This window comes from Bacillus sp. FSL K6-1106 (genome assembly GCF_038005245.1).
Classification (GTDB): Bacteria; Bacillota; Bacilli; order Bacillales; family Bacillaceae; genus Bacillus; species Bacillus altitudinis.
Genome location: NZ_JBBOSV010000001.1, coordinates 2,477,987 through 2,593,329, shown reverse-complemented (window position 1 = coordinate 2,593,329; position 115,343 = coordinate 2,477,987). Strand labels below are relative to the sequence as shown.

The following is a 115,343-nucleotide window of genomic DNA, read 5'->3' as shown; positions in this document are numbered from 1 at the left end:
ATAAAGGCAAAGCTCAGCACTACATATCGTGACAAAATATGCTCTGCCTGCATTCCTTGAAATGTGATCCCAGCCAGACCTGTTAAAACTGAAGCGATTAATATCATAAAGCAAATAATTTCTTCAACCTTTAAAGAGTGTTTGATTTTCCTGACTGTAAATATCGGCAAACTTTGAAGAAAAATCAGTGTCAAAATGAAGGCAAGTCCAGCTTCAACCCCTGCCATCACATAGTCATAGCTTTGAACCGCACCCTGCTCGAGGTATACAAAAGCTCCCCTTGTCATCAGCATTGAGAGCACAATCACAACCGGTAATGTTTTCACTGGGTCTTTGATGATAAATGAAACGACCTTTGACATGAGGAGGAACACGATCAATGACGCAAACACGAATAATGCATTTTGAGGTGATATCGTCATCGCTCCAGCGAGTAAAGCAAGACAAGCAAGCATCGCTTTATCCCTTTTAATGAGCAGCATGGACCCAAAGAAAGGCAATGCAAACGGCATAATTTCAGATAAGATAAAGGCTCGTCCCAATAAAAAGCCCAGAACAACATAAATAAACCCTTTATAGAAAAAAAGAGAATGCGTATGATGAAGAAACAGGTTTTTCATCTTTTTTAACCCTGCACTGATTCTTTCAAACCCGGCTCCCGTTAAATCAGTTCTTCTTTCTAGTTTTTCCATCTTTTCATCCCCCACCTGATATTCGTTGCTTGTCATTATAGCGAAGGTGAAAAAGAAATTTTGTCAAAAGAAGTTGTCGTTTCCATAAAACGTTCGACGCTTTATTTGCCAAAAAGGCATACTTTCTTGAAAGTCGATGTCTTTCATCAGAATTTTACGAAAGCACAAAAAACAGCTTTCCTATAGAAAGCTGTTTGGAAGATGACCCGTACGGGATTCGAACCCGTGTTACCGCCGTGAAAGGGCGGTGTCTTAACCGCTTGACCAACGGGCCTTGCTTATTGTTCTTTTTAAAAGGATAGCGGCGGAGGGGATCGAACCCCCGACCTCACGGGTATGAACCGTACGCTCTAGCCAGCTGAGCTACACCGCCATAATGTAAAATGCGCTAAGAAGCACAAGAACTATAATACAAAGGATTCGCTTGTCCGTCAATAGAAAGTTTTAAATTAAATGGCGAAATCACAAAAAACGTTGAATTTGTATTGAAAAAAAGCACCCGCTAAACAGCAGGTGCTTTGTTGTGAAAGATATATAGAAAGCAGCAACAAGTTAACCTCTTCTTGCTCCGCGTCCCCCACGTTTTGATTCCGTGTTACGTTTTAAAGATGTTAAGCGGTCTTCACTATCTTTTAAGAATTTGTTCATTTTTTGCTCAAACGATTCCTTCGGACGGAAATCATTTCTGCTCGGTCTTGATTGTTGTTGTTGAGGACGATCTTTTGCTTTTTTAATGGACAAGCCGATTTTACCGTCTTTTTCAACGTTAATCACTTTCACTTCAACTTGTTCACCGACTTTTAAATGCTCATTAATATCTTTTACATAGTTATCGGCTACCTCACTGATATGAACGAGACCAGTTGAACCGCCTGGCAACTCCACAAAAGCTCCAAAATTTGTAATGCCCGTAACTTTCCCTTGTAACTTGCTGCCAACTTCAATCGACATAAAAAAAGTGCTCCTCCTTAGACTTATAAAAAAATCTCATTTGTTCAATTATACATAAACTGAATTTTAAGTGTCAACAAGGCTAATCGCTCTTATTGCCCACATCAAAGATTTTTTCGCCTTTTTTAGACATATAATAGTCCCGTCTTGCCAGTTCGAGTACGTATTCTTTGCTTTTCAGCTTTTTGATTTCATCAGAAATATCTTCCTGCTTTGTTTGTAATTGCTTCAATTCTTTTTCAAGCGCAACCTTCTTCTCTTCTTTTTCTTTCAATGCAGACGATTGCGACCAGAGGGCACTTGTTACCAAAACAGCAAACATGAGCACAATGACTCCAAACACGGTAAGCCTTCTAAGGAGTCCCCGGCGTTTGCGTTTTAGGCGCTGCGCTTGCTGTTCCATTTGTTTTTGATAATCATTTTGAATTTGTGCGATATTTCTTTTTCTCTCGTTCAAGGATGAAGGCCTCCTCTCTTACTTTGTCCAGAATTGTTTCCATTTCGTTTTCATGGTACGAGATACTTTCTTGATCCCTTGTAAAATTCCTGCTCCTTTTGAGAAAAACAACCTCATTGATGTTCGCCATTTTTCGGGAATTCGATGAATAATGGTTATATTGAGTAACCAAATAAGCGGATAACAAACAATATACAGCACCTTCCACACTAGTCGAAACGCAAAACGAACAAGGCGTAAGAGCGAGTGGAACAAGAACAGAAGAGCACTTATGATCAAACCAACGATCCAGCGAATGGGCTGGAAAACCATCGACATGATCAGCCTTTTCAGGACGAGAACAGTCTGATAAATACACCTCATCACAAACTTGAGGATGTTCATATACAGCTGTTTCATCAATGCCTGGTACATCGAGAAACCTAAAGCAACAGCTAGAAAAATATAAAGCCTGAATTCTCCCTCATTGGTCAGCAGCAGGACATAAAAGAATAAGAGACCCTGCACCACCCAAAAAAGGAGGTCGTGAATGACCAGCAGCCATTTTGCTGTTTTTTCACGGTTCACAAACAGCTTGTACGTATCCAGCGATGCGCCCAGCCAGATGCCCATCGCCGCCATCGAAAGCATCGTATAAAACTGGACCGTCAGTGTCATTTAAACAGCTTGCTAAAAAATCCTTTAGCTTTCTCCCCGTGCTGCTCATCTACATAGATTAAGTCAAAGACACGCCCTTTAATGGACACAACGCCCTTTTCTACATCTAAGTTTTTCATTTGCAGATTTTCTCCGCGAATGGCGAGGACTCCCATGACAGTCTCAAGCAGAAATTCTTCATTATCAAAGCTCTCGACTTGTTTGACCCCGGTAATATCTAAATGCTTTCTGTTGCGCATTGTGACATGATGCTCGGCTTCTGATGACAACTTCGTGCCTTGAGGTTGATTATAATATTGATTCATTTATACATCCCCCATATCTCATACTTGCATTGTTACTGCATTGTATGTGACAGGCGGGACATTTAGAACAAGCCCTATTCTGCTGTTTTCTCTTCTTTTAGCACGGTATACATGCCAGCAGCTTCTTCTTTTTTCGTTGTGTCTTTTAACTCGTTGACTTGAACAGTCACAAGCTTTTGGCCGAAGCGAATTTGAAGCTCGTCCCCTTCTTTCACGTCAGAGCTGGCTTTCGCCTGCGTGCCATTAATGGAAATTCTCCCTTGATCGGCTACTTCTTTTGCCAATGTTCTTCTTTTGATTAAACGAGACACTTTTAAGAATTTATCTAGTCTCATGTATGTTCACCTCTTTCTATGCGTTTGGCATCGTTCCACAGATCGTCCATTTCTTCTAGGGTCAAGTCCTCTAGTGAACGCCCTATGTCCTTTGCTTTTTGTTCAATATGCTGAAAGCGCCGCATAAATTTTGTGTTTGCAGAAGAGAGGGCGGTTTCAGGCTCTAGGTGATAAAATCTGCCGATGTTGACGAGAACAAATAAAAGATCCCCAAATTCATCCTTCATCTGCTTTGTTGCACCTTCATCCGTTTTCTCTGCCACTTCCACAAGGAATTCCTGCTTTTCCTCTTCGTATTTGTTCCAAATATCCTCTACTTCTGTCCAATCGAAGCCCACTTTCGCTGCTTTCTTTTGGAGCTTATAAGCTTTTGTTAAAGCTGGAAGTGTCGTTGGAATGGATTGCAAAATAGATGCTGCACGCTCCGGTTTTTCCTGCTGCTTGATTTTTTCCCAGTTGGCGACGACATCTGATGCTTCAGACACATCCGTATCACCAAACACATGCGGATGTCGTCGAATCATTTTTTCTGTGACATGCTGGATGACGTCATCCATTGAGAAGTAACCATCATCTTCACCAATTTGAGCATGGAGTAAAACTTGAAGCAGTACATCTCCGAGTTCTTCAACCATATGATCTGGATCGTCTTCATCTATGGCTTCCAGCAGCTCATAACATTCTTCAATTAAATATGGTTTGAGCGACTCATTCGTTTGTTTTTGATCCCAAGGACAGCCGCCAGGACCTCTTAATGTACGAATGACTTCACGGAAAGTGTCAAATTGTTGATAGAGTAGCTTTTCATCTTGGATTGGAGGCACATAAACACTCGTTAAGTTATTTATCGACACATCTCGATCAAGTTCAAATAAAGGAACACCTGTAATCTGTTCCTGACTGCTTCCCGCTGCCGTTACGATAAAGACTTCATAATCGTCAGGTAGCTTTTCCATGAGGGTCAGCTTCACATTCGAGGCTGTCATCTGATCATATACTTGACAGATCAGCACATGCTGGGTCAACTTCAGATCATCCGCTCTCATATCCCCTGCGTCAACGAATTGCAGCCCTTCAATTGGGTCAATCTGTAAGGAATTAAACGTCGCATCCAAAAAGCTTTGTCCACCAGCCACGTACACCTCAACCCCGCGCTCCTTCTGTTGTGAAACAAGAAGTTGCACTGTCTTTTCCGCTACAAACGGGTGACCTGGTACTGCATACACAATATCTTTCTCATCAGCCTCTCGGAAGAGAATGTCTGTGATTTCCTCATACACTGCATCAAACTGATCATGCTTTTCATATATCTCATCAAAAAAGGTCAGAGACGGGACCTCCTGCATCAATTCTGCGGTGAGTGGATGATCCTGCGTTCTCATGTATACTTCTTTCGCCTGCTTCAGCTGCTTATATACACCGAGCGTCAGCTGATCCATGTCGCCTGCCCCAAGACCAACGACTGTAATCTTACCTGCCATTTCGATTCCCTCTCATCTGTTTAAAATATAAAATCTTTTCTCCTAATGGAATGAGTCTCCATTCCTCTTCCGTAAATACGTCTAGCTTAAGAATACTATATAAAAAGGCGAAACCACCAATAAAAACTGAAGTCAGGCTCTCTAAAACAGAAAACGGACGTTTCTCAAAGGGAATGACCCAAGAAAACAATGCCTGATATCCAATTAAAACAACGGCCATGAATGCTGCTGATAAAAGAATTTTCACTGGGAATAGCTCTCTTATTGAAATCCACCCTTTATGCTTCAAATACACCGCATTGAGCGCAGCGGCGGCGAGAAACCCACAAACAGTCGACCAAGCAGCTCCATAAATGCCGAATAACGGGACAAGAGCCAGCGTCAGCCCCCATTTCATTAACACACTGATCAGGACCACAACAGCCGGGTACACGGTATGTCCCAGACCCTGAAGCAAAGCGGTTTGCGTAATCGCCATTGATGTAAAGGCAATGGATATGCAAAATATTTGCAACGCATCTGTCCCTAAGTCATTACGAAAAAGCATAATGTTCACAGACGATAAAATACATATAAGCCCGACAGCTGAACCAATCCCCAGCACCGATGTTGCCTTAAACGATGTACGTACTTTTTCACGAATTGCTTCATGCTGCCCTTTTCTTAAGGCCGACGACAAAAACGGAACAAGAGACGTCCCGATACTAATTGCAAACACCGTCCCGAGCTGCAGGAACGGCTGACCTCGGTCATATACGCCTTTTGCCGCCTTTGCAGCTGCTTCACTCAGTCCCTCACTGCGCAGTAGCGCATACAAGTGAAAAGCATCGATCATTTGCATCCATAGGATCAGCAATCCACTCACACAAATCGTCAATGTATACAGCACCAAACTCTTCAGCACATCTTTTTTCCGCAGTGTAGCCTGTTTTAATGTCTTGCTCGCTGACAACCGCTTCCGATAGGTCAGCCAAAGGAAAAGAAGCAAAAGGAGTGAAGCAGCACTTCCAGCTATAGAAGAGAACACCGCACCCGCTCCTGTTTCATAAAGCGAATAGCCATGTCTCACAAAATAGAAAGATAAAACAAGCAGGACGCCTACTCTGATGAGCTGCTCAGCCAATTGAGAGACCGCAGTGGGGAGCATCAGCCCATCACTCTGAAAAACACCCCTCAGCATCACGGTAAGCGGCAGAAATAGAAACACAAACGAACTCATCTGGATGAGAAGCATTAATTGACTGTCTGCCATGAGATTCGCAATTGTGCCTGCTCCTATATATAAACAAAGAAATAAGACCAAGCTCAGCAAAGTGATATACACCAAGGATACCTTTGTAATGATTCGGCGATTCTCCGCACCATGCTCGCTCAGGAGCTTGGACACCATCACAGGAAAACCAGTGGTGCCGAGCATGATCGCAATGCCAAGAAAGGGATAGACCTGCTGATAAATATAAAAACCTGTGTCTCCTACGATATTTTGAAAAGGGACACGATATACGGCACTCAGTACCTTTGATAACAAGCCTGCGATGGTTAAAATCACCGCACCTTGGAAAAGCCAATGCGGCTGATTCACAGCATTTTTCATGGGTGACTCCTTTATGTTCAATCAAAAAATATACCTGCATTTAAACGCACTCATTATATCATATGTGACTGGCAAGCCGTTTCTTTCTAAGGAGTAGACGATACATTCATTATTTTGTTTCATCCCATATAAAAAACGCCGACAAAATCAGATGATTTCATCGGCATTCTTTCTTTTTATCAAGATGATATAGAATTATTAGACCTAATGTTCCATTTGACGGGCTAAGAAGCCAGCTGCCGTTTCTGCCGCTTTATGCTCCACTTCTCCCATTGAACGCTCTTTAGAAAATAAAACGACGGCGCCAATTGGATCTCCGTTTGCAACAATAGGTGCAATGGTATAAGCTGATACATCATCATCAATACCATCCACAAGCTGAATTTCTTTCTTGCTGTCCTCTAATACAGAATTACGCTGATCCATTGTTCGTTCAAGTAAATCACTAATGGATTTGTTTAAGTACTCTTTTTTTGAACTGCCGGATACTGCAATATACGTATCACGATCACAGATGAGGATAGAATGACCCAAACTGTCGAATAAAGCATCAGCATATTCCTTCGCAAAGTCTCCTAGCTCACTAATCGGTGAATACTTCTTCAAAATGACTTCTCCATCGCGGTCGACAAAAATCTCAAGTGGATCTCCTTCCCGGATGCGCAATGTTCTGCGAATCTCCTTCGGTATAACCACTCTACCTAGATCATCGATGCGGCGTACAATTCCAGTTGCTTTCATTCACTGCTGCCTCTCTTTCGTTTGATGATGTGTTGGGTGAATGGAACAAAAGCGTCCACTTTATGCAACATTCACCACTTGACCCTGAGATTAGTATCTGTCACATCAAACGTAATATACACGAGAGACCAACAAAATTTTATGAAGATGGAATGGTTTCTTTTTTCACATCTTGAAGACCTCGAAGCATACGAAGAACGACTTCAAGCCACTCCTCCGTTTTCTTGCCTTTTGTTTGGACAGAAATAATCAGCTTGCTGCCTTCCATGCCAAGACCGATATCACGTCCATATTGACTGCCAAGCTCAAATAATTTTTGACCATCGATGTCGCTGCTAGCTTTTTCATCGAGAGTAAGTCTGACAATGCCTTTCTCCATCTTGATCAACTCGACACGTTCCTGCACAGCGTACACCTTCATCGTCGCAATCGTGAACAAATCAGCCACTTCTTGCGGATATTCTCCGAATCGGTCAATCATTTCATCTTGAAGCTCTTTCCGCTCTTCTATTGATCCAATCGCTCTAAACTGTTTATACATCTCGATCTTTTGTTTGCCATCAGAAATATAGCTATCTGGAATGTAGGCATCAATTTGGAGATCAATTTCTGGCTCAAATTTTTCTTGAGCAGTCGTATCGCCTCTTCTTTCTTCAATGGCTTCTTTCAGCATTTGAGAGTAAAGGTCGAATCCAACAGAATCAATAAATCCATGTTGCTGTGCACCAAGTAAGTTCCCTGCTCCTCGAATCGTTAAGTCACGCATCGCAATTTTAAAGCCTGACCCAAGCTCAGTGAATTCTTTAATAGCTTGAAGTCTTTTCTCAGCTACTTCAGAAAGCACTTTATCTTTTCGATAAGTGAAATAAGCATAGGCCACACGATTCGAGCGCCCAACTCGTCCTCTTAACTGGTACAGCTGCGAAAGCCCCATTTTATCAGCATCGTGAACAATGAGCGTGTTCACATTTGGTATGTCTACGCCCGTTTCGATAATGGTTGTACTGACGAGTACATCCGATTCACCTTCTAGGAAATTAATCATCACGGATTCCAGCTCGTTCTCACTCATTTTCCCGTGTGCGTAGCTTACTTTTGCGTCTGGAACAAGCATCGAGATTTCATCTGCTTTTCGTTCAATATCCTCCACTCGGTTATAAAGGAAGTACACTTGACCTCCTCTTGCCAGTTCTCGCTCAATGGCTTCTCTAACTAACGCACCATTGTACTCGACAACATAGGTTTGAACTGGGAAACGGTTCTCAGGTGGCGTTTCAATAACAGATAAGTCACGTACGCCAAGCATCGACATATGAAGCGTACGAGGAATTGGCGTTGCCGTTAACGTCAGCACATCAATATTGGCTTTCATTTGTTTAATTTTCTCTTTATGCGTCACACCGAAGCGCTGCTCTTCATCGATAATTAACAGTCCTAAATCCTTGTACACAATGTCTTTTGAAAGAAGACGATGCGTCCCAATGACCATATCAATCGTTCCGTTTTTCAGCCCTTTTAAGGTTTCTGTTGTTTCTTTTCGTGTACGGAAGCGGCTAAGCTGAGCGATTTTAACAGGATAGTCTTGGAATCTGTCCATAATCGTGTCAAAATGCTGCTGCGCTAAGATCGTTGTTGGTACAAGCAGTGCCACCTGCTTCCCGTCGGCAATAGCTTTGAAGGCCGCTCGAATCGCCACCTCTGTTTTTCCATAGCCCACATCTCCACAAAGCAGACGATCCATCGGGCGCTCCCGCTCCATGTCTTGCTTGATTTCATGAATCGAGCGAATTTGATCATCTGTTTCTTGGTAAGGGAATGCCGATTCAAACTGGCGCTGCATCTCATGGTCAGGCGAGAAGGCATACCCTTTGCTTGCTTCACGTTCTGCGTACAGCTTAATCAGATCATCTGCAATGTCCTGCACAGATGATTCTACTTTTTTCTTCACGCGTTTCCAGTCGCTGCCGCCTAGTTTGTATAGCTTTGGTTCTTTTCCTTCTGACCCTACATACTTCTGCACCTGATCAATTTGTTCAACAGGGACATAAAGCTTGTCGCTTCCTTGATAATGAATATTTAAATAATCTTTATGAATGCCGCCAATTTCAAGCGTTTCAATTCCTAAATACTTACCGATCCCGTGGTTAATGTGCACCACATAATCGCCCACTTGCAGCTCTGAATAGCTTTTGATTCGCTCTGCGTTCGTCAGCTTTTGCTTACGTGCCTGCTTCTTCACACGTTTCTTGAAAAGTTCACCCTCTGTAATGACAGCAATTTTGGATAAAGGCAGTTCAAAACCTGTTTGCAGCTCACCTTGTAAAATATATACTTGCCCGCTGACAAGCTCAGCATCAGGTTTAGCAAGAGCTGCTTCAATGTCATAATCATGCAAGACAGATGACAGCTTCTCTGTCCGCTCTTCATCCGCACCTAAAAAGACAACCGTATAATTCTGCTTTTTATAGCGTTCAATTTCACTTGCAAGCACATTCATCTGCCCATGGAAATTCTGCATTTGCTTACTAGATACATTGACGATATTTTGCGGATTGGTCTGCTGAACATGTCTCAAAAATAAGGAATAGTACAGAATCGATCTCGATTGCTGATTGAACAGCTCTTGAAATGGGAAGGAAAGGGCTAGATCATGCAGGATATTCCCTTCTTCCAGCAGACTAATTGTCCAATCTGCTTCTTCCTGTTCAAGCTGTTCTTCCATCTCCTGAATTCTGCTGATTTCATCTAGAATGATTATCGTATCCTGCGATGTATAATCTAGCAAACTAGCAGGCTTTTCATAGAAATAGGACAGATACTTCGTCATTTCTTGTGTCACAATACCTTCTAGCAGCTTCTCACGATCAGCAGAAATATTCTGATGGAGCAGTTCTTTTTGTTTATCCGAGTTGAATTTCTTTAAGCTACTGGCAAGACCTTCGTCAAGCTGTTCAATCGCTCTCACTCGTTCAGGCCCTCTTACAATCAGCTCTTTCGCCGGGCCAATCTTGATTTCTTGAAGTGTTTCCAATGAACGCTGCGTGTCAGAGTGGAAGGACCGAATAGAATCCACTTCTGTATCAAACAGCTCAATACGGATCGGGTGGTCTTCCGTTAACGCATAAATGTCAATGATGCCTCCGCGCACACTAAAGTCTCCGGGCGCAGCGACCATGGACGTCCGGTCATAACCGATTTGCACGAGTTGTTTTGAAAACGCCTCCAAATCAATTTCTTCACCAACCTTTAAATGGATCTGACTCTCCTTCCAGAGCTCAACAGGAGGAAGCATTCTACGCACTGCAGCTGCTGGGGTCACGACAATCGGATTTTCTCCATTCGCGAGACGATTCAATACATCAAGACGCTGCGCTCTAAGCTCCGGGCTTGCCACAGCAATTTCAGATGCAATGAGTTCATTGACAGGATAAAGAAGGACCGAGCGATCTGGCATCACACTTGCTAGATCATCTGTGACTTTCTGCGCTTGATATAAGTTGTGTGTCACAATAAACATCGGCCGCTTTAATTCGTCTGATATGGCGGCTGTAAATAAAGATCTGACGGAGCCTGATAGTCCGGCGAGCAGTTGTTCTTTTAAACCTTCCTTTAGCCCATTAAAAATGGACTGAAAATCATCACTTTGTTTGATAAATGATTGTATATTTTTCATTTGGCTCCTCCTCCCTGCTTGTTTAAAACAGAAAAACGCTTTGGTCTATTATCTACACCAAAGCTTTTTATTGAATAAAGGTATGATACTGATGGTAATCAGGATTTCTTTCGAGCGCCTCTTGGCAATCCTCACAAATGGTTTGTACATGTAAATCACCATTTTCCCTATAAGAAATCATATCGTTTCTTTCCTCATTTGTTAAGTGATGAAATCCAAGTGCTTCACTTTGGACAGCGGATTCATCTAGACTGCCAACCTTTACACCACAGTGCCGGCAGTAATAGTGCAAAGCCATACGTGATCCTCCCATGCTGAGATTTTATGATCAGTATGTGCTTTGCTTATCATTCTTATACCTTCTTGTTAAAATCATTCATCACTTCTAAAAATGGCTTTGTTAAAGCCGCTTCACAAGCTTCAACAGATGATTGAATAGCAGATGAGATATCAGGCTGTTCTTCCTCTGAGAAGCGTCCTAGTACGTAATCGACGACCTTCATGCCGTTTTGTGGACGGCCGATGCCGATACGGAATCGGTCAAACTCTGGTGAACCTAAATGCTGAATCAACGATTTGATTCCGTTATGTCCGCCTGCACTTCCTTTAGTACGCAAACGAATCCGGCCCGTTGGCAAATCAAGATCATCATAGATGACCTTCAAATGTTCAAGGGGAATATCATAGTAATCCATCAGCGGACGCACACATTCCCCTGATAAGTTCATATATGTAAGAGGCTTCACAAGTAGAACCTTTTGCCCCGAAACAAACCCAGTTCCATATTGTCCATGGAATTTTGATTGATTTAATGGGATGTCCCATTTTTTTGATAGTTCATCTATTGTCATAAACCCGACGTTATGTCTTGTTTTTTCATATTCTTTTCCTGGATTACCCAATCCAACGAACGCAATCATGAAACCAATAACCTCCTTTGTCGCACATGCACACGCCTAAAAAATGAGCCAATGTGATTGCCTCATGCAAAACGTATGAATTCTTTTCATTCTAGCACAAAAGACGTAACCGCGGGAGGGTTACGTCTCTAATTGACCAGTTATTCTTCGCTGTCATCTTTTTCTTTAATGGCCTCAGGCTCTTGCGTTTCCTCTTCACTATCTGGCTCTGGAACCTCTGATTGCTGAGGCGGTAAGATCGAAGCAACAACTTCTTCTGGATCATTATTAATTTGATACGTAGACTGAACAGACAGATCACCAACTGTTAGTACGTCATTTACTTCTAAGTTTGTAATATCAGCTTCAATATTTTGTGGGATATCCTTTGGTTTTGCTGTAATGGATAGCTCAAATAGTGGCTGCTGAAGCACACCGCCATCCTTTACACCTTTGGATTCACCAATGAGTTGTACAGGTACATCTGCGTCAATTTCTCGCTGTAAGTCGACCACTTGGAAATCAGCGTGGACAAGCTCATTTTTCAACGGATCTGTTTGCAGTTCTGTTACCATCACAGATTTTGTTTCACCGCCAACGTCTAATGTGATGATTGTGTTTTTTCCTTCATCACGTAATGTCTTTAATAAATCAATACTGTCTAATGAAACAGCCAGATTGTCTGTATTTTTTCCGTATATGACACCAGGAACGTGTCCTGAATGACGGATTTTTTGCAGTGTGGAACGTTTGAAATCAGTTCTTTTATTTGCTTTTAAAGTTGCCATATTCAGCACCATCCTATTTCTTTTTTGTCACTACTTTCATAAATACCCATAACTGAATCATTTTAAACATGTTTGTCTTTCATTTATCACAGCAAAAAGACCCCAAGCTGATGCCTAGGGCCTTTTCCAATCAGAAAATTAGCTGAAAAGGTAGCTCACAGATTCTTCTTCATGTACACGGATGATGGCTTCTGCAAGCAAAGGCCCAACTGAAAGCGGAATGAATTTTCCAACTTTCTTGTCATCTGTTAAGTGAATACTGTTTGTCACAACTAATTCTTTAATTTTAGAGTTTGTAATACGTTCTACTGCTGGTCCAGACAATACTGGGTGAGTACAACAAGCATAGACTTCAGCCGCTCCATTTTCCACAAGTGCATTTGCAGCAAGTGTAATCGTACCAGCTGTATCAATGATATCATCGATGAGAATCGCCGTTTTGCCTTCAATGTTCCCAATGATGTTCATCACTTCAGCCACGTTCGGCTTCGGACGACGTTTGTCGATAATTGCGATTGGTGCTTTCAGGCGGTCCGCCATTTTGCGCGCACGCGTAACACCACCGTGGTCAGGAGACACAACAACGATATCATTCAAGTTTTTCTGTTCAAAATAGTTTGTTAAGATTGGCACAGCCATTAAGTTATCGATTGGAATATCAAAGAAACCTTGGATTTGCGGCGCATGAAGGTCAAGTGCGATGACACGTGTAGCACCTGCTGTTTCAAGTAAGTTCGCAAAAAGCTTCGCCGTGATTGGCTCACGAGGTTTCGCCTTACGATCTTGACGTGCATATCCGTAATAAGGGATGACAATATTGACCGTTTTCGCAGAAGCGCGTTTTAGTGCATCTACCATAATGAGTAGCTCCATTATGTGCTCATTGACTGGCGCACTAGTAGATTGAATAACATAACAATCACAGCCACGGATACTTTCTTCAATATTGATTTGGACTTCACCGTCACTAAAACGTTTAACAGAGCTCTTTCCTACATCAACTCCGATACGATCGGCAATTTCTTTGGCAAGTTCAGGGTTTGAATTCAAAGAGAATATCTTTAAATTCGCATCAGCATAACGATTAGACATGGTAAACCTCCGGGTATTTGGATTATTTTTTATGAATATTTTTCACATAATCTTCTTTATTGACTTGTCTTGCTCTAGCAATAGACAATGCATCCTGCGGTACATCTTCTGTAACCGTTGAACCGGCTGCAACATATGCCCCTTTTCCGACAGTGACTGGTGCAACGAGATTTGAATTGCAGCCAATAAATGCGCCATCTTCAATCTTCGTTAAGAATTTGTTCTTCCCATCATAATTAACTGTAATGGATCCACAACCAAGGTTTACATCCGCTCCGACCTCTGCATCTCCAATATAGCTGAGATGAGACGCTTTGCTTCGGTCACCGAAAACTGTTTTCTTGATTTCGACAAAATTTCCGATCTTCACTTCATCGCCAATTTTCGACAACGGGCGAATATGAGCAAACGGTCCAATTGTCACATCTACCCCAACTTCACTATCACAGACAACAGACTGCTTAATGACTGTCCGATCTCCAATTACGCTATCAACAATTTCAGTGTTCGGACCGATTGTGGCATCTGCACCAATCTTTACATTCCCTTTGATGACCGTCCCAGGATAAATCATTGTATCTTCACCGATGACTGCATAGGGCGAGATATACGTGTTCTCAGGATCAATCAAGGTTACACCATTCTTCATATGCTGATGATTAATACGTCGCTTCATGAATTGCTCTGCTTGTGATAGAGCGATACGATCATTGACTCCAAGTGTTTCTTCAAAATGTGGTGTTTGATACGCTGCAACCGTCTGTCCTTCATTCTTTAGAATTTCAATGACATCCGGCAAATAGTATTCACCTTGTGCATTTTCATTTGACACTTGCTCAATCACACGGAAGAGATCTTCATTTGAAAAGCAATAGGTCCCAGTATTAATTTCATTCACTTGACGTTCAGCATCATTTGCATCTTTATGCTCGACGATTTTTACTACAGCACCTGTTTCATCACGAATAATACGTCCATAACCTGTTGGATCATCCGCGTGTGCTGTCAAAATCGTAACTTTCGCTTGTTGTTTTTGATGCTCGCTTAACATGGCTTCCATTGTTTCCGCTGTCAATAATGGTGTATCTCCACAAATGACAATGGTTGTTCCCTTTTCCTGCGCGAGGAACGATTTAGCTTGTTTGATGGCATGTGCTGTTCCCAGCTGTTCTTCTTGAAGTGCATATTCACTTCTGTCCCCAAGCTGATTCTTGACGTCCTCTGCTCCATGACCGACAATCGTCACAAGCTTGGCTAAAGATAGCTTTAACGCTTGATCTGCCACATGCTCGACCATTGGCTTTCCGCAAACTGGATGAAGTACTTTGTATAACTTTGACTTCATTCTTGTTCCTTTTCCCGCTGCTAAAATCACTGCGAACCGCTTATCCATTGATTGGCCTCCAATATCCCTATTATCCATAGAAAAATATATCCTAAATAAGGACTGATTTCAAGGATACAAGAGGAAGTGCATTAATTTTCTAATGAACGGGAGACATAAGGAACAAGAGAAAAAACGCAAAAAAGACAGCATTTAAAAGAAAACATTCATTTTCTCTTAAAGCTGTCTTTTTAGGTTCACATATCTTTAAGAAGCTCCAGCTTCTTCATATTCAATTGTCTCTTCCTCTTCGCCTAAGCGATGATACTCATTTAAAACAGCATCTTGGATTTTACCCCGAGTGCTTGAATTAATTGGATGTGCAATGTCGCGAAACTCTCCATCAGGCGTACGTTTGCTAGGCATTGCAACAAACAAGCCATTGTTTCCATCAATCACACGAATATCATGAACAACAAATTCGTGGTCCAGCGTGATGGATGCAATCGCCCTCATGCGACCATCGGTATTCACGCGGCGTAATCTTACGTCAGTAACTTCCACAGTAGTTCACCACCTTTTCCCAATATAAAAGCATTAATTAGGTATTCAACGATTGTGGTGATTCTCCTGCTCTTTTTTTAAACTTTTTTTGAAATATCGGGATATTTATACATTTTTTGTCATTTTAATGACGGCGCTTACATCGGTTGCGTGAAAAAAGACATCATGACGATGCCTTTTCATACATATAATGAAACCAAACGGTCTCCAAAGAGATGGCCTGTTTATTTCACTAATGCCACAACTTCAATTTCTACAAGTGCATCTTTTGGAAGTCTGGCTACTTCTACACATGAACGAGCTGGCTTATGTGTATGGAAGTATTCACCGTACACTTCATTCACTTCAGCGAATTGTTCCATATCTTTAATGAAAACCGTTGCTTTCACGACTGTTTCAAAGGAAGCACCCGCTGCTTCAAGGACGGCTTTAAGATTATGAAACACTTGATGTGTTTGTTCTTTAATATCTCCATTCACAAAATCTCCAGCTGGCGTTAACGGAATCTGCCCTGAGCTGTAAAACATGTTATTGACGATAATCCCTTGAGAGTAAGGTCCAATGGCTGCTGGCGCGTTTTTGGTTTGAACAACTTTTGTCATATCAATCTCTCCCATTCAAATACATGTTTGATCAAAGCTTAAGCTTTCGAATGAAAAAACTCGTGGAAATTACCTTCATTAATCTCAATGATTTTCTGCTTCATATCAATGGTTGAAAGCTTTAAAAGTGATACATATTCATCGACAAGACGTTCATCTACGCCTTCATCTTCTAATAAAACGCCGATCCCTGCAACATTTGCATTAAATTCCTCTAGAAGATTCATCATGCCATTAATGGTTCCGCCTGCTTTCATAAAGTCATCAATAATCAACACATTGGATCCTTTATCTAAGCTCCGCTTTGCAAGTGACATGGTTTGAATTCGGTTAGAAGAACCTGATGCATAATTAATACTCACAGTTGATCCTTCAGTTACCTTATTATCTTTTCTAACGATCACAACAGGCACATTTAAATAACCTGCAACAGAATAGGCAATCGGAATACCTTTCGTCGCAACAGTCATGACAACATCAATCGGTCGATCCGAAAAAATGGTCGCAAAAAGCTTACCGATTTTCGCAAGAATCGATGGATTGCCTAAAACATCAGTTAAATATAAATAACCGCCAGGAAGCACACGTTCAGGAGTTGATAATGCCTCTCCGATATCGTTGACGACTTCGTCTGCTTCTTTCAGATGAATCTTTGGAATATATTTCACTCCGCCAGCAGCACCAGGTACAGTAAGTAAAGTCCCTATTCCCTGCTGTTCGAAGGTCTGTTTGATAATCGTTAAGTCTTCACTAATAGAGGACTTCGCAGATTGATATCGCTCTGCAAAAAAAGTTAAAGGTACTAGTACGTGCGGGTGGGTTAACAAATAATTTGTTAAGTCCACCAATCTGCCGCTTCGACGAAACTTCATGAACTTACCCCCAGAACCCGAATAATTTATGAATAATATAACTTAATATACGGATTTAATCAAGGGTATTTTGTTCGCCGATCATGCGGACAGCGTAAACCTGATCACAAAATCCTCTCAGTCCGTTATATATTCTTTGTACCTTCGATTCATATTGAATCAAGCCAAATACAGTTGGCCCGCTGCCGCTCATTAATACAGCATCTGCTCCGAAACGCTTCATCTGTCTCTTAATCATATCGACTTCTGGATACATCTTTAATGTCACAGATTCCAACACGTTACCGAGTGAGCCGCACATCTCTTTATAATCTTTCGCTTCAATTGCTTCAATCATACGCTGTACATTTGGGTGTTCTACTTTGCTTGCGTCATATTGTCTGTAGACCTCAGCTGTAGATACCCCAATCACCGGCTTCGCTAAAATCACCCAGCAATGCGGCGGTGTCGCAATATGCTTTAGTTTCTCTCCACGTCCTGTCGCTAGCGCTGTCCCTCCGTGTACACAAAAAGAGACATCTGAGCCGATCTCCGCTCCAAGCTCAGCTAGTTCATCTAACGTGAGATTTAACTTCCACAAACGGTTTAAGCCGCGAAGCGCTGCTGCGGCATCACTGCTGCCTCCAGCTAAACCTGCTGCGACGGGAATTGCTTTTGTGATGACAATCGATACGCCTTTTTGAATACCGAATCTTGTTTTTAATAATTTAGCTGCCTGATAAGCCAAATTCCGTTGATCATCTGGCACAAAACGATTATGAGATGATACACGGATTTCGTCTTTGTCCAGCTCCGTCAGCTCTAGTCGATCTGCAAGATCTATTGTTGTCATCACCATCTCCACTTCGTGATATCCATCCGGTCTTTTTCCATGAACATCAAGTGAGAGATTAATTTTTGCCGGTGCTTTTTCTAAAATACGCAAACATTTCACCTACTTCTCCATCTAAACATAAGTATCAATATTGTATCACATTTGATGGATCTGATGAATATTGGCTTTTGCCCCCAGCACACTCACTTTTTCAAGCAAAAAAGACCAGAGACACCCGAGGTATCCCTGATCATTTCTTTATCGTTGATTCTCTCCTTGAGCCATGTGCTGTTGAGCTAATTCAATGGCACGTTTGACCATATTTCCTGCGTCACGCGCACGAATCTCTCCCCAGCCTCCATTTTTGACGGTATCATAAAATCCAAGATCCTTCGCCAGCTCATATTTGAACTCATCTGACATAATGCCTCGGCGTCTACCCAAACGAAACAGCCCCTTTGGTCGAGAATTCGAATCATCGCCACTCATTTGTGACTTTCTTATTTTGCATCGATTCCTGCCTTTTACCCCTTTCAAATAATGGACAGCCTCCCATACAGAAAAAAGGCAAAACAAAAAGCAGTAAACAAAAAGTTCACTGCCCATTAATAGGCGACTGAGCTAGCGGTATCATCGAATGTTAATTCGACCGTCTCAGTCAGTATATCTGCATAACTGTAAGAAACTCTTTCAAACGAATTCTCATCTTGATCTAATTGAATCACAAAAACAGAAGGGTACGTTTCAGCTAAAATGCCCGAACGCTCAATTGTTTTTCGGCGGCCTCCGTTAGCCTTTAACGTCAAACGTTTACCTAAGTTACCATCAAGCGATCTTTTGATGTCGGACAAAGTCTTCGCCATTGCATCCACCTCACTGAGATAATTATACAACAACGGCCCATTTTTGTCAAATAAAAATTAAATTATATCAACCAACACGAGCCATTGTCAACAAAATATTTTTGACAAACTTCTACCTTTTCTCCTCCCTATTTTTCTCAAATTCCGGTGAATTATGTATTCATATGAAATTTCTTTTTGAGCATAAAAAAAACCAGACTGAAATCAGTCGGGTTATGTCGATTCATGGTCTCTTTTATATGGCATACCTACCCTTAAAACACCCCTTGTTTCAATCCCTCCGAGACCTTTTTCTCTCGTCAGCGTATTTCGGAGCACATCCCACACGTTGATTCGATCTACAAATGGAGTGAAGCTGATCTTGGCAACAATATAGACGGGGTCAAGTGCATGAATGTTGACACGTGAGGGTGAGCTTGCAAAATTAGCACCTGCTTGAATTAATGATTCAAAATGAGATTGGCAGGCACCTGCAAAGATCACGAGCTGATCTAAATGCGGAACCTTCCTTCTTGCCTTTTGAACCGTTTCAACGAAATGACGAGAATGACGATATGCACCGATATCGTGTACACCGCCCTTTTGTTTAGAATACGCATCATGTCCTGTGATGACCAAAATATCAGGTCGGTATTGATCAATTAATGAATCAATCATGCTTGGCATTTTCTTCTCGTGGCAATGCACACCATACACAGGTACACCGATTCTTTCATATACATCTAAGCATTTCTTTAAGTATGAAGCATCTCCATCTAAATGCAGAACCTTTCCGGGCATATGAAAATACTGCTCCTGATGCTGATATTGTCCAGACGTATAATACTCTTGTTTTTCACGAAGCAGCTGATAATCTTGCCTGAGTAAGTCGAGCGATTCGTTAATTTTCCGTTCATCGTCCTTCTCTCTTGTCAGCTGCTCCTCTTTTTGAATCAAGACCAAATCTGACATCTTCGCATCGGCGATCAGCCTCACTTCATTCCCATGCAAAATGGCGGTGGCTTCGTGCTGGTCTGTCTCATCAATTCGAATGATACGAAACATAATATCCATCTGATAGGATGCCCTCGTCACCATATCTCCTATTTGAAATTGCATGCTTTTCACTCCACAATCAGGCTCTTATCCTGTTGGTATCGTCTTACGCTACACTTGTTCTTCTTTCAGGTGTGTTGTTCTTTCTAGCCTATGCCTGAACAGGTGAAGTGGTGAAAACCAAAAGAAAAAAGCCCTTATGAAAGGGCTTTGTCTTCTTTTCAGCGTGATAGAAAACCTTTGCAGTCTAGGAAGAACGAGCACTGGCACGGAGCGAATTTGACATTCGTGAGCACCAGCGCGCAGGACTGACACCGAATGCGAGGGTTTGTCTACACGCTGAAAAGCCCTTATGAAAGGGCTTTGTGTAAAACATTGGACAAACGGGCAAATTCATCGATTGACAATGATTCACCGCGGCGTTTCCCATCAACCTCAGCTGTTACAAGGGCTTCTTCAATGATGGCTTTATGTTTCTTGCCATCTGGCAGATTGTTCATCAAGTTATTCATCAATGTCTTCCGGCGCTGGCCAAAACTCGCACGAATCAGTTGAAAGAAAAACGTATCATTGTCTACTGAGACCGCAGGCGTTTCACGAACAGTTAGTTTGATTACCGCTGAATCCACATTTGGTTGTGGGACGAAAACCGTTTTCGGCACAACCATGACCGTCTTCGCTTCTGTATAAAATTGCACTGCAATCGACAAAGAGTTGTATTCTTTTGATGAAGGAACAGCAGCCATGCGATCTGCTACTTCTTTTTGCAGCATGACAACGATTCCTTTCAATGGAAGGTTTTCTTCAAGCAATTTCATAATAATTGGTGTCGTCACATAATAAGGAAGGTTTGCTACGACCATTACTTCTTTACAGTCAGCAAACTGTTCTTCAATCACCTTTCTTACATCTGCCTTCAATACGTCTTGATGAATAATGGTGACATTATCATATGGAGAAAGCGTATCGTTTAAAATCGGCAATAGGCGCTGGTCGATTTCAAAAGCCGTGACTTTCTTTGCCCGTTTGGCGAGCTGTTCAGTCAACGCACCGATACCAGGGCCAATTTCAATCACACCTGTCTCATCCGTAATCTCTGCATGATCGACAATGCGATCTAAAATATTCGTATCAATTAAAAAGTTTTGCCCTAAGCTCTTTTTAAAAGAGAAACCGTACTTCTTCAGTATTTCCTTCGTTCTGATGGGCGTGGCAATATCTTTATTCATCGGCTTCCTCCTGCATGACGGTCTTTAAGGCCGCAATAAAATCCTCTTTCGTTATTTGGAACATGTGAAGACGCTTTTGCAGCTGCTTCGCATTTGTATATCCTATATTTAAAAGCATACCTAATCGTTCGCGGCGGCGTTTTGATGCTTCGCCTCCGATAAGGCCTGCGTCAAATAAATCGTCTAACGTAATCTCGCTTTCTGATTCTTCCATTTCCTCATGGACATGAGCAAGGCATTCTCGAATACTATCCAAGGAAGCATGCTCGACACCAATTCCTTTGTCCCGCTTCGCTTTCGCAAGGTGTTTTGGTAAAAAGGCGTGCTTACAGCCAGGGACAGCCTCTGCGATGGTTTTACGGATCTTTTCCCCAGGGAAATCAGGATCAGTTAAAATGATAACCCCCCTCGTCTCCTGAGCAAGACGCACTTGTTGAATGACTGTATCGCCAATGGCAGATCCATTCGTTTCAATCGTATCTGCATCAACTGCCATCTTTACTCTAGCAGTGTCGTCACGACCCTCCACCACAATGATTTCTTTGATTTTCATGTATTCCTCCGCTTGCAAAAACAATCTACATTTTTTTGTCAAAAAATGAAACCTTCCATGCTGTTTTTGCGTCTAATTAATTAGAAAACAGTGCTTCTATTATAACCAAAAAAACAGAGGGTGCGCAAAGCCCTCTGTTCATATAAATGATTTGATGTGTTTATTTGAGCACTCTAATTTTCACTCGTTTATTCCCCCATTGATAAGCTGCCGACTTACTTGGGACGAACACATCAATTTTATTCCCTTTTATAGCAGATCCAGTGTCTGATGCAACGGCATACCCATAGCCTTCCACATACACTTTAGAGCCCAGCGGAATGACACTCGGATCAACTGCTATGACCTTTGCACCTGGATTTGCTTTTAAATTAAAGCCTGTAGACGTTCTGCCCGTACATCCAGCACAGCCCGCTGTATAGGCTGTGGACGTCACATAGAACTCTTTTCCTGACGATTCATTACTTCTTGAAACCGCAGGGGACGCTTTAGGTTCTTTCTTGGACACTTGTGTACCAACGGCCACTAAACGATCCTTACTGTCTTTTGCAGTAACCTCTTTAATTAATTCTTTAGACACCACTTTGCCGTTTTCTTTCACAATGGCATAGTGCTTCTTTAATTTACCTTCTTCACCTTTTTCAAGCACCTTCTCTTTTCCTTTTTCAAGAGATCGATCCTTTTTATGTTTGGTATCAAAAGCAATTTTCTCTTCCACTACATCGGTGACTTTTTCCACCCGAGTGATCTTCACATCTGCGCTTTTTTTAGAAAGGTGACTATGTAACGCAGGTTTGATCTTATCGTGCTTCTTGAGCTTCAGCTCTTGTTGCTTTAAAAAGTCAGCGACCGTAGTCGAAGTGGTCCACACTTTCTTATCCTTTCCTCCATCGTTTAAGCTGACCTGGAAGGCCTGCTGAACCACAAGATCCATATTCTTTTTAATCTTGTCATTCTTTCCTGGAGTTACTTGATCGTGCTTCCCAATATCTATCTTCTCATTCTTCAATAATGCTCCAACCGTCTGATCTGTTGTCCATATCGTTTTCTCTTTCCCATCTAGGGTGAGATGAACCGGTATAGCCGCATCATACACAATGTTCATGTTGTCTTGAATCTTTGTATTTAGACTTGGAGAGATATGATCCTCCGCCCTGGTCCTTATTCCAAGGTCTGAAAGTAGCTGTGCTACTGTCTCTTCATGTGTACGAATTGTCTTCTCTTTGCCATTGATTGAAATGGTAATAGACTGCTTAGTGAGCTCATGCGCACCGTAAGCCGTCCCAGTTCCAGCTAAAAGCAAGCAAGCGACTAGAAATAAAACCTTGCCTTTTCCTAGCTTGACAGAAAACAGATTTTTCATTTTTTGTACGATGAAAAACGCCTCCTTCTCCTCGGAGAGATTATATAGAGTATCTCAAAACCTGTCAACCCTTCCACCCACTGTACAAAAATGCTCGATTGTAAACCTATTATGGGAGATTTTTGGAAGGAAGGGAAGAAAGACTTATCGACAACTTATCCTATGAGGAGGCGCAAACGTGTAGAACTTTTTCGTTATGTTTCACAATTGGACAAGCTTAAACAAGGATTGACATCATATACTGTCAGTTTATACGGAAAACTTTTTTCGCATTTTCTGTTGTCAATGCAGCAAGCTCTTCAAAGCTTATTTCTCGCAATTCAGCAATTTGTTCTGCGATATATTTCACATAGCTCGGCTCATTTCGTTTCCCTCTAAATGGCGCTGGAGTTAAATACGGGCAGTCTGTCTCAATCAGAAGACGATCACTTGGAATATCCTTTACAACTTCTTTCGGTTTTTTCGCATTTTTAAATGTCACAGGTCCACCGAATGAGATATAAAAGTTCATTTCCATACATGCTTTTGCAATTTCGAGGCTCCCAGTAAAACAGTGCATAATTCCTCCGACTTCTGCCGCTCCTTCTTCTTTTAAGATCGTCACTACATCTTCCGTAGCGTCACGGTTATGAATGATAATTGGCAGATTCACTTCTTTTGCAAGAGCAATTTGACGTCTAAAGACTTCTTTTTGCACATCTTTTGGCGACTTGTCCCAATAGTAATCTAGACCCATTTCTCCAATGGCAACAACCTTTTCATGCTGAGATAATTCTTTGATCCAAGCCAAATCTTCATCTGTCATATCAATGGCATCAACAGGATGCCAGCCGATGGCTGCATACATAAAATCATATGCTTCAATTAGCTCCATCGCTCTCGTAATGGTTGGACGATCAAACCCGACCACCACAATCTTCTCTACCTTTTCACTTTTGGCTCTTTCAATCACCTGCTCTAAGTCTTCATTATATTGTTCAGCATTTAAGTGGGCATGTGTGTCAAATAACATGGTTGATTGCTCCTTTCGACAATTCTTCTGAAAAACAAAAGGTGTTCGACGAAATGTTACACGTGGAACACCTTTGTTAAATTATAAAATTTTCGTTCCATTTGCTAGAGATTGATCTACTTCAAGAACCTGCAATTTACCAGTAGTTTCTCCAGTTAAAATCATTCCCTGGGAAATTTCCCCTCTTAGTTTAACTGGTGTGAGATTCGCTACGCAGACGAGCTTCTTCCCTACCAATTCTTCTGGTTGATAATGCTTGGCAATCCCTGAGACAATTTGTCTCTTTTCAAATCCAAAATCAAGCTGAAGCTTTAAGAGACGGTCAGCTTTTTTCACTGGTGCTGCTTCCAATACTTGTGCTACACGAAGGTCAACTTTCGAAAAATCATCGAAGGCAATTTCGGCACCCAGTTCAGGCAATTCAGTTTCTTCTATTTCAACTGACTCTTCTTCTACCTTAGGCGCACTTCCTTGCATCTTCTCTTTAATGTATGCCACTTCTTCTTCAACCTCTAAACGAGGGAACAACGGCTCACCTTTTTGTACCGTCGCTTTTTGAATCGCACCGAAAGAAAGAATGCTTTCCCAGCTTTTGAGTTTCTCTTCTTCAATTCCAAGCTGGAAGAAGATTTTCTCAGGTGTTTTTGTTAAGAATGGCGTTAACAATACAGCTGTGATTCGGAGTGATTCTGCTAAATGGTACATTACAGAATGCAATTCTTTTCGTTTTGTTTCATCCTTCGCTAATACCCAAGGAGCTGTTTGATCAATATATTTATTTGTTCTGCTGATTAATGTCCAAACATTTGAAAGAGCCACCGAGAATTCGAGGTTCTCCATCGCTTCTTCATAAGCTTTCACCGTTTGTTCAGCTACAGCTTTTAGTTCCTCATCAAACTCATTGACTGGACCCTTATAGCTGCTTAATGTACCGTCGAAGTATTTTTGCACCATCGCCACTGTACGGTTAAGTAAGTTCCCTAAATCATTGGCAAGGTCATAGTTTACACGTTCCACGAATCCTTCTGGTGTAAACACACCGTCTGCACCAAATGGTACTTCGCGTAGCAGGTAATAACGAAGAGCATCAAGACCATAGCGATCAATTAACGTAACAGGATCTACTACGTTCCCTTTTGATTTAGACATTTTGCCATCTTTCATGAGCAGCCAGCCATGTGCAAAAATTTGTTTTGGCAACGGCAGATCAAGTGCCATCAGCATAATTGGCCAGTAAATTGTATGGAATCGTACAATTTCTTTCCCGACTAGGTGTACGTTGGCAGGCCAATATTTTTTATATTTTTCATCTTGATCGGTTCCGTAGCCAATCGCTGTTAAGTAGTTGAATAACGCATCAATCCATACATAGATGACGTGCTTCGGATTATTAGGTACTTTAATGCCCCAATCAAAGGTTGTTCTTGATACAGCTAAATCCTCTAACCCCGGTTTAATGAAGTTATTAATCATTTCATTCTTTCTTGATTCAGGCTGAATGAACGACGGGTTCTTTTCGTAATAGTCTAGTAAGCGGTCAGCATACTTACTCATACGGAAGAAATATGATTCCTCTTTAATCAATTCAACAGGGTGTCCACTGTCTGGGCTTTTCCCTCCAATGACTTCCCCTTTCTCATTTCGCTCAACATCAACAAGCTGTGTTTCCGTATAGAATGTTTCATCAGGAATACTGTACCAGCCCTCATATTGATCTAAATAAATATCTCCTTGATCAAGCAGCTTTTGGAAGACTTGTTCAATGATTTTCGTATGTCTTTTTTCCGTTGTACGAATGAAATCATCGTTGGAAATGTCGAGTTTCTTCCATAATGATTTAATGTCAGCAACGACCGGATCTAAATACTCAATCGGTGTAATATTTTGTTCTTCAGCTTTTTGCTGAATTTTTTGTCCGTGCTCATCTGTACCCGTTAAATACATCACATCATAGCCTTGCAGACGTTTATATCGAGCCATGGCATCCCCTGCCACTGTCGTATAAGCATGTCCAATATGTAATTTTCCGCTCGGATAGTAAATTGGTGTAGTCAGATAAAACGTTTTTTTCTTTTCCGGCATGTCGGAACCTCCTGCTTGTGTGTAAATGTCAAAAACTCCCGCCCAATGGACGAGAGCGGTCATCATACTTCATTAAAATGTGTCAGATCATTTCATTATGTTTTGCACTTGTGCTTTCTCTATGATACCATCTTAGCCTTTAAGATCAAGCATATATACATAGAACAGATTGAAATGAACGAAAAAGACGAGTTTTTCGAAAAAAACGACAAACCGCTCGACATTTTGTCGAATATTGTCGTATGAAATCTATTTCCAGATTTACAATTGGCTAAATTAGGGCAAAAGTCTTGTTAATCTGTTATCGTCATTTTTCATATTTTTATAGATAAATTCTGAAAAATCCTTATACACCGGTAGTTTCAAGGTCCTTTGACTTTAAGAGTCATATTTTACAAACAATAGTAAACAAAATGATTGACGATTTATGGAAACCTTGTTATGCTAGGAATGTAAGGAATTTGTCGAATAATGACGAAGATAATATTATATTAAGAATAAGAACTTTTTGGGAGGAGAATGAAGATGAAATCTACAGGTATTGTACGTAAAGTTGACGAATTAGGACGCGTGGTGATTCCAATCGAGCTTCGCCGTACGTTAGGAATCGCAGAAAAAGACGCTTTGGAAATTTATGTTGATGATGAAAAAATTATCTTAAAAAAATATAAACCAAACATGACTTGCCAAGTAACAGGTGAAGTATCAGACGATAACCTTAAACTTGCTAATGGTAAATTAGTTCTTAGCCGTGAAGGTGCAGAGCAAATCATTAACGAAATTCAAAACCAACTTCAATCACAAAAATAAGTTTTATATAAAAAGGTTCTTGCACCGTTTGCAAGAACCTTTCTTTATTGTTCAATATGATACGCATCATAGATCGTCCGCTTTGGCACACCACGTTCAACCGCAGTACGTTTAATAGCCTCTTTTGACGTTAACCCTTCCTCTATGTAATGGATCACGTGCTCTTTTTCAGATAAAGAATTCCACCAAGCTTCTTCATTCAGTTCTTCTTCATCCTGATCATTTCCTTGTACAACGAGACAGAACTCACCACGGATTTGTTGTTCTGTCACCCAGGTCAGCGCGTATTCTAAATCTCCACGAATAAACTCTTCAAATTTCTTTGTCAGTTCTCTCGTAATGGCAATATTCCGGTTCCCCCACACTTCTTTCATCACAGTCAGCGTTTCTTTTAACCGATGGGGCGCTTCATAGAAAACAATTGTTTCTTGGCGTTTCTTCAATGCTTCCAGCTGTTTTTTCTTTTCCTTTTTTTGACGATCAAGAAAACCGTAAAAGAAAAATGGCTGAGGTGCGATTCCTGACGCAATGAGCGCCGTAAGTGCTGCATTTGCACCAGGTAACGGAATGACATAGCCTCCGATGTTCGTAAAGTCGCGAACCACTTCGGCTCCTGGATCAGAGATCGTCGGTAAACCGGCATCGCTCACGAGTGCAATGTTCTTTCCTTCTTTTAACCATTCGATTAACTTATGACCACTGCTATTTTTGTTATGTTCATGATAACTCGTTAATGGGGTATCAATTTCATAGACATGACAAAGCTTTTTCGTTTGTCTCGTATCTTCTGCGGCAATATGGTCTACATCTTTTAACGTTTGTATCGCGCGAAACGTCATATCTTCTAAGTTTCCAATCGGGGTTGGTACGAGATAAAGAATCCCCATTTCTGATTGACCATCAAAGCTTTTCTGTGTCTTTTTCATGTGCCGCCTCCTTTTTGATTCGCTTTTCTTCTATATACATGTCCTTTTTTCGACGTGTCCACGTTTTGAAACGATATTCCTGTTGCATGGCTTCTCTTTTGGTTAAAAAGCATTCGTGGTAATAGAGTTCCACCGGCCGTCTAGCTCTCGTATACTTTGCACCCTTCCCACTATTATGGGTAGTCAGCCTTTTTTGTAAGTCATTTGTATACCCAGCGTACAAACTGCCATCTGCACATTTCAATACATAGAAATAATGACTATGCTTCTCCATACAGTATCGTCCTGATTTCTTTTGTATACTCTTGGTCTTCTCCATAAACAAAAAGCGGCGGGAGGATTTTCAAATCCGGTTTTCCATCTTTCATCCCTTCCACTAAAATGGTATTCGCTTCTTTTCCCTGTTTCGGATATACAAATTGAATTCGTTTTGGCTCAATTCGATATTTCTTCATCATTTCAACAATCTCAAGCAGCCGTCCAGGGCGGTGAACCATTGCCAGTTTGCCTCCTTGCTTTAACAAAGTGGAAGAAACACGAATGACATCTTCTAATGTACAATGTATCTCATGACGTGCGATCGCCAAATACTCATTTTCATTGATTTCATCCTTAGAAGGAGTCTTGAAATATGGCGGATTACAAGTAATCACGTCTACTTTGTGGTTTCCGTACCGTTTAGGCATATCATTTAAATCACCATGGATCAACTCAATCTGCTGCTCCAGTTGATTATGCGCCACACTTCTCTTTGCCATATCAAACAGACGTTCTTGAATTTCAACCCCTGTAATAGAGGCTTTAGATCTCGTCGAAAGCAGCAATGGAACGATGCCATTTCCCGTACAAAGATCAATAATCTCCCCTTTTTGAATCGGCACATACGCAAATTTTGCTAATAACACTGCATCCAATGAAAAGGCGAACACCGTTTTACTTTGAATAATTTTCATATCTTCTGCAAGCAAGTAGTCTAAACGTTCATCTTCTCTTAACGAAACCATGATGTATCCTTTCTTTTCCTGTGAAAAAGGCTCCCGATTCAGCGGAAGCCTTTTCTCATTTTTTATTTAAAAATGACAGACAGAACAAACAGTCTCCCTCTTTCCGAATGCTCCCATAATGTACATTACAAATATGGAAGCCCTCCTGATATAAACGAGCTAGGTTATCATGACCTTCTCCTATATCAGAATGACTTGGCTTCTGGGCAGAATCATGCTCTGCCTCAGACGATTTATCTCGATCGGATTGATCCAGACGTTCACGCAAGTGCTGATTCTCCATCTGCAGCTGGTGATTTTCTTCAATCACTTCACCGATATGATTTTTCAAATCACCTAGCTGGCGATAAAGAGAACCGATTTGTTCTTCTAAATTAATCACCGTATCAAATAGTTCCTTTTTATCCAAGGTGGCACACCTCGTTACTCAGTTGTTTGTGCAGATACAACGCCTTCTTGTATTAATTCTTCCCAAGTATATTCTATCACTTTTTCTTGCCCGGTTAATTCAACTTGCAAAATTCGTTCTAAAATATTAAGCCCTACTACCTTTGCAGAGCCATTAGACGTCTGAATCGTTTCACCGATGTCCGGTAATTGTTCTTTTGCTGTTTCGTACTCATCATTCTCATATTTCAAGCAGCACATCAAACGACCGCAAAGCCCTGAAATTTTGGTAGGGTTTAACGAGAGGTTTTGATCTTTTGCCATTTTAATGGACACAGGTTCAAAATCTCCTAAGAAAGTTGAACAGCAAAGCATACGTCCACACGGACCAATGCCGCCTAGCATTTTTGCCTCGTCTCTTACACCGATTTGACGAAGTTCAATTCTCGTCTTAAAAATAGATGCAAGATCCTTGACCAGCTCACGGAAATCTACTCTGCCATCCGCTGTAAAATAGAAGATGACCTTGTTGCGGTCGAATGTAAATTCGACATCGACCAGTTTCATTTCCAGGCCGTGTTCACTTACTTTCTGAAGACATGTGTCAAAGGCTGCCATCGCTGCTTCTTTGTTCTCCTCAACGATGAGCCGGTCTCGTTCGTCTGCGACGCGAATCACCTTACGTAAAGGGAGAACCACATCGTGTTCATCTACTTTTTTATTGGCGATGACCACTTGCCCGTACTCAACACCTCTGACTGTTTCTACAATGACACAACTATCATTTTCTATATGAAATCCATTAGGATCGAAATAATAGATTTTGCCCGCTTTTTTAAAGCGAACACCAATTACGTTGTACAAGCTTATCCCTCCTGCAACATCAACACCAATTGCTCCATTAGCCCTTGGGCATTCACGTTGGATTGAAGTCTCTTTTTCGCTTCTAATACAGCAAGGATCTGATTCGTCACCATCTGCTGTGTGGAATGCAGCGCGTGCTGCTTCATTGTCTGGAATAAGTCTTGATAAATGACTTTATCTTCATTTCCTATTTGAATCGACAATACATCACGATATATAAATAAAAGCATATCAAGACCAGTTTCTTGAAGGTCTTTCTCTTTGAAAAAAGGCATCCATTGATCTTGTATATAAAAAAATGCATGTTCTTTTCGCTGGTGTAAGACTTCATACAATTTTATCACTTTCGCTCTAGACTCTGCAAACTGATCATTTCGACTTAATTCGAGTGCTTCTGCTAAATTATTGGTTAAATTCGACAAAAGCCTTGCGAGATCCTGAGACACGCCTTCTTGTAAAAGCTGCTGCTCCAAAGATTGCGGCTGCAGCGGCTGAAAGCTAAGCATCTGACATCTTGAAATAATCGTATCCAGCATTTTATGCGATTGTTCAGTGATTAAAATTGCCATCGTTTCCCGGTTGGGCTCCTCTAGGAACTTTAATAAACTGTTCGCAGCATTGACCGTCATTTTGTCCGCATGGAGAATGATATACATTTTCCGATGCGATTCTACGCCTGCTTTTGTAAATTCCTCCTGCAAAGCCTGCACTTGCGCCTTCTTAATTGATTGACCGTCAGGCTGCACTAGATGTAAATCTGGATGGTTGCCAGACTGAATTCTTTTGCAGTTTTGACAGGACTCGCATGGTTTCACTCCTGCTTCCAAACAAAAAAAGCTCTTCGCTAAAAGCATCGCAGCATCTAGCTTTCCTGTCCCTTTTTTTCCTTCAAATAAGTAAGCATGAGCCAGTCGGTCTTTATCAATACTATTAAAAATCAGCCGCATGACGCGCGGCTGTAGATCATTCATGTCATCCCAGCTAATTGCCATGTTATCACTCTCTATGTGTAAAGGTTAATCAATAAACCTTTTATTTCTCCAATACGTTCAAGCAAATCAATCGAGGGTTTCTCTTGATTCATCATATCCTCTGTTAACTCAATCAGCTTTTCATCTAATGCTTTGACTAAAGCGAGTGTTCGTGTGTTGCCATAAATGTCAAAGCTCCTTGATGTCTCTATATTTAATCCATTATCGACTGTTTCTTTTACAAAGCGTTTCACAAGTCCTTTAAACCTAGCCAAATCTTTAAGGTTTCGTGACTTTGTCAGTTTTTTGCCGAAGACTTCGATATCGCTCAGCATGACTGTCAGCTGCTCTAAACGCATTTTTCCACTTTGTGTCTCCATCGATGATTTAAACGATGCTGAAGTTTGGCTTCCTTTCATCGCTTGAAGTTCACGCTTTTCTAAAAGCAGCCGCATATCTTGATTAATTTTCACAGCAACCCATCCTTAAAATTGATGAAATTGTTCAACTGGCAGAATAAAGACGGTAGCTCCACCAACTTCAACCTCAACAGGGTATGGTACATATGAATCTGCATTTCCACCCATTGGTGATACAGGCGCGATCATTTGATCACGTTTACGGCAATTTTCCTTGATTAGCTGTAACGCTTTATCCACTCGGACATCATCGCAACCAATGATAAAAGTCGTGTTCCCAGACTTTAGAAATCCACCAGTCGAAGCTAATTTTGTCACGCCGAATTGATGTTCGGTCAATATTTTCAATAACTTGCTGCTATCTTGATCCTGTACAACGGCAACAATTAATTTCATTTGATTGGCCTCCTTCATTTTAGGCACAGGTGACATGCCGATGTCTTCCTCTATATTATAACAACGATTGGGAATGAGGTCATATTTGATTTTTCTTTAATGTGTCCTGAATCAGCTGAAACACTTCATTAAAGACATCCTGAACAGGCTGAGACGCATCTACTACACGGAATCGTTCTGGTGATTGCGCAATCAGCAGCTCATATCCTTCTCTGACCATTTGATGAAAATTCAATGTTTCCATGTCTAATCGATTTTTTTCTCTTCCTTGATTGGCATCAATTCGCTTTAGACCTTCCTCTGGTGTAATGGAAAAGTAAATGGTCATTTGCGGCATCGTGCCATCAATGGCAAAATCATTAATGGATTTGACTTCTTCAATCCCAAGCCCTCTCGCATAGCCCTGATAAGCAAGGGAGCTGTCGACAAAACGATCACATAAAACAGTTTCCCCCCGCTTCAATGCCGGTTCTACTTTTTCAGCCAAATGCTGCCTTCTAGCTGCTGCATAAAGCAATGCCTCTGTTTTTGCGTCCATTTTTGTATTTTTTTCATTTAAAATGACTTCACGAATTTGCTCTGCAATGTCAATGCCTCCAGGCTCACGTGTCGCCATCACTGCATAGCCTTGACGTTCCATTTCTTCGTACACTTTTCGAATCACTGTCGTTTTTCCAGCACCCTCAGGTCCTTCAAACGTAATAAACATACCGCTCATAGTGTCTCCTCTTCTATATAAACATATAATTTTCTCTGGTGAATCACCTGACTTGCTTGCACATGAACTTGATGCCCAAGCAAGCGGCTTAACGTCGCAATTTGATCTGATTCAATCGGTTCTCCTTTAATCATCAAAGGAATGCCAGGCGGATAGGGAATGACCGATTCTGCACTAATCCGGCCAACTGCTTTTTCGAATGGAACAGCTTCTACATCTCGCTTTTGCTGATCGTCCTCTAAGAAGAGCGATCCCGTTTGAGGCTCTTTTTTTATAAGCAATGAATCACTTTGCTGAAGAGCCTGCTCTATAGCTGTAAAAGGAACGTCCTTTGTCTGCCTTAGACCAAAAACGAGTAAGACTTGATGTTCATCCGCAAGTTCTGGGTGAACCTCCACCGACTCAAGCACCTTTTTGAGTTCATAGCCTGTCAGCCCTTTTGTTGAACGAATGACACATTTTAATGGATCCATAGGTAAAGAGTCAGACTCAACCACTTCGAGATTGGAGATCATATTGAACTGTGCTTTCAGCTTTGCCAAGTCTCTCATGATTTCGTCCATTAACCCTTTTCCCTTCAACTCCTCCACATAAGCTCTCGCCACATCTAACGAAGCCATAATTGGATAGGAAGGTGAACTGCTTTGAAGCATCGTTAATAACGTCTTTATCCGCTTCACATCAATTCGGTCTCCTTGAAGATGGAGATAAGACCCCATCGTCATTGCCGGAAGGGTTTTATGTGCTGATTGTACCACCACGTCTGCTCCATAGGAAAGGGCAGATGGAGGAAAGGCACCGCCTAATACAAAATGAGCACCATGTGCCTCATCAACTAATACAATGATGCCAGCTTCATGACACATTTGAATGAGCCCTGATAAATCAGCTGCATGTCCGTAGTAGTTCGGATATGTCAAAACGATTGCCCGGCAGTTAGGATGTGTCGCCATAGCTTGTTTGACTGTTTCCTCCGTCACATGAGTTGGGACGTGCAAGTGCGGATCACTCTCGGTTTCTAGCATAATAGGTGTCGCTCCCGCAAGCTCAATCGCATGGAACACAGACTTATGACAATTTCGCTGAACGAAAATGCCCTCCCCAGCCCGACACGCAGACATCACCATCGCCAAATTGCCAACGGTTGTGCCATTCACAAGGAAAAAACTTTGTTTAGCTCCATATAGCTTTGCCAATAAATCCTCTGCCTCTTGAACCACCCCAGTCGGATGGTGAAGATCATCTAGACCTTCAAGTTCTGTCACATCCAGCTGAAGAATGGATTCATAATAGGACCGTGCCTCATCAAAAAAGACATCTCCATTGTGATGTCCCGGAACGTGAAAAGAATAGGGCTTCTTTTCCGCATGTTGTGATAATGCTGTATATAAAGGTGTTTTCAAACAAATCGACCCTTTTCACTTAAACGATATCTTATATCTATTATAACGTTCAAACAAGTGAACTGAAAGGTGGATTCTCATTCCTTTATTGGTTTATGATTCACCAGCTTCTGCTCTGCCTCATGCATGCTACTTTTTAATTGAGCTCGTTCTTGGCTCCCATGTTCTTTTACCTGCAACGTTTCCTGCAATGTTTCGGCCAATTGGCGCTGAACCTTTTTCAACGTATCTATAGGCGTTAAGGATGCATCTTCAAGCAGCTGTCCTTGCTGCTTCGATACCTGTTCATATGTTTGCTGGATACGCTGCTCAAGCGCTGAATTGGCTCGCTGCTGAATATGATTGAACGCAATCGACATTTGGTTGATCCATAAAGGAATTGATGCGGAAACAGTTGATTGAATATGATTGGCTAATGTATGGTTTGTATGCTGAATCATTCGAATTTGGGCATTACATTGCAGTGCGATTTGACGGCTCAACAACAAATCATACTTCCGTTCTTTTAATCTCTCCATATATTCTTCTTCATCGACTTCCCGACTCATCAATTGTTCCTCTAATGTCCGATCATGTGACTGTGATTCTGTTAGGGCATGTTGCTCTAACAGCGTCAATTTTGCTTCAACTGCTGCAACCTGTAACGTCATCTCTTGAAAGTATGATTGATTTTCTTCAAATAAACGCTCCAATAACTTATGGTCCGAAATTAGCACGCCTCTGGCGTAACGAAGCCTTGCTGACAATCTCTCTATCTGTGCTTCTGCTTGTTTAAAACGAGATATGATCTCCTGAGTAGAACGCTTTTCTCGCTGAAATAACCTTAAAAAAAAGCCTCGCTTCTTTGGTAATAAATCCTCTGGCTCCACTAAATGCAGTTGCTGTAAAAAAGCTTCTAGAACGTCTCCGATTTGGTCAATATCTTTTTTCTCCACATATTGCATCATTTGTTTTGATTGTTCTAACAATCGTTCCTGCACACGTGTGCCATAGAAAAGCAGTTTTTGTGGATGGTCAGGGATCTTCTCAGCTCGCTGTAGCGCCTCCTGCTTTTCCTCATCAGATAAGGTATCAAACACCCGAAACGGAAGATCTGTAGTAGATGGGGCTGGTGGTATGACTGGATCTTCTGGTTTCATCGAGTTTGACTCCTTTCATATCTATTTTTTAATCATTTTATCGGCCACTTCAAGTTCAATATGAAGTGCTTCTATATCTCTTCCTAAAACTTGCTGTAAATCATTCGTTAATTGCTTTTGCAGTTCAGTCAGCGTGACTCGAGTTTGGCTTAATGTCATTTCAAGCTCATGGCTACGATTCGGCTGATTATACAGCAGTGCATATTTCTCAGTTAATTCAACAACAGAATCCAAACTCTCAAAATAAAACCGCTGTGCATCATAAAACCGGTTCGGTTCCTTTTTTGTTATCGTATAGATGCGTCTGGCAAGCCGAAGAATTTCATAATTATGCTTGATCGTCTGTACGTTCTTCACAGCAAATAAAGCTTTTTTCAAACGAACCAGCTTTTGCGCGGCTTCTTTTAAGTGCTGTTTAATATATACATAATCACTGCGAGACAGTCCGTGTTTCTTCAAAAACAACTGGAAGGCAGCCCATCGGCTTCCTGCAAACATCACACCCCACCCAATCATCGCATACAGTATCGACAATCCAACATGATGATGGAAAACACCAATACTGACAGTTAAAATCACCAGCGAAAAAAGAGTAGAGAGAACGGCCCATACAAATGTGTAAAAAATTGATTTCATGTTCATCGACTCCTATGAATAATCAGGCTCTCTGTTTATCTTATTATTTATTACGGTTGATGTCCAAACTAAGTTCCAAAAAACAGGCCCAATCCCCGATTGCCCATAAAAAAAGACCATCTAATGGTCTATGAATACAAAGGCGGCGTATGAAGATTTTTAAGCTTTCTTACATAATCAGCATAACTAGGATCCGAGGTTGATGTAGAAATTAACTTCCGTTCACAATCTCGGCATAAAAACTGATGATATAAATAAATTCCCTTTGTTTTTTTCTCTTCACAAATCAAACAAATTGCTTCTCGCTCTTTTTTGCTCATTGTGACACCTCCACTTATAGCTTCAGTATGCCCTAGCGCTTTCAATTGTATACAAAATTAAGAATGTTTTAGATGATAGTTTAGTATATGTATCCATGCCAGATCGAGTGTTTGTTCCTTTTTTAAAATACAAAAAAGACCAGTTCCGACTGGAACTGATCCTTTGAAAAGCTTGGCGGCGTCCTACTCTCACAGGGGGAAACCCCCAACTACCATCGGCGCTGAAGAGCTTAACTTCCGTGTTCGGTATGGGAACGGGTGTGACCTCTTCGCTATCGCCACCAAACCTGATGGAGAGAATGTTCTCTCAAAACTAGATAACAATGTTCATTTTTCACATTAGAATATAGGTTAAGTCCTCGATCTATTAGTATCTGTCAGCTCCACGTGTCACCACGCTTCCACCTCAGACCTATCAACCTGATCATCTTTCAGGGATCTTACTTCCTTGCGGAATGGGAAATCTCATCTTGAGGGGGGCTTCATGCTTAGATGCTTTCAGCACTTATCCCGTCCGCACATAGCTACCCAGCGATGCCCTTGGCAGAACAACTGGTACACCAGCGGTGCGTCCATCCCGGTCCTCTCGTACTAAGGACAGCTCCTCTCAAATTTCCTGCGCCCGCGACGGATAGGGACCGAACTGTCTCACGACGTTCTGAACCCAGCTCGCGTACCGCTTTAATGGGCGAACAGCCCAACCCTTGGGACCGACTACAGCCCCAGGATGCGATGAGCCGACATCGAGGTGCCAAACCTCCCCGTCGATGTGGACTCTTGGGGGAGATAAGCCTGTTATCCCCGGGGTAGCTTTTATCCGTTGAGCGATGGCCCTTCCATGCGGAACCACCGGATCACTAAGCCCGACTTTCGTCCCTGCTCGACTTGTAGGTCTCGCAGTCAAGCTCCCTTGTGCCTTTACACTCTGCGAATGATTTCCAACCATTCTGAGGGAACCTTTGGGCGCCTCCGTTACATTTTAGGAGGCGACCGCCCCAGTCAAACTGCCCACCTGACACTGTCTCCCTGCCCGATAAGGGCAGCGGGTTAGAAGGTCAATACAGCCAGGGTAGTATCCCACCGATGCCTCCACCGAAGCTAGCGCTCCGGTTTCCAAGGCTCCTACCTATCCTGTACAAGCTGTACCAACATTCAATATCAGGCTGCAGTAAAGCTCCACGGGGTCTTTCCGTCCTGTCGCGGGTAACCTGCATCTTCACAGGTACTATAATTTCACCGAGTCTCTCGTTGAGACAGTGCCCAGATCGTTGCGCCTTTCGTGCGGGTCGGAACTTACCCGACAAGGAATTTCGCTACCTTAGGACCGTTATAGTTACGGCCGCCGTTTACTGGGGCTTCAATTCGCACCTTCGCTTACGCTAAGCGCTCCTCTTAACCTTCCAGCACCGGGCAGGCGTCAGCCCCTATACTTCGCCTTACGGCTTCGCAGAGACCTGTGTTTTTGCTAAACAGTCGCCTGGGCCTATTCACTGCGGCTTCTCGGGGCTTTAACACCCTAAGAAGCACCCCTTCTCCCGAAGTTACGGGGTCATTTTGCCGAGTTCCTTAACGAGAGTTCTCTCGATCACCTTAGGATTCTCTCCTCGCCTACCTGTGTCGGTTTGCGGTACGGGCACCTCTCACCTCGCTAGAGGCTTTTCTTGGCAGTGTGGAATCAGGAACTTCGCTACTAAATTTCGCTCGCCATCACAGCTCAGCCTTCACGGGAAACGGATTTGCCTATTTCCCAGCCTAACTGCTTGGACGCGGATATCCAATACCGCGCTTACCCTATCCTCCTGCGTCCCCCCATTGCTCAAATGGTGAGGAGGTGGTACAGGAATATCAACCTGTTGTCCATCGCCTACGCCTTTCGGCCTCGGCTTAGGTCCCGACTAACCCTGAGCGGACGAGCCTTCCTCAGGAAACCTTAGGCATTCGGTGGACGGGATTCTCACCCGTCTTTCGCTACTCATACCGGCATTCTCACTTCTAAGCGCTCCACCAGTCCTTCCGGTCTGACTTCACTGCACTTAGAACGCTCTCCTACCACTGTTCGTAAGAACAGTCCGCAGCTTCGGTGATACGTTTAGCCCCGGTACATTTTCGGCGCAGAGTCACTCGACCAGTGAGCTATTACGCACTCTTTAAATGGTGGCTGCTTCTAAGCCAACATCCTGGTTGTCTAAGCAACTCCACATCCTTTTCCACTTAACGTATACTTTGGGACCTTAGCTGGCGGTCTGGGCTGTTTCCCTTTCGACTACGGATCTTATCACTCGCAGTCTGACTCCCAAGGATAAGTCATCGGCATTCGGAGTTTGACTGAATTCGGTAACCCGGTAGGGGCCCCTAGTCCAATCAGTGCTCTACCTCCGAGACTCTTACCTTGAGGCTAGCCCTAAAGCTATTTCGGAGAGAACCAGCTATCTCCAGGTTCGATTGGCATTTCACCCCTACCCACACCTCATCCCCGCACTTTTCAACGTGCGTGGGTTCGGGCCTCCATTCAGTGTTACCTGAACTTCACCCTGGACATGGGTAGATCACCTGGTTTCGGGTCTACGACCACGTACTCATGCGCCCTATTCAGACTCGCTTTCGCTGCGGCTCCGCATCTTCTGCTTAACCTTGCACGGGATCGTAACTCGCCGGTTCATTCTACAAAAGGCACGCCATCACCCGTTAACGGGCTCTGACTACTTGTAGGCACACGGTTTCAGGATCTATTTCACTCCCCTTCCGGGGTGCTTTTCACCTTTCCCTCACGGTACTGGTTCACTATCGGTCACTAGGGAGTATTTAGCCTTGGGAGATGGTCCTCCCGGATTCCGACGGAATTTCACGTGTTCCGCCGTACTCAGGATCCACTCTGGAGAGAACAACATTTCAGTTACAGGGCTGTTACCTTCTTTGGCGGGCCTTTCCAGACCTCTTCGCTTATATCGTTCCTTTGTAACTCCGTATAGAGTGTCCTACAACCCCAAGAGGCAAGCCTCTTGGTTTGGGCTGTTCCCGTTTCGCTCGCCGCTACTCAGGGAATCGCATTTGCTTTCTCTTCCTCCGGGTACTTAGATGTTTCAGTTCCCCGGGTATGCCTTCTCATACTCTATGTATTCAAGTATGGATACTACTCCATTACGAGCAGTGGGTTTCCCCATTCGGAAATCTCCGGATCAAAGCTTGCTTACAGCTCCCCGAAGCATATCGGTGTTCGTCCCGTCCTTCATCGGCTCCTAGTGCCAAGGCATCCACCGTGCGCCCTTTCTAACTTAACCATTTCTTACTTTAGAAAGAATCACTATGTGTGATGAACTTTGCATTGCATTCAATGTGAATGTATTACTTATTGTTATCTAGTTTTCAAAGAACACGTTGGTGGAGCCTAGCGGGATCGAACCGCTGACCTCCTGCGTGCAAGGCAGGCGCTCTCCCAGCTGAGCTAAGGCCCCGATTTAATAGAAGATGGTGGGCCTGAGTGGACTCGAACCACCGACCTCACGCTTATCAGGCGTGCGCTCTAACCAGCTGAGCTACAGGCCCATCTTTCATATCGAAGATATGATGTTGTAGGATCTTTTGCAAGTTCCTTCAAAACTAAACAAGACGAAAAACGTACGCTGCTCCATATATCCTTAGAAAGGAGGTGATCCAGCCGCACCTTCCGATACGGCTACCTTGTTACGACTTCACCCCAATCATCTGCCCCACCTTCGGCGGCTGGCTCCATAAAGGTTACCTCACCGACTTCGGGTGTTGCAAACTCTCGTGGTGTGACGGGCGGTGTGTACAAGGCCCGGGAACGTATTCACCGCGGCATGCTGATCCGCGATTACTAGCGATTCCAGCTTCACGCAGTCGAGTTGCAGACTGCGATCCGAACTGAGAACAGATTTGTGGGATTGGCTAAACCTTGCGGTCTCGCAGCCCTTTGTTCTGTCCATTGTAGCACGTGTGTAGCCCAGGTCATAAGGGGCATGATGATTTGACGTCATCCCCACCTTCCTCCGGTTTGTCACCGGCAGTCACCTTAGAGTGCCCAACTGAATGCTGGCAACTAAGATCAAGGGTTGCGCTCGTTGCGGGACTTAACCCAACATCTCACGACACGAGCTGACGACAACCATGCACCACCTGTCACTCTGTCCCCGAAGGGAAAGCCCTATCTCTAGGGTTGTCAGAGGATGTCAAGACCTGGTAAGGTTCTTCGCGTTGCTTCGAATTAAACCACATGCTCCACCGCTTGTGCGGGCCCCCGTCAATTCCTTTGAGTTTCAGTCTTGCGACCGTACTCCCCAGGCGGAGTGCTTAATGCGTTAGCTGCAGCACTAAGGGGCGGAAACCCCCTAACACTTAGCACTCATCGTTTACGGCGTGGACTACCAGGGTATCTAATCCTGTTCGCTCCCCACGCTTTCGCTCCTCAGCGTCAGTTACAGACCAGAGAGTCGCCTTCGCCACTGGTGTTCCTCCACATCTCTACGCATTTCACCGCTACACGTGGAATTCCACTCTCCTCTTCTGCACTCAAGTTTCCCAGTTTCCAATGACCCTCCCCGGTTGAGCCGGGGGCTTTCACATCAGACTTAAGAAACCGCCTGCGAGCCCTTTACGCCCAATAATTCCGGACAACGCTTGCCACCTACGTATTACCGCGGCTGCTGGCACGTAGTTAGCCGTGGCTTTCTGGTTAGGTACCGTCAAGGTGCAAGCAGTTACTCTTGCACTTGTTCTTCCCTAACAACAGAGCTTTACGATCCGAAAACCTTCATCACTCACGCGGCGTTGCTCCGTCAGACTTTCGTCCATTGCGGAAGATTCCCTACTGCTGCCTCCCGTAGGAGTCTGGGCCGTGTCTCAGTCCCAGTGTGGCCGATCACCCTCTCAGGTCGGCTACGCATCGTCGCCTTGGTGAGCCGTTACCTCACCAACTAGCTAATGCGCCGCGGGTCCATCTGTAAGTGACAGCCGAAACCGTCTTTCATCCTTGAACCATGCGGTTCAAGGAACTATCCGGTATTAGCTCCGGTTTCCCGGAGTTATCCCAGTCTTACAGGCAGGTTACCCACGTGTTACTCACCCGTCCGCCGCTAACATCCGGGAGCAAGCTCCCTTCTGTCCGCTCGACTTGCATGTATTAGGCACGCCGCCAGCGTTCGTCCTGAGCCAGGATCAAACTCTCCGAAAAAGTACAAAACCGAAGTTTTGCTTTTCGCCAGTTTGACTGACTACCTATGATGTATCATAGGATTTTTTATAAAAACTCGAATTAACAGGTACGTTTTGTCTTGTTTAGTTTTCAAAGAACTTGTTTACCGCTTCAGAAGCGACTAGAACATCTTATCACATCCAAGTTGTTAGTGTCAACAACTTTTTTGTTATTATGTTTTTTCGTTTCTTCGTCATCAGCGACGTATATTAATTTACCACCATATATAATCAAAGTCAACAATATTTTGCATTAAATAATAAACTTTTCAATTACGACTAAAGCTGCTACACCTGGAATGCCCAACAAACCACTAATTCCGCTCGTTACAGGGTTAATGGAAACATGAAGCCCTAAACTCTCGCCGAATAAATTGAGACAAAATAAAAAAAGAGCACCTGCGACAAATTTTATTCCGATAAACCCTAACCATTTGAATGGATTCGCTTGAACACCCGACATAAACAACAATAAAACAGCTAACAAAATTGAACCAATCACAATAACAGGTTCCATAATCCTCTCATCTCCTCTTCATATGAATAGTACAAGCATATGAGAGGATTATGGAAAATAGACCTGCTATCTCCAGTTGTTTAAACGTAAATTTCTCTTTTTCGCTTCTCTCAGATAGAAAAAGTACTTCGCTTGAGCAAGCTTTAATTCGAATAGAATGTCCGGTGAAGGCTCAACGCTATTTGCGACAAGCTTTTTTTGTCTGTTCCATTCTTCCTTTTGCTTAAAAAGCTGTTGAATTAATATCTCATCGAATTCTTTTCGAATTGATTTTCTGCGAAGAAAACCCATGTACCGTACTTCTCCTTCCTACATCTCACGTCTGCCTTCTAGAGCCTTAGAAAGTGTGACTTCATCCGCATACTCTAAATCTCCACCTACTGGGAGTCCGTGAGCAATGCGAGAGAGTTTAATTCCTGATGGTTTCAACAATCTAGAGATATACATGGCTGTCGCTTCTCCCTCAATGTTTGGGTTGGTTGCAAGAATGACCTCTGTGACTTGATCGTCTTGCAATCTTTTTAATAGGTCAGGAATTTTAATATCCTCTGGTCCAATTCCGTCCATTGGTGAAATAGCACCATGAAGCACATGATATAAGCCGTTGTATTCTTTCATTTTTTCCATTGCGATCACATCTTTTGGATTCTGCACGACACAGATCACAGATTGATCTCTTCTTGTATCTTCACAAATATAGCAAGGATCCTGGTCGGTGATATGTCCGCAAACAGAACAATAAGTTAAATTACGCTTTGCATTAACAAGTGCCTTCGCAAAATCCAGCACGACATCTTCTTGCATACTAAGAACAAAAAAAGCCAGACGGACCGCAGTTTTAGGTCCGATTCCTGGCAATTTCATAAAGCTATCAATCAGCTTTGATATTGGTTCAGGATATTGCATCTTCAGTTATTCCTCCTAGAATAAACCTGGCATGTTCATTCCTTTTGTGAATTGACCCATTGTTTCATTTGTTAGTTCATCAACTTTTTTCAATGCATCATTTGTTGCTGCAAGTACAAGATCTTGAAGCATATCGATGTCTTCAGGATCAACAACTTCTTCATTAATCGCCACATCAACGACTTCTTTTTGTCCATTTACTTTTACAGTGACCATGCCGCCACCTGCCGTACCTTCAAGGACTTTTTCTGCAAGCTCTTCTTGAGCCTTAGCCATATCCTTCTGCATTTTTTGCATTTGTTTCATCATTTTTTGCATATTTCCCATTCCACCGCGCATATGAACACCACTCTCTTTCAAATTGTTAATCTTTAATTTCAATTAAATCGGTTCCTACTAACTTCTTTGCTTCTGCAATTAATGGATCTTCTTCAGCAGAAGCTGCCTGACCATCTGCTTGTTCTTCAGGCTGATGATCTCTTAAAAATTCTTCTCTTATTTTACCCCATTGAGCATCAGGAACGCCAACTAATTCCACTCTTTTTCCTAGCATAGATTCTAGCAGTTGCTCAAGATTGGTTCGAACACCACTTTTATCTTCGGCCACCATCTTACAATGTATTTCAAATTTGAATTTTAAAACAAAGGCATGAGTTGCCGCCGCAACTGGTTCACTATCTGTTAATAGCGCAGCGTGAGATACCTTATTTTGCTGTTTTAATTGGGCAAGAAGCTCTCCCCATTTGCCTTTTATTTTTTCTAGCTCCGGCCGCTTCGCTTCTTTTAAAATCTCATGAATTCGACCGACAGGTGCACGATAACCATTTTTATTACTCGTTTGAGGTCGAGGTGCTTCCGTTTTTGCTTGAGGACTCTGAGACTGAGTCATTGGAACACCCTCAGCTTTTAGCCTAGATAGCTCCTGTTCCAGCCTGTCTATTTTATTCGTTAACGCTGTTAGGTCGGAATCAGCCGGAGATGATACAGCACCAGCCGTTGACTGACAGAGCTTAACCACAGCTACTTCAAAGAAAATTCTAGGATGGTTTGTCCATTTCATTTCCTGATGGCTTTTATTCAGCACTTCAATCGTTTCATAAAGAAACTGAGGTGCCACACGTTCAGAAAGAGCCACAAACTTATCGTCGACTTTGACTTTTTCAAGGACACCTTCAAGATCCGGTGCTGTTTTGTAAAGAAGCATATCTCTAAAGTAGAAGATCATATCCTCTATTAATTTCGCGGCATCTTTCCCCTGTTGAAGCAATTCATTTAACGTATCCAGCGCTATCGCAATATTTTGCTCAAAAATGGCTTCAGCAAGCTGACTAATAAAATGCTGAGATACAGCACCTGTAATGAGCAGTGCATCATCAATTGTGAGCTGTTCACCACTAAATGAGATCGCTTGGTCAAGGAGACTGAGTGCGTCACGCATGCCTCCATCTGCCGCACTAGCAATAATCTCGAGTGAACCCTCTTGTATATTTAGGCTTTCTGCATCTACAATTTTCTCCATTCGTCCAACAATATCTTTTGTCGTGATCCGTTTAAAATCAAATCTCTGACATCTTGATATGATGGTAAGAGGAATCTTATGAGGCTCTGTGGTAGCCAAAATAAAGATACAATGAGCAGGTGGTTCCTCTAGCGTTTTAAGAAGTGCATTAAATGCCCCGATAGAGAGCATATGTACCTCATCTATAATATAAACCTTATATGTAACCGCTGAAGGAGCAAATTTCACTTTATCACGTATATCCCGAATTTCATCTACCCCGTTATTTGAGGCAGCATCTATTTCAATCACGTCTGAAATCGAACCGGTCGTAATCCCTCTACAGGCATCACACTCATTACACGGCTCACTAACAGGTGACTTTTCACAGTTCACTGCTTTCGCAAAAATCTTGGCAGCACTTGTTTTACCTGTTCCTCTAGGACCTGAAAATAAGTAAGCATGAGAAAACTTTTTCTGCAAAAGGGCATTTTGCAACGTTTTTGTGATGTGTTCTTGTCCAACAACATCCTCAAAAACTTGAGGTCTGAACACTCGGTATAAAGCTTGATAACTCACAAATACGCCCTCCTCCATTTATCATCATGTTCATTATACATGATGCAACGATCAATTCAAAAGTACACCTTTATTTTCTAATAAACGAAAAAGAGCATTTCCTTTAAAGACTTTTTACTTTTCTTGATTAAAAAACGTGATTTCTTGCTTTCTGAAAATGTCTGTCAGATCAACAAGAACATTCGTTCCCTTTATGAATTGCTTCAAAAATACCTCACCCGAAAATGGCTTTTTTACTATTTGTATAAACAAAACAACTGATATATTCTTTCAATAGCAACAAAAAACTCACCTAGATAAACTAGATGAGTTACATTTAATATTGATTTACCGTGCACCTTCTGTCGATTCGCTACCCCAAGCGTTACTTAAACAGTTAGCTCGGCCCAGGCAACCCTGCGGCACATGAGAGGTTTCACTTAATGCTGCTTCCTTCCGGACCTGACATGGTTCATGAATTCCCATTGCGCAGGACCCAGACGTCAACACCACTTATTTAAGGCAGACCTTGAAGTAAACGAACCTTGAGAAGGGATTCGGCCTCGCTAGAGCGGATTGCGAGTACAGGGCACCGCTACCTCCCCGCTTAGCACGGCAAAATGAATATTAAATTGTTGGTGACGCAGACATAAGTATACCTTCTAAGTGATAAAATTGCAAACGACATCCATTCATTTACTTTTCGCCTGCTTCTTACGCTGACGGAGGTCTCGAAAGAACTGACTTAACAGCTCACCACACTCATTTTCAAGCACACCACCAATGACTTCAGACTGATGATTGAACCGCTCATCGTCCAATAAATTCATTAAAGTACCAGCACATCCACCTTTAGGATCATAGGCACCAAAAACGACCTTTTTCACTCTTGAAAGTACAATAGCGCCTGCACACATTGGGCACGGTTCGAGTGTAACATAAAGTACAGCATCTTCTAAACGCCAGCTACCAGTCATTTTACACGCTTCATCAATAGCAAGTAATTCCGCATGAGCAATTGATCGCTGTTCACTTTCCCTTAAATTGTGAGCACGGCTTACAATTTGATCATCAACAACGATGACGGCACCGATTGGAACTTCTCCTATTTGTTTTGCTTTCAAAGCTTCAGAAATAGCTTCTTGCATAAACTGTTCATCTTTCGTCATAGCACGGCTCTCTTTTCATGTTTTTTTAAAGGATATTGAGGTTAACATATTATCACAATCTTTTAAAGGGGGTCTTGATTTGCCAAAACAACAAAAGGCACTGCTTATTATTGACATGATCAATAATTTTGATTTCAAAATGGGACATGTGCTCGCTGAAAAAACAGAGCAAATGACCAATAAAATTTTAGCCCTTAAACAACACGCTTTCAAGAAAAATTGGCCAATTATCTATATCAACGACCACTATGGACTCTGGAAGGCTGATATCAAAGCTGTTATGGAAACATGTAAAAACGAAAGAAGTGCCCCTATTTTAGAGCAAATGGCACCATCTAAAGATGATTACTTCTTAATTAAACCTAAGCACTCTGCTTTTTACGGAACAGCACTAGAGACACTCCTAAATGAATTAGGTGTGCAAGAACTTATTTTAACTGGAATTGCCGGAAACATCTGTGTCCTGTTCACTGCAAATGACGCTTACATGCGAGAGTACAACCTCACTGTACCTAAAGATTGTATTGCTTCAAATGATGATAGGGACAACGAGTACGCTTTAACGATGATGGAGAACGTTCTTCTCGCCAAAATCACAACCACTAAAGAGATCACGGATGAAAATCAAACATGATTTATCCATCACCCTCATAAATTGTTAGCAATAACAAAGGGGGCGTTGACCATTCAAATTTATGTTGTCAAAAGAGGAGATACGTTAAATGAGATTGCCATGCGTTTTAAAACAACGGTAAATGAAATCATTCGGACCAACGACATCGAAACACCAAATCAACTAGTCGTTGGACAAACAATTGTCATCCCTATTAGAGGTCAATTTTATGAGGTCAAACAAAATGATACACTTTATCAAATTGGAAGAAGATTTCAAATTTCGGTAGAAGAATTGGCACGTGTGAATCGGATTCGACCTGAAGCTATATTGCCTATTCGCTTCTTGCTTTATATCCCACAAAGACCGAAAAGAAATATTAATTCTAATGCTTATATAGAACCACGCGGAAACCAAGTCAGCGAAAATTTAAAGCAAGCAGCCAGAGAGGCATCTCCATACTTAACACATCTCGGCGCTTTTAGTTTTCAAGCGCAAAGAGACGGAACACTTCGCGAGCCACCATTAGATCAATTGCCTCAGATTGCCGCTCAAAGCAGAACGGTTTTATCCATGGTAGTCACAAATCTAGAGAATGATAAATTTAGTGATGAACTCGGGCGAATCCTTTTAACAAATCAATCTGTCAAAACGACATTATTAAATGAAATCGTCCGCGTTGCTCAAAAGTATCAATTAAAAGAAATCCATTTTGACTTTGAATATTTACGCCCAGTTGATAAAGAAGCCTACCTTCAATTTTTAAGAGAAGCAACAACTCGTTTCCATCAACAGGGTTGGACTATTTCTGTGGCACTCGCTCCTAAAACAAGCAGTGAACAGAAAGGAAAATGGTATGAGGCGCATGACTATGAAGCAATCGGTAAGATCGTTGATCATGTTGTGCTAATGACTTATGAGTGGGGCTACAGCGGCGGGCCTGCACAAGCCGTCTCTCCGATCGGCCCTGTCCGCCAAGTCATTGAATATGCACTGACTGTCATACCTGCCAATAAAATTGTGATGGGGCAGAATTTATATGGATATGATTGGACACTCCCTTATGTTCAAGGAGGCCCTATCGCCAAAGCCGTCAGCCCTCAACAAGCGATCGCCATTGCTAGAGAGAATAATGTATCCATTTTATATGACGAAACAGCACAAGCACCTTATTTCCGTTATACAGATGCTAATAACAAAGAACACGAGGTTTGGTTTGAAGATGCAAGATCCATTCAAGCCAAATTTAATCTCATTAAAGAGTTAAACCTAAATGGAATTGCTTACTGGAAATTAGGTCTATCCTTCCCACAAAACTGGTTGTTGTTATCAGATCAATTTAATATTGAAAAAAGAACGACATCGTAATTCATACGCTCTATCTCTCAGAAGGGGTATGGTACAATATACATTGGTTTGACAACTTTATAGATAGAGGAGAACGCCTATGTATCCTGCCCCTTTTATTGCAGTGGAAGGCCCAATTGGAGCCGGAAAAACAACCTTGGCTACAATGCTTTCAAAGGAATTTCAATTTCCTTTAGTAAAAGAAATTGTAGAAGAAAATCCATTCTTAGATAAATTTTATGAAGATATGGAACAATGGAGCTTTCAGCTTGAGATGTTCTTTCTATGCAATCGGTTTAAACAGTTAGAATCAATTGAAGAGAACTATGTCAAAAAACAGCAGCCGATTGTCACTGATTATCATGTCTATAAAAATATGATATTTGCAGAAAGAACCTTATCCAAAAAGCACATGGATAAATACAGAAAGATCTATCACTTGCTGACAGATGATCTTCCTAAACCAAATGCCATGATCTATATAAAAGCCAGCCTTCCCACCTTACTTGATAGAATAAAGATGAGAGGCCGATCTTTTGAAGAAGACATTGATCCAGCTTATTTAAAAACCCTGATTGAAGATTATGAGTTAGCCATCGAGCATTTAAAACAAACTGACCCAGGTCTTCCTATCATTACAATTGAAGGCGATCATACAGACTTCGTTTCCTCACAGCAAGATTACCAGCAAATTGTACAGAACATAAAGGAGCAAGTACTATGAAAAATATTGAAATACCAAAGGATGCTGTCATTACAATTGCAGGGACAGTTGGTGTCGGAAAATCGACCATGACGAAAACAATAGCGGACAAGCTAGGGTTTCAAACTTCTCTCGAAAAAGTAGATGATAATCCATACTTAGAGCCTTTTTATTCAGATTTCCAAAGATGGAGCTTTCATTTACAGGTCTATTTTCTAGCTGAACGTTTTAAGGAGCAGAAACGAATCTTCGAGTCTGGTGGAGGTTATGTACAAGATCGGTCAATTTATGAGGACACTGGTATTTTTGCTAAAATGCACGCAGACAAAGGTACCATGTCAGAGGTAGACTATGAAACGTATACGAGTCTATTTGAGGCGATGGTGATGACACCTTACTTCCCACACCCAGATGTCCTCATTTACTTACATGGGGATTTAGATCATATATTACATCGTATTGAAGAGCGCGGGAGAGAGATGGAAACTCAAACCGATCGAGCATATTGGGAAGAAATGTACACTCGATATACAGAATGGATCGAACAATTTGATCTGTGCCCTGTGATTAAAATTAATATTGAAGATTATGACTTACTTCATGATGAAAGCTCACTTGATCCAATTCTTCATGAAATTGCTTCTGTTATTCAAAAAAATCGCTCTAACACAAAATAAAAAAAACCGCTGCATTTCTCGAATGCAGCGGTTTGACAATTTCCAATTTTTATGCGTTTCAATTCAACTAAGGTAAAATCAATATGGCGGAGGAAGAGGGATTCGAACCCCCGCGGGCTTTGACACCCCTGTCGGTTTTCAAGACCGATCCCTTCAGCCGGACTTGGGTATTCCTCCGTATCGACAAGAATTAATATATCATATCATCTTATTTTAAGTCAACATCTTTTCGAAAAAAATTTCAACATTTGATTTTGGTATGATGTTTAGCCTATAAAAAGCAGCCGATTATCGGCTGCTCTTCAACTATTACGTATCCTGTCTAATTTCTTCTATAAAAAGATTCATCTCTTCTTTAAAATCATTTAATGACTCAATAATCTTTGTAAAGTCTGTCACTTGTTTAGCTTGTTCGTTTGTTGAACTGCTGATTTGTGAGATATTTTCAGATAAAGTGCCAATGCTGTCTTGGATTTCTTTTAAAAATGCATTAATGGTTTCAGCTGCTTCCTTTGATCCATCTGATAACTTACGTACCTCGTCTGCAACAACAGCAAAGCCTTTTCCATTTTCACCTGCTCTTGCCGCTTCAATTGCAGCATTGAGTCCTAACAGGTTTGTTTGTCTCGCAATACCGCCAATGGTTTTGACGACTTCTTCAATGTTTGCCGATTTCTCTTCTGCTCTTCCGGCCTGCTCACTAATTTCTAAGCTTGTCGCAGCCAGTTCTTGAGAATGAGCAGCAATTTGCTCGATTCCACCTTGTAATTCTTTCGCTACTTTATTGATATGTTCCATATAGCCGCTTAATTTCTTCTCACGATGATGTGAAAAAGCCACTAAAAAAGAGCCAATCACTTTTCTATCTTCATCAAAAATCGGATAACCTTTTACAGCAATTTCATAACCATATAAAGACTCTGGCAAATGCCCATCATATTCTTGTCCTCTTAATGTCGTCGCCACGTTTTGGTCCTCTGGGTTTAAAGCGTCCCCTACTTTAATGCCAAAATCTACTGTGGTCGATGGATAATAGCAAAGTACCTTTTCTGTATCAGTGATGCCGAAAAGAACACTTTCATCTAGAACTTTTCTGAGTAATTGAGCCATTTCAACATAATAGTCAAGCCTATTCAAGGTTATTCCTTCTTTCCTAGATGCTTTTAGTTCTTTTATCGGCTTATTTTAGAAAAGCTGTAGAAGTTTAGGTAAAAAGAATAAGATGCCATGACGGCATCTTATTTTATCACTTCTTTATTTCCCATATAAGGACGTAACACCTCAGGAATGATCACTGTTCCATCCTCTTGTTGATAGTTTTCTAAAATGGCTGCAACAGTTCTTCCTACTGCTAAACCAGATCCATTTAATGTGTGGACGTGTTCTGGCTTTGCTTTAGGCTCAGGGCGGAAACGAATGTTTGCTCGTCTCGCTTGGAACGCTTCAAAGTTACTGCAAGAAGAAATTTCACGATACGTATTTTGGCTTGGAATCCATACTTCGATATCGTATTTCTTCGCAGCCGTAAAGCCTAAATCTCCTGTACACATGCTCATGACACGGTATGGCAGGTTCAATAATTGAAGAACTTTTTCTGCTTGGTTTGTTAGTTTTTCTAATTCTTCATAAGAATCTTCTGGTCTGACAAATTTCACAAGCTCTACTTTGTTAAATTGGTGCTGACGGATGAGTCCGCGCGTATCTCTGCCAGCAGAACCAGCTTCTGATCTAAAGCAAGCACTAAACGCTGCATAATTGATTGGCAGCTGCTCTCCTTCAAGAATTTCGTCACGGTGCATATTCGTAATTGGCACTTCAGCCGTTGGAATGAGGAAATAATCTTCTTCTCGAATCTTAAAAGCATCCTCTTCAAACTTTGGAAGCTGTCCAGTTCCTGTCATGCTTGCTCTGTTGACCATATAAGGTGGTAGTACTTCAGTAAAACCAAATTCATCTACGTGTAAATCCAGCATAAAGTTATAAAGTGCACGCTCTAACCGTGCGCCTAGCCCTTTATAAAAAACGAAACGGCTTCCTGTCACTTTTCCTGCACGTTCAAAATCCAAAATTTTCAGCTCATCGGCTACATCCCAATGCGGCTTTGGTTCAAATGAGAAGGCTGGCTGTTCGCCCCATTTTCTCACTTCAATGTTGTCATCTTCTGTTTCACCGACTGGTACAGAGTCATGAGGAATGTTTGGAATTGAGAATAGGATGGTTTGCAGGCTTTCCTCTACTGTTCTTAATTCATCATCTAACTTCTTAATCTCATCGCCTACCTCACGCATTTCTTGAATAATGTGATCGGCGTCTTTCTTTTCTCTTTTTAGAACAGCCACTTGCTGTGATACTTCATTTCTTCGGCTCTTTAATACTTCCGTTTTGCCGATTAATTCTCTTCTTTTTTGATCCAGCTCACCAAACTTATCAAAATCCGCTAAATCTTCGCCTCGATGGGCTAATTTTTCTTTGATTTGATCAAAATCCGTGCGCAGTTGTTTAATATCCAGCATGTGTAACACTCCTTTTTTATCGAAAAATAAAAAGAGCCCTCATCCCATGAAAGGGACGAGAGCTCTCGCGTTGCCACCCTGATTGAAAACACGCCAAAAGCATGCTTTCCTCTTTCCTCTGTAACGGCATCACCGTAAATGCTTACTTCATGTTTCAGCATTTCGCTCAAGGATGGATTCAGAATGCATCTTTCACCGATTCTCACCAACCATCGGCTCTCTGAGAAAGAGGGGCTTCTTACTATTTCCCGTCAACGCTTTTTCGATCTTTGATTGTGATTTTAATGTACTATAAGTTTTATCTCTTTTCAACCGTTTTATACAGCAAGCTTCGTTTTATAGGACTCCACCATCTCAACAAACAGCTGTGTTAACCGATGGTCGTCTGTCAGCTCTGGATGAAAAGAACAACCTAAGATATTGTTTTCTTTCGCCATCACAATCCTGCCGTCATACTCAGCCATGACCTCTACGCTCTCATCTGCGCTGATGATATGAGGCGCACGGATGAACACTCCTGTAAACGGCGCATCCAGTCCTTTCACTTCTACATCTGCTTCAAAGCTGTCTACCTGTCTGCCAAACGAATTACGTGCAACAGATACATTTAACAGTCCAAGATGAGCATCTTCTCGATCTTCTATATGCTTTGCCAGCATAATCAAACCGGCACAAGTCCCAAATATCGGTTTACCTTGAGCAGCGAACGCTTTAATCGGTTCAATGAATTGGTACGTATCCATGAGTCTTCTCATCGTCGTACTTTCACCACCAGGGATAATGAGACCGTCAACAATTTCTAACTCCTCTACCCGCTTGATGATCTTTCCCGCTGCGCCACAAGCTTCAATCGATTGAATATGCTCTCTCACCGCTCCTTGAAGCCCTAGTACACCAATTGTTAGCATGTTCGTTTGCGCTCCCTTAATTACCAGCCACGCTCTTGCATACGCTCTTCTGGCAATAGATTTGAAATTTCAATTCCTTTCATCGCTGTTCCAAGCTCTTTAGAAAGCTCTGCAATTAGACGGTAATCTGTGAAATGAGTCGTTGCTTCTACAATCGCTTTTGCAAACTTAGCTGGATTGTCTGATTTGAAGATACCAGAGCCGACAAATACACCATCTGCTCCAAGCTGCATCATTAATGCTGCATCTGCTGGTGTCGCAACACCTCCAGCAGCAAAGTTTACAACCGGCAATTTGCCGTCTTTTTTAATTTGAACCAATAATTCATAAGGTGCGCCTAGATTCTTGGCTTCTGTCATCAATTCATCTTCACTCATTGCAACAACTTTACGAATTTGAGCATTGACCTTTCTCATATGACGAACAGCTTCTACAATATTTCCTGTACCAGGCTCACCTTTTGTCCGTAGCATAGAAGCGCCTTCTGCAATACGACGAGTCGCTTCACCTAGATCACGGCAGCCACATACGAAAGGTACTGTGTATTCATTTTTATTTAAATGGAATTCCTCATCTGCGGGCGTCAGCACTTCACTCTCATCAATATAATCAACACCAAGTGCTTCAAGAACACGAGCTTCCACGATGTGGCCGATACGTGCTTTTGCCATGACTGGAATCGTTACTGCATTTTGTACTTCTTCTACGATTCTTGGGTCTGCCATACGGGCAACACCGCCTGCTGCACGGATATCAGCTGGTACCCGTTCTAGTGCCATTACTGCCACTGCGCCTGCTTCTTCTGCGATTTTTGCCTGCTCAGCATTGACGACATCCATAATGACGCCACCTTTTTGCATTTCTGCCATTCCACGTTTTACTCGTTCAGTTCCCTTATTGCTCACAATTGTTTTCCTCCCATTTGTCTATTCGATTGATTCAACACCTTTATCATACAAGCGACAGAGTATAACAATAAAGAGAATAGTATAACAATTCAATTAGCTCATAAAAAAGAAGAAACCCTTATATATCAAGGTTCCATAGTTAAAAAGGCATCATTCCCTCTTTTAAGTGTTATTAACATGTTATAATGCATCTATAACAATCCGAAACCATCTATAACAATTCCACACCCATTGGAGGATTTTCATGCATATTGATATCCATCGACATTCAGATACATCTCTTTCAAATCAGATTTATTTTTCCATCGTTGATCACATCCAATCAGGTCTGCTTCAGCAAGGCGATAAGCTGCCGACTGTACGTGATCTAGCGAAACAGCTGAATGTGAGTCTTGTCACAGCAGCAAAAGCCTATACACGGCTTAAGGACGACGGATTTTTAACGACTGTACAAGGGAAAGGTACGTTTGTGAATGAGCAGCATGAGCAAACTGACATCCCGGTTCAATCATCTACTTCTTTCGATTGGCAGTTATCGATCCCAGATTATTTACCAAGGTCTCAATTCGCTCAGTATCACTATGTCGAAGAAGCCATTAATCTTTCTTCCTCTATGATTGATCCTGGTCTTTTACCTAACCGGTATTTAGAAAAAGAAATGCAGCATGTCCTAGCCCGGCATCCTCAAATCATGTCAAAATACGGAGAAATACAAGGTGACCTTCAGCTTCGTCAGGTCATTCAATCATTTCTAGAAAAATTAGATGTCCCTTCTACTCCTGAAAATATCCTTGTCACTAGCGGTTCTCAGCAAGGGCTTGATTTAGTAGCACGTACATTTATCGGGCCGGATGATGTAGTTGTCATGGAGGCGCCCACCTATCCAGGCGCAATTGATGTCTTTATGGGGAGAGGGGCACGAATTATTACGGTTCCTGTCGATCATGAAGGAATGAACATGAAACAGCTTCAAAGCATTTGTGATAAATATAAACCAAAGCTCATCTATACCATTCCTACTTTTCACAGTCCTACAGGTGCTAGTATGTCGATGAAACGAAGAAAACAGCTGCTTTTACTGGCACAAAGCATTGATTGTCTCATTGTAGAGGATGATCCTTATCGTGAGCTTTATTTTGAAAAGAAACCGCCGGCACCCATTAAAAGCCTAGATCACGATGGACACGTCATTTATTTACGAGGATTAAGCAAGACACTGGCTCCAGGATGCAGAATTGGAATTATTACAGCGTCAGGCTCTATATTTAACCGTTTATTAGCTGCAAAAGCCAATAATGATTTAGGGAGCCCGCTTCTCACCCAAAAGGCGATCTTACCGTTTCTCACTTCCAAGAAAATGATCGATCATACGAAAAAATTAAGAACTGCCTTGAAGGTGAGACGCGATTTGATGATGGCTGTGTTGACAAAGCATGCGCCAAAGGACGTCACGTGGCAAATCCCACAGGGCGGGCTCAATTTGTGGCTTAGCTTTCCTTCCTGGGTCGATACACGTGCCCTATTACATGAGGCACGGAAGCAGCAAATCACCTTCCTGCCTGGCTCTGTCTGCTATCCTGGGGAGCCGAAGCAGAATTATATACGCCTTAGCTTTTCTTATGTGAATGAAAAGGCACTGACGGAAGGTATGGAAAAGTTATGTGGTATTTTTCAGCAGGCCTTGTCTACACCTCAAAACCACAAACAATCTCTTTTCTTTTAACGATAAAAAAACTGCTCTCACATATAGAGAGCAGTTTTTTTATTAGAACCAACCTTTTACTGTGTCGACGATTCCGCCCCAAATGCCAGCGAAGAATCCACCTACACCACGCATTGCAAGGATGAACCAGTTTGCTTTTTCATCACCTGTTTTCGTCACAAGCTCAACACCTGATTGGTCTTTACTCAAATAGCCGTAGTCCTTCTCATCACCAGAATAAGAAGTCGTCAGCATGCCAACCTTCGTTCCTTTTTTAATAGGAGCTTCTAGGTTCTTTTTATCAATATTTACTTTCGCTTTATAGCTCTTCTCGTCACCATTTTTAACCGGTACAGAGAAAGCTTCTTTCGTCACGACGGGTACTTCTTTATCTTTCCCTTTATCGACTTCGATGTTTTCATGTCCCTTGATTTGTTGGCCTTTTTTGTACATTTCTTTCATCGTGAAGTTTTTAAAGGCATAATCGAACAATTTTTTCGCCACATCAAAACGAGCTGTATGAAGATTTCCTTTAGCATTAAGGACAACTGCGATCACACGCATGTCACCACGTTTTGCTGTACCTGTGAAGCTAGAACCAGCCGAATCAGTAGAGCCCGTTTTCAGACCGTCTACGCCTTCATATTCTTTCACAAGTCCTTTAAGCATAAAGTTCCAGTTTGGCATGTCCATTTCGTCATCTGTGCCTTCTCTGAACTTTGTTTTCGCGATGCTTGCTGTTTCAAGAATTTCTGGATGATCTTTGATGAGATGCTGTGCAAGCAAAGCCATATCCTTTGCGGAAACTTCGCTTTCTTCATCAGGTCCCGTACCTTTTGGCTGTTTGCCATGTAAGTCTTTATTTTCTAATCCAGTTGCATTCACAAATTTGTAATTGGTTAAGCCAAGTTCTTTTGCTTTTGCATTCATTTTTTCAACAAACTTTGATTCTGATCCAGCGATTACCTCTGCTAGACCAATTGCTGCTGCATTTGCTGAATAAATAGCCGTTGCTTGATAAAGTTCTTTGACAGTATACGAACCATCTTTCCTCAATGGAACATTGGATAAACTACGGTCCTGAGAAATTTCGTACACGTAATCATCTGGCGTATATGTTTGATCCCATTTCACTTTGCCTTCAGCAATTGCCTCTAGTAATAGATACTCTGTCATCATCTTTGCCATACTTGCAATAGGCAGTCTTTGTTCTGCGTTTTTACTATAAAGAATTTTACCTGTAGAAGCTTCAATAAGGATGGCTGCTTTCGCATTCACATTGAATGGATCTTCAGCCGCTTTTGCTTTGGACATTGGGGTAAATGCAGTAACAATCAATGCCAATGCAAGGATAGAGACCATAAGCTGTTTCAACATCTTGCTGTTCAATCGTCATACCTCCGTATTCATCTTTTTTCGACGTTTTTCATATATATTTAATCCACAAGGGCTTATTTCGACACAACAGTATAAATTTTATCACAATAAAGACAAAAAAAATAGACAGAGTCATAGACCCTGTCAAATGTAATTTGATTGTCACAATTTATCAAGAAATTGTGTAGTTTGGTGATTCTTTTGTAATTTGTACATCATGTGGATGGCTCTCACGAAGACCTGCACCTGTCATGCGAATGAATTGTGCTTCTTCTCTAAGAGTACGTAAGTCCTGTGTTCCACAGTAGCCCATACCAGAGCGAATACCGCCAACAAGTTGGTAAACAGTGTCAACAACTGGTCCTTTATACGGTGTACGTCCTTCGATACCTTCTGGAACGAATTTTTTATTATCTTCTTGGAAGTAACGATCTTTACTTCCTTTTTCCATTGCAGCAACAGAACCCATACCACGATATACTTTGAAACGTCTGCCTTGGAAAATTTCTGTTTCTCCTGGGCTTTCAGATGTACCAGCAAGAAGGCTTCCCAGCATAACAGCATGTCCACCAGAAGCTAATGCTTTCACGATATCACCTGAATATTTAATTCCACCATCTGCAATAATAGATTTACCATGCTTTCTTGCTTCTGTTGCACAGTCATAAATCGCTGTGATTTGTGGTACACCGACCCCTGCAACAACACGTGTTGTACAAATCGATCCTGGTCCAATACCCACTTTTACAATATCTGCTCCAGCTTCAAACAATGCTTTTGTTGCTTCAGCTGTTGCAACGTTACCAGCAATGATGTTAAGAGAAGGATACGTTTCACGGATTTTCGATACAGTGTCTAGAACACCTTGAGAATGACCGTGTGCTGTATCAATGACGATCACATCAACATTGGCTTCTACTAATTTTTTCACACGAGTCATTGTATCGCCAGTGACACCTACAGCGGCACCAACAATTAAACGGCCATGTGCATCTTTAGAGGAGTTAGGGAATTCAATCACTTTTTCAATATCTTTGATGGTGATGAGACCTTTTAATGTTCCTTCGTCATCTAAAAGAGGTAATTTTTCAATTTTATATTGCTGAAGGATTTTTTCAGCTTCTTCTAATGTTGTTCCAACAGAAGCTGTCACAAGTTCCTCTTTTGTCATCACGTCGCTAATCTTCATTGAATAATCCGAAATAAAACGAAGGTCACGGTTCGTAATAATCCCAACAAGCTTTTGATCTTGTTCGTTATTAACAATCGGTACACCAGAAATACGATATTTACCCATTAAATGTTCTGCATCGAATACTTGATGATCCGGTGTTAAGAAAAATGGATTTGTAATAACACCACGCTCTGAACGTTTTACTTTGTCCACTTGTTCAGCTTGCTGCTCAATAGACATGTTCTTATGGATGATTCCAAGACCACCTTGACGTGCCATTGCAATCGCCATTTGTGATTCCGTCACAGTATCCATTCCTGCACTAATAATTGGAATGTTCAGCTTTAAAGTACTTGTTAACTCAACTGATAAATTGACATCACGTGGAAGCACCTCAGACTTTGCTGGAACAAGCAACACATCGTCAAACGTCAAACCTTCTTTTGAAAATTTACTTTCCCACATTAGTAAATCCCCCTCTTTTCGGCAAAATATTATATGTAGATTATCAACTAGGAAACAGCATGTCAAGGAAGCAACAAACAGTTGCAATTTTTAGAAAATATAAAGAGAGTTGAGGAAGAAGATGAAAAGTTCAGGATGGAAGGATTTAAAACGTTTTTACTCACTTGAAACTTCCCAAAAGTTTCTATTTCAACAGTACGAGAAACGGAACATTCAGGAGGCAAACCAGCAGGCCTATAAAAACTGTGAACGATTTATTTACTTTTTAAAGCACGGTCATACATTTTATGACCAAGCCGCATCAGCTCCACTTGAACTAAAACCGATTTTATTGTTTTATGGAATGGCACAGCTGTTAAAGGCATGTTTGCTGACAGTGGATCCCGACTATCCTTCTCAAACCTCTGTCTTAGCTCATGGTGTCACCTCAAGAAAAAGAAAGAAGCAACATTATCGTTTTAGTGAGGATGAAGTCAAGATTCAGCGAAACGGATTATGTATGCATGTATTAAAGCACTTATTTCATTTAAATGGTCTTGAAGATGAACGATTTACGATGATCAATCTCCTTTCAAAAATACCTGAAATGGGTCATATTCTGGAGTTTCAAAAACAACCCGCGACTTTAGTGAAAATAGAACAAGCAAATGGCATGTTGATTCAAGATCATATTCCCTTGCTCTATAACATGTCTGCCGAACGTTTTATTGAATATTTTGAGTTCCATACAACTTGGAAGCTTAAGCAACGAGAAGCTAAAAAACTAACATTTGATGTATTTTCAGAAGAAAACCCTGCTCTTGCTACTCATCTTCATTATGATTTAGAAATGAATCAATGGTTCATTCCATCAACGCGAGATGCCTTTTTAGGGATTCCTGAGATCATCAGCCATTACTTGTTAATGTATAATCTCAGTATGATTGCCCGCTACGAAACAGAATGGTGGTACGAGCTTTTATCTCAATACATTAGTGATGATTATGTCATGATTGAACGTTATATGGAGATTGCAGAGGACAAGTTTCCGGCTTATATCATGATGCTGCTAGAAGAAAACACAAAAAAGACCAGTTCCGACTGGAACTGATCCTTTGAAAGGCTTGGCGGCGTCCTACTCTCACAGGGGGAAACCCCCAACTACCATCGGCGCTGAAGAGCTTAACTTCCGTGTTCGGTATGGGAACGGGTGTGACCTCTTCGCTATCGCCACCAAACCTGATGGAGAGAATGTTCTCTCAAAACTAGATAACAATGTTCATTTTTCACATTAGAATATAGGTTAAGTCCTCGATCTATTAGTATCTGTCAGCTCCACGTGTCACCACGCTTCCACCTCAGACCTATCAACCTGATCATCTTTCAGGGATCTTACTTCCTTGCGGAATGGGAAATCTCATCTTGAGGGGGGCTTCATGCTTAGATGCTTTCAGCACTTATCCCGTCCGCACATAGCTACCCAGCGATGCCCTTGGCAGAACAACTGGTACACCAGCGGTGCGTCCATCCCGGTCCTCTCGTACTAAGGACAGCTCCTCTCAAATTTCCTGCGCCCGCGACGGATAGGGACCGAACTGTCTCACGACGTTCTGAACCCAGCTCGCGTACCGCTTTAATGGGCGAACAGCCCAACCCTTGGGACCGACTACAGCCCCAGGATGCGATGAGCCGACATCGAGGTGCCAAACCTCCCCGTCGATGTGGACTCTTGGGGGAGATAAGCCTGTTATCCCCGGGGTAGCTTTTATCCGTTGAGCGATGGCCCTTCCATGCGGAACCACCGGATCACTAAGCCCGACTTTCGTCCCTGCTCGACTTGTAGGTCTCGCAGTCAAGCTCCCTTGTGCCTTTACACTCTGCGAATGATTTCCAACCATTCTGAGGGAACCTTTGGGCGCCTCCGTTACATTTTAGGAGGCGACCGCCCCAGTCAAACTGCCCACCTGACACTGTCTCCCTGCCCGATAAGGGCAGCGGGTTAGAAGGTCAATACAGCCAGGGTAGTATCCCACCGATGCCTCCACCGAAGCTAGCGCTCCGGTTTCCAAGGCTCCTACCTATCCTGTACAAGCTGTACCAACATTCAATATCAGGCTGCAGTAAAGCTCCACGGGGTCTTTCCGTCCTGTCGCGGGTAACCTGCATCTTCACAGGTACTATAATTTCACCGAGTCTCTCGTTGAGACAGTGCCCAGATCGTTGCGCCTTTCGTGCGGGTCGGAACTTACCCGACAAGGAATTTCGCTACCTTAGGACCGTTATAGTTACGGCCGCCGTTTACTGGGGCTTCAATTCGCACCTTCGCTTACGCTAAGCGCTCCTCTTAACCTTCCAGCACCGGGCAGGCGTCAGCCCCTATACTTCGCCTTACGGCTTCGCAGAGACCTGTGTTTTTGCTAAACAGTCGCCTGGGCCTATTCACTGCGGCTTCTCGGGGCTTTAACACCCTAAGAAGCACCCCTTCTCCCGAAGTTACGGGGTCATTTTGCCGAGTTCCTTAACGAGAGTTCTCTCGATCACCTTAGGATTCTCTCCTCGCCTACCTGTGTCGGTTTGCGGTACGGGCACCTCTCACCTCGCTAGAGGCTTTTCTTGGCAGTGTGGAATCAGGAACTTCGCTACTAAATTTCGCTCGCCATCACAGCTCAGCCTTCACGGGAAACGGATTTGCCTATTTCCCAGCCTAACTGCTTGGACGCGGATATCCAATACCGCGCTTACCCTATCCTCCTGCGTCCCCCCATTGCTCAAATGGTGAGGAGGTGGTACAGGAATATCAACCTGTTGTCCATCGCCTACGCCTTTCGGCCTCGGCTTAGGTCCCGACTAACCCTGAGCGGACGAGCCTTCCTCAGGAAACCTTAGGCATTCGGTGGACGGGATTCTCACCCGTCTTTCGCTACTCATACCGGCATTCTCACTTCTAAGCGCTCCACCAGTCCTTCCGGTCTGACTTCACTGCACTTAGAACGCTCTCCTACCACTGTTCGTAAGAACAGTCCGCAGCTTCGGTGATACGTTTAGCCCCGGTACATTTTCGGCGCAGAGTCACTCGACCAGTGAGCTATTACGCACTCTTTAAATGGTGGCTGCTTCTAAGCCAACATCCTGGTTGTCTAAGCAACTCCACATCCTTTTCCACTTAACGTATACTTTGGGACCTTAGCTGGCGGTCTGGGCTGTTTCCCTTTCGACTACGGATCTTATCACTCGCAGTCTGACTCCCAAGGATAAGTCATCGGCATTCGGAGTTTGACTGAATTCGGTAACCCGGTAGGGGCCCCTAGTCCAATCAGTGCTCTACCTCCGAGACTCTTACCTTGAGGCTAGCCCTAAAGCTATTTCGGAGAGAACCAGCTATCTCCAGGTTCGATTGGCATTTCACCCCTACCCACACCTCATCCCCGCACTTTTCAACGTGCGTGGGTTCGGGCCTCCATTCAGTGTTACCTGAACTTCACCCTGGACATGGGTAGATCACCTGGTTTCGGGTCTACGACCACGTACTCATGCGCCCTATTCAGACTCGCTTTCGCTGCGGCTCCGCATCTTCTGCTTAACCTTGCACGGGATCGTAACTCGCCGGTTCATTCTACAAAAGGCACGCCATCACCCGTTAACGGGCTCTGACTACTTGTAGGCACACGGTTTCAGGATCTATTTCACTCCCCTTCCGGGGTGCTTTTCACCTTTCCCTCACGGTACTGGTTCACTATCGGTCACTAGGGAGTATTTAGCCTTGGGAGATGGTCCTCCCGGATTCCGACGGAATTTCACGTGTTCCGCCGTACTCAGGATCCACTCTGGAGAGAACAACATTTCAGTTACAGGGCTGTTACCTTCTTTGGCGGGCCTTTCCAGACCTCTTCGCTTATATCGTTCCTTTGTAACTCCGTATAGAGTGTCCTACAACCCCAAGAGGCAAGCCTCTTGGTTTGGGCTGTTCCCGTTTCGCTCGCCGCTACTCAGGGAATCGCATTTGCTTTCTCTTCCTCCGGGTACTTAGATGTTTCAGTTCCCCGGGTATGCCTTCTCATACTCTATGTATTCAAGTATGGATACTACTCCATTACGAGCAGTGGGTTTCCCCATTCGGAAATCTCCGGATCAAAGCTTGCTTACAGCTCCCCGAAGCATATCGGTGTTCGTCCCGTCCTTCATCGGCTCCTAGTGCCAAGGCATCCACCGTGCGCCCTTTCTAACTTAACCATTTCTTACTTTAGAAAGAATCACTATGTGTGATGAACTTTGCATTGCATTCAATGTGAATGTATTACTTATTGTTATCTAGTTTTCAAAGAACACGTTGGTGGAGCCTAGCGGGATCGAACCGCTGACCTCCTGCGTGCAAGGCAGGCGCTCTCCCAGCTGAGCTAAGGCCCCGATTTAATAGAAGATGGTGGGCCTGAGTGGACTCGAACCACCGACCTCACGCTTATCAGGCGTGCGCTCTAACCAGCTGAGCTACAGGCCCATCTTTCATATCGAAGATATGATGTTGTAGGATCTTTTGCAAGTTCCTTCAAAACTAAACAAGACGAAAAACGTACGCTGCTCCATATATCCTTAGAAAGGAGGTGATCCAGCCGCACCTTCCGATACGGCTACCTTGTTACGACTTCACCCCAATCATCTGCCCCACCTTCGGCGGCTGGCTCCATAAAGGTTACCTCACCGACTTCGGGTGTTGCAAACTCTCGTGGTGTGACGGGCGGTGTGTACAAGGCCCGGGAACGTATTCACCGCGGCATGCTGATCCGCGATTACTAGCGATTCCAGCTTCACGCAGTCGAGTTGCAGACTGCGATCCGAACTGAGAACAGATTTGTGGGATTGGCTAAACCTTGCGGTCTCGCAGCCCTTTGTTCTGTCCATTGTAGCACGTGTGTAGCCCAGGTCATAAGGGGCATGATGATTTGACGTCATCCCCACCTTCCTCCGGTTTGTCACCGGCAGTCACCTTAGAGTGCCCAACTGAATGCTGGCAACTAAGATCAAGGGTTGCGCTCGTTGCGGGACTTAACCCAACATCTCACGACACGAGCTGACGACAACCATGCACCACCTGTCACTCTGTCCCCGAAGGGAAAGCCCTATCTCTAGGGTTGTCAGAGGATGTCAAGACCTGGTAAGGTTCTTCGCGTTGCTTCGAATTAAACCACATGCTCCACCGCTTGTGCGGGCCCCCGTCAATTCCTTTGAGTTTCAGTCTTGCGACCGTACTCCCCAGGCGGAGTGCTTAATGCGTTAGCTGCAGCACTAAGGGGCGGAAACCCCCTAACACTTAGCACTCATCGTTTACGGCGTGGACTACCAGGGTATCTAATCCTGTTCGCTCCCCACGCTTTCGCTCCTCAGCGTCAGTTACAGACCAGAGAGTCGCCTTCGCCACTGGTGTTCCTCCACATCTCTACGCATTTCACCGCTACACGTGGAATTCCACTCTCCTCTTCTGCACTCAAGTTTCCCAGTTTCCAATGACCCTCCCCGGTTGAGCCGGGGGCTTTCACATCAGACTTAAGAAACCGCCTGCGAGCCCTTTACGCCCAATAATTCCGGACAACGCTTGCCACCTACGTATTACCGCGGCTGCTGGCACGTAGTTAGCCGTGGCTTTCTGGTTAGGTACCGTCAAGGTGCAAGCAGTTACTCTTGCACTTGTTCTTCCCTAACAACAGAGCTTTACGATCCGAAAACCTTCATCACTCACGCGGCGTTGCTCCGTCAGACTTTCGTCCATTGCGGAAGATTCCCTACTGCTGCCTCCCGTAGGAGTCTGGGCCGTGTCTCAGTCCCAGTGTGGCCGATCACCCTCTCAGGTCGGCTACGCATCGTCGCCTTGGTGAGCCGTTACCTCACCAACTAGCTAATGCGCCGCGGGTCCATCTGTAAGTGACAGCCGAAACCGTCTTTCATCCTTGAACCATGCGGTTCAAGGAACTATCCGGTATTAGCTCCGGTTTCCCGGAGTTATCCCAGTCTTACAGGCAGGTTACCCACGTGTTACTCACCCGTCCGCCGCTAACATCCGGGAGCAAGCTCCCTTCTGTCCGCTCGACTTGCATGTATTAGGCACGCCGCCAGCGTTCGTCCTGAGCCAGGATCAAACTCTCCGAAAAAGTACAAAACCGAAGTTTTGCTTTTCGCCAGTTTGACTGACTACCTATGATGTATCATAGGATTTTTTTATAAAAACTCGAATTAACAGGTACGTTTTGTCTTGTTTAGTTTTCAAAGAACTTGTTTGTCACTCTCTCAAAGCGACCACTTAAATATATCATATATCTCTATCAATAGTCAACATTTTTCTTGAAAAACATTTTATTTTTTTAAGAAGTTTTTGTTATGAAAGAGATAAAAAATAGAGCCTCTTTTTGCTCCTTTGAAAGATTAACACATATCTATGAAAAAAGCATTATAAACTTCAAAAAAAATCATGTTTTTTCAAAAAAAAATAGAGCCGGTGAAAAACCGGCTTTATTTTTACTCAGATTGCTCTTGATCTGACTCTACATTTTCTACGTTTTCTTCACTATTCTCTTCATCGTCTTCTGGTGATTGTTCTACTAATGCCACTGTAGCGACATGTTCATCATCACCTAGACGGATCAGACGGACACCTTGAGTGACTCGGCCTGTTGTGGAGATATCTGAAACGGCCATACGAATGATGACACCACTGCCTGTGATAATCATCAAGTCTTCTTCAGCTTCAGCGTTAGTCGCCTTCACTGCAACAAGCGGACCGTTGTTGTCAGTGATCTTGCACGTTTTCAGACCTTTACCACCACGGCTTTGGACACGATATTCTTTTTCAGGCGTTAATTTACCATAACCTTTTTCAGTTACGATCAATACGTTTGCATCTGGCTCAAGGATTTCCATTCCAACGACGATGTCATCCTCAGAAAGTGTGATCCCTTTAACTCCAGCTGCTGTACGTCCCATTTCACGAACATCTGTCTCGTCGAAACGAATGAGCATTCCTTTTTTCGTTCCGATGATGATTTGTTTTTCACCATTGGTTAAACGAACAGCCATCAATTCATCTTCATCACGCAGGCTGAGTGCAATCAAACCGTTGTTACGGATGTTTGCAAATTGAGACAATGACGTTCGTTTCGATACACCGTGTCTTGTTGTAAAGAAGAGATACGAATCTTCATCAAATTCGCTGACTGGAATAATGGCGTTTATCCACTCTCCCTTTTCTACTTCAAGAAGGTTAATAATCGGAATCCCTTTCGCTGTTCGTCCGAATTCAGGGATCTCATAGCCCTTCGCTCGATAGACCTTCCCTTTATTAGAGAAGAAGAGAATCGTATCGTGCGTAGATGTTGAGATCAGCTGTTCAACGAAATCATCTTCGTTGGTTCCCATTCCTTGTACACCTTTACCGCCTCTTTTTTGACTGCGGTATGTTGATGCAGGCAGGCGCTTAATATAACCATTATGAGTCAGTGTGATCACAATATTTTCAACAGGAATCAAATCTTCGTCTTCGATTGTTTCTATACCCGCTGTCACAATTTCTGTGCGACGCGTATCATTGAAGCGTTCTTTGATTTCTGTTAATTCTTCTCTAATGATTTCTAGAACTTTCTCATTGTCTGCTAGAATGGCTTTCAATTCAGCAATCAATTCAACAAGCCCTTTGTATTCATCTTCTATTTTCTCTCTTTCTAAACCAGTCAAACGCTGGAGTCGCATATCGAGAATGGCCTGTGCTTGTTTTTCAGACAAGCTATAGTTTTCCATCAAACCATTTCTTGCAATTTCAGCAGTTTGAGAGCCTCTAATTAAGGCAATGACCTCATCTAAGTGATCAAGCGCAATTCTTAAGCCTTCTAAAATATGAGCTCTTGCTTCCGCTTTACGCAATTCATACGCCGTTCTTCGACGAATGATCACTTTCTGATGCTCAAGGTAATATTCAAGACATTGTTTGAGAGACAACACTTTCGGCTGTCCATCAACAAGTGCAAGCAAGTTAATACCGAAGGACGTTTGAAGTGTCGTTTGTTTATAAAGATTGTTTAATAGAACATGGACGTTTGCGTCTCTTCGTAGTTCAATGACAATTCTCATTCCATTACGGTCAGATTCATCACGAAGATCTGTAATGCCATCAATCTTTTTATCACGGACAAGATCAGCGATTTTTTCGATCAAACGAGCTTTATTAACCTGGTAAGGAATCTCGTTGATGATAATGCGCTGCTTACCACTAGATGTTTCTTCGATATTTGACTTTGCACGTAATGTAATAGAGCCGCGTCCTGTTTCATACGCTTTACGAATACCGCTTCGGCCAATGATTTGTCCCGCAGTTGGGAAGTCTGGACCTGGAATGATGTCCATTAGTTCCTGTGTCGTCATTTCAGGATTTTGACTAATTGCCAATACCCCATCAATCACTTCACCTAGTTGGTGAGGCGGGATATTCGTTGCCATCCCTACAGCGATTCCAGTTGCCCCGTTCACTAATAAGTTCGGGAACCTAGCAGGCATAACGACTGGCTCTCTTTCACTGCCATCGTAGTTATCTTGATAATCAATGGTGTCCTTTGTGATATCACGCAGGATCTCCATCGAAATTTTAGAAAGACGGGCCTCGGTATAACGCATGGCTGCTGCACCGTCTCCATCGACAGAACCAAAGTTCCCGTGCCCTTCAACCAGCATATTACGATAGTTGAAATCTTGCGCCATCCGAACCATCGCTTCATATACAGCGCTATCACCGTGAGGGTGGTACTTACCGATAACTTCCCCAACGATACGTGCAGATTTCTTAAATGGTTTATCACTTGTCATACCTAGGTCATTCATCGCATACAAAATTCTTCGATGCACGGGCTTCAATCCGTCTCGCACATCTGGTAATGCACGCGAAACAATAACACTCATTGCATAATCTAAAAAGGACGTACGCATTTCATGGCTAATATTCACTTCGCGTACATTTGGTGTATGTTGTTCACTCACTATAAGAACCTCCCTTTACGTATCACATGAAATAAATTATGTGGGAGTAAAATATGTATTTATCTTCACAAGACTATTCTCCATTATATCAATAATCTTGCCTTTATACACATTTATTTACTAGAAAATCAACGAAACGCAGAAAACCAGGACATTCGTTTCACGCCCCTGTTTCTTGAAAAACAACCTTATTCCAAACAAGAAATAAGGTTGCTCTCAAGGGGGGATACCTATCTAAATATCAAGATTTTTTACGTATTGTGCATTTTCTTCGATAAAGTTACGTCTCGGCTCTACTTTATCTCCCATTAGCATTTCAAAAGTCTCATCAGCATCGATTGCATCCTCAAGTGTCACTTGAAGAAGTGTTCTCGCATCAGGATCCATTGTTGTTTCCCAAAGCTGAGTAGCATTCATCTCTCCAAGCCCTTTATAACGCTGAAGTCCAGGTTTCGGTGTTTGAGGCAGTGTTTTTAACAGTTCATCTAGCTGTTTATCGTTATACACGTATTCAACACGCTTTCCTTGCTGCACTTTATATAAAGGCGGCTGTGCAATATACACATAACCGTTTTCAATGATTTCACGCATGTAGCGATAGAAGAATGTTAGGAGTAGCGTCCGAATATGCGCTCCATCAACATCAGCATCAGTCATGATCACAATTTTGTGATAACGTGCTTTCTCTAAAGTGAAGTCTTCTCCGATTCCAGTCCCTAGCGCTGTAATCATTGAACGAACCTCGTTGTTAGATAAAATTTTATCTAGTCGTGCTTTTTCAACGTTTAGGATCTTCCCTCTTAACGGTAAGATCGCTTGGAAATGTCGATCACGACCTTGCTTAGCAGATCCGCCCGCAGAATCTCCCTCTACGATATAAAGCTCAGAGATGGATGGATCTTTAGAAGAACAGTCTGCCAGTTTCCCAGGCAAGCTAGAGACTTCCAGTGCACTTTTACGTCTTGTCAGCTCACGTGCCTTTTTGGCAGCCATTCTTGCACGAGCTGCCATCACACCTTTCTCCACAATTTTCTTTGCAGCATCAGGGTTCTCTAAGAGGAATTTCTCAAGTGCTTCGGAGAAGAGGGAGTCGGTAATGGTTCTTGCTTCTGAGTTACCGAGCTTTGTCTTCGTTTGCCCTTCGAATTGAGGGTCTGGATGTTTGATAGAGATAATGGCTGTCAAGCCTTCTCGTACATCTTCTCCGCTCAAATTCGAGTCTCCATCTTTGAATACGCCATTTTTACGAGCATAATCATTGATGACACGCGTCAGACCGGTTTTAAAGCCAGCTTCGTGTGATCCGCCTTCATATGTGTTGATGTTGTTGGCGAAAGAATAAATATTGCTTGTATAGGAATCGTTGTATTGCAGTGCAACTTCAACGGTGATTCCGTCTTTTTCACCCTCGATGTAAACAGGTTCTTCATGAACGACTTCCTTCGAGCGATTCAAATGTTCTACATAGCTCTTAATACCGCCTTCATAGCAGTATTCGTTTCTTCGCTCTTTGCCTTCACGTAAGTCTTCAATGATGATGTTGACGCCTTTTGTTAAGAAAGCTAACTCACGTACACGGTTAGCAAGTGTGTCGTAATCAAATTCAATGGTTTCAGTGAAAATTTCTGGATCTGGCACAAAATGAGTGGTTGTCCCTGTTACATCTGTTTCACCAATGATCTCTAAATCTCCAACTGGAACACCGCGTTTGAATTGTTGATAATGAATTTTCCCATCACGGTATACGGTCACGTCTAAGGTCGTAGATAACGCATTAACAACAGATGCCCCTACACCATGCAAACCGCCAGATACTTTATAACCGCTGCCGTCAAATTTACCACCAGCGTGAAGAACCGTCATAATCACTTCTACAGCAGGACGTCCCATTTTTTCGTGAATCCCAACAGGAATTCCGCGGCCGTTATCTTTCACTGTGATGCTATTATCTTTTTCAATTTGCACTGTAATGTCTGTACAATAACCAGCTAAAGCCTCATCAATACTGTTGTCGACAATTTCCCATACAAGATGGTGAAGTCCTTTTGCACTGGTTGACCCAATGTACATTCCTGGACGTTTTCTAACCGCTTCTAGTCCTTCGAGCACCTGTATCTGATTTTCATCATAACTATTATGTTGCTGTTCCATTGCCACGTACATTCACCTACACTTTTCTTAAACGATATATTTATATGAATTGAGCTTTTAGACTTCAATTTCAATCACAAATGAAGCACGTTTTTTGAGCGTGCTTGAGGAAAGAGGAGAGTAATAAACAGATTTAGTTGTGACGACGATGGATTTGGGTGTCCCCTGTGACAACGAAATGATTTGTTCTTCTTGTTTTTGAAGAAATTCCTCTACAACAGAAGATGACCTCATTTTGTAATCAACAATTGCGACAATCTCTCGTGTAGAAACAACACAATCATCACCTAAATGAATATACAAGACCCACACCTCATTTATCAGTCAATTACTTTTCCACTGGCTACTCTGAAAATTTCCGCTTCTTTCAAGGTGGCGTGATCGATGCCTTCAACACTTGTTGTGGTGACGAAGGTCTGTACACGTCCTTGAATGGTATGGAGCAAATGAGACTGTCTGTAATCATCAAGTTCAGATAAAACATCATCGAGTAGAAGAATTGGGTATTCACCGATTTCTTCATGAATCAGATCAATTTCTGCCAGCTTTAGTGAAAGAGCTGTTGTTCTTTGCTGCCCTTGAGAGCCATATGTCTGAACATCCCGACCATTCACAAAGAAAAGAAGATCATCTCTGTGAGGCCCCCATAGCGTCACCCCTCGGTCTATTTCTCTGTCTCTTAGTTTCTGAAACGATTCTTCATAGCTATTTTTTATTTTCGACAAGTCTGACGCTTCTGATACCTCTATGGCCGTCTGGTATTGGAGCGTGAGCGTTTCCAGCTCTCTTGAAATCCCAAAATGCAGCGGCTGCGCCCATTTTTCGAGCTGTTTCGTAAAAGTCAGTCGTCTTTTGACAACCTTCGCTGCCGCATCAATCAACTGCTCTGTTAAAACCTCCAGCATCGCTTGATCCGTTTGCTTTCTTGTTTGCAGTTGTTTCAAGTAATGATTCCGCTGAGAGAGGATTTTTTGATAGAGCGATAAATCATGCAAGTAGACAGCAGACACTTGTCCAATCTCCATGTCGAGGAATCTTCTGCGGATTTGCGGGCTACCTTTCACAAGGCTGAGATCCTCTGGTGCAAACATGATGGTGTTCAAGGCACCAACATAATGACTGAGTTTCTGTTGTTCAATGTGATTGACCTTGCCCTTTTTTCCTTTTTTTGAGATCACGAGCTGCATGGGGAGTGGACCATTTTTTTTGATGACTCTACCTTCTATTTTAGCATAGTCTTCGTCCCATCGGATAAGTTCTTTATCATTTGACGTACGATGAGACTTTGCCATCGACAATACATAGATCGCTTCCATCAGGTTCGTTTTACCTTGGGCGTTCTCACCAATCATCACATTCACCTTATTGTCGAATTGAAGCTCGGTGTGTTCATAGTTTCGGTATGAAGTTAACGCCAGACTTTGAATGTACATGTATTGTCACCCGTTTCTAATTCACAACTTGAAATGTGCCGTGACCTTCTATCTCGACAACATCACCTGGGTATAATTTGCGTCCCCGTCTATTATCTGGCTCTTGATTGATGAACACCTCATGTTCACTTAAAAACCACTTCGCCATTCCACCAGATTGAATGACTTCCGCTAATTTCAAAAACTGCCCTAATGTAATCATTTCTGTTTCAATCGTTATCAGATTAGGCATTGTATCGACCTCTTTCAATATCACTAATATCTAATTGTACTAAAAAACAAGACAAGAAGGAAAGGGGGAAAGCGAACTGGGATGAAAGAAAGCTGAGGAAACGAGGAAAAAAGCTGCTGTGCGCTCACACAGCAGCCATTTTAGACCAAATTAATACGTTCTAACTGGAAGAATCAATTGCAAAATGGAATCATCATTTGGCGTGCGTAATAGGAATGGTCTCATTGCGCCAGTGAAACTGACATGAATCTCTGTTCCCTCTAATACTTTTAAAGCATCAAGCATATATTTCGGACTGAAAGAGATTTTGAGATCCTCCCCTTTAATGTCATCTGCTTGCACCGTTTCAACTACTTTACCGATTTCAGGCGAGTTAGAAGAGATTTCAAGGCTTTGCGCAGGATCAGCAGAAAGCTTCACAACGTTGTTACGCCCTTCTCTTGCTAAAAGTGACGCGCGATCAATCGCTTGAAGGAATTCTTTCGTATTCACCACTACATCTGTTTTACTTTCTTGCGGAATGAGGCGAGCTGTATCTGGGTAATTACCATCCAGCAACCTTGAGAAGAATAGCACGTTCTGTGCTTTAAAGAGAACCTGTGTCTCCGTAATGACGATGCTCACAAGATCTTGTCCATCATCAAGAATTTTACTTAGCTCTGTTAAACTCTTTCCTGGAATGACCACATTGTACGAGCTTTCCTCGTTAATATCCAACTTCGCTTTTCTTAAAGCAAGACGATGGCTATCCGTTGCTGTGCATATTAATTCACCTTTTTCAACCTTCCAGTTTACACCTGTCAAGATAGGTCGTGTTTCTGAGGTGGACACTGCGAAAACCGTTTGACGGATAAGGTTTTTAAGCAAATCTGTTGGAATTTGAAAAGCATGATGCTCTTCAATTTGTGGCAGATGCGGATATTCTTCAGCATCTAAGCCGTTTAAATTAAATTCTGCTGAACCAGAGCGGATGATGGTCAGATGATTTTGTTCTACCTCAATTTCGACAGTAGACATAGGCAGTTTCTTAACGATTTCGCTAAAGAAGCGGGCTTGCAGCACAATACTTCCTGGTCGATCAATTGTAATGACTTCTAAATCTCCATCTCTTTGAGGAATAAAAGATTCGATTGAGATATCAGAATCGCTCCCTGTGAGAGAAACTCCTTCATCAGATGCAACAATTTTAATCCCTGTCAAAATAGGAATCGTTGTTCTAGAGGATACGGCCTTTAATACATCTTGGACACTTTCAACAAGACGATCTTTTTGAATCGTGAATTTCATAGTGGTCCTCCTAATTTTTCTTAATGACATATATATATATTTATTTAATAAAAATCGTAGAAGTACTAGTAGGGCTTGTGAATATGTGGATAAGTCAGTAGAAAGAAAGGAAAGACAGCCTATCCACATGTGGACAGACTGTGTATGACTATGCTCTAGTTATTCACATTTTCCCGTACTTATCTTATCAGCTTGATTATTTTAGTTGTTCTTTGATCTCTTTGACATGCTGCTGAAGCTGTTCATCTTCAACGATTAATTTTGAAATTTTCTCATGAGCATGAATGACGGTCGTATGATCTCGTCCACCAAATTCTTCTCCGATTTTAGGTAGAGAGGAATCGGTCATTTCTCTAGAGAGATACATCGCAATTTGTCTTGGATAAGCAACTGATTTCGTACGTTTCTTCGCTTTGAAATCTTCTAATCGAATATTAAATTGCTGCCCTACAATTCTTTGAATATCTTTAATTGTAATCACCTTAGGTTTCGATGAAGGAATGATGTCCTTTAGGGCTTCAGCTGCTAGATCAGCATTGATGTCTTTATTGATTAAAGAAGAGTAAGCAACAACACGAATCAAAGCACCTTCCAGTTCCCGAATGTTGCTGTCGATTTGATTGGCAATATAAAGCATGACTTCATTCGGAATGTCTAAACCTTCTGCTTTTGCTTTTTTACGTAAGATCGCAATACGCGTTTCTAGATCTGGCGGGGTAATGTCTGTAATTAAGCCCCATTCGAATCGAGAGCGTAATCTGTCTTCAAGTGTCGGAATTTCCTTTGGCGGCCGGTCACTAGAAATGACGATTTGCTTACTTTCTTCGTGAAGTGTGTTGAATGTATGAAAAAACTCTTCTTGTGTTTGTTCTTTTCCTGCTAAAAATTGAATATCATCTATCAAAAGCACATCTACATTCCGATAGCGATTTCGGAAATCGACTGCTTTGTTGTCCCGGATTGAGTTGATAAATTCATTTGTAAACTTTTCAGATGATAGATAGACCACTTTGGCTGATGGATTATGGTCGATGACGTAATGACCGATCGCATGCATTAAGTGAGTCTTTCCTAAACCAACGCCCCCATAAATAAAAAGCGGGTTATATGCTTTTGCTGGTGCTTCTGCGACTGCAAGTGAAGCTGCATGAGCAAAACGGTTGCCTGAACCAATAACAAAAGTATCAAATGTATATTTTGGATTCAGCATATTTTGTGGAATTTCAACGGGTTCTTCTTTCGACATTTTTTTGATTGGAGATTTTGGCATGGCTTCCTCTTCGTCCTGATTTTGAGGAATGATAAATTTGATGCTGAGCTCTTCGCCTGTCAGTTCATAGATGGTATCTGCAATTAAGTGAAGGTATCTTGACTCGAGCCAGTCCCTCGCAAATTCATTAGGTGCAGTAATAGTCAGCGTATCTCCTTGAAGAGAATGGGCTTTAGTGGACTTCATCCATGTTTCAAAACTAGGTTTGCTCAATTTTGTCTCTATTTTTTGAAGTGCTTTATTCCACAGATCCAAAATATTTTCCATAAGGCTTCTCCCCCCTCCTTTTCTTTTTAAAATGACCAGTATCAAACTGTTATAGAACACGAAAAAGAGCAAATGGTCATCACCATTCGTGCACATACTTTGTTGAAAACAATTAATATAGTAGAAAAACGTCTTTTCGACAAATTACACAGGTTGTGGATAAACAATTCAACAAGCTGTGTAATAACTTTCCACAGGTTATCCACAAATTGTGGATAAGATAAATAGGCCAGATAAGTAATTAAGAGTTAAAACACAAATATAATATCAAAATAAACAAGATGGTGCAATGGGTGTCACAAACTTATCCACACACTTTACATCCTGTTGAAAAATAATTATCCACATAGGTTATTTGTGTGAAAAAAATGTCGATAATGGATGTGGATAGTCAAAATATGCCGGAAAAATATCCACAACCTTGTTTTGAAGGTTTTTTTGAAGGAAAAAAAGAATAAAATGCTGGAAACTAAAAAAGAAGGTTTCTTCACTTGATAACTTGTGTTATGCTTATAAGGTTGATAATAAGAGTTTTATCATTGATATTGACAATCGATGGGTTACACAAATATAATGAGTTAGACTGTCTTAAACAGCTATTCCTCAGGGAGGTGTCATAAATGAAAAGAACGTTTCAACCAAATAACCGTAAGCGTAGTAAAGTTCATGGCTTCCGCAGCCGTATGAGTTCTAAAAACGGACGTCTAGTTTTAAAGCGACGCCGCAGCAAAGGTAGAAAAAAATTATCAGCTTAGGCCACTGAATAATGTCAGTGGTCTTTTTTACATAAAATCGTAAATGAACTGTCAGTTTTTATCGGAGTGGAAGAAAACATGAAGAAGCGAAACAGGCTAAAAAAAAATGAAGAGTTTCAAACAGTGTTCAAAAAAGGTCAATCAATGGCTAATCGCCAATTCGTCATTTATCAGCTGGATCAACCAAATCAAGAAGAACTGCGTTTAGGATTGTCTGTCAGTAAGAAGATAGGTAATGCAGTGATAAGAAACCGGATTAAACGATTGATCCGTCAGGTGTTCTTAGAGGAAGGTCATAAGCTAAAGCAAGAAAAAGACTACATTGTTATCGCACGAAAACCAGCAAGCGAATTGACCTTTGAAGAAACAAAGAAGTCTCTCCAGCATTTATTTAGAAAATCCGCTGTTTATCAACAACAACCGAAAAAGTCTTCGTAATAGAAACTTTCGTTGAATCAATTTTTAAAAGCGCTTCCTTCATCTAGTGAATTAAAATGAAACCACCACTTTGTAATGAAAAAATGTTACCATACTGATTAGGTGAGTCACTTTCGTAATCAATTCCAACTTAAATAAAGTTTGAAGTAATGGGAGGAATCTTGTTGAAAAGGCGATTATTACTAATATTTAGCTTGATTGGCGTGTTGGTTCTATTGGCAGGATGTACACAAATCAATGAACCAATCACATCAGATAGTAAGGGATTCTGGAATTCTTACATTGTATACCCGCTATCTCAATTAATCACTTACATGGCAAACTTAACTGGTGAAAACTATGGTGTAGCGATTATTATTGTAACTCTTTTAATTCGTTTGCTCATTTTACCATTAATGATTAAACAATTAAGAAGTACAAAAGCAATGCAAGCACTTCAGCCAGAATTAAAGAAGCTTCGTGAAAAATATAGTTCAAAAGATCAAAAAACACAGCAGCAGCTTCAACAGGAAACAATGGCTCTTTTCCAAAAGAATGGTGTAAATCCATTAGCAGGGTGTTTCCCAATCTTAATTCAAATGCCAATCTTAATTGGTTTTTATCATGCGATCATGAGAACAGCTGAAATCAAGAAACATACTTTCTTATGGTTTGACTTAGGCAGTCCAGATCCATTATTCCTGTTACCGATTATTGCAGGTGTAGCTACTTTTATACAGCAGAAGCTAATGATGGCTGGAAATCCTTCGGACAACCCTCAAATGGCGATTATGCTTTGGGTGATGCCGATTATGATCATTGTATTTGCAATCAGTTTCCCAGCGGCACTTTCACTGTACTGGGTTGTAGGTAACATTTTCATGATCATTCAAACGTTGGTCATTAAAACACCTCAAGTAAAAGTTGATACAAAAGAAAAAGCTGGCGGGAACAAAAAATGAAGGAAATAACTGCTGTCGGTCGCACAGTCGAAGAAGCAGTAGATTCCGGACTGAAACAAATTCAACTGCTACAAGAAGAAGTAGATATCACAATAGTAGATGAAGGAAACAAAGGATTTTTAGGATTATTTGGTAAAAGACAAGCTGTTGTCAAGTTAGTAGAAAAGCGAGATGCGCTCAAATTAGCAACACAGTATTTAGATAAAATTGTTAAATCAATTGATCCTAAAGCAAACATTGTTTCGAAAAAAGAAACGAAAAAGATCTCTTTTCACATTGATGGAGACAAAACTTCATTAATGATTGGAAAAAGAGGACAAACACTGTACTCTTTAGAAACCTTGGTGCAGTTAGTGTTTAATCGTTATTCTGATCAGTATCATCATATTACAATTGATATTGGAGATTATAGGAAGAAACGACAAGAAGCACTTGAACAATACGCAATCAAAACGGCAAATCGTGTTTTAAAAACGAAGAGAAAGGTTCATTTAGAACCGATGCCTTCGAATGAACGAAAAGTCGTTCATGATACGATTGCAGCATTTTCTAAAGAACTTGCCACGGCATCCGAAGATACAGGCACCAAGCGTCATGTTGTGGTGCTTTATAAAAAATAGCAGAAAGGCTAAGATTCAGCAAAGCTGGATTTTAGTCTTTTTTTATTGAAAAATTACCTTTTAATAGTAGATATCTCCTTTATTTCTAAAAAGTTAGTGTGTTATTTAGATCGAAAACGTCATTTTCCCTTAGTTGCAAAGGGAGAAGGGCGTTTTAATTTATTGGATTTAGGTGTAAGATGTGAAGACAAGTTTAGAACGTCGTTATTCACATGTGGATAAGTTAAGTGTTAAAATAGACAGGGTGCAAAACTGTGGATAATTAAATGTGGGCTACTTTCGCTTCGCATGCATTTATGGTATCTTTAAATTTTGGATTAAGCGTTTTTGATATAGAGATGGGCAACGTCCATTTAATAGATATAAGACTGTCTATTGAATAGAGAAAGAGGTGAATGAGCGGTGGATACAATTGCAGCAATTTCTACACCAATGGGTGAAGGGGCAATTGCCATTATACGTTTAAGTGGGCCTGATGCAGTTCAGATTGCTGATCGCATGTATAAGGGGCCTAAGGAGAAAAAACTTGTATCAGTGGATTCTCATACAATTCATTATGGTCATATTGTAGATTCAAGTACCGAGCAAGTGATAGAAGAGGTCATGGTGTCTGTATTAAGAGCGCCAAAAACATTTACGAGAGAAGACGTTATTGAGATCAACTGCCATGGCGGAATTGTCACGGTCAATAAAGTCTTGCAGCTTGCTTTAAAAGAAGGAGCGAGATTAGCGGAGCCAGGTGAGTTTACAAAACGTGCTTTCCTAAATGGAAGAATCGACTTGTCACAAGCAGAAGCCGTAATGGACTTGATTCGTGCAAAAACTGATCGTGCGATGAATGTCGCAATTACTCAAATGGAGGGACGTCTCTCCGGTTTGATTAAACGTCTTCGTGGTGAGATATTGGAGACACTTGCCCATGTAGAAGTGAATATTGATTATCCAGAGTATGACGATGTGGAAGAAATGACACATCGAGTCTTAGTTGAAAAGGCGACATCTGTGAAAAAGGAAATTGAATCGCTTCTAACGACTTCACAGCAGGGGAAAATCCTACGTGAGGGCTTATCTACTGTTATTATTGGAAGGCCAAATGTTGGGAAGTCTTCCTTATTAAATAGTCTTGTTCAGGAAACAAAGGCGATTGTGACCGATATTCCTGGAACAACCAGAGATGTCATCGAGGAATATGTGAATGTAAGAGGAGTACCGCTCCGTTTAGTAGATACTGCGGGTATACGGGAGACTGAAGACATTGTTGAGCGTATTGGGGTCGAGCGATCAAGACAGGTCTTAAAAGAAGCTGACCTGATTTTACTTGTGCTCAATTATAGTGAGGAGTTATCTGAGGAAGATATTAAGCTATTTGAGGCTGTCTCAGGTATGGATATTATTGTGATTGTCAATAAGACAGATCTTGAGCCTAAACTTGATGTAGAAAAGGTAAAAGAGTTAGCGAAGGATCGTCCGGTTGTTACAACATCTTTATTACAAGAAAAAGGGATTGATGAGCTTGAAATGGCCATTCAATCTTTATTCTTCACAGGCTCAATTGAAAGTGGAGATTTAACGTATGTGAGCAATACTAGGCATATTGCGCTCCTTCAAGAAGCAAAACAATCGATTGAAGATGCTCTAGAAGGAATTGAAATGGATGTACCGATCGACATTGTTCAAATAGATTTAACACGCTGCTGGGAGCAGCTAGGTGAAATTATTGGGGATGCTGTTCATGAAAGCTTAATCGATCAGTTATTCTCTCAATTCTGTTTAGGAAAGTAAAGGGAGGAACAAAAGAAATGGGTTATGAAGCTGGCCAATATGATGTAATCGTCGTCGGTGCCGGTCATGCTGGTGTTGAGGCTGCTCTTGCTTCTGCAAGACAGGGCGCCAAAACACTTGTATTGACCATCAATCTCGATATGGTTGCTTTTATGCCATGTAATCCGTCCGTAGGAGGTCCCGCTAAAGGGATTGTCGTCAGAGAAATTGATGCGCTAGGCGGGGAAATGGCACGAAATATAGATAAGACGCACATTCAAATGCGTATGCTGAATACTGGAAAAGGACCTGCTGTCCGTGCGTTAAGAGCGCAAGCAGATAAGTTTCAATATCAGCACGAAATGAAAAAAACAATGGAAAATGAACCAAACCTAACAATGCTACAAGGGATGGTAGACCATTTAATTGTAGAAGATGATGAATGTAAAGGTGTTGTGACTCAAACAGGTGCAAATTATCGCGCGAAATCTGTTGTTCTAACGACTGGTACTTTCTTAAAAGGCCGCATTATTTTAGGGGATCTTTCTTATTCAAGCGGTCCTAATAATCAGCAGCCTTCCATTAAATTATCGGATCATCTAGCAGAACTAGGATTCGATTTGGTTCGCTTTAAAACTGGGACACCACCACGAGTAAACAGCCACTCGATTGATTATAGTAAGACGGAAATTCAACCAGGTGACGATGTACCACGTGCGTTTTCTTATGAAACTGTGGAATATATTACAGATCAATTACCATGCTGGTTAACATACACGAGTTTAGAGACTCATCAAATTATTGATGAGAATCTTCACCGTTCTCCTATGTATTCAGGTATGATTAAAGGAACAGGTCCTAGATACTGTCCGTCTATTGAGGATAAGGTGGTTCGTTTTAACGATAAACCGAGACATCAAATTTTCTTAGAGCCAGAAGGCCGTAATACGCAAGAAGTGTATGTTCAAGGTTTATCTACAAGTCTGCCAGAGGATGTACAGCAGCGAATGCTGTCAACCATTCCAGGGCTTGAAAATGTACAAATGATGCGAGCGGGTTATGCCATTGAGTATGATGCGATTGTGCCTACACAATTGTGGCCGACACTTGAGACGAAGAAAATTTCTGGATTATATACAGCTGGCCAAATTAATGGTACCTCTGGTTATGAGGAAGCTGCAGGTCAAGGAATTATGGCAGGTATCAATGCAGGAAGAAAAGCATTGGGTAAAGAAGAAGTCATTTTAAGCCGATCTGATGCATATATCGGTGTTCTCATTGATGATCTTGTCACGAAGGGTACAAATGAACCTTACCGTCTTTTAACTTCTCGTGCAGAGTACCGCTTACTTCTGCGTCATGACAATGCTGATTTAAGATTGACGGAACTTGGATATAACATTGGTTTAATTTCTGAAGAGAGATTCCAAGCATTCACACAGAAAAAAGAGGCCATTGAAGCAGAGAAAAAACGTTTATATTCTGTCATTATTAAACCTACAGCAGAGACACAGGAATATATCCGTTCTCTTGGTGGAAGTGAATTGAAGGACGGTATTCGAGCAAGTGATCTGATGAAGCGTCCAGAGATGAACTATGAATCTGTTGTGAAACTAGCTCCTGCTGACACACCGCTTCCTGCTGATGTGTGTGAACAGGTAGAGATTCAAATTAAATATGAAGGTTATATTGAAAAGTCGCTCCAACAAGTTGAAAAGCTGAAAAAGATGGAAAACAAAAAGATTCCGGATCGAATCGATTATGATGCCATCAAAGGGATTGCAACTGAAGCGAAGCAAAAGCTAAAAGAAGTCCGACCGCTTTCTGTTGCACAGGCTTCTCGTATTTCAGGCGTTAACCCTGCTGATATTTCTATCCTTTTAGTGTATTTGGAGCAGGGACGTATTGCGAAGATAGCAGAGTAGAAAGGATGTCGGCATGAACATTGAACAATTTACAGCAGCACTAGAGGAGAAAGGGATCACTCTTTCTCCAGTGCAGCTTGAACAATTTGAAACTTACTTCCATATGCTTGTAGAATGGAACGAGAAGATGAATTTAACGTCCATTACAGAAAAGGAAGAAGTATATTTAAAACATTTTTATGACTCGATATCAGCAGCATTTTTTATTGATTTTCACAATGTGACAACAATTTGTGATATTGGAGCTGGTGCTGGTTTTCCAAGCATTCCTCTTAAAATTTGTTTCCCTCATCTACATGTGACCATTGTTGATTCTCTCCAGAAACGCATTACGTTTCTCAATGAGTTAGCAAAAGGGTTAAACTTACAAGATACTACTTTTTATCATGATCGTGCGGAGACCTTTGGACAACGTAAAGATCAACGTGAAAGCTATGACCTTGTCACCGCTAGAGCAGTTGCGCGCTTATCTGTCTTGAGCGAACTATGCCTGCCTCTTGTGAAAAAGGAAGGTTTGTTTGTTGCATTAAAAGCATCTGCTGCAGATGAAGAGATGCAAGCAGGAAAAAAAGCCGTCACTGTCCTCGGAGGAGAGGTTGTTGAAAAGCATTCCTTTGTTCTTCCTTTAGAAGAAAGCGAACGGAACATCATTGTCATTGAAAAGAAAAAACAAACACCAAAAAAATATCCTAGAAAACCAGGAACACCTAATAAATCACCAATAGAGGGTTGATCATGTAAAAGGTCGGTTTTTCTTCAATATTTATGATTTTACAGAAGGAAAAAACATGAGAAAATAGAATTATAAAAAGGTAGTTTTTAAAGGTGGTGTAGGTTCATGAAGCATTCACTCTCACGCTTCTTCGGGCTTGGTGACAAAGAACATCCTGAGCGTGATACCGAAATAGAGGCAGAGATTGCTGAGCATGAAACATTAAAGGAAGAGATACAGGAGCTCCCGGTCGACACAATTATGCCTAACCGTTTTCAGCCACGCACCATTTTTTCAGAAGAAAAGATACAAGAGCTGGCCACAACCATTCATACCCATGGCATTATTCAACCGATTGTTGTTAGACCAACAGAAGAAGAAGGAAAATATGAACTGATCGCCGGCGAAAGACGTTGGAGAGCGGTACAAACTCTTCAATGGGAGAAGATCCCCGCTATTATAAAAGATTTTACTGATACGGAAACGGCATCTGTGGCATTGATTGAAAATTTGCAAAGAGAAGAGCTGTCTGCAATTGAAGAGGCTCATGCTTATGCACGTCTTTTAGAGCTTCATGATTTAACGCAAGAAGCGCTTGCTCAGCGTTTAGGTAAGGGACAATCGACTGTTGCAAACAAACTAAGACTTTTAAAGTTGCCTGAAGAGGTACAGCAAGCCATTTTGGAGAAAAAAATCTCAGAGAGACATGCCCGTTCACTTGTACCTCTAAAGCTGCCAGAATTACAGATCACGCTGTTGCAGGAAATCATCGAAAAGCAGCTGAATGTGAAACAGACTGAAGAGCGTGTAGTGAAGATGCTTGAACAAAAAACAGATCGCAAACCGAAGCCGAAACGTAAGGCGTTTAGCCGAGATACGCGAATTGCGATGAATACCATTCGTCAGTCTCTCCACATGGTAGAAGACAGCGGACTTAAAATAAATACCGAGGAAGAAGAATTTGAGGAATATATCCAATTAACGATTCGAATTCCTAAATAGAAAGAAGCTGATGAGCATTACTCGTCAGCTTTTTTGTCTTTCTCTCCCTTCAATTCATGATATTTACTTATTATTAATTAATTGGTAAAATATGATTTTCATAGTAGAAGGGAGGTGACATATAACCGATGAAAATGAAAAAGACTATTTTTGCTATTATCTGTTATTTACTAATCTCTTTTTCTCTTTTTTCAAATGAAACGACTGTGTTTGCTGTGAGCACGTCAACGAATCATGATACCCATTCAGCGGAAGAAACGATTACGAAAGAAGAACTGAGTACTCTGAAGAAACAAGGTGTGGTTTCGACAGATGTAACGGTTCAACAATTAAATCAAGAGCAAGCGTCTCAGGACGATGCGATCGATGTGATCACAGCTGATGATGATTTGGAGAACTATGGTTTAAGGCAAAACAAACAGGATGAAATGGTAACAGATGAAAGACCGAATACCATTCGCCATCTTTTTGGTAAACCGTATCCTGGAACCGATATTATGCCTCAAAAAGGGGATATATTGGTGACGAGCACTGGTGCTTTGAATGGTTTAATTGGTCATGCAGGCATCGTCATTAATGAGAAAAGCTATGCATCCATTCCTGGGTTCCGGCAGCATCCCAATATTGATTCCATTCAAAGCTGGTTTCGCTATAGTGCCAATACAAAGGTGATTCGGATTAATCATCAGGAAAAGGCAGATTTAGCTGGGGATTGGGCGCACGATTACGTGAAAGACCATCCGAAGGCTCGATATTCGATCACTATGTCTATTCAATCTTTGGACCCTACATATTGTTCAAAGATTGTATGGCAGGCTTACGCGAAAACCGGGGACGCTGTTGGACATGCCACATTTACCATTAAAGCACCCTATGGGTTTTTGAAAAAAAAGAACTATAAAACAGTGACACCTAAAGTCATTGTGAGCGAAGGTCGTAAAATTGGCGGATTAAACTTTTGATTGTATCTCCCTCACTTTTCATGAAAAGTGGGGTTTTTTTGTCTCGTTATTTTCTTTGAAAAGATATATCAATATATCTTTAGAACGCATTTTTATGCAACTATTCATGTACGGAAACACAGATTCATTCACGAATTTATAATGGGGGAACAAAAAAAGCAAACGTTTCATACTTTTTTTGATAGAATAGGAAGTATGAATGAATGAGAAACTTGTTAAGTTGAAAGTGGGTGACATCGTGGGGAAAATCATAGCGATTACCAACCAGAAGGGCGGCGTTGGGAAGACGACAACTTCTGTTAATTTGGGTGCGTGTTTAGCATACATAGGAAAACGAGTGTTGTTAGTTGATATTGATCCGCAGGGAAATGCCACAAGTGGTATTGGGATTGAGAAGGCAGACGTAGAGAAGTGCGTGTACGATATTTTAGTAGACGATGCAGATGTACTTGATGTGATTAAGACGACAGAGGTCGAAAATCTTGATGTCATTCCTGCGACGATACAGCTTGCAGGGGCAGAAATTGAGCTTGTGCCTACGATCTCACGTGAAGTGAGGTTGAAAAGAGCACTTGAATCTGTGAAGCAAAATTATGATTATATGATTATTGACTGCCCGCCATCACTTGGATTACTGACGATTAATGCGTTAACTGCATCCGATTCTGTTTTAATACCGGTTCAGTGTGAATATTATGCGCTTGAAGGATTGAGTCAATTGTTGAATACGGTTCGTCTTGTGCAGAAACATCTAAATACCGACCTTGCCATTGAAGGTGTCTTACTGACAATGCTGGATGCAAGAACAAACCTTGGAATCCAAGTCATCGAAGAAGTAAAAAAATACTTTAGAGATAAAGTCTATCAGACCGTGATTCCGAGAAATGTGAGACTAAGTGAAGCGCCTAGTCATGGGAAACCTATTATCTTGTATGATCCACGTTCAAGAGGTGCAGATGTCTATTTAGACTTAGCAAAGGAAGTGGATGCGAATGGCTAAAGGTCTTGGAAAGGGTATTAATGCGCTATTTAACAATGTGGATTCCAATGAAGAAACTGTCGAAGAAATTAAGTTGAAGGATTTGCGTCCGAACCCTTATCAGCCAAGGAAAACGTTTGATGATGATGCATTGTCTGATCTCAAAGAATCGATTCAGCAGCATGGTGTTTTACAGCCGATTATTGTTCGTAAATCGATTAAAGGATATGACATCGTCGCAGGAGAACGCCGTTTCCGTGCAGCACAACAAGCTGGTTTGACAACAATTCCTGCGATCGTCAGGGAATTTTCAGAAACACTGATGAGGGAGATCGCTCTTTTAGAAAACTTACAGCGCGAGGATTTATCTCCATTAGAGGAAGCAGAAGCCTATGCCTCCTTGCTAGATCATTTAAGTGTGACTCAAGAGGAATTAGCCAAGCGGTTAGGAAAAAGCAGACCGCATATTGCGAACCACCTTCGTTTATTAACATTACCAGATGAAGTACAAAAGCTGATTGCGGATGGAACATTATCCATGGGACATGGACGCACGCTGCTTAGTTTGAAAAACAAAAAGAAGCTGGCGCCATTAGTAAAGAAGGTCGTGGACGAAGGATTGAATGTCCGTCAGGTTGAGAAACTTGTTCAGCAATTAAATGAAAATGTTCCACGTGAAACAAAGAAAAAAGAAGCACCAAAGGATCGCATGTTGAAAGAAAGAGAATCTTTCTTACAAAATTACTTTGGTACTTCAGTGACGATCAAGAAACAGAAGAAAAAAGGGAAAATTGAGATTGAATTTCTCTCAAATGAAGATTTAGAAAGAATCCTTGAATTGCTTTCTACGAGAGAATCATCGGAATGACCATCTTGATATGAGATGGTCTTTTTTATATTCTTCCCGTGATATTTTGAATAGGGGTAAAGAGAGAACGGCTTTTTTCTCTCGTCCAATCCATTTGATCAATGTGGGATAGACTTTCAGAAAGTGTATTGGCCATAGACATCACAAGATGAAGACGTGTGTTTTGGAGAACGAAGTATTCCATAAAACCGCTCACGTTGACGATTCCATTAATATGAATATTGCCTACTTCTGGCAGCTCTTTTTGCACACCTGCACCGGGCTTTAACGGTCCCTCTCCAATTTGAAACGATCCTACACTTTTCACTCTACCTAAACAGGCATCAACGGCTACGATAAATGGGTGTTTATGAGCTTGTTCAATTTCAGCGAGCTTTTCCTTTAAATTGACCGCATGCACTGGGTCAGAGAGAGTGCCGTATACATGCAGCTTTTTTAAATCAAGACTTGAAAGCTTTGTTCCTACAAGTGGACCTAGAGAGTCACCGGTTGATCGGTCTGTTCCTATGCAGACGATGGCAACGGGTCTTTTTCCTGCTTTCTGGAGATGCGAGAATAAAATACTTTTAAGCTGCTGAATGGCATTTGTATCCGTATGGGACACGTATTCTTTCACCCTATTTCTTAAAAAAAGACCGTTCTTGCTATTCATAGGTCTCACTTCCTTGTCATAGTAGTTAGTATCAGTATACGGAAACAAGCTTAATTCTATACCTATGAGGTGATGATTGTGTGGAAGGCTGGTTCAAGGTGGACGCTTTTAATTTTAGGAAGCTTGATAGGAGCGGGATATGCCTCCGGTCAAGAAATTTGGCAGTTTTTTGGCCTTGATAGCGGACTAGCCATTCTACTGTTTACGCTCATGTTTATGCTGTCTACTTATGTGGTGTTAAAAATCAGTTATGAGGTTCGTGCCGATCATTTTGTGCCGGTGTTAGAGCGTCTTGTAGGTCCTTGGCTGGCCAAGGTGTATGATATTTTAATTGTTCTTTATCTATTCACGACAACAACAGTCATGATTGCCGGTGGCGGGGTGACACTTAAGATGTATCATGTGCCATTTTGGGTTGGAATCGGTGCATTTTGTTTATTCTCATTTATGATTTTTTTCTGGGATGTGAAAGGGCTCTTATCTGTGAATGCTTTCATTATACCAATTTTGGTGGCGGGGCTCATCTATGCGTTTGTTTTTTATTATATGAATCATGATCATATGTGGAGAATTGATTTTGGCCAGCAATACAATTGGCCTGCCAGTATCGTCTTTGCTTCTTTGAATATATTATCTGTTGTGGCGGTGCTGTCTTCAGTGGGGAAAGAAATGAAGGGGCTTGGAGAGGCCAAGGTTGCGAGTATATTAAGCGGTTTGATTTTTGGTGTCATTTCTTATGTGTATAACGAAATACTAGTTGATATTTCTGGGAGTCTTTCAGCAGAGGGGATTCCTTTGTTTACAGTATTAGAGGGGGCACCAACATCATTGTTTGTGTTTATGACCATTGTTCTTTGTTTAGCGATTTATACAACAACCGCTGCGGGATTATTTGGTTTATCCAGCCGCATGCTCTCTTTTGTACGAATGCCCCGCTGGTTCATTGTATTCATCATGCTTCTTTTGATGGCACCTTTAACCTCTCTTGGATTTGCTGATTTGATTGCTTTCTTGTATCCGATTTACAGCTTGCTCAATCTTTATTTGCTTGTCTGTTTAATGCTGTACCCGATTTTAAGTAAAAAGATATTTTTCCGTTCTAAAAATTATACTGATAAAATAAAATAAACACCTCTCTTTCAAAGAGAAGTGCTTATTTTATCCGAATGGAATCAATCGCTTCCTTGATATCGTCATATACAGGCATGTGCTGGAGACGCTGCATGCGTTCCTCTATTTCTGAGATGGCTTGTCCCTTTAAATGCTGGGATACATGCTGTTTGACAATGGTTGTCTGGTTCATCATGTCTTCTGTTTTGGACAATTGGTACTCCAAGTGCATGCGTGTGTTTGCCAATTCATCGTGAAGCCGCATTTTCAGCAATCGCTTTAAATCTTTTCGTTGTCCTTCTCTGCGCATGGCCTGAATAGCGGCAATTTCTTCAGGTGATTGCGATTGTGTTTGTGGTGCAGATTGACTTTCGAATACAGACATGGAGCGGCGGGCACTCACATTTTGCAAGAAACGCTGGGCGTCACTAGGAGGTTTATTTTGATTGATCATATGGCGACTCCTTTCTTAACGAATACCCATTTGCATCGCAAGGCGTCTATCTGCCTTGGCATAGTCATCACCCATTGTGTACATATGTCTTGAAAGGGTGGAAAGTTCTTGTTCGTAGTCTCTCAAGGTGTACAAGGCATTCAGTTGTTTTTCATGAGAATAAAAGGATGATTGCGGCTGCTCCATCCGTACTTCCTCTAACAGTGCTTCTACATCGCTATGGGTTAATAAATCATAGTGACCGAAGCCGACAAGTCCTTTCAGTTCTTGTTTTACATGATGGACGGCATCTTTTACACTATCATCAATTCCATCTATTTTCTCAAATACAGTGTGTACTTCATGTTCAATAATACTTTGTAGATCATAAGATGAATTTTTTAGTAAATGGGATTTTATGATAATTTCAAGCCCGCTTTGTGCATATGCACGGCCAGAATGGATTTCTTGTAAAAGCATCGCTGTAAAACTTGTATTGTGATCAAGCTGTTCATCTAAAATACGGGCGGCTCCATTCGAATGGAATGAATACCCATTTACTTTAAACTCTCCTGAAACGAGAGCTAAAAATGCATTTGTATCAAATGATTCGTTCCAATCTATATTCATCGATGCAAAAGCTGATCTTAAAAAGGTGTCAATTTCTCTTGGTTTATATATTATGGATTCTTGGACCGATCCCTGCTCCCGGGGCGGTACGGTGTACTTGACTTGTCCAACTCCATGATCATGGCGATTGAGTAAACCTACATAATGATTGGGTTGAATATATTCTGTGAGAACATGGGTATATTTTCCTTCTAATGCTTTTTGCTGAATGGAAGGTGCCAGGCTGCTCCATATATTTGGGCTATCGAATGTGATGGCTTTTTTGACAGCTGGCTGTTCTGTTGCAATATAAGCACAAACAGCACCGGCAAGCGCTTGTCCAGTGAGATAGATGGTTGCATTCGGGTGCTTCTGACAGACGTCCTCGATGTATTCCTTCCCTTTAAAAAAGACATGATCTTGCTTTCCGGCTAAGGATTTTCTTTCAATGGGGTAGGCATAATCCGTTTTTAACAATGATTGGGTAGCCGTTTGAACATCTTGTGTCGATGTCACCGTCATTTGTTTTGGCTGAGGACAGTGAAATGCGACAATGAACTCATCTGACTGTTCCTGCTGCATCGTTAAACCATATAATTGATGATCTATTTTTAGAAAATCGTTGACAGTGAGCGTATGCTGACCTACTTCTATCGTATGGTTCTGCTGGTAATTCTCTGCGTTTCCAGCGTGATCGGATATGATTTTATAATCTTTGTCGGTTAATCTATCCTTTCGATTGACCATCGTACCTGCTCCCTCACATAACATTTATGCAGATATCATAAATCAAAAAATATGGAAAAACCACAGCGTTCTACCAATAAAAACCTTTTGACCTACAGTGTTTGTGACAATATTGAAAAAAAGCGGAGTTTAAGTAACTATTGGTCACAAATAAAATGATCTGAAAGAAGGGTTTTTTCTATAAAAAAGAACGGGATTGATATTGATACATGACAACGCCTCTTTATTTTGTGCATTGCTCTCCATCGGCGTTTTTTTGTACAATAGATTTAATGAAGTGAGCAAGAGAGGTGAATGCTGATGGCAGACAAAGCATTTGGGTTACATGACGTTGTTGAAATGAAAAAACCCCATCCATGTGGTGCCAATCGGTGGAAAGTCATTCGTTTGGGCATGGATATTCGTATTAAGTGCGAAGGGTGTGGGCACAGCGTGATGATCCCAAGAAGAGATTTTGAACGAAAAATGAAGAAAATTCTCGTCAAGCATGAGGAGCCAACTGCTTAAGTAGGCCTCATGCTTTTTTGATGAAATTTGTCTTTTGTTCAGAGAAACAGATGCAATTTCTTATTTTAAAGCTCCGATTTAGTCTTTTTGGTAATGTTTCTTCTATTGAAAATGCATGATGGTTAGCTTGTCTTTTCATGTAAACCTACTTATAATTGCTCTAGGTTCATATTACGCAGTATAACGAGCACGTTTCATATAGAGGAGATGAAAGAATGGCTTTAACAGCTGGTATTGTTGGCTTACCTAACGTCGGGAAGTCAACGCTATTTAATGCAATTACACAGGCTGGAGCGGAGTCTGCTAACTATCCGTTCTGTACCATTGATCCAAACGTCGGAATTGTAGAAGTTCCAGACGAGCGTTTGCAAAAACTAACAGAATTAGTGCAGCCAAAAAAGACAGTTCCGACTGCTTTCGAATTCACTGATATTGCTGGTATTGTGAAAGGTGCATCTAAAGGAGAAGGTTTAGGAAATAAATTCCTTTCTCATATTCGTCAAGTAGATGCGATCTGTCACGTGGTGAGAGCTTTTGCTGATGATAACATTACACATGTGTCAGGTAAGGTTGACCCAGTGTCAGATATTGAAACGATTAATTTAGAATTGATTTTGGCTGATCTAGAAACGGTTGAAAAGCGTTTAACTCGTGTGAGTAAGCTTGCGAAACAAAAAGATAAGGAAGCGGTAGCTGAATTTGATATTTTGGAAAAGCTGAAGGACGCATTTGAAGCTGGAAAATCTGCAAGATCGGTTGAATTTACAGATGAGCAGCAGAAGCTTGTGAAGCAACTTCATTTACTCACGTCAAAACCTATTCTGTATGTAGCAAATGTGAGTGAGGACGAAGTAGCAGATCAGGACGGAAACGAATATGTACAGCAAATTCGTGAGTTTGCATCTGGAGAAAACGCTGAAGTCATCGTCGTTTGTGCGAAGATTGAGTCTGAAATTGCAGAGCTTGAAGGAGAAGAGAAGCAAATGTTCCTTGAAGAGCTTGGCATCAAAGAATCAGGTTTAGATCAGTTGATTAAAGCGTCTTATTCACTTCTAGGTTTAGCTACGTATTTCACAGCAGGTGAGCAAGAAGTGCGCGCTTGGACATTTAAAAAAGGAATGAAGGCGCCGGAATGTGCTGGAATCATTCATACGGACTTCGAGCGTGGATTTATTCGTGCTGAAACGGTTGCTTATGAAGATTTACTAGCTGGCGGAAGTATGTCTGCTGCAAAAGAAGCAGGTAAAGTTCGTTTAGAAGGTAAAGAATATATAGTGAAAGATGGAGACGTCATTCATTTCCGTTTTAACGTATAGGTTCTTGTCATAGGCCAAGTAATTTGTTATAATATACAATTGTGAGTAATATAATTTATTGCTCCTTGCCCGTATAGGGCCGCTTAGACCAAAAGGAGGTGCAATCAGATGAGAAAGTACGAAGTTATGTACATCATCCGCCCAACAGTTGACGATGAGGCTAAAAAAGCAGTTATCGACCGTTTTAATAACGTGTTAACTTCTAACGGTGCGGAGATCACTGGAACAAAGGATTGGGGTAAACGTCGTCTTGCATACGAAATCAACGATTTCCGTGAAGGCTTCTACCAAATCGTAAACGTTCAATCTGACGCTGCAGCAGTTCAAGAATTTGACCGCTTAGCTAAGATCAGTGACGATATCATTCGCCACATTGTTGTTAAAGAAGAAGAATAAATCATTGAAATATATATTTAAAGGTGGTCTTTCAATATGCTAAACCGTGTTGTATTGGTCGGAAGACTAACAAAAGACCCTGAGCTTCGCTACACGCCTAATGGTGCGGCTGTAGCCACGTTTACTCTAGCTGTGAATCGTACGTTTACGAATCAATCTGGAGAGCGTGAAGCCGATTTCATTAACTGTGTTACTTGGAGAAGACAAGCCGAGAACGTGGCTAATTTCTTGAAAAAAGGAAGTCTTGCCGGTGTAGACGGTCGCTTGCAGACAAGAAACTATGAAAACCAGCAAGGACAGCGTGTCTTCGTGACAGAAGTTCAAGCTGAAAGTGTTCAATTTCTTGAGCCTAAAAGCGGCGGTGCTGGTTCAGGTGGATACAGCGGCGGTGGCAATAGCGGAGGCCAGTATTATGGCGGCAGCCAAAATGATCAGAATCCATTTGGAAATGAACCAAGTCAAAATCCATATGGCAATCAAAACAACCAAAATCGTAATCAGGGAAATAGCTTCAATGATGACCCATTTGCGAATGATGGTAAACCGATTGACATCTCCGATGATGATTTGCCATTCTAATTGATCTGAAAAAAATGACCAAAGGAAAGGTGTGAAAACAAATGGCAGGTGGACGCAGAGGCGGTCGTGCGAAACGTCGTAAAGTATGTTTCTTTACTTCTAACGGAATCACGCACATCGATTACAAAGATGTTGATCTTCTTAGAAAGTTTGTTTCTGAGCGTGGTAAAATTTTACCTCGTCGTGTAACAGGAACTAGCGCTAAGTATCAACGTAAACTGACATTAGCGATTAAAAAATCACGTCAAATGGCATTACTTCCATACGTTACTGGTGAGTAAGTCGTTGACTTAAAAGCGAAGGGCCTTGAGCTCTTCGCTTTTTTTATTTGTCTCACTTTTATGAGAAAGTCGTTTCTGGCAGTCTAACTAGGGGAAGTATGTAAAAAGAGAGTCAACGTGACAGTTTGTTCTATACAAATACTAGGTTAATCTGTCATATTGGTATTTTAAAATATACTTGCAGTCAGGGCGTGGGAAGATGATTGAATTTAAGAATGTATCGATGCAATTTTCTGATGACCGCTATGCCGTTCAATCTGTTGATTTGGAGATTCAGAAAGGTGAATTTTTTGTATTGATTGGACCTAGTGGAAGCGGGAAAACGACGACTTTGAAAATGATCAATCGTCTCATCTCTTCTACAGAAGGTGAGATTTACATAAAGGGTCGAACCATCAGCGATTATGATATTTATGAGCTGCGCTGGGATATTGGTTATGTGCTTCAGCAAATAGCGTTGTTCCCTCATATGACCATAGAAGAGAATATTGCTATAGTGCCAGAGCTGAAACAATGGAAGCGGACTGAGACGAATCAGCGTGTTGATGAGTTGATGTTCATGGTGGGGCTTGAGCCTGCTACCTATCGACATCGAAAGCCAGCAGAGCTTTCAGGTGGACAGCAGCAGCGAGTCGGCGTAGCACGGGCACTTGCTGCTGATCCTGAGATTGTCCTAATGGATGAACCTTTTAGTGCGTTAGATCCACTGACGAGAGAGAAATTACAAGATGATCTGCTTGAGTTACAGCGCCGTATTCAAAAGACCATCGTTTTTGTGACACATGATATGCAGGAAGCCATGAAGCTTGGGGATCGGATATGTGTGATGAATGAAGGAAAAGTAGTGCAGGTTGGACGCCCAGAGGAATTGATTCAGCATCCAGTGAATCCATTTGTGCGGGAGTTTGTTTCAGGAGCTGCCCGTCATGTAGACCATCAAGCATTTGAGCTGACAACTATTTCTCAGCCCATACCTCAAGATGATCTGTTAGGCGATGAGGTGGTCTCCATCCATGCGACGCTGGAAGAGGTTCTATCTCGACTGGCAGAGCATGAAGAGCTTGTTGTTGAGAAGGATGGGGAACGGATCGGGCTCATCACTCGTCAAGCGGTGATTCAGTATTTAGCCGGTACTTCTGCTGAGAGGGGCGAGACACATGAATGAATGGACCAGTGTGCTATGGGCTCGAAAAGATCAGCTCGGACACGCCTTACTTGAGCATATTCAAATTTCCTTCATTGCGTTATTTCTAGCGATTTTGATTGCCATTCCTTTAGGGATTTATTTAACGAGAGTCCCTAAGATAGCAGAGTGGATCATTGGGGTGACGGCTGTCTTGCAGACAATTCCGTCTTTGGCGCTGCTTGGACTGCTGATTCCTCTCGTTGGGATTGGTCAAGTGCCCGCAATTATCGCTCTTGTCGTCTATGCTCTTCTTCCTATTTTAAGGAACACATATACAGGCATTCGTGAGGTCGATCCGTCGCTGCGTGAAGCGGCGCTCGCTATGGGAATGAATCACCGCAAACGCTTATTAAAAGTAGAACTCCCTCTTGCTATGCCTGTGATCATGGCAGGTATCCGAACGGGGATGGTCCTCATTGTAGGGACAGCCACTCTTGCAGCTCTTATTGGGGCAGGTGGATTAGGGAGTCTGATTCTGCTTGGAATTGATCGAAATGATATGTCGTTGATCATCATTGGTGCTATTCCAGCTGCATTACTTGCGCTCTTATTTGATGTGGTCTTGCGGACACTTGAGAAAATCTCCTTTAAAAAAACCGTGATCTCTGTGACGGTCTTTGCTGTAATAGCAGGAGCAGTTGTCGCTGCCCCATTGCTGTTTCAACAAGAAAAGAAAGAGATCACCATTGGAGGGAAGCTGGGGTCAGAGCCTGAAATTTTGATCTCCATGTATAAGCTTTTAATTGAGCAGGATACAGATATCCAAGTCAATCTTAAGCCTGGTCTTGGTAAGACGTCCTTTGTTTTTCAAGCACTGCGGTCTGGTGATATTGACATCTATCCTGAATTTACAGGGACAGCGATTTCTGAATTTCTGAAAGAAACAGCGAAAAGCACGGATAAGGAAAAAGTGTATGAGCAAGCGCGCCAAGGTTTGGCGTCATCCTTTCAGCTTCAGCTTCTTCAGCCGATGGCTTATAACAATACATATGCTTTAGCCGTGCCTCAATCACTAGCGGATCAATATGATTTATCAAAGATTTCAGATCTGGGTCAAATCAAGAATCGTATACGTGCTGGCTTTACTTTAGAGTTTTCTGATCGTCAGGATGGATATTTAGGCATTCAAAAAGCTTATCAGTTTTCTTTTGACGATGTGGTCACGATGGAACCGAAACTTCGATATCGAGCCCTTCAAAAAGGGAATATCCAGTTGGTCGATGCGTATTCAACAGACAGTGAATCGAGACAATACAAGTTGAAGGTGCTTGATGATGACAAGCATGTTTTCCCGCCCTATCAAGGAGCGCCCTTGCTAAGACAGGAGACATTAAAAGAGTATCCTGAGATTGAGGCCTCTCTCAACAAGCTCGCTGGTCAAATCACAGATGATGAGATGAGAGAAATGAATTACGAAGTCAATGTGAAGGGGAAAGATGCATTTCAAGTAGCCGAAGCCTATTTAAAAAAGAAAAAATTGCTTCAATAATTAAGGAGAAGCAGGTCTGCTATATATAAAGCGACCTGCTTTTGAAAAGAAAAAAACAAAAATCATTGACATCTATTTCAAAAAAGAATATCCTTAATTCGAGATAAATATATTTTTTGGTCATATATCTCGAATTCGAGATAATATAAAAGCGTCAGTCAAGACATAATGAGTAGGGACATGTTACGTCATGAAGAGGAGGTCATTAGAAGTGAAGAAAACAGAAGGAATTCACCATATCACAGCAATTGTTGGTCATCCTCAGGAGAACGTTGATTTTTATGCAGGTGTTTTAGGTCTGCGTCTCGTGAAAAAGACCGTCAATTTTGATGATCCAGGCACATACCATTTATATTTTGGAAATGAAGGAGGTTCTCCAGGTACCATTATTACGTTTTTCCCTTGGCCAGGTGCACAAAAGGGACAAATTGGAGCAGGTCAAGTAGGTGTGACAACATATGTCGTACCGACCGGTGCCTTCTCTTTTTGGAAGGAACGCCTTGAGCAGTTTGACGTTTCTTATGAAATGATTGAACGCTTTGGTGAGGCCTTTCTCTCATTTGAAGATCCGCACGGTTTATTGATAGAACTTGTAGAGCGTGAAGAAGGAAAACAGAATGACTGGACATTTAATGGGGTGACACCAGAAGTAGCGATTAAAGGGTTTGGCGGAGCTGTTTTATTAACTTCACAGCCTGAGCAAACGATGCAGCTGCTAGAACAAACGATGGGACTTGAAAAAGTCGGCACAGAAGGAGATTATGTGAGATTCCGTTCGTTTGGAGAAATCGGCAATGTCATTGATGTGAACAAGACACCTGTTGCACGAGGACGTATGGGCGTGGGAGTTGTACATCATATTGCGTGGAGAGCAACAGATGATCAGGATCAATTAGATTGGCAAAGACATGTTGCGCAAAGCGGATATCAAGTGACGCCTGTGCAAGATCGAAATTATTTCAATGCGATTTATTTTAGAGAGCTTGGCGGCATATTATTTGAGATTGCGACCGATCCTCCAGGGTTTGCACACGATGAATCTGTGGAAACGATGGGTGAAGCGTTGAAACTGCCACCGCAATATGAGGCGCAGCGTAGTCAAATTGAACAAATTGTGCTGCCGATTGAGGTAAGAGAAATCAAAGGGAAAGGAGATTCATGATGAAGCATCTTTTTCAAAAAGGAAAGAATGAACAAAAACCTGTCCTTCTCATGCTGCATGGAACTGGCGGGACAGAGCAAGACTTATTGCCGCTTGCAGAAGTGGTAGACCCTGAAGCATCTGTTCTTAGTGTGAGAGGAAATGTATCAGAAAACGGCATGCCGCGTTTTTTCAGGCGTTTGGCAGAGGGTGTTTTTGATGAGCAAGATTTAATTGAGCGTACAGAGGAATTATATACATTTATCGGGGAAGCAGCAGATAAGTATGGATTTGATCGTCACAATGTGGTAGCCATCGGCTATTCAAACGGGGCGAACATTGCTGGAAGTCTGTTATTCCATTACGGAGATGCGTTGAAAGGAGCGATCCTGCATCATCCAATGGTCCCAAGACGAGGGGTTTCATTACCTTCATTAGCGGGGAAACAAGTCTTTATAGCAGCTGGTGAAAATGACCCAATGTGCCGTCCTGAGGAATCTCAGGAACTGGAGCAACTGCTTCAGGAGGCGGGAGCATCCGTAACGCTTCATTGGGAAAATCGTGGACATCAGCTAACGAGAGAAGAAGTCGATGCTGCGGCATTGTGGTATCGTCGTCAATTTAAATAAGGTGGGGAATACAGGTGGGATTTTTACAGAAGCTATTTGGGCAAACCAAACAAAAGGAGATGGAACAAGTGGAAAACGTAAAACTAGCGATTATTTATTATAGTTCAACAGGTACAAACTATCAGATGGCAAAATGGGCTGAGGCTGGAGCGAAAGAAGCTGGTGCTGAAGTCAAAATTTTAAAGGTTCCTGAATTGGCACCAGAAGCAGTTGTTGCATCAAATCCAGCATGGAAAGCACATTTAGATGAAACAAAAGATGTCCCTGAGGTTCAGTTAAGTGACTTAGAGTGGGCAGATGCCATTATTTTCAGCATGCCGACACGTTTCGGTAACTTACCGGCTCAAATGAAGCAATTCTTAGACACAACAGGCGGTTTATGGTTCCAAGGGAAACTAGCAAACAAAGCAGTGAGTGCGATGACATCTGCACAAAACCCAAATGGCGGACAGGAGCAGACAGTTCTGAGCCTTTATACAACGATGTTCCACTGGGGAGCCATTATTGCCGCTCCTGGATACACGGATGATTCCCTATACGGCGCAGGGGGTAACCCTTACGGTGTGAGTGTGACTGTTGACCAAAATGGAAAGATTCAAGAGGATGCAGAAGCAGCCGCAAAACATCAGGCGAAACGTACAGTGAATGTAGCAGAATGGATCAAAAAAGGTCAAAACGCTTAATAGATGTATACAAAAAGAATGCAGCCACTCCGCTGCATTCTTTTTTCATTAATAAGGATCTGAAGGTGTGCTGTTGTTGATCGCATCGTTGACAGCCTGTGCCGCGCCTGTTGATCCAATGGGACCGCTTGGCTCCTCTTGTTTGAAGGCTTTTAAGCCATCGGCCACACGTTTTCCGTAGTCAGGATCAGCTTTTGTGAAGTTTTCAATCATTTGGTCTTGGATGTCTTTTTGACAGGTAGCTAAGGTGTTGACTAAGTTTTTAATCAGTTCCTCACGTTCCCAATCATTGAAGCGGCGATAGGTTTCTCCGGCTTGTCCGAAATTGTTCGGACGGTCAATGGCTTCTCGTTTGACTTCACCCTCTACAAAAGGCTTATGATCCTTTCCATCTTGCTGCGCTTCTTTTAATCCTCCGAGAATGGACGGTTCATAATTCACATGGGGGTTTTGTCCTTTTCCTTGATCCACATGATATTCCATTTGCCCATCTCGCTGATTGGTGGCAACATGCTTTTTAGGTGCATTGATCGGCAGCTGTAGATAATTTGGCCCGACTCGATATCGCTGCGTATCAGAGTAAGAGAAGGTACGTCCTTGCAGCAATTTATCATCTGAGAAATCTAATCCGTCTACAAGAACCCCCGTCCCAAAGGCAACCTGTTCCACTTCTGCAAAATAATTTTCTGGATTTTCGTTTAGCACCATTCGTCCGATCGGTTTCCATGGATAGTCATCCTTGTACCAGAGCTTTGTCGGATCGAGTGGATCAAAGTCTAGATGGGGGTGGGTGTCATCTTCCATGATTTGCGCGTATACTTCCCATTCAGGATGATCCCCTTGTTCAATGGCTTCATATAAATCCTGTGTGGCATGATTAAAGTTTTCCCCTTGAATGGCTTGGGCTTGTTCTTGTGTCAGGTTGCGAATTCCTTGCTTTGGTTCAAAGTGATATTTGACCAACACTGCTTTTCCTTCATGATTCACCCATTTATAGGCATGGACGCCAGAGCCTTGCATGTGCCGGTATGTGGCAGGAATGCCCCATGGCGAGAAGAGAAATGTCACCATATGTGTTGCTTCAGGTGATTGTGAAACGAAATCAAAAATGCGCTCGCCATCCTGACGATTGGTGACAGGGTCAGGCTTAAAGGCATGAACCAAATCAGGGAATTTCAAAGCATCTCGAATAAAGAAAATTTTGAGGTTGTTCCCAACGAGATCCCAGTTGCCGTCTTCTGTATAAAATTTGATCGCAAATCCCCGCGGATCGCGTAAAGTTTCTGGTGAATGTCCGCCGTGAATAACAGAAGAGAATCGAACGAAGACAGGGGTCTTTTTTCCTTTCTCTTGAAATAATTTGGCTCTTGTATAAGTGGAAATGGGTTCGTCACCGAATGTACCGTAGGCTTCAAAGTATCCGTGTGCGCCAGCACCTCGTGCGTGAACGACACGTTCAGGGATGCGTTCACGATCAAAATGGCTGATTTTCTCTAGGAAATCGTAGTTTTCAAGCGTAGTCGGTCCTCTATTCCCAACGGTTCTCATGTTTTGATTATCTGTTACCGGGTGACCTTGTCGATTCGTCAAGGTTTCTTCTGACTCTGAAGATGATGTAGACTGTTGATCTTCTTTCAAGGTAGAATCCCTCCTTCAATATCTCCCTAACAATATGGTCATGTTGCTCCCTATTTCATACAAGGATTGATATAATGAGTGAAAACTTTTATGAGGAGCGGACCTAATGATTCGATTACACTGCCTTCACGCACATCCATCTAATATTTCTTACATTGACGACGCTTTCTATGACACAGGATTTGATCTGCATCACATCGTCGATTCATCCTTTATGGAACGAGCCAAACAAGATCCCGCATTTGATCTTGAGCAGCAGCAAACCTATGCTATCAACAGACTCATGCAAGAAGGAGAGGCTGATCTTGTTTTATTAACGTGTACACAATACATTGCGGCTTTGGGGGAGCAGCAGCACCTGTTCAAACAACCAATTGTTCCGATAGATGAGCCGTTATTTGAGCAGATTTGTGAGCGAGAGGGTCCGCTTCAGCTGGTGTTTTCAAACCCAGATACAGTAGAAGGAACGATGAAGCGACTGTCTTCATATGTAAAAGAGCGGGGAAAGCAGTTGAAGGCAGAAGTGGTTGTGCTAGAGGATGTCTTTCATCTTTGCTTGAACGGCGATATACAAGCCTACCATGAGCGAATCATGGAACAGTTAAGGCAATCTGTGAAGCAGCAGCATGGAGATATTTGTGTGATGCAGCTCTCGATGGTTCACGCTGCAAAGCAGGTGGAGCAGGAAACAGGAGTGTCCATCATTCATCCGCTATCACCACTCAAACCATTTGTTTATCAAAAAATAACTACTCTAAAAGAGTGAACCCGCCACAGGTTCGCTCTTTTTGTATAGAAACGTAAATGGGATGACATGTTAAAAAAATAATGGAGCGCAAACTATTTTTAACAGGTGCGCGTCTATCCAATGTAAGAAATAACAGATGCGCATTTAAGATAAAGGAGCTCTTTGTAAAATGAAGAAACGAAAGATTGATGATCAATTTGCGGATTACGTAATGGAGCATAAACACAGTTTTTATCGATTGTCCTATAGCTATGTCAAAAACCCAGAAGATGCGATGGATGTCGTTCAAGAGGCGATTCATAAAGCACTCAAATCTGTTCACCGATTAGAGGATGCGACCAAGATGCATAGCTGGTTTTATAAAATCGTCGTAAACGCTGCCCTCGACTTTTTACGAAAGAAGAAGCGTGTGCAAGTGACAGACGATGATACGCTGGAATTTTTATCACAGGGTGAATCGGATGTCTATGAGGATCAAGATGTCAGACGGGCAATAGAAGATTTGCCGGAGATGTATCGGGTCATCATTATATTAAGATTCTTTGAGGATTTAAAGCTAGAGGACATTGCTCATATTCTTGGAGAAAATGAAAACACCATTAAAACAAGATTATATAAGGCGTTGCGGCTTTTAAAAGTAGAATTATCGCAGGAGGAAATATAAATGGATAAGCATTTGGAACAGTTAAAAGAGGAATATCTAGAAATCCCTATTCCCCCGGAATACGATGCTATGGTTGAACGGACATTAAAACGAAAAAACAAGCAACCTCATTTTCAGAAATGGACGATCGGACTTGTTGCTGCGGCTGCTTTATTTGTCACCACTGTAAATGTCAGTCCGCAGGCAGCAAGAGCGATTTCAGAAGTACCCGTCATTGGAGAGCTTGTGAAAGTCGTGACGTTCACAGAATTTAAAAAGAGCGATCAGGGAACAAATATTGATCTCAAAACACCACATGTTTCAGGGCTTGGGGACGGAAAATTACAAGACAGCCTGAATCAAAAATATTTAGCTGAAAACAAAAAGCTGTATCAAGATTTTGAAAAGGAAACAAAGGGTTATAAAAATGGTCATTTGAGTGTAGAGAGCGGATATGAAGTAAGAACAAACAATGATCAAATTCTTTCACTAGGTCGATACAAGGTGACGACTCAGGCTTCTGCGGCAGAGGAAATGACATATGATACGGTGGATAAGAAAAACCATGTACTCATTACATTACCAAGTCTATTTAAAGATGACCGTTATATTGATGTGATTAGTGAAAATATTAAAGAACAAATGAAAAAACAGATGAAAGAGGATTCAAATAAGATTTACTGGATGACGAAGCAAGATACGGTTGATCCGTTTAAGAAGATTCAGCCAGATCAAAGCTTCTATATCAATTCAAAAGGCAAACTGGTGATTTCCTTCAACGAATATGATGTGGCGCCTGGTTACATGGGTGTAGTTGAATTCACGATTCCAACAAGCGTGCTAAAGGATATTCTCGTCAGCGATATGTACATTCATTAAAAGAAGAAAAAAGACTGCTGAAGATGTCAGCAGTCTTTTTATGTTTATGAAGAAAGTGCGTCTGTTAGTGCAGGCACGACTTGTTTCTTTCTTGATACAACACCTTTTAGTAAAGCAGTGTTGTTTTCAAGTGTGACATTGAATGCTTTTTCTACTTTTGCTGCTTCAGCACCAAGTGCAAGCGCAAGAGAGTCATTTTCTAGAATGTCTGTGATCACTAAAACAAATAGATCAAGACCTTTCGCTGCGATGACTTCATTGATTTTTGCTTCGATGTCAGCTTGTCTTGCTGTTACTTCAGCGATATCAACTGTATTAACTTGTGCAATTTCGACTTTGCTGTTTCCTAGTGCAAATTCTTTTGCATCCAGTGTGATTAATTCTTGAACTGTTTTTTGGCTTAGGTCAGCTCCTGCTTTCAGCATATCTAAACCATATACTTCAGGGTCTACTCCTGCGATTTTTGCCAGCTCATGCGCAGCATCAACATCCTGCTGTGTGCATGTTGGGGATTTGAATAGCAAGGAATCAGAAATGATCGCAGACAAAAGCAAACCAGCGATTTCTTTTTCAATTGTGACTTGGTGCTCTTTGTACATTTTGTTTAAGATCGTTGCTGTGCAGCCAACTGGCTCAGCACGATAGTAAAGAGGTTCACTTGTTTCAAAGTTGGCAATACGGTGATGGTCAATGACCTCTGTCACTTGTACTTGATCAATATCGCTTACACTTTGTTGGAATTCGTTATGATCGACAAGAATGACTTGTTTTGTTTCGTTTGCAGCCGTTTCAATGAAACGAGGTGCTTCTTGTTTAAAGAAATCTAATGCGTATTGTGTTTCTCCATTGATTTCTCCAAGTCTGACAGCTTCTGCTTGAACGCCAATTTTGTTTTTCAGATCAGCGTAAGCGATAGCAGAGCAAATCGTGTCTGTGTCAGGGTTTTTGTGTCCGAATACGAGTGTTTTTCCCATGTGAATTCTCCTTCTTACTTTTATTGATGATGTTTCTATTCTAACAGCTTTTGACCTTGAATTCAGGGTTTATAGCTAAGAATAATCTAAAAAATTGTAACATGCTGTCTGAAAAGTTGCATGTACAAGACGATCTAAGTTGTTCCACGTGAAACGTTCTTGGAATAGCCTGCATTTTACTTGCGATTTACGGCTATGGTAAAATAAAGGTTGGGTCAAGATATGACGGAGCGTACATCGTACGTATACATAGAAGTACACATTGAGCAAGATATAGAAAAATGATTGGATTGAGGTGAAGGTGTGAAACAAACAAAAGCGTTAGTAGAAGGCGCTATCATGATCAGTATTTTTGCGGTCATGACGCTGTTTTATTTGTATGTGCCACTTTTAGCCATTATTTTCTTCATGGCTGCTCCGATTCCGATCATTCTCTATACAATCAGGCATGGCTTGAAAAAAGGAATTGCGGCTGGCGCTATTGGCATAGTGATCAGCTTTTTAATTGGGTCTATTAATGGGCTGTTAAGTGCGCCAATGCTGATTGCTGTTGGAGTAGGTATGGGTGTTTTCTACAGCAGGAGGCAGCCAGGTCAGGCTATTATTACGGGTGCGCTGATCTACTTATTCAGTTTTCTCATTTACTTTGTTGTCAGTGTCCAGCTGTTTCAAGTAGATATACTGGGTGTCGCAAAGGAATCAATTGACCAAATCATGCCGATGGTAGAGAGTACCTTAAAACAATCTGGCGCTTCTGATCAGGACATAGCAAAACAACTCAAGCAGTTTAGAGAGATGCAGGATACGGCATTAAATTCTTTACCTGTAGCGCTTTTGATTTTTGTCACGCTCATGTCTTTCGTCAATCATTGGTTTGTGCGGCCGTTGATCAAACGGTTTGTTCCAGACATGCCAGCTCTTAAGAAATTTAAGGATATGCGGCTGCCAAAAAGCATGGTATGGTATTATTTACTCACACTGCTTTTGATGCTGATTCAGCCGGAGAAAGGCAGCTTTTTATCGCTCGTGCAAACGAGTGCTTTTCAAATTTTATTTATACTGGTGCTTATTCAGGGCTTTTCTTTTATCTTCTATTATTGCCACGAAAAAAACATCTCAAAAGTGGTACCCATTTTTGCCGTCGTATTGACGATTCTCTTTCCGCCAATCGGTGTGATTGTGCGTATTATAGGGATTGCTGACATAGGCTTTGATTTAAGAGAAAAAGTAAAAACAAATAATTCACTCTGAATGTTGAGGAGTTGATATCAGTGCCAAGCTTCTATCGAAAACCTGTCATCAAGTATCCGATCTTCGCGTTAATTGTTCTTGCGGTGATCACAGTCCTCCTCAACCTTTATTTTAATTGGATCATAGGAGCGGTTGGTCTTTTAGTCCTTGCGGGTGTGCTCTACTTTTTAAAGTGGGCAGATACGCAGGTGCAAAAAGAGATTGATTCATATATTTCAACATTATCCTATCGAGTCAAAAAGGTTGGAGAAGAAGCATTAATGGAGATGCCAATTGGTATTATGCTGTTTAATGACCAGTATTATATCGAATGGACCAATCCATTTCTCGCTTCGTGCTTCCATGAAAGCACACTTGTCGGCAGATCCTTGTATGATACATTTGAATCCATTGTGCCTCTTATTAAACAAGAGGTTGAGACAGAAAATGTGACGCTGAATGACCGGAAATTCAAAGTCATTATTAAACGGTCAGAGCGCCTTTTATATTTCTTTGATGTCACGGAACAAGTGCAGATTGAAAGACAGTATGAAAATGAACGAACGGTGTTATCTTATATCTTTTTAGACAATTATGATGATGTCACGCAGGGTCTTGATGATCAGGTGCGCAGCGCGATAAATAGTGAAGTCACATCGCTGTTAAACAATTGGGCACAAGAATACGGCATTTTCTTAAAAAGAATTTCATCTGAACGATTTATGGCTGTATTAAATGAGAGCATCTTAGCAGAGCTTGAAGCGTCGAAGTTTTCCATTTTAGACGAGGTTCGTGAGAAAACAGGGGCACATAGCGCCACACTTACCCTTAGTATTGGAATCGGTGCGTCTGTTCCTTCTTTAAAAGAACTTGGCGCACTTGCGCAGTCGAGTCTTGACCTTGCCCTCGGACGAGGCGGGGATCAGGTAGCGATTAAACAGCCGAATGGGAAAGTGAAATTCTACGGTGGAAAAACCAATCCAATGGAAAAACGGACACGAGTACGCGCACGGGTCATTTCACATGCTTTAAAAGAAATTGTATCTGAAAGCGGTAATGTCATGATCATGGGGCATAAGTTCCCCGACATGGACTCTATCGGTGCCTCGATCGGGATTTTAAAGGTTGCTCAGGCGAATGGAAAAGAAGGTTACATCGTCATTGATGCCAATCAGATTGGGGATAGCGTTCAACGCTTAATTAGTGAAATTAAGAATTATGAAGAACTTTGGTCCCGTTTTATCACGCCTGAGGAAGCGATGGAGCTTGCAAAGGATGACACATTGCTTGTGGTCGTAGATACACATAAACCGTCGCTTGTGATGGAAGAACGACTGCTAAATAAGATCGAAAACGTCGTTGTCATTGACCACCATAGACGTGGTGAGGAATTTATCCGTGATCCTTTACTTGTCTATATGGAGCCGTATGCTTCATCTACAGCAGAACTGGTGACAGAGCTGTTAGAGTATCAGCCGAAGAAATTGCGGATTAACATGATTGAGGCCACAGCACTTCTTGCTGGGATTATCGTGGATACGAAGAGTTTCTCCCTCAGAACGGGGTCAAGAACGTTCGATGCAGCATCCTACCTTCGTGCAAAAGGGGCAGATCCTGTCCTTGTGCAAAAGTTTTTGAAAGAGACCGTCGATCATTACATTAAACGGGCAAAGCTCATTCAGCATACAGAGCTGTATCAAAATCAGGTAGCGATTGCTTCCTTGCCGTCTGACAGGTCTGAGTATTATGATCAAATTACGATCGCACAGACGGCTGATTCTCTCTTGTCGATGAGTGAGGTTGAAGCATCATTTGCTGTCGCAAGGCGAGATGACGATACGGTCTGTATTAGTGCAAGATCGTTAGGGGATATCAACGTTCAAATTATTATGGAAGCATTAGATGGCGGCGGTCATTTGACTAACGCTGCGACCCAGATTTATGGTATAACCATTGAAGAAGCGGTAGAGAAGTTAAAAGCTGCCATAGACGAATATTTCGAAGGAGGGGTTCAAAGATGAAAGTCATCTTTCTAAAAGACGTAAAAGGCAAAGGGAAAAAAGGCGAAGTCAAAAATGTAGCTGACGGATACGCTCACAACTTTCTCATCAAACAAGGGTTAGCTGTTGAAGCAACTCCAACGAACCTAAGTGCATTGGAAGGGCAGAAAAACAAAGAGAAAAAGAATGCCATCCAAGAGCTTGAGCAAGCGAAACAATTAAAAGAAACACTTGAGGCGCTGACAGTGGAACTCACTGCTAAATCAGGTGAAGGCGGTCGTCTATTTGGTTCGATTACAAGCAAACAGATCGCTGATAAATTGCAAAAAGAACATCAAATCAAACTCGATAAGCGTAAAATCGAGTTGAATGATGCCATCCGTGCGTTAGGATACACAAATGTACCGGTGAAGCTTCACCCAGAAGTACAAGCAACATTAAAAGTGCACGTCACAGAACAAGCATAAACAGAAAAGAACCCGTCTCCTCGTGAGGCGGGTTCTTTTTTTATGATGGATCTGAAATATAGATGCTTCGTCCAGCACGCATACCGGATAAAAACATGAAAAATAGAACGATGATAAAGATGATAATAGATGGCGTCCATGTATGTGTCACATCAAAAAGGATACCGATCATGAATGGACCAACAGCGGCTAATAAATAACCGAGTGACTGCGCCATTCCAGAGAGGGCAGCTGCTTGTTCCATATTGGTTGTTCTTAATCCGATAAATGTGAGGGCAAGACTGATACTGGCCCCTTGTCCGACGCCGATTAATAGCACAGAGATGACAAGAATAGGCGTCGACCCTCCAAGAAGGAGACCAATCATGCCGAGTAAATACACAAGGACAAGGCCGACGACAAGTGGTCTTTGTGTTTTTAATTTTTCTGCAAAAACGGGCGTTAAGAAGGTGGATGGCAGACCAGTGAACTGCATAATAGAGAGCATCCATCCCGCTGTCGCTAGGTTCATGCCATGTGATGTCAAAATATCAGGAAACCATGCGATACTGCTGTAGAAAAGGAATGATTGCAAGCCCATAAAAAAGGTCACCTGCCATGCGACACGTGAACGCCATATTGGCTGTTCTTTGAGCGAAATGCTTTTGGCAGCCGCTGTGTTCTGATGAAGAAGCTGCGGCGCCCACACCATCATTGCAAGAAGGGCAAGTCCGGCCCAAACAAGGAATGATGTATTCCAGCCGCCAGGCATTGCATGACTGAGCGGAACGCTGACACCAGATGCAAGTGCAGCAAAAACGGACATCGATGTCGTATACACGCTTGTCATTAATCCAGCATGTGCAGGGAATTTATGTTTCACAAGTCCAGGTAAAAGCACATTACAAATCGCAATCCCGACGCCGACTAGCGCCGTTCCCATCATTAAAAAGGTGATGCTGCCAAATGAACGAATGACAATCCCAAAGAGCAGGACAGCAAGCCCAAGCCAAAGTGTTCGTTCATTCCCAAGACGTTTTCCGATTTTAGGTGCAATGGGAGATAGCAATGCGAATGAGAGCAGTGGTAATGTCGTGAGGAAACCAGCCAGTCCATTTGAAAGCTGTAAATCAGAACGAATGGCACCGATCACAGGACCAACAGACGTAATGGCTGGCCTCAGGTTAAAGGCAATGAGTAAAATCCCAGCAATCAGCAAAATGGTTTGCCCTGTACTGCGAGGAAGAAATGTTGATTTTTCTAGTTGTTGTTCCATGAATGTAAACTCCTTTATTTCTTTAAGAACGATCTTTCTTCTGTTCAAGCTCCGCTAATTTAGCTAATAAGATGTGCTGCGGCATATGCATGATTTGCTCTAACGGTACATTGAGTGATGCAGCAAGCTTTTGTGCGGTATCGGCTGAGATTTGTAAAGGTCTCATGCGCAAATCCCTCCTCTTTCAATCTATACGTTCCAATATACCATATCGACTTTGTGACTTGCTGATAAAAAATTAAGGTTTTCTTTTATAAAACCACTTGATGGCCGATAAGAAATTTTTTTGAAATTGTTTCAGATGGTGGCCCTCTCCTTGTTCAATGTGAAAGTGAAGCTTTCGTTCCTGCATCCCTTTCTGTAATAAAAGATCATGGAGTTGTTTGTTGAATAAAGGCATGTGCTGTTGGACAGATGTTTTGCCTTTCCCTTCTTCACTGCCTACAGACAAATAGACAAGGTGGTCCACAGACTGAATGCTTTGTTGTTTAGCAAACGGTAGAAAATCTTGATACCAAAATGATCCAGAGATAGATGCGATACGTTGAAAAAGGGTAGGGTGCATCAATAGGGTATAAATAACAAATAGCCCACCTAATGAAGCACCTATGTGACTATGTTCATGACCGGTCTGTTTGACTGAGTATTCTCTTTTGATATATGGAAGCAAGTCATTTGCTAAAAATGACACATATGTCTGTGCCTCACCTTTAAAGTCAGGGAATCCAGAACGCAGTGATGATGCTTTCCATGGTGTATATTCGTCAAGTCGATTGAATGGGTGTATACCGACGATGATGATTGGCGAGATGGTTTTGGCTTCAATCATGCTTTCGATCTCTAGCAGGTGGGTTCTAAACAAAGAAGAGCCATCTTGTACAAAGACAGCTGGAACATCAATAGAGGTGTCCGGTGGAAGGTAAATATCAAGCTGCCGCCCGTTCAATTCGTCATATAGATACGTTCCGTTCATGTGTATTCTCTCCTTCAAGTTTTCAAGCTCTGCTGAAAAGAAGAACAAAGGGCTAAAATGTTTAGCCCTTTGTCAAGATGCGCATCTTTTTAGTTGGTTTGATCTAGCCATTTGACAGCCTGATCAAGGAAAGTTGTTTTGCTTAGTGCTGTTCCTCCCTGAAGCATAGGATCAACGACATTTTCATTGATGTGCCCATTTTTCACAGCTTTTAGGCTGTTCCAAATTTTATTTCCCTCTAAGTCCTTCAATGCATTTGGATTCGATGAGTTTTCCTCTTGGGAGAACTGAACAAAGATATAGTCAGGATTGAGTTCGCCTAGGCGTTCCAATGAAATCATTGCTTGTGCTTTGGCTTTTTTGATATCACTTGGTGCTGTAAACCCTAAGTCCCCATATAAAGTAGAGTTGAAGTATACGTCTTCAGGGTACACGTACAGGTCGCCCTGTCTAATGCGTAAAATGACAGCTGTTTTGTTGTTGCTTTTGTCTTTCAGGGTTTCTTTCGCTTGTTTGAGATCTTTCTGATAATCAGAAATGATGCTTTTCGCTTCTTCACTTTTTCCAGTCAGTTCACCGAGTAATAAAAGGTTGCTTTCCCAGTCGGAAGAGACATGTGATACTGGGATCGTCGTTTGGATTTTATCTAGTTTTTTAATTGTTGCAGGCGGGAACTTGGTTGATCCGAGTATCACGTCTGGTTTTAGTTTTAAGATTTTTTCTAGGTTTGGTTCTGTTTTTTCCCCAATGCCTTCTGTTTTTGCTGTAATGTCTTTAAATAATTCAGGGAAAGTGCCGCCTACAGTAGAAGCCCCAATAGGGTCGATACCAAGTAGTTTTGCATCTTCCATCGATTCTAGGCTTCCAGCAATGACGATTCGTTTCACTGGTGTTTTCAGTTTGTACGTTTGATCTAAGTATTTGATATTTGTTTCTGCTGCTTCAGCTGACTTGCTTTTGGTTGTGTTTGAAGCCGGTTTATTTTCTGCAGCACCACAGGCTGCTGCGATGATCGTCATGATACAAAGGATAAGCAATGCGAACCATTTTTTCATTTGTTTTCTCCTTTAAGTGATAATTGTTCTCAATTAAAGATTGTAGTAGTCATTCGTCCTTTTATCCATAGACAATGATCTGTCTAGTGATGGACTTTTTACGGAAAAAAAGATAAAAGGTCCTGAATGACTCGTTGATGACTGGCTGCTGTGTATTCACGCCAAGGGTCAGAAGCGAGTGGATAGACGGCTTGTTGCGTCACAGCCTTGAGATTTTGCCAAGCCTCCTGTTGCTTTAATTTTTGATAAAAAGCAAGGGTTTTTGGTTCTTTATGCAACAAGAGGAAGATTGCATCTGGGTCTAACTGCTGTATAGAGTGAATGCTGATTTTTTTTTCGATGAGCTGGCCATCATTCTGAAAAGCCGGCAGAAGGCCAATGTCATGAAAAATTACTTCTGACAAGGTGCGATTGACAGATAAGTAGAGCTGATCTTGAAAGATACGAAGAGGCAGGACGGTTCTTGGTGGATGATCAATAACGCATTCCTTTTTCGCTTGATTAACGAGTTCTTCGTAATGAAGCAGCCATTCTTCTGCTTCCCTCGTTTCGTTTAAGAACAGAGCTGTTTGTCTGAATTGAGTGCGCCAATCCAATTGTGTGAATGGAACAAAGTGCACAGGACAGATGGTTTTCAACGCTTGTTTTTCTGCCTCTGTCACATGATCATTGGCAATGATCAGCTCAGGTTGTGCTTCCTTCAATTGCTGTAAATTGGCTTCAGCGTGCTCGTTGATACGATGTGCACTCAAATGGATCGGAATTTCTTCTGCATAATGCTCAAAATCATGTGCTGTCCATTTAGGGTGAAGAGGGGCAGCATATGGGATGATATGAATAGGTGTGAGCTGCCCGAGTATGGAATGGCCATAGGCAGCCATTTTCCGTTGACGGCTTTTCATATAAGCAGAAGGAGTGATACCCGTTTTTTTCTTAAAGATGCGGCTAAAGTAATAGGGGTCTTGATAGCCGATGTCCTGTGCAATGTCTTTGAGCTTTGCATGACCTTTCGCCATTAACTGTTTGGCTCTAGCCAGTCTTTTCTTGGTGATATAATCAGTGACACTCACATCAAAATGCTTTTTAAATAGCTCACTGTAATGATTGGCGCTGATACCAGCCATATGAGATAGACTTGTAAGGCTGAGAGGTTCTTCGGAATGTTGATCGATATATTGTTTTGTTTTGAAAAGGGCGTGTGTTGTGTCACAAATGTCTTCTTTATGCAGTGTGAAAAGCTGCAGGATGAGCTGTTGAAAAAGGGTTTGGCTTCTAAAAAAGCTAATGGATTCAGGTTTTTGCCATTCTGTTGTCATGTCGGACAGTAAAGAATGAATTTGTTCAATCGAGCTAATATCGATAAATTGCCATACATTCAGTAAAGATCGGGCATGTTCAGTTGATACTTCTTCTATGTTTTGACCTTGTAGCGTGTACATCTGAAAGCGAAACAGATAGAGCTCGTGTTTTTGATAAGGCTCTGTTTTCAACATAAATGTTTCCCCAGGCATCATCGTATAGAGTGTCAGATTTTTCAATCGCCATCTTTGATCATTCAATGTAAGTAAACCGCTGCCGCTTATGCTAAAGAGGAGGCAGAAAGTATCTGACAATTGCTGCTCCGTATGTGGAAGATCTGCATTATTTATTTTTTCAGTATATGTTAATCGATAAATGCATTGTTCAGCATTTACCTTTGTACATAATTGATGATTGTTTCCCATAAAACCACCTGATCTCTTATTAATTGATAAACATTCTCAATTGAATTGTATCAGAAAGAGCTGGAAAATGGTGTGTTTATTCTGTTAAAAAAAGCACCCTGATGGAGATCAGGGTGCGATGATTTATTCCGTTTTTCCATGTGCTAACGCAGGTTCTCTTGTTAAGCTTAATGGCCGTAAGTCCTGCCAGTGTGTCTGGATATAATCAATGCAGGCATTTCTAGTGTCTTCACCAAAGACCTTTTCCCATCCATCTGGTATTGGTGCAAATGATGGCCAAAGTGAATGTTGTCCTTGTTCATTGACAAGCACAAGAAATACACCGTCTTCACGATCAAAGGGATTTGTCATTTGTCATCTCTCCTTTATTCTTAGTGCTTTTGTTTGACCCGGTGCAGAGCGTTGTCTAAGATGACACCAATTTCTGCTAGGGGTTTAGGCTGGCACATGTCTTTGTGCCGGCAATGAATGTCGTGCTGTTCAATGGTTCCATTGATATAAGGTGCCCATGCTTCGGGATCAATCGGTGTAAACCAGTCTGGGATAATGGTAGATCTAAAGAATAATATGTCCCCTTGATAAGTTTTTGGCTGATATTCCCCGAGCAATCGCACTGAGTTGACATAAGTTTCTTTTAGATTTCTAATGGCATCTTCACTTAAGCTTGCTAGTGCACTGCCGTCTTTCTTCAAGATGTCGACAGCACTTTTCATCGTGAGCGGTTCACCTGTTAAGGTATCTGGATCATAACCGCCGAGTGCAAGAAGAGCGATTAGTGCTTCTTCTTCATCAGGTGCTTCTTTAATCGGTAAGAAATGGTTCGGATAGGCATCCAGCATCGCAACGAGAGCGATTTCTTCACCTTGCTGCTGGAGTTGAGTAGCCATTGCTTGTACAACGTTTCCGCCAAGTGACCAGCCAAGTAGATGATAAGGGCCTTTTGGCTGAATCGTTTGGATGTGCTTAATATAATCGGCAGCCATATCATCGAGTGTATGCGGATAGTCATCTTTTCTTGCGATTCCTCGTGCCTGTAATCCATAAATAGGGATGTCTTTCTCTAATGTATTCAAGAGACCTGCATAGCACCAGCTAAGACCACCTGCTGGGTGAACACAGAAGAGAGGGTGTCTTTCTCCATTTGTTCGTAGCGGCAGTAAGATTTCTAGTGCGTTTTCATCGCTTCCTGTTTCTAGTTTCTCTGCCAAGCTGGCAACGTTCGGTGCTTCAAACAACGTTCCGATGCTCAGTTTCACACCAAGTGCATCACGAATGCGGCTGATTAAGCGAACCGCAAGTAAGGAATGCCCGCCAATGTCAAAAAAGCGATCGTCAATACTGATTTTTGGCAAATCAAGCACCTCTTCAAAAAGATGACACAGGATTTCCTCTTTCGGGTTTCTTGGTCCGCGGCCATCCGTTTGCTGTATATGCAATTGAGGTGCCGGAAGTGATTTTTGATCAAGCTTCCCGTTTGCTGTAAGTGGCATCGTATCAATCTGTACATAAGCCGCAGGCACCATGTAATCAGGAAGACTAGCTGCCGCAAAATGGCGAAGAGTCTCTGTATCGAAATGGTCTTCTTCAGTTGTGACGATGTATGCAACTAAGCGTTTGTCGCCAGGCTGATCCTCTCGCAAAATGACGGCAACTTGTGCAACTGCGTCGTGGCGTGATAGAACGGCTTCGATTTCTCCAAGTTCAATCCTAAACCCGCGTATTTTAATTTGATGATCAGCTCTACCAATGTAATCAAGTGCCCCTTCTTCTGTCCAGCGAGCGAGGTCGCCTGTACGATACATCCTTGTGCCAGGCGCTCCATAAGGATCGGCAGGGAATCGATCTGAGGTCAGGTCAGGCCTGCCTAGATAACCTCTTGCCAAACCAGCTCCAGCTACATACATTTCACCTGTTGTCCCAGGTGGAACAGGTTGTAGGTATTCATCTAGTACGTACACGTGTAAATCAGGAATTGGTTCGCCTATTAAACTGCTGGATTTCTTTGCGATCATGTCTCGATTGAGTACATTGTACGTAACGTGAACGGTGGTTTCTGTAATGCCATACATGTTAATTAATTTTGGCTTGCAGTCTGAGTGACGGCTGTACCAATCTTCTAATCTGCTAAGCTCTAATGCTTCACCGCCAAAGATGACATAGCGGAGTGATAATGCTTGACCAAGTGTTTGTTGTTCCTTGTCTATCTGCATGAGCTGATAGAAGGCGGAAGGTGTTTGATTAAGTACAGTCACACCTTCATCGACTAGAAGCTGCATCATCTCTTCTGGAGAACGAGAGATGGTATGAGGAACAATGACAAGTCGCCCGCCATATAAAAGGGGTCCCCATATTTCCCAAACTGAAAAGTCAAAGGCATATGAATGGAACATTGTCCAAACATCCTCTTCATCGAAAAGGAACCAATGTTCAGTAGATGTCAGAAGACGGATGACATTTTGGTGTGGAATGACCACTCCTTTTGGTTTCCCTGTAGAGCCGGACGTATAAATAATATAGGCCGGATGCAGAGAAGATAGCGGCTCAATTCTGTCTATATCAGCCGGATTGTGATTTGGCGTAGTCAGCAATTGATCAATTGTTTCTTTTTCGTCTAACAAAATCAAATCGCAATCAGCAGGGAGATGCAATGCAGCTGCTTTTGTTGTGATGCTGCAAACTGGTTTGGCATCTTGTATCATGTATGCCAGCCTGTCTGCTGGATAGTCAGGATCAAGAGGAACATAGGCTGCGCCTGCTTTATGAACAGCTAATAAACTGACGAGCATATCAATTGATCTAGGCAGGGCAAGTGCAACGAACTGTTCTGGTCCAACGCCTCTTTGTATTAATAAATGAGCAAGACGATTGGCTTTGTTGTTTAACTCACCATAGGTCAGCTGCCTCTTGCCATCCGTTACAGCCACTCGATCAGGGAATTGTTGCACCGTTTTTTCAAATAAGGCTGGGAGATTAGGTGCTTGGTCTGACTGAGCGAATGTCTGTTTGTCAGGGAGAAATGTTTGTCGTTCTTGATCTGATAAAATGTTCATTTGACCAATCGGCAGATGTGGGCGCTCAACTATCTCCGTTAAAAAGCGCTTCATTCTGTCAGCGATTGCTCGAACGGTACTTTGTTTAAATACATCTGTGCTGAATTCAAACAATCCTGTTAATCCTGCTGCTGATCCAGTTTCAGTTCTTTGTTCTGTCAATTCGATGGTCAGATCAAATTTAGCTGATCCCACTGGTTTTACGTAGAGATCCGAATCAAGTTGTGTCAGCTTCATTTCCGCCTTCGGTGTATTTTGGAAGGCAAGCATCACTTGGAATAATGGATTCCGTGATCTGGAGCGGGTTGGATTTAGGATTTCCACTAGCCGTTCAAATGGCAGATCCTGATGCTCATAGGCTGCTAAGTCAACGTTTCGCACTCGCTTCAATAGCTCACTGAAGGTTGGATTACCAGCTGTATTTGTACGTAATACTAGTGTGTTCACAAACAATCCGACAATATCGTCAAGTGCATCGTCATTCCGTCCAGCAATTGGACTGCCGATTGGGATATCTGTCCCCGCCCCAAGGCGTGTCAGTAATGCTGCAAGTGATGCTTGAAGCACCATGAACAAACTCACTTGATGCTGTTTCGCAAGCTCAAGAAGGTTTTGATGTAAAGCCGGTTCGATCGTAAAGTCTATCGTCGCACCGTTGAAGCTTCCTTCCTGTGGACGTGGGAAGTCATAGGGAAGCTCAAGTTCTTCTGGCAGGTCATGTAAGGCACCTTTCCAATAGCTGAGCTGCTTGGCAAATAGACTATCCGTCTCTTTTTCACTGCCCAACAGTTTCTGCTGCCAAATAGCATAGTCAGCATATTGAACAGGTTCCGCTGGCAATGGGGTGGATTTCCCTTGAATACGAGCTTCATAAGTAGCAGCTAAGTCTCGTGTCAACGGTGCAAGTGACCAGCCGTCACCAGCGATATGATGCAGCAATAGAAGCAGGACAGACCGATTGGCATCAAGCGTGAATAATTCTGCTCGCAGTGCAGGTTCTTCTTCAATCTGAAAGCTATAGCGAATGGATTCATTTAATTGATTCTCAATTTGTTGATCACTCGAAGCTGTGACATGGAGCTCAGGCTGAACACTTTTTGGGTGTAAAATAACCTGTCTTGGCATGCCGTTCTTATTTGGAAAAATGGTTCTAAGGGTTTCATGTTTTTCAGTGATATCTGCCAAAGCACCAGTTAGAGCTTGTTGATCTAGTGTACCTGTTAGCTGAATGACAAGTGGAATATTGTAAGTTGGACTTGGACCTTCAAGGCAATGAAGGAACCAGAGCCGTTTCTGAGCAAAGGATAACGGAATCTCATCTGGCTTGTTTTCTACCTGAAGCGGCGGCCGAATGTCCTTCGCTTTGTCCAAGTGCTGCGCAAGTTCAGCAACCTGAGGTGATTCAAAAATGGTGCTCATGCTTAGGTCTGCACCGAATGTATCTCGTATACGTCGAAGCAGACGAGCGGCAAGTAAAGAATGCCCACCTAAGTCAAAGAAACTATCATCTATACCAATTTGAGATAGGCCAAGTGTTTCTGCAAATAAACTACATAACATGTCTTCTTGGGGTGTTCTAGGTGTACGATCGGAACTAACTAAAGACATATTTGGCACTGGTAATGCTTTGCGATCGATTTTGCCGTTTGGTGTAAGTGGCAGTTCCGGCAAAACGACAACAGCAGAAGGCACCATGTAGTCTGGAAGTAATGCAGCCACAAATTGCCTGAGCTCTGAAGGGTGAAGAGCTGAGTCGTCTGTCAGCACAACATACGCACAAAGCAACTGTTGTCCAGGTTGATCTTCACGAACGATCACAGATGTATGCTTTATAGCTTGATGCTGCATAATCACGGTTTCAATTTCACCCAATTCAATACGGAAGCCGCGGATTTTAATTTGATGATCGGCACGGCTTATATAATCAATCGAACCATCTTCACGCCATCTGGCTAAATCACCAGTGCGATACATTCTCGTGCCTTTTGTGCCGAACGGATCAGCGACAAATCGTTCTGCCGTTAAGTCGTATCGTCCAAGATATCCTCTTGATACTCCTTCACCTGCAATATAAAGTTCAGCGATTGATCCTGCTGGGACTGGGTTTAGTCCTTCATCTAAAATGTAAATGCTCGTATTCCAAA

The 115,343-nt window shown here is 42.1% G+C and carries 105 protein-coding genes, 7 tRNA genes, 6 rRNA genes, 1 other RNA gene, 1 pseudogene and 1 other annotated feature (2 of these 121 running past the window's edge); of the genes and pseudogenes, 35 read left to right on the top strand and 85 right to left on the bottom strand.

Features of this window, described 5'->3' with window-relative positions:
* From spoIIE to metG, 29 genes are all read right to left on the bottom strand, one after another.
* Positions 1–692 carry the start of a stage II sporulation protein E gene (spoIIE, locus tag MHI20_RS13505; RefSeq protein WP_024719363.1) on the bottom strand. Its footprint begins 1,792 nt before the window's first position, so 692 of the gene's 2,484 nt are visible here — the first part of the coding sequence; the start codon lies at positions 690–692; its stop codon lies beyond the left edge, outside the window.
* Positions 693–894: 202 nt separating this feature from the next.
* Positions 895–966: transfer RNA gene (locus MHI20_RS13500), tRNA-Glu, on the bottom strand.
* A gap of 25 nt (positions 967–991) precedes the next feature.
* A tRNA-Met gene (locus MHI20_RS13495) sits at positions 992–1,065 on the bottom strand.
* 179 nt (positions 1,066–1,244) lie between these two features.
* Positions 1,245–1,643 carry a S1 domain-containing RNA-binding protein gene (locus MHI20_RS13490; RefSeq protein WP_003217901.1) on the bottom strand — a complete coding sequence of 133 codons (399 nt, stop codon included), beginning with the start codon at positions 1,641–1,643 and terminating at the stop codon, positions 1,245–1,247.
* A gap of 82 nt (positions 1,644–1,725) precedes the next feature.
* A complete protein-coding gene (locus tag MHI20_RS13485) occupies positions 1,726–2,100 on the bottom strand; it encodes an FtsB family cell division protein (RefSeq protein WP_007496186.1) in 375 nt (124 codons plus the stop codon).
* A gap of 18 nt (positions 2,101–2,118) precedes the next feature.
* Positions 2,119–2,757 carry a spore cortex biosynthesis protein YabQ gene (yabQ, locus tag MHI20_RS13480; protein ID WP_268412919.1) on the bottom strand — a complete coding sequence of 213 codons (639 nt, stop codon included), beginning with the start codon at positions 2,755–2,757 and terminating at the stop codon, positions 2,119–2,121.
* A complete protein-coding gene (yabP, locus tag MHI20_RS13475; protein WP_007496190.1) occupies positions 2,754–3,062 on the bottom strand; it encodes a sporulation protein YabP in 309 nt (102 codons plus the stop codon). The genes yabQ and yabP overlap by 4 nt, the downstream gene beginning before the upstream one ends.
* 74 nt (positions 3,063–3,136) lie before the next feature.
* Entirely contained in the window at positions 3,137–3,397 is a 261-nt protein-coding gene (locus MHI20_RS13470) for an RNA-binding S4 domain-containing protein (RefSeq protein WP_008341839.1), read from the bottom strand.
* Complete coding sequence (gene mazG / locus MHI20_RS13465; RefSeq protein WP_340938936.1) at positions 3,394–4,878, bottom strand: nucleoside triphosphate pyrophosphohydrolase; 1,485 nt, start codon at positions 4,876–4,878, stop codon at positions 3,394–3,396. The genes MHI20_RS13470 and mazG overlap by 4 nt, the downstream gene beginning before the upstream one ends.
* On the bottom strand, positions 4,868–6,472 hold the full coding sequence (locus MHI20_RS13460; RefSeq protein ID WP_340938934.1) for a putative polysaccharide biosynthesis protein: 1,605 nt from the start codon (positions 6,470–6,472) through the stop codon (positions 4,868–4,870). The genes mazG and MHI20_RS13460 overlap by 11 nt, the downstream gene beginning before the upstream one ends.
* A gap of 204 nt (positions 6,473–6,676) precedes the next feature.
* Entirely contained in the window at positions 6,677–7,213 is a 537-nt protein-coding gene (gene spoVT / locus MHI20_RS13455) for a stage V sporulation protein T (RefSeq protein WP_007496196.1), read from the bottom strand.
* A 139-nt stretch (positions 7,214–7,352) separates the two neighbouring features.
* Positions 7,353–10,886, bottom strand: a complete 3,534-nt coding sequence (gene mfd / locus MHI20_RS13450; RefSeq protein WP_019743557.1) for a transcription-repair coupling factor — start codon at positions 10,884–10,886, stop codon at positions 7,353–7,355.
* A gap of 67 nt (positions 10,887–10,953) precedes the next feature.
* On the bottom strand, positions 10,954–11,184 hold the full coding sequence (locus MHI20_RS13445) for an anti-sigma-F factor Fin family protein (RefSeq protein WP_003217967.1): 231 nt from the start codon (positions 11,182–11,184) through the stop codon (positions 10,954–10,956).
* 55 nt (positions 11,185–11,239) lie between these two features.
* Positions 11,240–11,806 (bottom strand): aminoacyl-tRNA hydrolase, encoded by a 567-nt coding sequence (pth, locus tag MHI20_RS13440; RefSeq protein WP_024719358.1) that lies wholly within the window; start codon positions 11,804–11,806, stop codon positions 11,240–11,242.
* Positions 11,807–11,946: 140 nt separating this feature from the next.
* A complete protein-coding gene (locus MHI20_RS13435) occupies positions 11,947–12,573 on the bottom strand; it encodes a 50S ribosomal protein L25/general stress protein Ctc (RefSeq protein ID WP_008341853.1) in 627 nt (208 codons plus the stop codon).
* Positions 12,574–12,711: 138 nt separating this feature from the next.
* A complete protein-coding gene (locus tag MHI20_RS13430; RefSeq protein ID WP_003217907.1) occupies positions 12,712–13,665 on the bottom strand; it encodes a ribose-phosphate diphosphokinase in 954 nt (317 codons plus the stop codon).
* A gap of 22 nt (positions 13,666–13,687) precedes the next feature.
* A complete protein-coding gene (gene glmU / locus MHI20_RS13425) occupies positions 13,688–15,058 on the bottom strand; it encodes a bifunctional UDP-N-acetylglucosamine diphosphorylase/glucosamine-1-phosphate N-acetyltransferase GlmU (RefSeq protein WP_340938929.1) in 1,371 nt (456 codons plus the stop codon).
* Between the two features lie 198 nt (positions 15,059–15,256).
* A complete protein-coding gene (gene spoVG, locus MHI20_RS13420) occupies positions 15,257–15,553 on the bottom strand; it encodes a septation regulator SpoVG (RefSeq protein WP_008357439.1) in 297 nt (98 codons plus the stop codon).
* Positions 15,554–15,777: 224 nt separating this feature from the next.
* Positions 15,778–16,155, bottom strand: a complete 378-nt coding sequence (gene ridA, locus MHI20_RS13415) for a 2-iminobutanoate/2-iminopropanoate deaminase (RefSeq protein WP_008341860.1) — start codon at positions 16,153–16,155, stop codon at positions 15,778–15,780.
* A 38-nt stretch (positions 16,156–16,193) separates the two neighbouring features.
* Positions 16,194–17,027: a pur operon repressor gene (gene purR, locus MHI20_RS13410; protein WP_007496210.1), complete on the bottom strand. Its 834-nt coding sequence runs from the start codon at positions 17,025–17,027 to the stop codon at positions 16,194–16,196.
* A 55-nt stretch (positions 17,028–17,082) separates the two neighbouring features.
* Complete coding sequence (gene ispE, locus MHI20_RS13405) at positions 17,083–17,952, bottom strand: 4-(cytidine 5'-diphospho)-2-C-methyl-D-erythritol kinase (protein WP_017359321.1); 870 nt, start codon at positions 17,950–17,952, stop codon at positions 17,083–17,085.
* A 147-nt stretch (positions 17,953–18,099) separates the two neighbouring features.
* Positions 18,100–18,285: a small, acid-soluble spore protein, alpha/beta type gene (locus tag MHI20_RS13400; RefSeq protein WP_285529734.1), complete on the bottom strand. Its 186-nt coding sequence runs from the start codon at positions 18,283–18,285 to the stop codon at positions 18,100–18,102.
* 161 nt (positions 18,286–18,446) lie between these two features.
* Positions 18,447–18,704: a biofilm formation stimulator Veg gene (veg, locus tag MHI20_RS13395; RefSeq protein ID WP_003217979.1), complete on the bottom strand. Its 258-nt coding sequence runs from the start codon at positions 18,702–18,704 to the stop codon at positions 18,447–18,449.
* A 213-nt stretch (positions 18,705–18,917) separates the two neighbouring features.
* The gene (gene yabG, locus MHI20_RS13390) at positions 18,918–19,802 is read right to left on the bottom strand and encodes a sporulation peptidase YabG (protein ID WP_007496216.1); all 885 of its coding nucleotides are present in this window, start codon (positions 19,800–19,802) and stop codon (positions 18,918–18,920) included.
* A 287-nt stretch (positions 19,803–20,089) separates the two neighbouring features.
* The gene (gene rsmA / locus MHI20_RS13385) at positions 20,090–20,968 is read right to left on the bottom strand and encodes a 16S rRNA (adenine(1518)-N(6)/adenine(1519)-N(6))-dimethyltransferase RsmA (RefSeq protein ID WP_008341873.1); all 879 of its coding nucleotides are present in this window, start codon (positions 20,966–20,968) and stop codon (positions 20,090–20,092) included.
* Entirely contained in the window at positions 20,961–21,521 is a 561-nt protein-coding gene (rnmV, locus tag MHI20_RS13380) for a ribonuclease M5 (RefSeq protein WP_024719356.1), read from the bottom strand. The genes rsmA and rnmV overlap by 8 nt, the downstream gene beginning before the upstream one ends.
* Before the next feature lie 160 nt (positions 21,522–21,681).
* Positions 21,682–22,884 (bottom strand): G5 and 3D domain-containing protein, encoded by a 1,203-nt coding sequence (locus tag MHI20_RS13375; protein WP_007496219.1) that lies wholly within the window; start codon positions 22,882–22,884, stop codon positions 21,682–21,684.
* 244 nt (positions 22,885–23,128) lie between these two features.
* Complete coding sequence (locus MHI20_RS13370) at positions 23,129–23,896, bottom strand: TatD family hydrolase (RefSeq protein WP_017359325.1); 768 nt, start codon at positions 23,894–23,896, stop codon at positions 23,129–23,131.
* Positions 23,897–23,977: 81 nt separating this feature from the next.
* A complete protein-coding gene (metG, locus tag MHI20_RS13365; RefSeq protein WP_135009444.1) occupies positions 23,978–25,978 on the bottom strand; it encodes a methionine--tRNA ligase in 2,001 nt (666 codons plus the stop codon).
* 519 nt (positions 25,979–26,497) lie between these two features.
* Between metG and MHI20_RS13360 the strand changes: the two genes are divergently transcribed.
* Positions 26,498–26,788, top strand: coding sequence for an AbrB/MazE/SpoVT family DNA-binding domain-containing protein (locus MHI20_RS13360; protein ID WP_087975202.1), 291 nt, complete (start codon positions 26,498–26,500; stop codon positions 26,786–26,788).
* 44 nt (positions 26,789–26,832) lie between these two features.
* Here MHI20_RS13360 and rsmI read toward each other — a convergent pair whose 3' ends face one another.
* The 25 genes from rsmI to tadA form a co-directional block, all read right to left on the bottom strand.
* Positions 26,833–27,714, bottom strand: coding sequence for a 16S rRNA (cytidine(1402)-2'-O)-methyltransferase (gene rsmI, locus MHI20_RS13355; protein ID WP_340938916.1), 882 nt, complete (start codon positions 27,712–27,714; stop codon positions 26,833–26,835).
* Positions 27,689–27,988, bottom strand: coding sequence for a GIY-YIG nuclease family protein (locus tag MHI20_RS13350; RefSeq protein WP_178896440.1), 300 nt, complete (start codon positions 27,986–27,988; stop codon positions 27,689–27,691). Before MHI20_RS13350 ends, rsmI begins: the two co-directional genes overlap by 26 nt.
* Positions 27,975–28,718 carry a tRNA1(Val) (adenine(37)-N6)-methyltransferase gene (locus MHI20_RS13345; RefSeq protein ID WP_017359328.1) on the bottom strand — a complete coding sequence of 248 codons (744 nt, stop codon included), beginning with the start codon at positions 28,716–28,718 and terminating at the stop codon, positions 27,975–27,977. The genes MHI20_RS13350 and MHI20_RS13345 overlap by 14 nt, the downstream gene beginning before the upstream one ends.
* Before the next feature lie 55 nt (positions 28,719–28,773).
* Positions 28,774–29,127, bottom strand: a complete 354-nt coding sequence (gene yabA, locus MHI20_RS13340) for a DNA replication initiation control protein YabA (RefSeq protein WP_007496228.1) — start codon at positions 29,125–29,127, stop codon at positions 28,774–28,776.
* Positions 29,128–29,141: 14 nt separating this feature from the next.
* Positions 29,142–29,969, bottom strand: a complete 828-nt coding sequence (locus tag MHI20_RS13335; protein ID WP_024719352.1) for a PSP1 domain-containing protein — start codon at positions 29,967–29,969, stop codon at positions 29,142–29,144.
* A gap of 2 nt (positions 29,970–29,971) precedes the next feature.
* Entirely contained in the window at positions 29,972–30,961 is a 990-nt protein-coding gene (gene holB / locus MHI20_RS13330; RefSeq protein ID WP_041506542.1) for a DNA polymerase III subunit delta', read from the bottom strand.
* An 11-nt stretch (positions 30,962–30,972) separates the two neighbouring features.
* Positions 30,973–31,413 (bottom strand): YaaR family protein, encoded by a 441-nt coding sequence (locus MHI20_RS13325; protein WP_008341898.1) that lies wholly within the window; start codon positions 31,411–31,413, stop codon positions 30,973–30,975.
* Between the two features lie 12 nt (positions 31,414–31,425).
* Entirely contained in the window at positions 31,426–31,755 is a 330-nt protein-coding gene (locus tag MHI20_RS13320) for a cyclic-di-AMP receptor (RefSeq protein ID WP_012008640.1), read from the bottom strand.
* Positions 31,756–31,834: 79 nt separating this feature from the next.
* Complete coding sequence (gene tmk, locus MHI20_RS13315) at positions 31,835–32,473, bottom strand: dTMP kinase (protein WP_007496237.1); 639 nt, start codon at positions 32,471–32,473, stop codon at positions 31,835–31,837.
* Positions 32,470–33,876, bottom strand: coding sequence for an aminotransferase class I/II-fold pyridoxal phosphate-dependent enzyme (locus MHI20_RS13310; RefSeq protein ID WP_340938904.1), 1,407 nt, complete (start codon positions 33,874–33,876; stop codon positions 32,470–32,472). The genes tmk and MHI20_RS13310 overlap by 4 nt, the downstream gene beginning before the upstream one ends.
* A 77-nt stretch (positions 33,877–33,953) precedes the next feature.
* Positions 33,954–35,015, bottom strand: coding sequence for a toxic anion resistance protein (locus MHI20_RS13305; protein ID WP_039170312.1), 1,062 nt, complete (start codon positions 35,013–35,015; stop codon positions 33,954–33,956).
* Positions 35,016–35,036: 21 nt separating this feature from the next.
* Complete coding sequence (locus tag MHI20_RS13300; RefSeq protein ID WP_039170309.1) at positions 35,037–35,651, bottom strand: 5-bromo-4-chloroindolyl phosphate hydrolysis family protein; 615 nt, start codon at positions 35,649–35,651, stop codon at positions 35,037–35,039.
* A 128-nt stretch (positions 35,652–35,779) separates the two neighbouring features.
* Positions 35,780–35,971 (bottom strand): sigma factor G inhibitor Gin, encoded by a 192-nt coding sequence (locus MHI20_RS13295; RefSeq protein ID WP_017359334.1) that lies wholly within the window; start codon positions 35,969–35,971, stop codon positions 35,780–35,782.
* A gap of 170 nt (positions 35,972–36,141) precedes the next feature.
* Positions 36,142–36,257, bottom strand: a 5S ribosomal RNA gene (gene rrf, locus MHI20_RS13290).
* 61 nt (positions 36,258–36,318) lie between these two features.
* Positions 36,319–39,249: ribosomal RNA gene (locus MHI20_RS13285) — 23S ribosomal RNA — on the bottom strand.
* A 98-nt stretch (positions 39,250–39,347) separates the two neighbouring features.
* Positions 39,348–39,423 (bottom strand) — tRNA-Ala (locus MHI20_RS13280).
* Between the two features lie 14 nt (positions 39,424–39,437).
* Positions 39,438–39,514: transfer RNA gene (locus MHI20_RS13275), tRNA-Ile, on the bottom strand.
* Between the two features lie 96 nt (positions 39,515–39,610).
* Positions 39,611–41,159 (bottom strand): 16S ribosomal RNA (locus MHI20_RS13270).
* Together the 16S, 23S and 5S rRNA genes with 2 tRNA genes alongside form the textbook arrangement of a ribosomal RNA operon.
* A 273-nt stretch (positions 41,160–41,432) precedes the next feature.
* Positions 41,433–41,696 (bottom strand): pro-sigmaK processing inhibitor BofA family protein, encoded by a 264-nt coding sequence (locus tag MHI20_RS13265; protein WP_024719581.1) that lies wholly within the window; start codon positions 41,694–41,696, stop codon positions 41,433–41,435.
* A 66-nt stretch (positions 41,697–41,762) separates the two neighbouring features.
* On the bottom strand, positions 41,763–41,987 hold the full coding sequence (locus MHI20_RS13260; RefSeq protein WP_008342008.1) for a YaaL family protein: 225 nt from the start codon (positions 41,985–41,987) through the stop codon (positions 41,763–41,765).
* Positions 41,988–42,005: 18 nt separating this feature from the next.
* Positions 42,006–42,602: a recombination protein RecR gene (gene recR, locus MHI20_RS13255; RefSeq protein ID WP_340938896.1), complete on the bottom strand. Its 597-nt coding sequence runs from the start codon at positions 42,600–42,602 to the stop codon at positions 42,006–42,008.
* 15 nt (positions 42,603–42,617) lie between these two features.
* Positions 42,618–42,941, bottom strand: coding sequence for a YbaB/EbfC family nucleoid-associated protein (locus MHI20_RS13250; protein ID WP_008342011.1), 324 nt, complete (start codon positions 42,939–42,941; stop codon positions 42,618–42,620).
* A 25-nt stretch (positions 42,942–42,966) separates the two neighbouring features.
* Positions 42,967–44,679: a DNA polymerase III subunit gamma/tau gene (gene dnaX, locus MHI20_RS13245; protein WP_008342013.1), complete on the bottom strand. Its 1,713-nt coding sequence runs from the start codon at positions 44,677–44,679 to the stop codon at positions 42,967–42,969.
* Between the two features lie 330 nt (positions 44,680–45,009).
* An RNA gene (gene ffs, locus MHI20_RS13240) (signal recognition particle sRNA large type) lies at positions 45,010–45,274 on the bottom strand.
* Between the two features lie 76 nt (positions 45,275–45,350).
* Positions 45,351–45,827, bottom strand: a complete 477-nt coding sequence (tadA, locus tag MHI20_RS13235) for a tRNA adenosine(34) deaminase TadA (protein ID WP_008342015.1) — start codon at positions 45,825–45,827, stop codon at positions 45,351–45,353.
* Between the two features lie 79 nt (positions 45,828–45,906).
* Between tadA and MHI20_RS13230 the strand changes: the two genes are divergently transcribed.
* The 4 genes from MHI20_RS13230 (at position 45,907) to MHI20_RS13215 (ending at position 49,167) form a co-directional block, all read left to right on the top strand.
* Positions 45,907–46,461: an isochorismatase family cysteine hydrolase gene (locus MHI20_RS13230; protein WP_144668616.1), complete on the top strand. Its 555-nt coding sequence runs from the start codon at positions 45,907–45,909 to the stop codon at positions 46,459–46,461.
* 99 nt (positions 46,462–46,560) lie between these two features.
* Positions 46,561–47,808 (top strand): glycoside hydrolase family 18 protein, encoded by a 1,248-nt coding sequence (locus MHI20_RS13225; protein ID WP_151023375.1) that lies wholly within the window; start codon positions 46,561–46,563, stop codon positions 47,806–47,808.
* A gap of 79 nt (positions 47,809–47,887) precedes the next feature.
* Complete coding sequence (locus MHI20_RS13220; RefSeq protein WP_017366700.1) at positions 47,888–48,511, top strand: deoxynucleoside kinase; 624 nt, start codon at positions 47,888–47,890, stop codon at positions 48,509–48,511.
* Positions 48,508–49,167, top strand: coding sequence for a deoxynucleoside kinase (locus MHI20_RS13215; protein WP_024719578.1), 660 nt, complete (start codon positions 48,508–48,510; stop codon positions 49,165–49,167). The genes MHI20_RS13220 and MHI20_RS13215 overlap by 4 nt, the downstream gene beginning before the upstream one ends.
* Before the next feature lie 84 nt (positions 49,168–49,251).
* Here MHI20_RS13215 and MHI20_RS13210 read toward each other — a convergent pair.
* From MHI20_RS13210 to pdxS, 5 genes and pseudogenes are all read right to left on the bottom strand, one after another.
* Positions 49,252–49,344, bottom strand: a tRNA-Ser gene (locus MHI20_RS13210).
* Positions 49,345–49,476: 132 nt separating this feature from the next.
* Positions 49,477–49,809: pseudogene (locus MHI20_RS19245) on the bottom strand (methyl-accepting chemotaxis protein); the annotation flags it as partial.
* 596 nt (positions 49,810–50,405) lie between these two features.
* Positions 50,406–51,680 (bottom strand): serine--tRNA ligase, encoded by a 1,275-nt coding sequence (serS, locus tag MHI20_RS13200; RefSeq protein ID WP_008342028.1) that lies wholly within the window; start codon positions 51,678–51,680, stop codon positions 50,406–50,408.
* A gap of 48 nt (positions 51,681–51,728) precedes the next feature.
* Positions 51,729–51,944 (bottom strand) — a binding site (T-box leader).
* Between the two features lie 53 nt (positions 51,945–51,997).
* A complete protein-coding gene (gene pdxT / locus MHI20_RS13195; protein ID WP_008342030.1) occupies positions 51,998–52,588 on the bottom strand; it encodes a pyridoxal 5'-phosphate synthase glutaminase subunit PdxT in 591 nt (196 codons plus the stop codon).
* 20 nt (positions 52,589–52,608) lie between these two features.
* Positions 52,609–53,493 (bottom strand): pyridoxal 5'-phosphate synthase lyase subunit PdxS, encoded by an 885-nt coding sequence (pdxS, locus tag MHI20_RS13190; RefSeq protein WP_039170343.1) that lies wholly within the window; start codon positions 53,491–53,493, stop codon positions 52,609–52,611.
* 247 nt (positions 53,494–53,740) lie between these two features.
* Between pdxS and pdxR the strand changes: the two genes are divergently transcribed.
* Positions 53,741–55,219: a MocR-like pyridoxine biosynthesis transcription factor PdxR gene (gene pdxR, locus MHI20_RS13185; protein ID WP_340938884.1), complete on the top strand. Its 1,479-nt coding sequence runs from the start codon at positions 53,741–53,743 to the stop codon at positions 55,217–55,219.
* Positions 55,220–55,261: 42 nt separating this feature from the next.
* Here the strand turns inward: pdxR and MHI20_RS13180 are convergent, their stop codons facing one another.
* Both MHI20_RS13180 and guaB read right to left on the bottom strand, forming a co-directional pair.
* A complete protein-coding gene (locus tag MHI20_RS13180; RefSeq protein ID WP_008342036.1) occupies positions 55,262–56,587 on the bottom strand; it encodes a D-alanyl-D-alanine carboxypeptidase family protein in 1,326 nt (441 codons plus the stop codon).
* A gap of 160 nt (positions 56,588–56,747) precedes the next feature.
* Positions 56,748–58,214, bottom strand: a complete 1,467-nt coding sequence (gene guaB / locus MHI20_RS13175) for an IMP dehydrogenase (RefSeq protein ID WP_008342039.1) — start codon at positions 58,212–58,214, stop codon at positions 56,748–56,750.
* A 121-nt stretch (positions 58,215–58,335) separates the two neighbouring features.
* On the opposite strand from guaB, the gene MHI20_RS13170 reads away from it, so the two are divergent.
* The gene (locus MHI20_RS13170; RefSeq protein ID WP_039170451.1) at positions 58,336–59,304 is read left to right on the top strand and encodes a YaaC family protein; all 969 of its coding nucleotides are present in this window, start codon (positions 58,336–58,338) and stop codon (positions 59,302–59,304) included.
* Between the two features lie 11 nt (positions 59,305–59,315).
* On the opposite strand, the gene rrf (MHI20_RS13165) is transcribed toward MHI20_RS13170, so the two are convergent.
* The 12 genes from rrf (MHI20_RS13165) to dnaA form a co-directional block, all read right to left on the bottom strand.
* Positions 59,316–59,431, bottom strand: a 5S ribosomal RNA gene (gene rrf, locus MHI20_RS13165).
* A gap of 61 nt (positions 59,432–59,492) precedes the next feature.
* Positions 59,493–62,423 (bottom strand): 23S ribosomal RNA (locus MHI20_RS13160).
* 98 nt (positions 62,424–62,521) lie between these two features.
* Positions 62,522–62,597, bottom strand: a tRNA-Ala gene (locus MHI20_RS13155).
* A gap of 14 nt (positions 62,598–62,611) precedes the next feature.
* Positions 62,612–62,688 (bottom strand) — tRNA-Ile (locus tag MHI20_RS13150).
* 96 nt (positions 62,689–62,784) lie between these two features.
* Positions 62,785–64,333, bottom strand: a 16S ribosomal RNA gene (locus MHI20_RS13145).
* Positions 64,334–64,697: 364 nt separating this feature from the next.
* Positions 64,698–67,202 carry a DNA gyrase subunit A gene (gene gyrA, locus MHI20_RS13140; RefSeq protein WP_017359864.1) on the bottom strand — a complete coding sequence of 835 codons (2,505 nt, stop codon included), beginning with the start codon at positions 67,200–67,202 and terminating at the stop codon, positions 64,698–64,700.
* Positions 67,203–67,436: 234 nt separating this feature from the next.
* Positions 67,437–69,353: a DNA topoisomerase (ATP-hydrolyzing) subunit B gene (gene gyrB, locus MHI20_RS13135; RefSeq protein ID WP_025206585.1), complete on the bottom strand. Its 1,917-nt coding sequence runs from the start codon at positions 69,351–69,353 to the stop codon at positions 67,437–67,439.
* Positions 69,354–69,410: 57 nt separating this feature from the next.
* Positions 69,411–69,656, bottom strand: a complete 246-nt coding sequence (gene remB, locus MHI20_RS13130) for an extracellular matrix regulator RemB (RefSeq protein ID WP_024718423.1) — start codon at positions 69,654–69,656, stop codon at positions 69,411–69,413.
* 17 nt (positions 69,657–69,673) lie between these two features.
* Positions 69,674–70,786 carry a DNA replication/repair protein RecF gene (gene recF, locus MHI20_RS13125; protein ID WP_024718424.1) on the bottom strand — a complete coding sequence of 371 codons (1,113 nt, stop codon included), beginning with the start codon at positions 70,784–70,786 and terminating at the stop codon, positions 69,674–69,676.
* A 16-nt stretch (positions 70,787–70,802) separates the two neighbouring features.
* Positions 70,803–71,018: a S4 domain-containing protein YaaA gene (gene yaaA / locus MHI20_RS13120; RefSeq protein WP_008347598.1), complete on the bottom strand. Its 216-nt coding sequence runs from the start codon at positions 71,016–71,018 to the stop codon at positions 70,803–70,805.
* A gap of 150 nt (positions 71,019–71,168) precedes the next feature.
* A complete protein-coding gene (gene dnaN, locus MHI20_RS13115) occupies positions 71,169–72,305 on the bottom strand; it encodes a DNA polymerase III subunit beta (RefSeq protein WP_008347596.1) in 1,137 nt (378 codons plus the stop codon).
* Positions 72,306–72,501: 196 nt separating this feature from the next.
* Complete coding sequence (gene dnaA, locus MHI20_RS13110) at positions 72,502–73,842, bottom strand: chromosomal replication initiator protein DnaA (RefSeq protein WP_008347594.1); 1,341 nt, start codon at positions 73,840–73,842, stop codon at positions 72,502–72,504.
* Between the two features lie 620 nt (positions 73,843–74,462).
* On the opposite strand from dnaA, the gene rpmH reads away from it, so the two are divergent.
* From rpmH to MHI20_RS13055, 11 genes are all read left to right on the top strand, one after another.
* Entirely contained in the window at positions 74,463–74,597 is a 135-nt protein-coding gene (gene rpmH / locus MHI20_RS13105; RefSeq protein ID WP_008360908.1) for a 50S ribosomal protein L34, read from the top strand.
* Positions 74,598–74,675: 78 nt separating this feature from the next.
* Positions 74,676–75,035, top strand: coding sequence for a ribonuclease P protein component (rnpA, locus tag MHI20_RS13100; protein WP_008347592.1), 360 nt, complete (start codon positions 74,676–74,678; stop codon positions 75,033–75,035).
* A gap of 158 nt (positions 75,036–75,193) precedes the next feature.
* A complete protein-coding gene (gene spoIIIJ / locus MHI20_RS13095) occupies positions 75,194–75,976 on the top strand; it encodes a YidC family membrane integrase SpoIIIJ (protein ID WP_089374159.1) in 783 nt (260 codons plus the stop codon).
* Complete coding sequence (jag, locus tag MHI20_RS13090) at positions 75,973–76,596, top strand: RNA-binding cell elongation regulator Jag/EloR (protein ID WP_041508099.1); 624 nt, start codon at positions 75,973–75,975, stop codon at positions 76,594–76,596. Before spoIIIJ ends, jag begins: the two co-directional genes overlap by 4 nt.
* Before the next feature lie 402 nt (positions 76,597–76,998).
* On the top strand, positions 76,999–78,378 hold the full coding sequence (mnmE, locus tag MHI20_RS13085; RefSeq protein ID WP_039169035.1) for a tRNA uridine-5-carboxymethylaminomethyl(34) synthesis GTPase MnmE: 1,380 nt from the start codon (positions 76,999–77,001) through the stop codon (positions 78,376–78,378).
* Between the two features lie 17 nt (positions 78,379–78,395).
* Positions 78,396–80,282, top strand: a complete 1,887-nt coding sequence (gene mnmG / locus MHI20_RS13080; protein ID WP_039169033.1) for a tRNA uridine-5-carboxymethylaminomethyl(34) synthesis enzyme MnmG — start codon at positions 78,396–78,398, stop codon at positions 80,280–80,282.
* Between the two features lie 13 nt (positions 80,283–80,295).
* Positions 80,296–81,015: a 16S rRNA (guanine(527)-N(7))-methyltransferase RsmG gene (gene rsmG, locus MHI20_RS13075; RefSeq protein WP_007497477.1), complete on the top strand. Its 720-nt coding sequence runs from the start codon at positions 80,296–80,298 to the stop codon at positions 81,013–81,015.
* A 105-nt stretch (positions 81,016–81,120) separates the two neighbouring features.
* A complete protein-coding gene (gene noc, locus MHI20_RS13070; RefSeq protein WP_024718432.1) occupies positions 81,121–81,996 on the top strand; it encodes a nucleoid occlusion protein in 876 nt (291 codons plus the stop codon).
* A 128-nt stretch (positions 81,997–82,124) separates the two neighbouring features.
* Complete coding sequence (locus MHI20_RS13065; RefSeq protein WP_041508097.1) at positions 82,125–82,958, top strand: YiiX/YebB-like N1pC/P60 family cysteine hydrolase; 834 nt, start codon at positions 82,125–82,127, stop codon at positions 82,956–82,958.
* Between the two features lie 238 nt (positions 82,959–83,196).
* Positions 83,197–83,958, top strand: coding sequence for a sporulation initiation inhibitor protein Soj (gene soj, locus MHI20_RS13060; protein ID WP_008360890.1), 762 nt, complete (start codon positions 83,197–83,199; stop codon positions 83,956–83,958).
* A complete protein-coding gene (locus MHI20_RS13055; RefSeq protein ID WP_017359871.1) occupies positions 83,951–84,805 on the top strand; it encodes a ParB/RepB/Spo0J family partition protein in 855 nt (284 codons plus the stop codon). The genes soj and MHI20_RS13055 overlap by 8 nt, the downstream gene beginning before the upstream one ends.
* Positions 84,806–84,830: 25 nt before the next feature.
* Here MHI20_RS13055 and yyaC read toward each other — a convergent pair whose 3' ends face one another.
* Positions 84,831–85,457, bottom strand: coding sequence for a spore protease YyaC (gene yyaC, locus MHI20_RS13050; RefSeq protein WP_025208343.1), 627 nt, complete (start codon positions 85,455–85,457; stop codon positions 84,831–84,833).
* 72 nt (positions 85,458–85,529) lie between these two features.
* Between yyaC and MHI20_RS13045 the strand changes: the two genes are divergently transcribed.
* Positions 85,530–86,585, top strand: coding sequence for a YkvI family membrane protein (locus MHI20_RS13045; RefSeq protein ID WP_340938868.1), 1,056 nt, complete (start codon positions 85,530–85,532; stop codon positions 86,583–86,585).
* Between the two features lie 25 nt (positions 86,586–86,610).
* On the opposite strand, the gene MHI20_RS13040 is transcribed toward MHI20_RS13045, so the two are convergent.
* A complete protein-coding gene (locus MHI20_RS13040) occupies positions 86,611–87,021 on the bottom strand; it encodes a hypothetical protein (RefSeq protein ID WP_007497462.1) in 411 nt (136 codons plus the stop codon).
* Positions 87,022–87,036: 15 nt separating this feature from the next.
* Positions 87,037–88,356: a hydrolase gene (locus tag MHI20_RS13035; RefSeq protein WP_340938866.1), complete on the bottom strand. Its 1,320-nt coding sequence runs from the start codon at positions 88,354–88,356 to the stop codon at positions 87,037–87,039.
* A 300-nt stretch (positions 88,357–88,656) separates the two neighbouring features.
* On the opposite strand from MHI20_RS13035, the gene MHI20_RS13030 reads away from it, so the two are divergent.
* From MHI20_RS13030 to wrbA, 10 genes are all read left to right on the top strand, one after another.
* Positions 88,657–88,863, top strand: coding sequence for a DUF951 domain-containing protein (locus MHI20_RS13030; protein ID WP_008347561.1), 207 nt, complete (start codon positions 88,657–88,659; stop codon positions 88,861–88,863).
* Positions 88,864–89,078: 215 nt separating this feature from the next.
* Positions 89,079–90,179 (top strand): redox-regulated ATPase YchF, encoded by a 1,101-nt coding sequence (ychF, locus tag MHI20_RS13025; RefSeq protein WP_007497458.1) that lies wholly within the window; start codon positions 89,079–89,081, stop codon positions 90,177–90,179.
* Between the two features lie 108 nt (positions 90,180–90,287).
* On the top strand, positions 90,288–90,575 hold the full coding sequence (gene rpsF, locus MHI20_RS13020; protein WP_008347557.1) for a 30S ribosomal protein S6: 288 nt from the start codon (positions 90,288–90,290) through the stop codon (positions 90,573–90,575).
* Between the two features lie 36 nt (positions 90,576–90,611).
* Positions 90,612–91,154, top strand: a complete 543-nt coding sequence (gene ssbA / locus MHI20_RS13015) for a single-stranded DNA-binding protein SsbA (protein WP_007497456.1) — start codon at positions 90,612–90,614, stop codon at positions 91,152–91,154.
* A 41-nt stretch (positions 91,155–91,195) separates the two neighbouring features.
* Entirely contained in the window at positions 91,196–91,435 is a 240-nt protein-coding gene (rpsR, locus tag MHI20_RS13010; protein ID WP_008347556.1) for a 30S ribosomal protein S18, read from the top strand.
* A gap of 199 nt (positions 91,436–91,634) precedes the next feature.
* A complete protein-coding gene (locus MHI20_RS13005; protein ID WP_268356853.1) occupies positions 91,635–92,600 on the top strand; it encodes an ABC transporter ATP-binding protein in 966 nt (321 codons plus the stop codon).
* On the top strand, positions 92,593–94,110 hold the full coding sequence (locus MHI20_RS13000) for an ABC transporter permease/substrate-binding protein (RefSeq protein ID WP_340938862.1): 1,518 nt from the start codon (positions 92,593–92,595) through the stop codon (positions 94,108–94,110). Before MHI20_RS13005 ends, MHI20_RS13000 begins: the two co-directional genes overlap by 8 nt.
* A 190-nt stretch (positions 94,111–94,300) precedes the next feature.
* Entirely contained in the window at positions 94,301–95,272 is a 972-nt protein-coding gene (locus MHI20_RS12995) for a ring-cleaving dioxygenase (RefSeq protein ID WP_007497450.1), read from the top strand.
* A complete protein-coding gene (locus MHI20_RS12990; protein ID WP_024718443.1) occupies positions 95,269–95,880 on the top strand; it encodes an alpha/beta hydrolase in 612 nt (203 codons plus the stop codon). Before MHI20_RS12995 ends, MHI20_RS12990 begins: the two co-directional genes overlap by 4 nt.
* Positions 95,881–95,939: 59 nt before the next feature.
* On the top strand, positions 95,940–96,563 hold the full coding sequence (gene wrbA / locus MHI20_RS12985; RefSeq protein WP_045034926.1) for an NAD(P)H:quinone oxidoreductase: 624 nt from the start codon (positions 95,940–95,942) through the stop codon (positions 96,561–96,563).
* Positions 96,564–96,611: 48 nt separating this feature from the next.
* Here wrbA and katX read toward each other — a convergent pair whose 3' ends face one another.
* Positions 96,612–98,111, bottom strand: a complete 1,500-nt coding sequence (gene katX, locus MHI20_RS12980) for a catalase KatX (protein WP_234823345.1) — start codon at positions 98,109–98,111, stop codon at positions 96,612–96,614.
* 196 nt (positions 98,112–98,307) lie between these two features.
* On the opposite strand from katX, the gene MHI20_RS12975 reads away from it, so the two are divergent.
* From MHI20_RS12975 to MHI20_RS12965, 3 genes are all read left to right on the top strand, one after another.
* The gene (locus MHI20_RS12975; RefSeq protein ID WP_113767275.1) at positions 98,308–98,967 is read left to right on the top strand and encodes a hypothetical protein; all 660 of its coding nucleotides are present in this window, start codon (positions 98,308–98,310) and stop codon (positions 98,965–98,967) included.
* Between the two features lie 151 nt (positions 98,968–99,118).
* Positions 99,119–99,613: an RNA polymerase sigma factor gene (locus MHI20_RS12970; protein ID WP_007497431.1), complete on the top strand. Its 495-nt coding sequence runs from the start codon at positions 99,119–99,121 to the stop codon at positions 99,611–99,613.
* Positions 99,614–100,471, top strand: a complete 858-nt coding sequence (locus MHI20_RS12965) for a DUF3298 and DUF4163 domain-containing protein (RefSeq protein WP_017368457.1) — start codon at positions 99,614–99,616, stop codon at positions 100,469–100,471.
* 44 nt (positions 100,472–100,515) lie between these two features.
* On the opposite strand, the gene MHI20_RS12960 is transcribed toward MHI20_RS12965, so the two are convergent.
* Positions 100,516–101,445 carry a manganese-dependent inorganic pyrophosphatase gene (locus MHI20_RS12960; RefSeq protein WP_008347534.1) on the bottom strand — a complete coding sequence of 310 codons (930 nt, stop codon included), beginning with the start codon at positions 101,443–101,445 and terminating at the stop codon, positions 100,516–100,518.
* A 303-nt stretch (positions 101,446–101,748) separates the two neighbouring features.
* Here MHI20_RS12960 and MHI20_RS12955 point away from each other — a divergent pair, with 303 nt between their 5' ends.
* Genes MHI20_RS12955 through rplI form a run of 3 tightly spaced genes read left to right on the top strand, consistent with a single transcriptional unit; the run spans position 101,749 to position 105,142 of the window.
* The gene (locus MHI20_RS12955; RefSeq protein WP_008347532.1) at positions 101,749–102,696 is read left to right on the top strand and encodes a YybS family protein; all 948 of its coding nucleotides are present in this window, start codon (positions 101,749–101,751) and stop codon (positions 102,694–102,696) included.
* A gap of 20 nt (positions 102,697–102,716) precedes the next feature.
* Positions 102,717–104,696: a DHH family phosphoesterase gene (locus tag MHI20_RS12950; protein ID WP_017359884.1), complete on the top strand. Its 1,980-nt coding sequence runs from the start codon at positions 102,717–102,719 to the stop codon at positions 104,694–104,696.
* A complete protein-coding gene (rplI, locus tag MHI20_RS12945) occupies positions 104,693–105,142 on the top strand; it encodes a 50S ribosomal protein L9 (RefSeq protein WP_007497423.1) in 450 nt (149 codons plus the stop codon). The genes MHI20_RS12950 and rplI overlap by 4 nt, the downstream gene beginning before the upstream one ends.
* 40 nt (positions 105,143–105,182) lie before the next feature.
* Here rplI and MHI20_RS12940 read toward each other — a convergent pair whose 3' ends face one another.
* The 7 genes from MHI20_RS12940 to MHI20_RS12910 all read right to left on the bottom strand — a co-directional run.
* Positions 105,183–106,397 (bottom strand): CynX/NimT family MFS transporter, encoded by a 1,215-nt coding sequence (locus MHI20_RS12940; RefSeq protein ID WP_113767274.1) that lies wholly within the window; start codon positions 106,395–106,397, stop codon positions 105,183–105,185.
* A 22-nt stretch (positions 106,398–106,419) separates the two neighbouring features.
* A complete protein-coding gene (locus MHI20_RS12935) occupies positions 106,420–106,563 on the bottom strand; it encodes a YycC family protein (RefSeq protein ID WP_008347524.1) in 144 nt (47 codons plus the stop codon).
* A 72-nt stretch (positions 106,564–106,635) separates the two neighbouring features.
* Entirely contained in the window at positions 106,636–107,370 is a 735-nt protein-coding gene (locus MHI20_RS12930) for an alpha/beta hydrolase (RefSeq protein WP_113767273.1), read from the bottom strand.
* Between the two features lie 89 nt (positions 107,371–107,459).
* Positions 107,460–108,425 carry an iron-hydroxamate ABC transporter substrate-binding protein gene (locus tag MHI20_RS12925; protein ID WP_024718449.1) on the bottom strand — a complete coding sequence of 322 codons (966 nt, stop codon included), beginning with the start codon at positions 108,423–108,425 and terminating at the stop codon, positions 107,460–107,462.
* 98 nt (positions 108,426–108,523) lie between these two features.
* Positions 108,524–110,149, bottom strand: a complete 1,626-nt coding sequence (locus MHI20_RS12920) for a helix-turn-helix domain-containing protein (protein ID WP_340938844.1) — start codon at positions 110,147–110,149, stop codon at positions 108,524–108,526.
* 123 nt (positions 110,150–110,272) lie between these two features.
* Positions 110,273–110,500, bottom strand: a complete 228-nt coding sequence (locus MHI20_RS12915; RefSeq protein ID WP_159160111.1) for an MbtH family protein — start codon at positions 110,498–110,500, stop codon at positions 110,273–110,275.
* Positions 110,501–110,520: 20 nt separating this feature from the next.
* A protein-coding gene (locus MHI20_RS12910; RefSeq protein ID WP_340938840.1) for an amino acid adenylation domain-containing protein crosses the window boundary here: on the bottom strand, positions 110,521–115,343 show its 3' portion. The gene runs 2,326 nt beyond the window's last position; only the last 4,823 of its 7,149 coding nucleotides appear in the window; its start codon lies off the right edge, out of view; it ends in the stop codon at positions 110,521–110,523.

Bases quoted from the DNA above. Each gene is read 5' to 3' on its own strand.
- MHI20_RS13490 (WP_003217901.1), bottom strand. From the start codon at position 1,643: ATGTCGATTGAAGTTGGCAGCAAGTTACAAGGGAAAGTTACGGGCATT.
- yabQ (WP_268412919.1), bottom strand. From the start codon at position 2,757: ATGACACTGACGGTCCAGTTTTATACGATGCTTTCGATGGCGGCGATG.
- yabP (WP_007496190.1), bottom strand. From the start codon at position 3,062: ATGAATCAATATTATAATCAACCTCAAGGCACGAAGTTGTCATCAGAA.
- MHI20_RS13470 (WP_008341839.1), bottom strand. From the start codon at position 3,397: ATGAGACTAGATAAATTCTTAAAAGTGTCTCGTTTAATCAAAAGAAGA.
- mazG (WP_340938936.1), bottom strand. From the start codon at position 4,878: ATGGCAGGTAAGATTACAGTCGTTGGTCTTGGGGCAGGCGACATGGAT.
- MHI20_RS13460 (WP_340938934.1), bottom strand. From the start codon at position 6,472: ATGAAAAATGCTGTGAATCAGCCGCATTGGCTTTTCCAAGGTGCGGTG.
- spoVT (WP_007496196.1), bottom strand. From the start codon at position 7,213: ATGAAAGCAACTGGAATTGTACGCCGCATCGATGATCTAGGTAGAGTG.
- mfd (WP_019743557.1), bottom strand. From the start codon at position 10,886: ATGAAAAATATACAATCATTTATCAAACAAAGTGATGATTTTCAGTCC.
- MHI20_RS13445 (WP_003217967.1), bottom strand. From the start codon at position 11,184: ATGGCTTTGCACTATTACTGCCGGCACTGTGGTGTAAAGGTTGGCAGT.
- pth (WP_024719358.1), bottom strand. From the start codon at position 11,806: ATGATTGCGTTCGTTGGATTGGGTAATCCAGGAAAAGAATATGAAAAA.
- MHI20_RS13435 (WP_008341853.1), bottom strand. From the start codon at position 12,573: ATGGCAACTTTAAAAGCAAATAAAAGAACTGATTTCAAACGTTCCACA.
- MHI20_RS13430 (WP_003217907.1), bottom strand. From the start codon at position 13,665: ATGTCTAATCGTTATGCTGATGCGAATTTAAAGATATTCTCTTTGAAT.
- glmU (WP_340938929.1), bottom strand. From the start codon at position 15,058: ATGGATAAGCGGTTCGCAGTGATTTTAGCAGCGGGAAAAGGAACAAGA.
- ridA (WP_008341860.1), bottom strand. From the start codon at position 16,155: ATGACAAAAGTTGTTCAAACCAAAAACGCGCCAGCAGCCATTGGACCT.
- purR (WP_007496210.1), bottom strand. From the start codon at position 17,027: ATGAAGTTTCGTCGAAGCGGCAGATTGGTGGACTTAACAAATTATTTG.
- veg (WP_003217979.1), bottom strand. From the start codon at position 18,704: ATGGCGAAGACTTTGTCCGACATCAAAAGATCGCTTGATGGTAACTTA.
- yabG (WP_007496216.1), bottom strand. From the start codon at position 19,802: ATGCAATTTCAAATAGGAGATATGGTGACGAGGGCATCCTATCAGATG.
- rsmA (WP_008341873.1), bottom strand. From the start codon at position 20,968: ATGAATAAAGATATTGCCACGCCCATCAGAACGAAGGAAATACTGAAG.
- rnmV (WP_024719356.1), bottom strand. From the start codon at position 21,521: ATGAAAATCAAAGAAATCATTGTGGTGGAGGGTCGTGACGACACTGCT.
- MHI20_RS13375 (WP_007496219.1), bottom strand. From the start codon at position 22,884: ATGAAAAATCTGTTTTCTGTCAAGCTAGGAAAAGGCAAGGTTTTATTT.
- MHI20_RS13370 (WP_017359325.1), bottom strand. From the start codon at position 23,896: ATGTTATTTGACACACATGCCCACTTAAATGCTGAACAATATAATGAA.
- metG (WP_135009444.1), bottom strand. From the start codon at position 25,978: ATGCCGGAAAAGAAAAAAACGTTTTATCTGACTACACCAATTTACTAT.
- MHI20_RS13360 (WP_087975202.1), top strand. From the start codon at position 26,498: ATGAAGATGAAATCTACAGGTATTGTACGTAAAGTTGACGAATTAGGA.
- rsmI (WP_340938916.1), bottom strand. From the start codon at position 27,714: ATGAAAAAGACACAGAAAAGCTTTGATGGTCAATCAGAAATGGGGATT.
- MHI20_RS13350 (WP_178896440.1), bottom strand. From the start codon at position 27,988: ATGGAGAAGCATAGTCATTATTTCTATGTATTGAAATGTGCAGATGGC.
- MHI20_RS13345 (WP_017359328.1), bottom strand. From the start codon at position 28,718: ATGGTTTCGTTAAGAGAAGATGAACGTTTAGACTACTTGCTTGCAGAA.
- holB (WP_041506542.1), bottom strand. From the start codon at position 30,961: ATGGCAATTAGCTGGGATGACATGAATGATCTACAGCCGCGCGTCATG.
- MHI20_RS13320 (WP_012008640.1), bottom strand. From the start codon at position 31,755: ATGAAATTAATTGTTGCCGTTGTACAGGATCAAGATAGCAGCAAGTTA.
- tmk (WP_007496237.1), bottom strand. From the start codon at position 32,473: ATGAGCGGTATGTTTATTACGTTTGAAGGACCTGAGGGTGCTGGAAAA.
- MHI20_RS13305 (WP_039170312.1), bottom strand. From the start codon at position 35,015: ATGAAACCAGAAGATCCAGTCATACCACCAGCCCCATCTACTACAGAT.
- MHI20_RS13300 (WP_039170309.1), bottom strand. From the start codon at position 35,651: ATGAAATCAATTTTTTACACATTTGTATGGGCCGTTCTCTCTACTCTT.
- MHI20_RS13295 (WP_017359334.1), bottom strand. From the start codon at position 35,971: ATGAGCAAAAAAGAGCGAGAAGCAATTTGTTTGATTTGTGAAGAGAAA.
- MHI20_RS13265 (WP_024719581.1), bottom strand. From the start codon at position 41,696: ATGGAACCTGTTATTGTGATTGGTTCAATTTTGTTAGCTGTTTTATTG.
- MHI20_RS13260 (WP_008342008.1), bottom strand. From the start codon at position 41,987: ATGGGTTTTCTTCGCAGAAAATCAATTCGAAAAGAATTCGATGAGATA.
- recR (WP_340938896.1), bottom strand. From the start codon at position 42,602: ATGCAATATCCTGAACCAATATCAAAGCTGATTGATAGCTTTATGAAA.
- MHI20_RS13250 (WP_008342011.1), bottom strand. From the start codon at position 42,941: ATGCGCGGTGGAATGGGAAATATGCAAAAAATGATGAAACAAATGCAA.
- tadA (WP_008342015.1), bottom strand. From the start codon at position 45,827: ATGACGAAAGATGAACAGTTTATGCAAGAAGCTATTTCTGAAGCTTTG.
- MHI20_RS13225 (WP_151023375.1), top strand. From the start codon at position 46,561: ATGCGTTTTAAAACAACGGTAAATGAAATCATTCGGACCAACGACATC.
- MHI20_RS13220 (WP_017366700.1), top strand. From the start codon at position 47,888: ATGTATCCTGCCCCTTTTATTGCAGTGGAAGGCCCAATTGGAGCCGGA.
- MHI20_RS13215 (WP_024719578.1), top strand. From the start codon at position 48,508: ATGAAAAATATTGAAATACCAAAGGATGCTGTCATTACAATTGCAGGG.
- serS (WP_008342028.1), bottom strand. From the start codon at position 51,680: ATGCTGGATATTAAACAACTGCGCACGGATTTTGATCAAATCAAAGAA.
- pdxT (WP_008342030.1), bottom strand. From the start codon at position 52,588: ATGCTAACAATTGGTGTACTAGGGCTTCAAGGAGCGGTGAGAGAGCAT.
- pdxR (WP_340938884.1), top strand. From the start codon at position 53,741: ATGCATATTGATATCCATCGACATTCAGATACATCTCTTTCAAATCAG.
- guaB (WP_008342039.1), bottom strand. From the start codon at position 58,214: ATGTGGGAAAGTAAATTTTCAAAAGAAGGTTTGACGTTTGACGATGTG.
- MHI20_RS13170 (WP_039170451.1), top strand. From the start codon at position 58,336: ATGAAAAGTTCAGGATGGAAGGATTTAAAACGTTTTTACTCACTTGAA.
- gyrB (WP_025206585.1), bottom strand. From the start codon at position 69,353: ATGGAACAGCAACATAATAGTTATGATGAAAATCAGATACAGGTGCTC.
- recF (WP_024718424.1), bottom strand. From the start codon at position 70,786: ATGTACATTCAAAGTCTGGCGTTAACTTCATACCGAAACTATGAACAC.
- yaaA (WP_008347598.1), bottom strand. From the start codon at position 71,018: ATGCCTAATCTGATAACGATTGAAACAGAAATGATTACATTAGGGCAG.
- dnaN (WP_008347596.1), bottom strand. From the start codon at position 72,305: ATGAAATTCACGATTCAAAAAGATCGTCTTGTTGAAAGTGTCCAAGAT.
- dnaA (WP_008347594.1), bottom strand. From the start codon at position 73,842: ATGGAAAATATTTTGGATCTGTGGAATAAAGCACTTCAAAAAATAGAG.
- rpmH (WP_008360908.1), top strand. From the start codon at position 74,463: ATGAAAAGAACGTTTCAACCAAATAACCGTAAGCGTAGTAAAGTTCAT.
- rnpA (WP_008347592.1), top strand. From the start codon at position 74,676: ATGAAGAAGCGAAACAGGCTAAAAAAAAATGAAGAGTTTCAAACAGTG.
- jag (WP_041508099.1), top strand. From the start codon at position 75,973: ATGAAGGAAATAACTGCTGTCGGTCGCACAGTCGAAGAAGCAGTAGAT.
- mnmG (WP_039169033.1), top strand. From the start codon at position 78,396: ATGGGTTATGAAGCTGGCCAATATGATGTAATCGTCGTCGGTGCCGGT.
- rsmG (WP_007497477.1), top strand. From the start codon at position 80,296: ATGAACATTGAACAATTTACAGCAGCACTAGAGGAGAAAGGGATCACT.
- noc (WP_024718432.1), top strand. From the start codon at position 81,121: ATGAAGCATTCACTCTCACGCTTCTTCGGGCTTGGTGACAAAGAACAT.
- MHI20_RS13065 (WP_041508097.1), top strand. From the start codon at position 82,125: ATGAAAATGAAAAAGACTATTTTTGCTATTATCTGTTATTTACTAATC.
- MHI20_RS13055 (WP_017359871.1), top strand. From the start codon at position 83,951: ATGGCTAAAGGTCTTGGAAAGGGTATTAATGCGCTATTTAACAATGTG.
- yyaC (WP_025208343.1), bottom strand. From the start codon at position 85,457: ATGAATAGCAAGAACGGTCTTTTTTTAAGAAATAGGGTGAAAGAATAC.
- MHI20_RS13045 (WP_340938868.1), top strand. From the start codon at position 85,530: ATGATTGTGTGGAAGGCTGGTTCAAGGTGGACGCTTTTAATTTTAGGA.
- MHI20_RS13040 (WP_007497462.1), bottom strand. From the start codon at position 87,021: ATGATCAATCAAAATAAACCTCCTAGTGACGCCCAGCGTTTCTTGCAA.
- MHI20_RS13035 (WP_340938866.1), bottom strand. From the start codon at position 88,356: ATGGTCAATCGAAAGGATAGATTAACCGACAAAGATTATAAAATCATA.
- MHI20_RS13030 (WP_008347561.1), top strand. From the start codon at position 88,657: ATGGCAGACAAAGCATTTGGGTTACATGACGTTGTTGAAATGAAAAAA.
- ychF (WP_007497458.1), top strand. From the start codon at position 89,079: ATGGCTTTAACAGCTGGTATTGTTGGCTTACCTAACGTCGGGAAGTCA.
- rpsF (WP_008347557.1), top strand. From the start codon at position 90,288: ATGAGAAAGTACGAAGTTATGTACATCATCCGCCCAACAGTTGACGAT.
- ssbA (WP_007497456.1), top strand. From the start codon at position 90,612: ATGCTAAACCGTGTTGTATTGGTCGGAAGACTAACAAAAGACCCTGAG.
- rpsR (WP_008347556.1), top strand. From the start codon at position 91,196: ATGGCAGGTGGACGCAGAGGCGGTCGTGCGAAACGTCGTAAAGTATGT.
- MHI20_RS13005 (WP_268356853.1), top strand. From the start codon at position 91,635: ATGATTGAATTTAAGAATGTATCGATGCAATTTTCTGATGACCGCTAT.
- MHI20_RS13000 (WP_340938862.1), top strand. From the start codon at position 92,593: ATGAATGAATGGACCAGTGTGCTATGGGCTCGAAAAGATCAGCTCGGA.
- MHI20_RS12995 (WP_007497450.1), top strand. From the start codon at position 94,301: ATGAAGAGGAGGTCATTAGAAGTGAAGAAAACAGAAGGAATTCACCAT.
- MHI20_RS12990 (WP_024718443.1), top strand. From the start codon at position 95,269: ATGATGAAGCATCTTTTTCAAAAAGGAAAGAATGAACAAAAACCTGTC.
- wrbA (WP_045034926.1), top strand. From the start codon at position 95,940: ATGGAACAAGTGGAAAACGTAAAACTAGCGATTATTTATTATAGTTCA.
- katX (WP_234823345.1), bottom strand. From the start codon at position 98,111: ATGAGAACCGTTGGGAATAGAGGACCGACTACGCTTGAAAACTACGAT.
- MHI20_RS12975 (WP_113767275.1), top strand. From the start codon at position 98,308: ATGATTCGATTACACTGCCTTCACGCACATCCATCTAATATTTCTTAC.
- MHI20_RS12970 (WP_007497431.1), top strand. From the start codon at position 99,119: ATGAAGAAACGAAAGATTGATGATCAATTTGCGGATTACGTAATGGAG.
- MHI20_RS12965 (WP_017368457.1), top strand. From the start codon at position 99,614: ATGGATAAGCATTTGGAACAGTTAAAAGAGGAATATCTAGAAATCCCT.
- MHI20_RS12960 (WP_008347534.1), bottom strand. From the start codon at position 101,445: ATGGGAAAAACACTCGTATTCGGACACAAAAACCCTGACACAGACACG.
- rplI (WP_007497423.1), top strand. From the start codon at position 104,693: ATGAAAGTCATCTTTCTAAAAGACGTAAAAGGCAAAGGGAAAAAAGGC.
- MHI20_RS12940 (WP_113767274.1), bottom strand. From the start codon at position 106,397: ATGGAACAACAACTAGAAAAATCAACATTTCTTCCTCGCAGTACAGGG.
- MHI20_RS12935 (WP_008347524.1), bottom strand. From the start codon at position 106,563: ATGAGACCTTTACAAATCTCAGCCGATACCGCACAAAAGCTTGCTGCA.
- MHI20_RS12930 (WP_113767273.1), bottom strand. From the start codon at position 107,370: ATGAACGGAACGTATCTATATGACGAATTGAACGGGCGGCAGCTTGAT.
- MHI20_RS12925 (WP_024718449.1), bottom strand. From the start codon at position 108,425: ATGAAAAAATGGTTCGCATTGCTTATCCTTTGTATCATGACGATCATC.
- MHI20_RS12920 (WP_340938844.1), bottom strand. From the start codon at position 110,149: ATGGGAAACAATCATCAATTATGTACAAAGGTAAATGCTGAACAATGC.
- MHI20_RS12915 (WP_159160111.1), bottom strand. From the start codon at position 110,500: ATGACAAATCCCTTTGATCGTGAAGACGGTGTATTTCTTGTGCTTGTC.